102 protein-coding genes (1 of these 102 only partly in view) are annotated in these 114,555 nt (G+C 56.5%); 56 read left to right on the plus strand and 46 right to left on the minus strand.

What is annotated here, in order from left to right; translation table 11 throughout:
* From ACEQU8_RS09895 to lpxC, 5 genes are all read left to right on the plus strand, one after another.
* The coding region (locus ACEQU8_RS09895; RefSeq protein ID WP_370263278.1) for a cell division protein FtsQ/DivIB at positions 1–695 on the plus strand (695 nt) is incomplete at its 5' end.
* Positions 696–718: 23 nt separating this feature from the next.
* Positions 719–1,951: a cell division protein FtsA gene (gene ftsA / locus ACEQU8_RS09900; RefSeq protein WP_370263279.1), complete on the plus strand. Its 1,233-nt coding sequence runs from the start codon at positions 719–721 to the stop codon at positions 1,949–1,951.
* A gap of 54 nt (positions 1,952–2,005) precedes the next feature.
* Positions 2,006–3,175 carry a cell division protein FtsZ gene (ftsZ, locus tag ACEQU8_RS09905; protein WP_370263280.1) on the plus strand — a complete coding sequence of 390 codons (1,170 nt, stop codon included), beginning with the start codon at positions 2,006–2,008 and terminating at the stop codon, positions 3,173–3,175.
* Between the two features lie 181 nt (positions 3,176–3,356).
* Positions 3,357–3,863 carry a peroxiredoxin gene (locus tag ACEQU8_RS09910; protein ID WP_370263282.1) on the plus strand — a complete coding sequence of 169 codons (507 nt, stop codon included), beginning with the start codon at positions 3,357–3,359 and terminating at the stop codon, positions 3,861–3,863.
* Between the two features lie 149 nt (positions 3,864–4,012).
* Complete coding sequence (gene lpxC, locus ACEQU8_RS09915) at positions 4,013–4,933, plus strand: UDP-3-O-acyl-N-acetylglucosamine deacetylase (protein ID WP_370263283.1); 921 nt, start codon at positions 4,013–4,015, stop codon at positions 4,931–4,933.
* 64 nt (positions 4,934–4,997) lie between these two features.
* On the opposite strand, the gene ACEQU8_RS09920 is transcribed toward lpxC, so the two are convergent.
* Positions 4,998–5,405 (minus strand): hypothetical protein, encoded by a 408-nt coding sequence (locus tag ACEQU8_RS09920; protein WP_370263284.1) that lies wholly within the window; start codon positions 5,403–5,405, stop codon positions 4,998–5,000.
* 114 nt (positions 5,406–5,519) lie between these two features.
* Here ACEQU8_RS09920 and ACEQU8_RS09925 point away from each other — a divergent pair, with 114 nt between their 5' ends.
* The 5 genes from ACEQU8_RS09925 to ACEQU8_RS09945 all read left to right on the plus strand — a co-directional run bounded on the left by ACEQU8_RS09925 (position 5,520) and on the right by ACEQU8_RS09945 (position 12,539).
* Positions 5,520–6,497 (plus strand): M23 family metallopeptidase, encoded by a 978-nt coding sequence (locus tag ACEQU8_RS09925; protein ID WP_370263285.1) that lies wholly within the window; start codon positions 5,520–5,522, stop codon positions 6,495–6,497.
* A 96-nt stretch (positions 6,498–6,593) separates the two neighbouring features.
* Positions 6,594–9,374: a preprotein translocase subunit SecA gene (secA, locus tag ACEQU8_RS09930; RefSeq protein WP_370263287.1), complete on the plus strand. Its 2,781-nt coding sequence runs from the start codon at positions 6,594–6,596 to the stop codon at positions 9,372–9,374.
* A gap of 47 nt (positions 9,375–9,421) precedes the next feature.
* Complete coding sequence (gene argJ / locus ACEQU8_RS09935; protein WP_370263288.1) at positions 9,422–10,651, plus strand: bifunctional glutamate N-acetyltransferase/amino-acid acetyltransferase ArgJ; 1,230 nt, start codon at positions 9,422–9,424, stop codon at positions 10,649–10,651.
* Between the two features lie 17 nt (positions 10,652–10,668).
* Complete coding sequence (locus ACEQU8_RS09940) at positions 10,669–11,547, plus strand: ATP-binding protein (RefSeq protein ID WP_370263289.1); 879 nt, start codon at positions 10,669–10,671, stop codon at positions 11,545–11,547.
* On the plus strand, positions 11,544–12,539 hold the full coding sequence (locus tag ACEQU8_RS09945; RefSeq protein WP_370263290.1) for a Nudix family hydrolase: 996 nt from the start codon (positions 11,544–11,546) through the stop codon (positions 12,537–12,539). Before ACEQU8_RS09940 ends, ACEQU8_RS09945 begins: the two co-directional genes overlap by 4 nt.
* Here ACEQU8_RS09945 and zapD read toward each other — a convergent pair.
* The 6 genes from zapD to ACEQU8_RS09975 all read right to left on the minus strand — a co-directional run bounded on the left by zapD (position 12,514) and on the right by ACEQU8_RS09975 (position 18,939).
* On the minus strand, positions 12,514–13,323 hold the full coding sequence (gene zapD, locus ACEQU8_RS09950; protein WP_370263292.1) for a cell division protein ZapD: 810 nt from the start codon (positions 13,321–13,323) through the stop codon (positions 12,514–12,516). The two genes, ACEQU8_RS09945 and zapD, sit on opposite strands and share 26 nt — an antisense overlap.
* 76 nt (positions 13,324–13,399) lie before the next feature.
* Complete coding sequence (coaE, locus tag ACEQU8_RS09955) at positions 13,400–14,020, minus strand: dephospho-CoA kinase (protein WP_370263293.1); 621 nt, start codon at positions 14,018–14,020, stop codon at positions 13,400–13,402.
* 2 nt (positions 14,021–14,022) lie between these two features.
* Complete coding sequence (locus ACEQU8_RS09960; protein ID WP_370263294.1) at positions 14,023–14,862, minus strand: A24 family peptidase; 840 nt, start codon at positions 14,860–14,862, stop codon at positions 14,023–14,025.
* Entirely contained in the window at positions 14,859–16,100 is a 1,242-nt protein-coding gene (locus ACEQU8_RS09965) for a type II secretion system F family protein (RefSeq protein WP_370263295.1), read from the minus strand. Before ACEQU8_RS09965 ends, ACEQU8_RS09960 begins: the two co-directional genes overlap by 4 nt.
* Before the next feature lie 19 nt (positions 16,101–16,119).
* Positions 16,120–17,820: a type IV-A pilus assembly ATPase PilB gene (gene pilB, locus ACEQU8_RS09970; protein ID WP_370263297.1), complete on the minus strand. Its 1,701-nt coding sequence runs from the start codon at positions 17,818–17,820 to the stop codon at positions 16,120–16,122.
* 99 nt (positions 17,821–17,919) lie between these two features.
* Positions 17,920–18,939: a polyprenyl synthetase family protein gene (locus tag ACEQU8_RS09975; protein WP_370263298.1), complete on the minus strand. Its 1,020-nt coding sequence runs from the start codon at positions 18,937–18,939 to the stop codon at positions 17,920–17,922.
* A 195-nt stretch (positions 18,940–19,134) separates the two neighbouring features.
* Here ACEQU8_RS09975 and rplU point away from each other — a divergent pair, with 195 nt between their 5' ends.
* The 5 genes from rplU to ACEQU8_RS10000 all read left to right on the plus strand — a co-directional run bounded on the left by rplU (position 19,135) and on the right by ACEQU8_RS10000 (position 22,989).
* On the plus strand, positions 19,135–19,446 hold the full coding sequence (gene rplU / locus ACEQU8_RS09980; RefSeq protein WP_256764839.1) for a 50S ribosomal protein L21: 312 nt from the start codon (positions 19,135–19,137) through the stop codon (positions 19,444–19,446).
* A gap of 15 nt (positions 19,447–19,461) precedes the next feature.
* On the plus strand, positions 19,462–19,725 hold the full coding sequence (rpmA, locus tag ACEQU8_RS09985) for a 50S ribosomal protein L27 (RefSeq protein ID WP_256764838.1): 264 nt from the start codon (positions 19,462–19,464) through the stop codon (positions 19,723–19,725).
* A gap of 112 nt (positions 19,726–19,837) precedes the next feature.
* Complete coding sequence (gene cgtA, locus ACEQU8_RS09990) at positions 19,838–20,953, plus strand: Obg family GTPase CgtA (protein ID WP_370263299.1); 1,116 nt, start codon at positions 19,838–19,840, stop codon at positions 20,951–20,953.
* Positions 20,954–20,997: 44 nt separating this feature from the next.
* On the plus strand, positions 20,998–22,104 hold the full coding sequence (gene proB, locus ACEQU8_RS09995) for a glutamate 5-kinase (RefSeq protein WP_370263411.1): 1,107 nt from the start codon (positions 20,998–21,000) through the stop codon (positions 22,102–22,104).
* Between the two features lie 27 nt (positions 22,105–22,131).
* Positions 22,132–22,989, plus strand: a complete 858-nt coding sequence (locus ACEQU8_RS10000) for an alpha/beta fold hydrolase (RefSeq protein WP_370263301.1) — start codon at positions 22,132–22,134, stop codon at positions 22,987–22,989.
* Between the two features lie 48 nt (positions 22,990–23,037).
* Here ACEQU8_RS10000 and ACEQU8_RS10005 read toward each other — a convergent pair whose 3' ends face one another.
* Positions 23,038–23,556: an RNA pyrophosphohydrolase gene (locus tag ACEQU8_RS10005; RefSeq protein ID WP_370263302.1), complete on the minus strand. Its 519-nt coding sequence runs from the start codon at positions 23,554–23,556 to the stop codon at positions 23,038–23,040.
* Between the two features lie 139 nt (positions 23,557–23,695).
* On the opposite strand from ACEQU8_RS10005, the gene ACEQU8_RS10010 reads away from it, so the two are divergent.
* Positions 23,696–25,450: a proline--tRNA ligase gene (locus ACEQU8_RS10010; RefSeq protein WP_370263303.1), complete on the plus strand. Its 1,755-nt coding sequence runs from the start codon at positions 23,696–23,698 to the stop codon at positions 25,448–25,450.
* A 4-nt stretch (positions 25,451–25,454) separates the two neighbouring features.
* Complete coding sequence (locus tag ACEQU8_RS10015; RefSeq protein ID WP_370263305.1) at positions 25,455–26,135, plus strand: transglycosylase SLT domain-containing protein; 681 nt, start codon at positions 25,455–25,457, stop codon at positions 26,133–26,135.
* A 29-nt stretch (positions 26,136–26,164) separates the two neighbouring features.
* Here the strand turns inward: ACEQU8_RS10015 and ffh are convergent, their stop codons facing one another.
* Positions 26,165–27,553, minus strand: a complete 1,389-nt coding sequence (gene ffh / locus ACEQU8_RS10020; RefSeq protein ID WP_370263306.1) for a signal recognition particle protein — start codon at positions 27,551–27,553, stop codon at positions 26,165–26,167.
* 95 nt (positions 27,554–27,648) lie between these two features.
* Here ffh and ACEQU8_RS10025 point away from each other — a divergent pair, with 95 nt between their 5' ends.
* From ACEQU8_RS10025 to ACEQU8_RS10055, 7 genes are all read left to right on the plus strand, one after another.
* On the plus strand, positions 27,649–28,488 hold the full coding sequence (locus tag ACEQU8_RS10025; RefSeq protein ID WP_370263307.1) for an inner membrane protein YpjD: 840 nt from the start codon (positions 27,649–27,651) through the stop codon (positions 28,486–28,488).
* Positions 28,489–28,746: a PP0621 family protein gene (locus ACEQU8_RS10030; protein WP_370263308.1), complete on the plus strand. Its 258-nt coding sequence runs from the start codon at positions 28,489–28,491 to the stop codon at positions 28,744–28,746.
* A gap of 38 nt (positions 28,747–28,784) precedes the next feature.
* Positions 28,785–29,336: a 1,6-anhydro-N-acetylmuramyl-L-alanine amidase AmpD gene (ampD, locus tag ACEQU8_RS10035; protein WP_370263310.1), complete on the plus strand. Its 552-nt coding sequence runs from the start codon at positions 28,785–28,787 to the stop codon at positions 29,334–29,336.
* A gap of 260 nt (positions 29,337–29,596) precedes the next feature.
* On the plus strand, positions 29,597–32,521 hold the full coding sequence (locus ACEQU8_RS10040; RefSeq protein ID WP_370263311.1) for a ribonucleoside-diphosphate reductase subunit alpha: 2,925 nt from the start codon (positions 29,597–29,599) through the stop codon (positions 32,519–32,521).
* Between the two features lie 102 nt (positions 32,522–32,623).
* Entirely contained in the window at positions 32,624–33,829 is a 1,206-nt protein-coding gene (locus ACEQU8_RS10045; protein WP_370263312.1) for a ribonucleotide-diphosphate reductase subunit beta, read from the plus strand.
* A 452-nt stretch (positions 33,830–34,281) separates the two neighbouring features.
* The gene (locus ACEQU8_RS10050) at positions 34,282–34,605 is read left to right on the plus strand and encodes an HNH endonuclease signature motif containing protein (RefSeq protein ID WP_370263313.1); all 324 of its coding nucleotides are present in this window, start codon (positions 34,282–34,284) and stop codon (positions 34,603–34,605) included.
* A 390-nt stretch (positions 34,606–34,995) separates the two neighbouring features.
* Positions 34,996–36,264: a nitrate- and nitrite sensing domain-containing protein gene (locus ACEQU8_RS10055; protein ID WP_370263315.1), complete on the plus strand. Its 1,269-nt coding sequence runs from the start codon at positions 34,996–34,998 to the stop codon at positions 36,262–36,264.
* Positions 36,265–36,271: 7 nt separating this feature from the next.
* Here the strand turns inward: ACEQU8_RS10055 and ACEQU8_RS10060 are convergent, their stop codons facing one another.
* The gene (locus tag ACEQU8_RS10060) at positions 36,272–36,529 is read right to left on the minus strand and encodes a TIGR03643 family protein (RefSeq protein WP_370263316.1); all 258 of its coding nucleotides are present in this window, start codon (positions 36,527–36,529) and stop codon (positions 36,272–36,274) included.
* 108 nt (positions 36,530–36,637) lie between these two features.
* On the opposite strand from ACEQU8_RS10060, the gene ACEQU8_RS10065 reads away from it, so the two are divergent.
* On the plus strand, positions 36,638–37,636 hold the full coding sequence (locus tag ACEQU8_RS10065; protein WP_370263318.1) for a DMT family transporter: 999 nt from the start codon (positions 36,638–36,640) through the stop codon (positions 37,634–37,636).
* Entirely contained in the window at positions 37,617–38,375 is a 759-nt protein-coding gene (locus tag ACEQU8_RS10070; RefSeq protein WP_370263320.1) for a type 1 glutamine amidotransferase domain-containing protein, read from the plus strand. Before ACEQU8_RS10065 ends, ACEQU8_RS10070 begins: the two co-directional genes overlap by 20 nt.
* 2 nt (positions 38,376–38,377) lie before the next feature.
* Here the strand turns inward: ACEQU8_RS10070 and ACEQU8_RS10075 are convergent, their stop codons facing one another.
* A complete protein-coding gene (locus ACEQU8_RS10075; protein WP_370263321.1) occupies positions 38,378–38,839 on the minus strand; it encodes a helix-turn-helix transcriptional regulator in 462 nt (153 codons plus the stop codon).
* Between the two features lie 205 nt (positions 38,840–39,044).
* Between ACEQU8_RS10075 and ACEQU8_RS10080 the strand changes: the two genes are divergently transcribed.
* The 3 genes from ACEQU8_RS10080 to ACEQU8_RS10090 all read left to right on the plus strand — a co-directional run bounded on the left by ACEQU8_RS10080 (position 39,045) and on the right by ACEQU8_RS10090 (position 40,344).
* A complete protein-coding gene (locus ACEQU8_RS10080; protein ID WP_370263322.1) occupies positions 39,045–39,554 on the plus strand; it encodes a DUF6795 domain-containing protein in 510 nt (169 codons plus the stop codon).
* Positions 39,555–39,727: 173 nt separating this feature from the next.
* Complete coding sequence (locus ACEQU8_RS10085; protein ID WP_370263324.1) at positions 39,728–39,892, plus strand: hypothetical protein; 165 nt, start codon at positions 39,728–39,730, stop codon at positions 39,890–39,892.
* Positions 39,892–40,344: a hypothetical protein gene (locus tag ACEQU8_RS10090; protein WP_370263325.1), complete on the plus strand. Its 453-nt coding sequence runs from the start codon at positions 39,892–39,894 to the stop codon at positions 40,342–40,344. Before ACEQU8_RS10085 ends, ACEQU8_RS10090 begins: the two co-directional genes overlap by 1 nt.
* 21 nt (positions 40,345–40,365) lie before the next feature.
* On the opposite strand, the gene ACEQU8_RS10095 is transcribed toward ACEQU8_RS10090, so the two are convergent.
* Positions 40,366–40,983 (minus strand): LON peptidase substrate-binding domain-containing protein, encoded by a 618-nt coding sequence (locus ACEQU8_RS10095; protein WP_370263326.1) that lies wholly within the window; start codon positions 40,981–40,983, stop codon positions 40,366–40,368.
* A 333-nt stretch (positions 40,984–41,316) separates the two neighbouring features.
* Between ACEQU8_RS10095 and ACEQU8_RS10100 the strand changes: the two genes are divergently transcribed.
* Positions 41,317–42,126, plus strand: coding sequence for a DUF4105 domain-containing protein (locus ACEQU8_RS10100; RefSeq protein ID WP_370263328.1), 810 nt, complete (start codon positions 41,317–41,319; stop codon positions 42,124–42,126).
* An 18-nt stretch (positions 42,127–42,144) separates the two neighbouring features.
* On the opposite strand, the gene ACEQU8_RS10105 is transcribed toward ACEQU8_RS10100, so the two are convergent.
* The gene (locus ACEQU8_RS10105; RefSeq protein ID WP_370263329.1) at positions 42,145–43,365 is read right to left on the minus strand and encodes an MBL fold metallo-hydrolase; all 1,221 of its coding nucleotides are present in this window, start codon (positions 43,363–43,365) and stop codon (positions 42,145–42,147) included.
* A 145-nt stretch (positions 43,366–43,510) separates the two neighbouring features.
* On the opposite strand from ACEQU8_RS10105, the gene ACEQU8_RS10110 reads away from it, so the two are divergent.
* A complete protein-coding gene (locus tag ACEQU8_RS10110) occupies positions 43,511–44,800 on the plus strand; it encodes a DsbA family protein (RefSeq protein ID WP_370263330.1) in 1,290 nt (429 codons plus the stop codon).
* Positions 44,801–44,825: 25 nt separating this feature from the next.
* Here ACEQU8_RS10110 and ACEQU8_RS10115 read toward each other — a convergent pair whose 3' ends face one another.
* From ACEQU8_RS10115 to ACEQU8_RS10140, 6 genes are read right to left on the minus strand one after another with little or no spacing between them, the layout of a single operon-like run.
* Positions 44,826–45,905, minus strand: coding sequence for an MBL fold metallo-hydrolase (locus tag ACEQU8_RS10115; protein WP_370263331.1), 1,080 nt, complete (start codon positions 45,903–45,905; stop codon positions 44,826–44,828).
* On the minus strand, positions 45,902–48,208 hold the full coding sequence (locus ACEQU8_RS10120) for a DUF3604 domain-containing protein (protein ID WP_370263333.1): 2,307 nt from the start codon (positions 48,206–48,208) through the stop codon (positions 45,902–45,904). The genes ACEQU8_RS10115 and ACEQU8_RS10120 overlap by 4 nt, the downstream gene beginning before the upstream one ends.
* On the minus strand, positions 48,201–49,235 hold the full coding sequence (locus ACEQU8_RS10125) for a HupE/UreJ family protein (protein WP_370263334.1): 1,035 nt from the start codon (positions 49,233–49,235) through the stop codon (positions 48,201–48,203). The genes ACEQU8_RS10120 and ACEQU8_RS10125 overlap by 8 nt, the downstream gene beginning before the upstream one ends.
* Positions 49,228–50,049, minus strand: a complete 822-nt coding sequence (locus ACEQU8_RS10130; protein ID WP_370263335.1) for a peptidyl-prolyl cis-trans isomerase — start codon at positions 50,047–50,049, stop codon at positions 49,228–49,230. Before ACEQU8_RS10130 ends, ACEQU8_RS10125 begins: the two co-directional genes overlap by 8 nt.
* A 9-nt stretch (positions 50,050–50,058) precedes the next feature.
* Positions 50,059–50,811, minus strand: a complete 753-nt coding sequence (locus tag ACEQU8_RS10135; RefSeq protein WP_370263336.1) for an SDR family NAD(P)-dependent oxidoreductase — start codon at positions 50,809–50,811, stop codon at positions 50,059–50,061.
* Entirely contained in the window at positions 50,808–51,935 is a 1,128-nt protein-coding gene (locus ACEQU8_RS10140; protein WP_370263338.1) for a glutathione S-transferase family protein, read from the minus strand. Before ACEQU8_RS10140 ends, ACEQU8_RS10135 begins: the two co-directional genes overlap by 4 nt.
* Positions 51,936–52,045: 110 nt before the next feature.
* Between ACEQU8_RS10140 and ACEQU8_RS10145 the strand changes: the two genes are divergently transcribed.
* On the plus strand, positions 52,046–52,642 hold the full coding sequence (locus tag ACEQU8_RS10145) for a TetR/AcrR family transcriptional regulator (protein ID WP_370263339.1): 597 nt from the start codon (positions 52,046–52,048) through the stop codon (positions 52,640–52,642).
* Between the two features lie 20 nt (positions 52,643–52,662).
* Here the strand turns inward: ACEQU8_RS10145 and ACEQU8_RS10150 are convergent, their stop codons facing one another.
* Positions 52,663–53,241, minus strand: a complete 579-nt coding sequence (locus tag ACEQU8_RS10150) for a TetR/AcrR family transcriptional regulator (protein WP_370263340.1) — start codon at positions 53,239–53,241, stop codon at positions 52,663–52,665.
* Complete coding sequence (locus tag ACEQU8_RS10155; protein ID WP_370263342.1) at positions 53,235–54,332, minus strand: glutathione binding-like protein; 1,098 nt, start codon at positions 54,330–54,332, stop codon at positions 53,235–53,237. Before ACEQU8_RS10155 ends, ACEQU8_RS10150 begins: the two co-directional genes overlap by 7 nt.
* Positions 54,333–54,442: 110 nt before the next feature.
* Between ACEQU8_RS10155 and ACEQU8_RS10160 the strand changes: the two genes are divergently transcribed.
* Positions 54,443–56,851 (plus strand): sulfatase-like hydrolase/transferase, encoded by a 2,409-nt coding sequence (locus ACEQU8_RS10160; protein ID WP_370263343.1) that lies wholly within the window; start codon positions 54,443–54,445, stop codon positions 56,849–56,851.
* Between the two features lies 1 nt (position 56,852).
* Complete coding sequence (locus ACEQU8_RS10165; protein WP_370263344.1) at positions 56,853–57,641, plus strand: formylglycine-generating enzyme family protein; 789 nt, start codon at positions 56,853–56,855, stop codon at positions 57,639–57,641.
* Positions 57,642–57,650: 9 nt separating this feature from the next.
* On the opposite strand, the gene ACEQU8_RS10170 is transcribed toward ACEQU8_RS10165, so the two are convergent.
* Complete coding sequence (locus ACEQU8_RS10170) at positions 57,651–58,550, minus strand: alpha/beta hydrolase (RefSeq protein ID WP_370263346.1); 900 nt, start codon at positions 58,548–58,550, stop codon at positions 57,651–57,653.
* A 188-nt stretch (positions 58,551–58,738) separates the two neighbouring features.
* Here ACEQU8_RS10170 and ACEQU8_RS10175 point away from each other — a divergent pair, with 188 nt between their 5' ends.
* Positions 58,739–60,277: a flavin-containing monooxygenase gene (locus ACEQU8_RS10175; RefSeq protein WP_370263347.1), complete on the plus strand. Its 1,539-nt coding sequence runs from the start codon at positions 58,739–58,741 to the stop codon at positions 60,275–60,277.
* Here ACEQU8_RS10175 and ACEQU8_RS10180 read toward each other — a convergent pair.
* Complete coding sequence (locus tag ACEQU8_RS10180; RefSeq protein ID WP_370263348.1) at positions 60,217–61,704, minus strand: alkaline phosphatase PhoX; 1,488 nt, start codon at positions 61,702–61,704, stop codon at positions 60,217–60,219. The genes ACEQU8_RS10175 and ACEQU8_RS10180 overlap by 61 nt on opposite strands.
* 205 nt (positions 61,705–61,909) lie before the next feature.
* Here ACEQU8_RS10180 and ACEQU8_RS10185 point away from each other — a divergent pair, with 205 nt between their 5' ends.
* Both ACEQU8_RS10185 and ACEQU8_RS10190 read left to right on the plus strand, forming a co-directional pair.
* Positions 61,910–62,461 (plus strand): hypothetical protein, encoded by a 552-nt coding sequence (locus ACEQU8_RS10185; protein WP_370263350.1) that lies wholly within the window; start codon positions 61,910–61,912, stop codon positions 62,459–62,461.
* Positions 62,462–62,476: 15 nt separating this feature from the next.
* Complete coding sequence (locus ACEQU8_RS10190) at positions 62,477–63,046, plus strand: YggT family protein (RefSeq protein ID WP_370263351.1); 570 nt, start codon at positions 62,477–62,479, stop codon at positions 63,044–63,046.
* Between the two features lie 71 nt (positions 63,047–63,117).
* Here the strand turns inward: ACEQU8_RS10190 and ACEQU8_RS10195 are convergent, their stop codons facing one another.
* The 8 genes from ACEQU8_RS10195 to ACEQU8_RS10230 all read right to left on the minus strand — a co-directional run bounded on the left by ACEQU8_RS10195 (position 63,118) and on the right by ACEQU8_RS10230 (position 69,504).
* Positions 63,118–63,594 carry a glycine zipper 2TM domain-containing protein gene (locus ACEQU8_RS10195; RefSeq protein WP_370263352.1) on the minus strand — a complete coding sequence of 159 codons (477 nt, stop codon included), beginning with the start codon at positions 63,592–63,594 and terminating at the stop codon, positions 63,118–63,120.
* 18 nt (positions 63,595–63,612) lie between these two features.
* Positions 63,613–64,557, minus strand: a complete 945-nt coding sequence (locus tag ACEQU8_RS10200) for a carbohydrate kinase family protein (protein ID WP_370263353.1) — start codon at positions 64,555–64,557, stop codon at positions 63,613–63,615.
* A gap of 59 nt (positions 64,558–64,616) precedes the next feature.
* Positions 64,617–65,393: a zinc-ribbon and DUF3426 domain-containing protein gene (locus ACEQU8_RS10205; protein ID WP_370263355.1), complete on the minus strand. Its 777-nt coding sequence runs from the start codon at positions 65,391–65,393 to the stop codon at positions 64,617–64,619.
* A 35-nt stretch (positions 65,394–65,428) separates the two neighbouring features.
* Positions 65,429–66,322, minus strand: coding sequence for a 50S ribosomal protein L11 methyltransferase (gene prmA, locus ACEQU8_RS10210; protein ID WP_370263412.1), 894 nt, complete (start codon positions 66,320–66,322; stop codon positions 65,429–65,431).
* A 26-nt stretch (positions 66,323–66,348) separates the two neighbouring features.
* Positions 66,349–67,698, minus strand: a complete 1,350-nt coding sequence (accC, locus tag ACEQU8_RS10215) for an acetyl-CoA carboxylase biotin carboxylase subunit (protein ID WP_370263356.1) — start codon at positions 67,696–67,698, stop codon at positions 66,349–66,351.
* A gap of 12 nt (positions 67,699–67,710) precedes the next feature.
* Complete coding sequence (gene accB / locus ACEQU8_RS10220; protein WP_370263357.1) at positions 67,711–68,178, minus strand: acetyl-CoA carboxylase biotin carboxyl carrier protein; 468 nt, start codon at positions 68,176–68,178, stop codon at positions 67,711–67,713.
* Between the two features lie 226 nt (positions 68,179–68,404).
* A complete protein-coding gene (locus ACEQU8_RS10225; protein ID WP_370263358.1) occupies positions 68,405–68,902 on the minus strand; it encodes a TlpA family protein disulfide reductase in 498 nt (165 codons plus the stop codon).
* Positions 68,899–69,504: a UDP-N-acetylmuramate--alanine ligase gene (locus ACEQU8_RS10230; RefSeq protein WP_370263360.1), complete on the minus strand. Its 606-nt coding sequence runs from the start codon at positions 69,502–69,504 to the stop codon at positions 68,899–68,901. Before ACEQU8_RS10230 ends, ACEQU8_RS10225 begins: the two co-directional genes overlap by 4 nt.
* Positions 69,505–69,566: 62 nt before the next feature.
* Between ACEQU8_RS10230 and mpl the strand changes: the two genes are divergently transcribed.
* The 7 genes from mpl to mtgA are packed head-to-tail and all read left to right on the plus strand — an operon-like array spanning position 69,567 to position 76,665.
* Positions 69,567–70,988: a UDP-N-acetylmuramate:L-alanyl-gamma-D-glutamyl-meso-diaminopimelate ligase gene (mpl, locus tag ACEQU8_RS10235; protein ID WP_370263361.1), complete on the plus strand. Its 1,422-nt coding sequence runs from the start codon at positions 69,567–69,569 to the stop codon at positions 70,986–70,988.
* Entirely contained in the window at positions 70,985–71,626 is a 642-nt protein-coding gene (locus ACEQU8_RS10240; RefSeq protein WP_370263362.1) for a YqiA/YcfP family alpha/beta fold hydrolase, read from the plus strand. Before mpl ends, ACEQU8_RS10240 begins: the two co-directional genes overlap by 4 nt.
* Positions 71,623–72,186 (plus strand): chorismate lyase, encoded by a 564-nt coding sequence (locus tag ACEQU8_RS10245; RefSeq protein WP_370263364.1) that lies wholly within the window; start codon positions 71,623–71,625, stop codon positions 72,184–72,186. Before ACEQU8_RS10240 ends, ACEQU8_RS10245 begins: the two co-directional genes overlap by 4 nt.
* 8 nt (positions 72,187–72,194) lie before the next feature.
* The gene (locus tag ACEQU8_RS10250) at positions 72,195–74,192 is read left to right on the plus strand and encodes a ribonuclease catalytic domain-containing protein (protein WP_370263365.1); all 1,998 of its coding nucleotides are present in this window, start codon (positions 72,195–72,197) and stop codon (positions 74,190–74,192) included.
* 5 nt (positions 74,193–74,197) lie between these two features.
* Positions 74,198–75,022 carry an energy transducer TonB gene (locus ACEQU8_RS10255; protein ID WP_370263366.1) on the plus strand — a complete coding sequence of 275 codons (825 nt, stop codon included), beginning with the start codon at positions 74,198–74,200 and terminating at the stop codon, positions 75,020–75,022.
* Positions 75,022–75,912: a shikimate dehydrogenase gene (gene aroE, locus ACEQU8_RS10260; protein WP_370263368.1), complete on the plus strand. Its 891-nt coding sequence runs from the start codon at positions 75,022–75,024 to the stop codon at positions 75,910–75,912. Before ACEQU8_RS10255 ends, aroE begins: the two co-directional genes overlap by 1 nt.
* Before the next feature lie 3 nt (positions 75,913–75,915).
* The gene (gene mtgA / locus ACEQU8_RS10265) at positions 75,916–76,665 is read left to right on the plus strand and encodes a monofunctional biosynthetic peptidoglycan transglycosylase (RefSeq protein WP_370263369.1); all 750 of its coding nucleotides are present in this window, start codon (positions 75,916–75,918) and stop codon (positions 76,663–76,665) included.
* Between the two features lie 4 nt (positions 76,666–76,669).
* Here mtgA and glnE read toward each other — a convergent pair whose 3' ends face one another.
* Positions 76,670–79,408, minus strand: a complete 2,739-nt coding sequence (gene glnE / locus ACEQU8_RS10270; RefSeq protein WP_370263370.1) for a bifunctional [glutamate--ammonia ligase]-adenylyl-L-tyrosine phosphorylase/[glutamate--ammonia-ligase] adenylyltransferase — start codon at positions 79,406–79,408, stop codon at positions 76,670–76,672.
* Between the two features lie 66 nt (positions 79,409–79,474).
* Here glnE and ACEQU8_RS10275 point away from each other — a divergent pair, with 66 nt between their 5' ends.
* From ACEQU8_RS10275 to tldD, 3 genes are read left to right on the plus strand one after another with little or no spacing between them, the layout of a single operon-like run.
* Complete coding sequence (locus tag ACEQU8_RS10275; protein ID WP_372521239.1) at positions 79,475–83,536, plus strand: YhdP family protein; 4,062 nt, start codon at positions 79,475–79,477, stop codon at positions 83,534–83,536.
* 10 nt (positions 83,537–83,546) lie between these two features.
* Positions 83,547–84,371, plus strand: a complete 825-nt coding sequence (locus ACEQU8_RS10280) for a carbon-nitrogen hydrolase family protein (RefSeq protein WP_370263373.1) — start codon at positions 83,547–83,549, stop codon at positions 84,369–84,371.
* A gap of 2 nt (positions 84,372–84,373) precedes the next feature.
* The gene (gene tldD, locus ACEQU8_RS10285) at positions 84,374–85,843 is read left to right on the plus strand and encodes a metalloprotease TldD (protein ID WP_370263374.1); all 1,470 of its coding nucleotides are present in this window, start codon (positions 84,374–84,376) and stop codon (positions 85,841–85,843) included.
* 22 nt (positions 85,844–85,865) lie between these two features.
* Here tldD and ACEQU8_RS10290 read toward each other — a convergent pair whose 3' ends face one another.
* Both ACEQU8_RS10290 and ACEQU8_RS10295 read right to left on the minus strand, forming a co-directional pair.
* Positions 85,866–86,180 (minus strand): hypothetical protein, encoded by a 315-nt coding sequence (locus ACEQU8_RS10290; RefSeq protein ID WP_370263376.1) that lies wholly within the window; start codon positions 86,178–86,180, stop codon positions 85,866–85,868.
* Between the two features lie 10 nt (positions 86,181–86,190).
* Positions 86,191–86,535 carry a hypothetical protein gene (locus ACEQU8_RS10295; protein ID WP_370263377.1) on the minus strand — a complete coding sequence of 115 codons (345 nt, stop codon included), beginning with the start codon at positions 86,533–86,535 and terminating at the stop codon, positions 86,191–86,193.
* Between ACEQU8_RS10295 and aroG the strand changes: the two genes are divergently transcribed.
* Complete coding sequence (aroG, locus tag ACEQU8_RS10300; protein WP_370263378.1) at positions 86,534–87,598, plus strand: 3-deoxy-7-phosphoheptulonate synthase AroG; 1,065 nt, start codon at positions 86,534–86,536, stop codon at positions 87,596–87,598. The genes ACEQU8_RS10295 and aroG overlap by 2 nt on opposite strands.
* 45 nt (positions 87,599–87,643) lie before the next feature.
* On the opposite strand, the gene ACEQU8_RS10305 is transcribed toward aroG, so the two are convergent.
* Together ACEQU8_RS10305 and ACEQU8_RS10310 are read right to left on the minus strand one after the other, a co-directional pair.
* On the minus strand, positions 87,644–88,681 hold the full coding sequence (locus ACEQU8_RS10305) for a M48 family metallopeptidase (protein ID WP_370263380.1): 1,038 nt from the start codon (positions 88,679–88,681) through the stop codon (positions 87,644–87,646).
* On the minus strand, positions 88,678–89,955 hold the full coding sequence (locus ACEQU8_RS10310; RefSeq protein WP_370263381.1) for a YjgN family protein: 1,278 nt from the start codon (positions 89,953–89,955) through the stop codon (positions 88,678–88,680). Before ACEQU8_RS10310 ends, ACEQU8_RS10305 begins: the two co-directional genes overlap by 4 nt.
* Before the next feature lie 171 nt (positions 89,956–90,126).
* Between ACEQU8_RS10310 and uvrA the strand changes: the two genes are divergently transcribed.
* A complete protein-coding gene (gene uvrA, locus ACEQU8_RS10315; RefSeq protein WP_370263414.1) occupies positions 90,127–95,811 on the plus strand; it encodes an excinuclease ABC subunit UvrA in 5,685 nt (1,894 codons plus the stop codon).
* On the opposite strand, the gene ACEQU8_RS10320 is transcribed toward uvrA, so the two are convergent.
* Both ACEQU8_RS10320 and plsY read right to left on the minus strand, forming a co-directional pair.
* Complete coding sequence (locus tag ACEQU8_RS10320; protein ID WP_370263382.1) at positions 95,808–98,822, minus strand: hypothetical protein; 3,015 nt, start codon at positions 98,820–98,822, stop codon at positions 95,808–95,810. The genes uvrA and ACEQU8_RS10320 overlap by 4 nt on opposite strands.
* A gap of 89 nt (positions 98,823–98,911) precedes the next feature.
* On the minus strand, positions 98,912–99,517 hold the full coding sequence (gene plsY, locus ACEQU8_RS10325) for a glycerol-3-phosphate 1-O-acyltransferase PlsY (protein ID WP_370263415.1): 606 nt from the start codon (positions 99,515–99,517) through the stop codon (positions 98,912–98,914).
* A 196-nt stretch (positions 99,518–99,713) separates the two neighbouring features.
* Here plsY and ACEQU8_RS10330 point away from each other — a divergent pair, with 196 nt between their 5' ends.
* A complete protein-coding gene (locus ACEQU8_RS10330) occupies positions 99,714–100,076 on the plus strand; it encodes a hypothetical protein (RefSeq protein WP_370263384.1) in 363 nt (120 codons plus the stop codon).
* 2 nt (positions 100,077–100,078) lie between these two features.
* Here ACEQU8_RS10330 and xerD read toward each other — a convergent pair whose 3' ends face one another.
* Positions 100,079–100,990, minus strand: coding sequence for a site-specific tyrosine recombinase XerD (xerD, locus tag ACEQU8_RS10335; protein WP_370263385.1), 912 nt, complete (start codon positions 100,988–100,990; stop codon positions 100,079–100,081).
* 67 nt (positions 100,991–101,057) lie between these two features.
* On the opposite strand from xerD, the gene pdxH reads away from it, so the two are divergent.
* A complete protein-coding gene (gene pdxH, locus ACEQU8_RS10340) occupies positions 101,058–101,690 on the plus strand; it encodes a pyridoxamine 5'-phosphate oxidase (RefSeq protein WP_370263416.1) in 633 nt (210 codons plus the stop codon).
* A gap of 28 nt (positions 101,691–101,718) precedes the next feature.
* On the opposite strand, the gene ACEQU8_RS10345 is transcribed toward pdxH, so the two are convergent.
* Positions 101,719–102,468 carry a hypothetical protein gene (locus tag ACEQU8_RS10345; protein WP_370263386.1) on the minus strand — a complete coding sequence of 250 codons (750 nt, stop codon included), beginning with the start codon at positions 102,466–102,468 and terminating at the stop codon, positions 101,719–101,721.
* A 113-nt stretch (positions 102,469–102,581) separates the two neighbouring features.
* On the opposite strand from ACEQU8_RS10345, the gene ACEQU8_RS10350 reads away from it, so the two are divergent.
* The 3 genes from ACEQU8_RS10350 to ACEQU8_RS10360 all read left to right on the plus strand — a co-directional run bounded on the left by ACEQU8_RS10350 (position 102,582) and on the right by ACEQU8_RS10360 (position 103,742).
* Positions 102,582–103,169: a M48 family metalloprotease gene (locus ACEQU8_RS10350; protein WP_370263387.1), complete on the plus strand. Its 588-nt coding sequence runs from the start codon at positions 102,582–102,584 to the stop codon at positions 103,167–103,169.
* A gap of 152 nt (positions 103,170–103,321) precedes the next feature.
* Complete coding sequence (locus tag ACEQU8_RS10355) at positions 103,322–103,459, plus strand: hypothetical protein (protein ID WP_370263389.1); 138 nt, start codon at positions 103,322–103,324, stop codon at positions 103,457–103,459.
* 37 nt (positions 103,460–103,496) lie between these two features.
* Positions 103,497–103,742 carry a hypothetical protein gene (locus ACEQU8_RS10360; RefSeq protein ID WP_370263390.1) on the plus strand — a complete coding sequence of 82 codons (246 nt, stop codon included), beginning with the start codon at positions 103,497–103,499 and terminating at the stop codon, positions 103,740–103,742.
* Positions 103,743–103,765: 23 nt separating this feature from the next.
* Here the strand turns inward: ACEQU8_RS10360 and glcF are convergent, their stop codons facing one another.
* The 6 genes from glcF to tsaD form a co-directional block, all read right to left on the minus strand.
* Entirely contained in the window at positions 103,766–105,016 is a 1,251-nt protein-coding gene (gene glcF / locus ACEQU8_RS10365) for a glycolate oxidase subunit GlcF (RefSeq protein WP_370263391.1), read from the minus strand.
* 10 nt (positions 105,017–105,026) lie between these two features.
* Positions 105,027–106,115 carry a glycolate oxidase subunit GlcE gene (gene glcE, locus ACEQU8_RS10370; RefSeq protein WP_370263393.1) on the minus strand — a complete coding sequence of 363 codons (1,089 nt, stop codon included), beginning with the start codon at positions 106,113–106,115 and terminating at the stop codon, positions 105,027–105,029.
* 13 nt (positions 106,116–106,128) lie between these two features.
* Positions 106,129–107,619 (minus strand): FAD-linked oxidase C-terminal domain-containing protein, encoded by a 1,491-nt coding sequence (locus tag ACEQU8_RS10375; protein ID WP_370263394.1) that lies wholly within the window; start codon positions 107,617–107,619, stop codon positions 106,129–106,131.
* Between the two features lie 106 nt (positions 107,620–107,725).
* Positions 107,726–109,324: a methyl-accepting chemotaxis protein gene (locus tag ACEQU8_RS10380; protein WP_370263395.1), complete on the minus strand. Its 1,599-nt coding sequence runs from the start codon at positions 109,322–109,324 to the stop codon at positions 107,726–107,728.
* Positions 109,325–109,360: 36 nt separating this feature from the next.
* Entirely contained in the window at positions 109,361–109,837 is a 477-nt protein-coding gene (locus ACEQU8_RS10385) for a Cache 3/Cache 2 fusion domain-containing protein (protein WP_370263397.1), read from the minus strand.
* Between the two features lie 123 nt (positions 109,838–109,960).
* Positions 109,961–111,028 carry a tRNA (adenosine(37)-N6)-threonylcarbamoyltransferase complex transferase subunit TsaD gene (gene tsaD / locus ACEQU8_RS10390; RefSeq protein WP_370263418.1) on the minus strand — a complete coding sequence of 356 codons (1,068 nt, stop codon included), beginning with the start codon at positions 111,026–111,028 and terminating at the stop codon, positions 109,961–109,963.
* 174 nt (positions 111,029–111,202) lie between these two features.
* Between tsaD and ACEQU8_RS10395 the strand changes: the two genes are divergently transcribed.
* Together ACEQU8_RS10395 and nirB are read left to right on the plus strand one after the other, a co-directional pair.
* Entirely contained in the window at positions 111,203–113,092 is a 1,890-nt protein-coding gene (locus tag ACEQU8_RS10395) for an alpha/beta hydrolase (protein ID WP_370263398.1), read from the plus strand.
* Between the two features lie 271 nt (positions 113,093–113,363).
* Positions 113,364–114,555, plus strand: the beginning of a protein-coding gene (gene nirB, locus ACEQU8_RS10400) for a nitrite reductase large subunit NirB (protein ID WP_370263400.1). It continues 1,265 nt past the right edge of the window; only the first 1,192 of its 2,457 coding nucleotides appear in the window; the start codon lies at positions 113,364–113,366; the stop codon falls past the right edge of the window.

Genomic DNA, 114,555 nt, shown 5'->3' on the forward strand with positions numbered 1-114,555 from the left:
ATGCCGCAGTTCAGTGGGCAATCAATCGCCCCATGTTCGACCTAAAACGCCTGGAACTGACCGGCGACGTAGAACGGGTGAATTTGGTCGGTTTTAAAGCCAATGTGTTGCCAAAAATTGAAGGCTCTTTCTTCTCAGCCAACTTGCAGCAAGTACGTCAATTGGTAGAGGCGCAGCCGTGGGTACGCAAGGCTGTTGTTCAGCGCACCTGGCCCAACGGCTTGCGGGTTGAAATCCAGGGGCACACCCCCTTGGCCCTGTGGGGTGAAACGCGCCTGGTCAACACCTATGGCGAAGTGTTTTCAGCCAACCTGGCTGAGGTGGCTGACGAACAGGAATTGGCTGTACTTAACGGCCCAGCGGGTAGCGAGTTGCTGGTTTCAAAGATGTACATCCGCCTCATTGAACGGCTTGACGGGCTTTCCATGTGGCCCACGCGGGTGGAGTTGTCAGATCGCTATGCGTGGAGCGTTCAAACTGACAAAGGCTTGCGAATTGAGTTGGGCCGTGAACAAGAGAACCTCAGCATCGAACAGAAATTGGACAGACTTCTGGCGGTCTATCCAAAAATACAAAGCCAGTTGATGTCGTCGGTTGAAGGTCTGGATCTTCGATATCCAAGGGGTGTTGCAGTAAAGGGCGAACGAATCGCTGCGGTTAAAACGGGCAGCAGCGGTGGCGTGAAATTGAACTGAGAGCAGAAACAAAATTGGGCACCATGAACAAAGAGCCAAAAGATTTAATCGTCGGTCTGGACATCGGCACCGCCAAGGTGGTTGCCATGGTCGCAGAACTTCTTTCCGACGGTCGTTATGAAGTCATCGGCGTGGCGCAACACGAGTCGCGCGGTCTGAAAAAAGGCGTGGTGGTCAACATCGAGGCCACCGTGCAGTCCATCCAGGCCGCTCTTGAAGAGGCCGAGTTGATGGCCGATTGCAAAATCAAAACGGTGTTGACCGGTATCGCCGGCAGCCACATTCGAAGTTTTAACTCGTCGGGCATGGTGGCCATCAAAGAACGCGAAGTGACCCAGGCCGATGTGGCCCGCGTGATTGAAACCGCCAAGGCAGTGAATATTCCCACCGACCAGCAGATTCTTCATGTGCTGCCCCAAGAGTTTATTGTGGATGGCCAAGAGGACGTTCGCGAACCTTTGGGCATGAGCGGCGTACGACTGGAGACCCGGGTGCACATTGTGACCGGTGCCGTGTCGGCGGCTCAGAACATTGTCAAATGCGTTCGCCGCTGTGGCTTGGAGGTGCAAGACTTGATGTTGCAACCGCTGGCCTCCAGCATGGCTGTACTCACCGAAGATGAAAAAGAGTTGGGCGTTGCCTTGATCGACATTGGCGGCGGCACCACTGACATTGCCGTGTTCACTGGTGGGGCCATCCGTCACACGGCTGTGATCCCGATTGCGGGCGACCAAATCACCAATGACATCGCCATGGCGTTGCGAACCCCAACGCCAGATGCCGAAGAAATCAAATTGCGTCACGGTGTGGCCAAACAAGTGTTGGCTGATCCGCACGCAAAAATTGATGTGCCGGGCATTGGTGAGCGTGATCCAAGAACGCTGTCCAAGCAAGCGCTGGCGGCTGTCATCGAACCACGGGTGGAGGAGTTATTCCTCATGGTGCAGCAAGTGTTGCGCGAATCGGGCTACGAAGAACTGCTGTCCTCAGGGGTGGTGTTGACCGGTGGTACCAGTTTGATGCCAGGCATTGCGGAGCTTGGTGAAGATATTTTTATGAAGCCCGTGCGTATCGGTGTCCCCGACTACGAGGGCGGCCTGGCTGACATGGTGCGAACCCCCAGGTTTGCCACGGCCATGGGCCTGTTGAATGAAGCGCGAGCACAGCAGTTGAGGGGGCGTCGCGTTGCCTCTCAAGGCGCAGGGTTCAAGCAAACTTTGCAAAAAATGAAAGAGTGGTTTTTGGGTAATTTTTGAACAACGTTTTTAACTTCGGCGACGTTAATTTTTGCTAGATAGGAGGCAAACACCATGTCATTTGAAATTCTCGAGACAGAAACCCAGGGGACTGTCATTAAAGTGGTTGGGGTTGGTGGTGCGGGCGGCAACGCCGTGGCTCACATGATTTCCCAAGGCGTTCAAAACGTCGAGTTCATTTGTGCCAACACCGATGCACAAGCTTTGGCCAAAACCCACGCGCACGTCTTGATTCAGCTTGGCAAAACCGGTTTGGGCGCTGGTGCCAAACCGGAAGCCGGCCGACAAGCGGCTGAAGAAGACCGTGACCGCATTCGCGACGCCCTGCGCGGCGCACACATGGTGTTCATCACCGCTGGCATGGGTGGCGGCACAGGCACTGGCGCTGCGCCTGTGGTGGCCGAAGTGGCCCAAGAGTTGGGCATTTTGACTGTTGCTGTGGTCACCAAGCCCTTTGAGTTTGAGGGCAGCAAGCGTTCCAAGGCCGCAGAAGAGGGCTTGGAAAAGCTGGCCGCCAAAGTGAACTCCCTCATTGTGGTTCTGAACGAAAAGTTGCTCGACGTGGTGGGCGACGATGCCACTCAGGAAGACTGTTTTATTGCAGCCGACGATGTGCTGCACAACGCCTGCGCCGGCATTGCAGAAATCATCAATGTTGAGGGCAACGTGAACGTTGACTTTGAGGACGTGAAAACCATCATGTCGGAAGTCGGCAAGGCCATGATGGGCACAGCCACGGCCAACGGCCCAGACCGTGCCCGTGAGGCCGCCGAGCAGGCCATCGCCTCTCCCTTGCTGGAAGGTGTGGACCTGTCTGGCGCACGCGGCGTGTTGGTGAACATTACTGCCAGCAAGAACCTGAAGTTGAAAGAGACCAAAGAGGTGATGAACATCATCCGCGCATACGCGGCCGAGGACGCCACCGTGATTTTTGGTACGGCTTACGACGAAACCATGGGCGACGACCTGCGCGTAACCGTGGTGGCCACTGGCTTGGGGCGCAAGGCGGCAAAACCCACCTTGGTGCAAAACGAGCAGTACGTGCAGCAAGCACGCACAGGCACGTTCGATGCAGTTGGCGGGCAGCAAGGCGAGACCGACTATGCCATTCCAGCCGTGTTCCGCAATCCGCGGGACAACGCTGCATCTCGCGTGCAGGCCTTGCAGGACAGCGGCATGGACCGGTTTGATATTCCAGCATTTTTGCGCCGTCAAGCCGATTAAACCCCGCTTGTGAAGTAAAAAGCACAAGCGGTATGCTGTCCTTGACTGGACGGCACAAGTCCTATCAGCACCTTGGGTGGTGCGATGGTGCCTGCATGCGGTTTTGCCGAAGACCGCGGGCTACTCTCGCCCCCAAGGCCGCTTGTGTGTTGAAGTAAACCAAGATTTAGCGGAGATTAAAATGACCATTCAGGTTGGTGAAAAACTGCCCAGCGCAACCCTGTACGAGTTCTTTCATGAAGAAACCGGCGGCTGCGCCTTGGGCCCGAACAAATTTGACTCTGCTTCTGAAGCAGCCGGTAAAAAGGTGGCCATTCTGGCACTACCCGGGGCTTACACCCCGACATGCTCAGCCAAGCACCTGCCCGGTTTCATCAACAAAGTGAATGAATTCAAGGCCAAAGGGATTGACGAGATTTGGTGCATTTCAGTGAACGACGCTTTTGTGATGGGCGCCTGGGGCAAAGAACTGGGCGCCGGAGGCAAGGTTCGCATGATGGCCGATGGCGTGGCCGAGTTCACCAAAGCCATTGGCATGGAGTTGGATTTGAGCGCACGTGGTTTGGGGATTCGCTCCAACCGCTATTCCATGCTGGTGGAAGACGGTGTGGTAAAAAGCATCAATCTGGATCCCCCGGGAACCTTTGAACACAGCTCTGCTGAAGTGTTGCTGCAGCAGTTGGCTTGAAGGGAAATGGATCAAATTGGGGGTAAAACGTGTGTAAATACATCACATTTACCTCCAATTGTGGGTAATTCGAGCTTCCGCTCCATTAAATGTCTTGGGTTGACTAAGGAGGGTGGTTACACTTTCGCTACAGTTCAAGGAAACATGGCGTGAAACAACGAACCCTAAAACAAGTCTTGAGTGCCACGGGCATCGGTTTGCATTCTGGCAAACGGGTCACCATGACCCTGCGTCCTGCGCCGCCCGACACCGGCATTGTTTTCCGGCGAGTAGACCTGCCGCAACCGGTTGATTTTCCCGTGAATGCGCTGGCCATTGGCGATACTCGAATGGCGTCTACCCTGGAGCGCGATGGTGCGAAGGTCTCCACCATTGAGCATCTGATGTCTGCCCTGTGTGGCTTGGGCGTGGACAACGCCTACATCGATCTGGATGCGGTGGAAGTGCCCATCATGGATGGAAGCGCCATTTCGTTTGTGTTTCTTGTTCAGCAAGCGGGGTTGGTGGAGCAGTCGGCCTTGAAAAAGTTCATCCGCGTGAAAAAAGCGGTGGAGGTTCGCGAGGGCGATGGTCGCACGCTGAAGTACGCAAGCTTGAAGCCCTACAACGGCTTTCGCTTGAAGTTCGAGATTGACTTTGGGCACCCAGCGATTGACAAAACAGGGCAGATGGTTGAGATCGACTTTTCAACCACCTCGTTCACCAAAGACATTGCCAGGGCGCGTACCTTCGGTTTTACCCAAGATGTGGAAACCTTGCGCAACTTGGGCTTGGCGCTGGGTGGGAATCTCGACAACGCGATTGTGATGGACGAGTACCGCATTTTGAACGCCGATGGCTTGCGATATGACGATGAGTTCGTCAAACACAAGGTGTTGGATGCGATCGGCGACCTGTATGTCATCGGGCATCCCATTATTGGCGAGTATCAGGCGTTCCGCTCCGGCCACGGATTAAACAATCAATTGATTCGGGCGCTGATTCAAGACCAGAGCGCCTATGAGGTGGTGACCTTTGAAAGTGTAAGGGAAACACCTACAGTATTTCGCGCAGATTGGGCGGTGGCTTAATTCAGTCATTGTGAAATAATATTAAATGCCGCAAAATCGGGCAGTTTTGAGATAAATTAAGAAACTACTTGAACTTGTGGTGCCGATTTAAAGCCTGAGTGGCTTCCTTCACTGGGGAGTCTTCCAGGCGGCCTTCAAGTTCCAGCCATGCCTTTTTGGCTGCTGGTGTAAACACGGCCCGTTTTTTTCTAAAAGCATTCGCCGCCGTGGGCAGAGGGTTTGTTTGTATTTGTAATTGAATGTGGTTAACATTCACACCCGAACGCTGAAGGTGTTCTATCAGGCTGGGCAGGCTCTGTCTTAGCCGGGTGAGTGCCGCTGGGGTGGACACGAATATTTTTAGTTTGTCCTGTTTGATGGGTCCAACGCTGAACGATACGCCACGCAACGCTGGCCAGCCTTGGACAAGGTGCTCAAGCCGTTTTGATTCCCTGGCCTGGGCGATAAGCAGGCCTGAGTTTGGTTCTTGCATCAGGCTTGCCAACGGAGATAACGCAGATCGTATGGGTTTCACTCAGTGGTCTCACTAAGACCCGTGTTTAAAAACGGGTTATTCGGTTCGCTTTGCGGATTGAGGAGGTAACACATGCAGTTAATTATTATGCGCGGTCCTTTTTCGCGCGCAAGCGTGTTCAGCATCAAGGCACGCCATCTTTTAATCGGTGCAGCGCTCATGGTTGCCATGGTTGGTGCATCCCTGTCGGCTGGCTTGCTGTTGGCCGCGCATTATGGCGAAGATATTCCCGTCATTCAAGACATCGTGTACACCCGCCAGCTGGCCAAACATCACGCCCAAACAGAAACCGGCAGCCCCTTGGATGCCATGGCCATACGCTTGGCTGAAATGCGCGCTCAACTGGCGAGGCTGGATGCAGTCAGTGTGCGTTTGCTCAAGTCCAACGGCATGGACTCCAAAATCAATGTGGCCGAGCAACTTGGGCAGGGCGGTATTCAACAAAAAGATGAACGTTCCTTGAATTTTCGTGAAGTGAAGGCCGCCATCAAAGAGGTGTCCAGCCGAATTGAGCGTCAAGCGGATGTGTTTAGCATCATTGACGCAGATCTACAAACTGCACGGGTCAAATTCCAGAGCATTCCCAACGAGTCCCCGCTGATTGACACCATTGCCGTGAGCAATTTTGGCACCCGGATCGACCCCTTCACCGGTCGCCGTTCAGTGCACGAGGGCATCGACTTTATTGCGCCCACAGGAACCCCCATTTTGGCCGCCGCAGCCGGGGTGGTGGTGGATGCCAAATGGCACCCGGGTTACGGCAATATGATCGAAATTGAACACAACAACAAAACCACCACGCGTTACGCCCACGCCTCCAAGCTGCTGGTAAAAACCGGCGACATCGTACGTTTGGGTCAAAAAATTGCGTTGGTGGGCAACACTGGGCGTTCTACGGGTCCCCATTTGCACTTTGAAGTGCGTGTGGATGGTGTGCCTCAAGACCCCACGAAGTTCCTGGAAAAGCACGGCATGCCCCGCCCTGGCCCGTCCACCGTGGCAGCGCTGAACGGCTTACTCTCGGATAACACCACCGTCCCGCTTGACTAAGCGCAGCGTGCTAAACTCTTAGGCTGTTTTTGGAACCGGCCATCCCCACGTGGCGGGTCGAGTAGCAGGCCCCTGCAGGCCAATTCAGCCAACATTATGATCACAGACACACTCAAGAAGCTTTTTGGCAGCCGCAACGACAGGCTGCTAAAAACCTATCGCAAGACTGTTGTACGCATCAACGCCCTAGAAGAAAGCATCAAAGCCCTGTCTGACGAGGCTTTGAAAGCAAAAACCCAAGAATTCAAAGATCGCTTGGCCCAAGGCGCCACCTTGGACGACCTGTTGCCAGAGGCGTTTGCTGTGGTTCGTGAAGCCAGTGTGCGCGTGTTTGGCATGCGGCACTTTGACGTGCAGCTGATCGGTGGCATGGCGCTGCATCAGGGCAAAATTTCTGAAATGCGCACGGGCGAGGGCAAAACCCTGGTGGCCACGCTACCCGCATATTTGAATGCGCTGGCTGGGCAGGGCGTGCACGTGATCACCGTGAACGACTACCTCGCCTCACGTGACGCCTCCTGGATGGGCAAGTTGTACGGCTTTTTGGGCCTGAGCGTGGGTTGTAACCTGTCGCGCATGCCGCACGACCAAAAGCAGGCAGCCTACGCGGCCGACATCACCTATGGCACCAACAACGAGTTTGGATTTGATTACCTGCGCGACAACATGGTGTACAGCGTGGGCGAGCGGGTACAACGCGGGCTGAACTACGCCATTGTTGACGAAGTGGACTCCATTTTGATTGACGAGGCCCGCACGCCACTGATCATCTCGGGTCAGGCCGATGACCACACCGAGCTCTATCGCAAGCTCGACGGCTTGCCCAAATTGCTGACCCGCATGGAAAGCGAGCAGCGCCCCGGCGAACCCGAGGTGCCTGGCGACTTCTATGTGGATGAAAAAGGCCACCAAATTCAATTGAGTGAGGCTGGTCACGAAAAGGCCGAACAAATCCTTACCCAAATGGGCTTGCTGCCCGAGGGCGCCAGCCTCTACGACGCGTCCAACATTTCACTGATGCACCATGTGATGGCCGCCCTGCGCGCCCACAACCTGTTCCACAAAGACCAGCATTACGTGGTTCAAAACGGTGAGGTGATCATCGTTGACGAGTTCACCGGTCGTTTGATGCCCGGTCGTCGTTGGTCCGATGGCTTGCACCAAGCCGTTGAGGCCAAGGAAGGCGTGCGCATCCAGGCCGAAAACCAAACCCTGGCGTCCATCACTTTTCAAAATTACTTCCGCATGTACAAAAAGCTGTCGGGCATGACAGGTACAGCGGACACCGAGGCCTTTGAATTCCAGTCCATTTATGGATTGGAGACCGTGATCATCCCGACGCACCGGGCCGTTCAGCGCAAAGACGCGCAAGACAAAATTTACAAAAGCGCTCGCGAGAAGTACAACGCAATCCTGGAAGACATCAAAGATTGCTATGAGCGTGGTCAACCCGTGCTGGTGGGCACCACTTCGATTGAGAACTCTGAACTGATTGCCAGCTTCTTGCAAAAAGAAAAGCTTCCTCACAATGTGCTGAACGCCAAGCAACACGAGCGTGAGGCCGAAATTGTGGCGCAGGCGGGTCGACCCAAGGCCATTACGATTGCCACCAATATGGCAGGTCGAGGCACCGACATTGTGTTGGGTGGCAATCTGGATCGAGAGCTGGCGGCCATAGATGCCAACGACACCTTGGACGACGCTGCAAAACAGGCGGCCAAAGAGGCAGCAAAAGCCGAGTGGAAGGCGCGAAACCAAGCGGTGTTGGCCTCGGGTGGCTTGCACATCATTGGTTGTGAGCGGCATGAGAGCCGACGCATCGACAACCAATTGCGTGGCCGAGCCGGCCGTCAGGGCGATGCGGGTTCTTCCCGTTTCTACCTGTCGATGGAAGACCAATTGCTTCGCATTTTTGCAGGTGACCGAGTGCGGGCCATCATGGAGCGCCTTAAGCTGCCAGAGGGCGAGGCCATCGAAGCGGGTATTGTGTCCCGCTCCATTGAGTCTGCACAGCGCAAGGTGGAAGGTCGCAACTTCGACATTCGCAAGCAATTGCTCGAATACGATGATGTGGCCAACGAACAGCGCAAAATTATTTATGGCCAGCGCAACGAGATTCTTGAATCCGCTGAAATCAGCGAGATCATCAACAACCTGCGCCACGGTGCACTGGAGCACGTGTTCCGTGAACATGTGCCCGAAGAGTCGGTGGAAGAGCAATGGGATCTGGAGGGGCTTGAGGCCGCTTTGGTCCGTGATTTTCATCTGGAGGCGCCTGTGCGCCAATGGCTGGAGCAAGAACCCAGCAGCTCCGATGAAGACTTCCTCAAGCGCATACTGACCATGGCCGACGAGGCCTACCAGGCCAAGGTGACGCTGGTCGGGGCTGAGTCTTTTGCCAAGTTTGAAAAAACCCTTCTGCTGCAAAGCATAGACACGCACTGGCGTGAACATTTGGCTGCACTGGACTACCTGCGCCAAGGCATTCACCTGCGTGGATACGCACAGAAAAACCCCAAGCAAGAATACAAGCGCGAAGCCTTTGAACTGTTTGGCGCCTTGTTGAACCGCGTGCGCGATGAAGTGGCCAAGGTGTTACTCACCGTGCGGGTTCAATCGGCCGAGCAAGTGCAGCAAGCCGAGCACCAAATGGAAGAGAAGGCTTCGCATCTTGAAAACGTGCAATACCAGCATGCGGAAGTGTCTGCCGATGAGCAGGGCCCCGCTGCCTCGCCAGGGGTGGCAAGCTCAGCGGCAACGGCTTCAGCGGCGCCTGCCAATACGCCCCGCCGGGTCAGTGACAAAGTGGGGCGCAATGAGCCCTGTCCCTGCGGGTCTGGCAAAAAGTACAAGCAGTGCCACGGCAAAATTGCCTGATTAACCCCCATTTGAGCCTTTGTGCCGATTAAGCGGAGCGATGCATCATGCCAGTTAATTTGAACGTGCCGTCAGCCGAATCCCTGCACCCTGTGGCGGGCGTGGACATGGGCTACGCCATGGCCCAAATCCGCAAGCCCAATCGCAAAGACGTCTTGGTGGTGAGCTTAAGCGAAGGCGCCAGCGTTGCTGGTGTGTTTACCAAAAACAGGTTTTGTGCTGCGCCAGTGCAGGTGTGCCAAGCCCACCTTCAGGCTGGCAAAGGCATTCGTGCCTTGGTGGTCAACACAGGATGTGCCAATGCAGGCACAGGCGAGCGAGGTCTTGCCGACGCACGGGCCACCACGGCCAAAGTGGCCGAACTGTTGGGCCTAAGCCCAGAGCAAGTGCTGGTGTTTTCCACGGGTGTCATCCTGGAAAATCTGCCCATGGATCGTCTGTTGTTGGGAATTGATCAAGCGGTGGCAGGCTTGGGCAAAGCCAATTGGCTGGATGCGGCCACGGCCATCATGACCACTGACACCCTGCCCAAGGCGACCAGCCGCAAGGTGAAAGTGGGCCAAGGCGACATCACTCTGAGTGGCGTTTCAAAAGGGGCAGGCATGATTCGACCCAATATGGCCACGATGTTGGGCTTTCTGTGTACCGATGCCCGCATTGCTCCGCCTGTGTTGGATCGCTGGACCAAGGCCTGCGCCGATGCGTCCTTCAACAGAATCACCATCGATGGCGACACCTCCACCAACGACAGTTTTGTCATCATGGCCACCGGGCAAAGCGCGGCGGTGAATATTCAAACGGGTGACGAGCCCGAGGCGTCCGTGGTGTTCCAGGCTTTGCGCGAGGCATCCATCGAGCTGGCGCAAGCCATTGTGCGCGATGGCGAGGGGGCAACCAAGTTCATCACCATTGAGGTGGAAGAAGCGGGCAATGAGGATGAGGCTTTGAAGGTGGCCTATGCAATTGGCCATTCACCCTTGGTGAAGACTGCCTTTTTTGCTTCAGACCCCAATCTGGGTCGAATTTTGGCGGCGGTGGGCTATGCCGGTATCGATGACCTGGACCAAACCAAAATCCAGTTGTACCTGGGCGATGTGTATGTGGCTAAAAACGGTGGCCGCCACCCGGATTACCGCGAGGAGCAGGGGCAAGCTGTGATGAACCAGAGCGAAATCACCGTGAGGGTGCTGCTGGGGCGCGGCAAGGCCCGAACCACAGTGTGGACCACCGATTTTTCGCACGAGTACGTGTCAATCAACGCAGATTATCGCAGCTAAGCCTGGCCGCATCACCCATGAGCACGCAGCACAACGACACCAAAGCCATTCTGGAACAACTCTCCAGAATTGCGCAGGCGCTGGAGCAGGGGGTGATGAAGCCGCCCAGCCACTGGAGCGCATCCACCGCCTTTCGTTTGCACCACCGGGCGGGCCAACTTCGCTTGGAGCCCGTTAAAACGGTGGAGTCGCTGGACGCGGGGGCATTAAAAAATATCGACGCACAATTGGCCAAGGTGGATCAAAACACGGCGCAATTCGTGCAGGGCTTGCCAGCCAACAATGTGTTGTTGACTGGCGCGCGGGGCACAGGCAAATCCAGCCTGGTGCGGGCCATGCTCACGCGCTACGCACCCGCCGGGCTGCGTTTAATTGAGGTTGATAAATCGGACTTGTTGTTCTTGCAAGACGTCGTGGATTTGGTCAGCGGGCGCCCTGAGCGATTCATCGTGTTTTGCGACGATCTTTCTTTCGAGGAAGGCGAGGCCGGTTACAAACCGCTAAAAAGCGTGCTCGATGGCTCGATTGCTGGCACATCCAACAACGTGCTGATTTACGCCACCTCGAATCGTCGTCATCTGTTGCCCCAGATGATGAAAGACAACCTGCAAACCCAACACCTGGACAACGGCGAGATCCGCCCGGCCGAGGGCATCGAAGAGAAGGTTTCCCTGTCGGACCGCTTTGGGGTGTGGGTGTCTTTTCATGCCTTTTCACAAGACGAATACCTTGCTGCCGTCGAAGTTTGGCTTCGCCACTTTGGCGAGCAATACACCGATGAGGCTCGTCACCTGGCGCTGCGTTGGACCATTGAGCGCGGCAGTCGCAGTGGTCGTTTGGCTTATCAGTTCGCCAAGCACTGGGCGGGGTCCCGCGCTTTAAAAACCTCCCCATGAGTGCGCTTCAACGTCGCATTGATGTGGCCGTGGCTGTGGTGTTTAATTCAGCCGGGCAGGTGCTCTGGGCCTGCCGCCCGCAAGGCAAACCATACGCAGGGTATTGGGAGTTTCCGGGGGGCAAGGTTGAACCCGGCGAAACCGTGTGGCAGGCGCTGGTGCGTGAACTGAACGAAGAATTGGGCATCTCGGCGCAAGAGGGGGGGCCGTGGTTTGTGGTGGAGCACGACTACGAGCACGCTCAGGTGCGCCTGCATTTTTACCGTGTGTGGCGTTTTGAAGGGGCCCCCGCCGCATTGGAAGGCCAGGGCCTGAAGTGGGCGGGCTTGGACGGCCATGATTTAAGCCCCATATTGCCCGCCACCGAACCCTTGTTGCCTGCTCTGGCACAGCCGCAAACCATGTGGATTACGCAGTACGGTGCCGCAGAGGCGGGTTTTGCTGCCCGCCTGGAACAGCGCTTAAATGACGCTGAGCCGAGGTCGGTGTATGTCCAGTTTAGGGAAAAGCAGTTGCAAGGTTCGGCATTGCTCGCGGCTTTCGCGCATTGCCGTGAATTGTGCCTGAGCCGGGGGCAAATTCTGCTGATCAATTCAGACGCATACCTGGCCTTGCAGAGCCACGGCGTGGCAGCCCGCGACACCGAGGGCGCTGCATTGCACCTCACCGAGCACCATTTGCTTCATGGCCCACCTGTGGGCCATGGCATGCCTGTGTTGGGCGCATCCGTACATGGTGCAGCAGGGTTGGCTGCGGCATTTGCGCAGGGTCTGCGCTATGCGCTGTTGGGCGCAGTTCAGGCCACAGCATCCCATCCCGGCCAAGCCGGCATGGGGTGGCTGGCGTTTCGTGAACAGGTGGAGCAGGCTCGCTTGCCGGTTTTTGCGGTGGGCGGCATGCGCCCGCAAGACCGTTTGCTGGCCATGCGCAACGGAGCCCACGGCCTGGCGATGATTCGCGGTCAGCTTATAGATTGCACAAGCGAATCTTGAATTCCACCGGGTCGGTGTAAGGGTTGTTTTTGCTCACCCCATTTGCATTGGGCGCATTGAACCGAATCCAAAGCATGTATTTGTTGGCGCTGAACTCGGGCACCACCTCCAAATGGCGCGGCAAATCGATTTGCAAAAGCTGATACGTTTTGCCGCTCATCTGCTGGGTGAAATTGCCCTGCTCGGCCACCACGGTGGACACTTCGCCACTGTGACGAAGAATTTTCAAGACCAAGCGAATTGACTTCGCCAGGGGTTTCATGGGGTCAAACCAAGCGTCAATGTCGGCCCGCCGGGCATCGGCTGGTCGGCTTTGCCAGCGGTGGTAGCCTGGCAAGTCAAATTCGCACACGCCACCGGGAATGGTGCAGCGGCTGCGAATGATCATCAAAAACTCGTTGTCGCGCAGATGGTAACCCAGGCGCCCGTTGCAGTTGTTCAACTGGGTGGCTGCCTGGTCAATATTGGCCAAGGTCTCTTCAAGGGCCTGGCGATCCACATTGGGGTGGCCTCTAAACTGAATCAGGGACGCGCGCTGGCGGTCCAGTTCTTGAAGCAGGTCACTTTTTAGATCAGCCCGGGAACCCACCTCAATGATCTCAAAGAGGGTGAGCAAAGCGGTGTGATGGTCAAGGCGGTGGTCTTGTCTAAAAAAGAACTCAAACTTTGCGAACAGGTCTTCAAGGCGAAGCAGGGTGCGGATTCTCTCGTTGAGTGGAAACTCATACGTGGTGAACGCTTCAGCGGCGTTGCCGGCCAGTGTTCCTTGGGGTTCGTGAGTCACCTGAAAATTCGCAATCGAAAAAGTTTGATCTTGCCGTGATTGTGGACTAGCTGTGGTTTTCTTGCAAATGGATGGCTCATTTTTGAGCAATTTTTATGAATTTTTCGTGCAAAAAATCAATTTTTGCATTCAGTTCCTCGAGGGTGCCGTTGTTCTGCAACACGTCAGTGGCGTGAAGCAGGCGATCTGAGCGGCTGGCTTGGGCGTCCATCACCGCCTGAACCTGGCTGGCAGGCCAGCCATTGCGGGTCATCACACGCTGTATTTGAAGTTGTGGGTCGCAGTCCACCACCAGCACGGCGTCTAATAAATCCAACCAGCCACTTTTCTCAACCAGCAAAGGCACCACCAACACAAAATACAAAGGTGCCCCGGCATTGAACTGGCGCTGCACCTCGTTCCTTATTTTGGGGTGAAGAATATTTTCAAGCCGGCTTCTTTGTGCCGGCTCGTTAAACACCAATGCTCGAATCAATGCCCGGTTCATGCTGCCGTCGGCGTTAACAGCCTCAGGGCCGAACGCCCTGCAAATGTCATCCATGGCCGCGCCGCCCGGTGTGGTCAGGGCGTGTGCAATTTGGTCTGTGTCGATCACGGTGGCCCCCAGCGCAGCCAGGCGATTGGACACCGCTGTTTTGCCCGAGCCAATGCCCCCCGTGAGCCCGACCACTGGTGATTTGGGCTTTTGAAGTTGCATGGTTATACCCAACGGGCCAATTGTAAGCCGGCCATGTGCCCAAAGGCTCCAAACACCAGGCAGGGACCAAAGGGAAACGCCTCGTTGCGGCCTTTGCCGCGCAGTGTTTGCAGCCCCAAGCCGAAGAAAATGCCCGACACCGAGGCAATCAGCACAATGTCAAACAATGCACCCACGCCCAGCCATGCGCCCATGGCGGCAAGCAGTTTGAAGTCCCCGTATCCCATGCCCTCTTTGCCGGTGATCGCTTTGAAAACCTTGTAGATGGCCCACAAAATAAGGTAACCGACAGCCGCGCCTGTTACGGCACTTTCTAGCGGTACGCGTGCGGTGACCAAGTTGAACAGCAGGCCTGCCCAAAGCAATGGAAGGGTGAGGGAGTCTGGCAACAAGAAAGTATCCAGATCAATGAGCGCAAGCACCAGCAAAGTGGCGCAAAAGCCCATCAGCCCAAGGGCGAGCAAACCGGGTGGCAGGTGCCAGGCGACGATGGCAAACAGAGCCGCACAGGTCAGTTCAACCAAGGGGTAGCGCAGCCCGATGGGGCTTGCACAAAAGCCGCAGCGGCCCCGCAGCAGCAAGTAAGACAACACAGGGATGTTGTGCCACAGTTTGAGCGGTTTTTTGCACGCGGTGCAATGGGAAGGCGGAAGTATCAGATTAAAGCGGGGGTGTTCTTCGGGCTCACGTTCCTGAATGGCGGCCATTTCGGCGTCCCAGGCACGCTCCATCATAATTGGCAGGCGGTGGGCCACCACATTCAAAAAAGACCCGATGCAAAGACCCAGCGCGATGCTAAAGCCCAGCCATTGCGCCATGCTGAGCGATTGAAATTCAATCAAACAATGCCCCCAATGTTAAAGATTGGCATGTACATGCCCACGATCAATACCCCCACAAGCCCACCGATGATACACATGATCGCGGGTTCCATCACGGTCGACAGCGTGTCCACCATGTCGTCCAGGCGTGTTTCAAACTGGTTGGCCAATCGGTCCAGCATGCTGTCCAGTCGCCCGGACTCTTCGCCGATGCGGATCATTTGGACAGACTCAGGTGGGAACACGGCGGTTTGCTCCAAACCGTCCGAGACCCGCCCGCCCGAGGCCACGCCTTGGCGCACCAGCAGCGTGGCCTCTTCAAAACGGGCCATGTCGGCCACGCCTGCCACCGATTCCAGGGCCGATACAATGGGCACGCCAGAGGCGGTGAGTGTTGCAAAGGTGCGCATCCAGCGCGCGTACACGGCGGTTTTGATCAATTCGCCGAACAGGGGCAACCACAGCAGCACACGGTCAACCTGGTTGCGCACTGGGCGACTTTTTTTGTAGGCCTGAATTGCTGACACCAAGGCGATCCCCACGGCTGCCAGTAACCACAAGCCGTGTTGTTGTAAAAAGTCGGAGCTCTGAAGCAAGACAGTGGTGAGCGCGGGAAGCTCGGCCTCAAACTGCGAGTAAACCGATTTGAACGTGGGTAGCACAAACAACAACATGCCCAAGGTGACCGCCACGGCCACAGCCACCACGATGCTTGGGTACACCATGGCCTTTTTTATTTTTTGGCGAATGCGCAATGTTTTTTCCATGTGGGTGGCCAAGCGTTGCAAGGCGGTGTCCAACTCGCCGGCGTCTTCGCCAGCGGCCAGGGTGTTGCAAAACAGCGTGTCAAAGCAGTGAGGGTGTTTTCGCATGGCGTCACTCAGCTTTTGCCCACTTTCAATGTCGGCCCGAATAGCCCGCACAATGCGTTGCAGTCCTTGCTTGGAACGCCCTGCCATGCCGCCTGCAATCAGCCCCAGGCTTTGCCCCAAGGGCACCCCTGACTGGATCATCACCGACAACTGACGAACAAAGGCTGCCACCTGAGCCACGGGCACGCGGGGTGCTGTCGTTTTTTTGGCCGGGGTAATTCGATTGGGCTTGATGCCTTGGCGGTTTAGCTGAAAGGCAGCGTGCTGTCTGGATTTTGCGCGTATTTCGCCGGAACGGGCCGGTTTGCCATGGCCTCGAGCGGGTTCCGTCCAAAAATACAGCGGGTCTTTATCCGCGGGGGGGCGGAGGTTGGGGTTATAAGCCATGGCGCACTCGCTGACAAAGTCAATCGGTTGTGGTGGCGCCCAGAATTTCTTCAATGGTGGTGATGCCCAAGCGGATCTTGTTCAGGCCTGACTCCATCATGCTGGCTGCCCCTTCAGACCTGGCCTGCTTTTCCATGTCCAGGGCCGAGGCCCCGGCAATGATCAGCTCTTGCATGCTTTCGGAGATGGGCAGCACTTCGTAAATTCCGGTGCGACCAGCATAGCCTGTGCCATTGCAGGCCTCGCAGCCAACCGCACAGAAGGGTGTCCAATCCTCTTGGGGGACCTGCTCCAACAGGCCGGCTTGAACCAATGCACGTGCACCCAAGGGGTGGGGGGTTTTACAGCTGCACAGTTTGCGCACCAAGCGTTGGGCGATGACCAGGTTCAGGGATGAGGCGATGTTGTATGGCTCTACGCCCATGTTTTTAAGACGAATAATGCTCGACACAGCATCGTTGGTGTGCAGTGTAGACATGACCTTGTGGCCGGTCTGAGATGCTTTGATGGAGATGTCAGCGGTCTCCAGATCACGAATTTCACCCACCATGATGACATCGGGGTCTTGCCGAAGCAGCGCACGCAGCGCTTTGGCGAAGGTCAGCCCGATGCGTTCGTTGATGTTCACCTGGTTTACTCCGGCCAGGTGAATTTCGGCTGGGTCTTCCACTGTGCTGATGTTCACAGATTCGTTGTTTAGCAATTGCAAAAAGGTGTACAGGGACACGGTTTTGCCGCTGCCGGTGGGGCCAGTGACCAAGATCATGCCGTGAGGGCGAGCCAGCGCTTGCTCCACCGCCTGTTTTTGGCTGGCCTCCAGCCCCAGTTGTTCCAGTTTCATGAGCGAACGGCCCGAGTCGAGCAAACGCATCACAATTTTTTCGCCAAACAAGGTGGGCAAGGTGCTTACGCGAAAGTCCACTTTGCGGTCGTCGCTGCCCAAGGTCAGCCGTATGCGGCCATCTTGGGGAATGCGCGTCTCGGTGGTGTCGAGCTTGCTTAAAATCTTGATGCGGGCCGCAATTTTAGACTTCGCAGTGAGTGGCGGTTGCGAGGCCTCCTGCAGCACTCCATCAATACGAAAACGCACTCGGTAGGTGTTTTCATAGGGCTCAAAATGAATGTCGGAGGCGCCCTTTTTCAAGGCCTCATTCAGCAGGCGCTGAACAAATCGCACAATGGGGGCGTCGTCTACATCAGGCGTGGCGTCTTCCAGACCCACGTTCGCAGTGTCGCTTTTGACCTCGGTCAGCAAGCCTTCGTCCACCGATTGGTTTTCTTGGTGATGATCCAGCTTTTGAACCAGTTTGTCGTACTCCACCACCACCGGGTCTACCTGGAGTTGAGTTCGGAATTTAATCTGTTGAATGGTGCTTAGGTCTGTGGGGTCGGCCATGCCCACAGCAATGCCCCCTTGGCGTTTGCCCAGCACCACCGCTTCAAGGCCTTTGGTGGATTTGGCCAAATCGGGGTCGATGCTGCTAACGCTTTGGGCGTCAAACTGGGCGAGGTCAAACAACGGGTAGCCAAAGTGGGTGGCCACACAAGCTGCCAAGGTGTCGGGCGTCACCAGGCTTTGATTGAGCAGCCACTCGGCCACGGAACGGGCTTGGGGGTCTTGCTCCAGCAGGGTGTCAAGCTTGCTGGCGTCTAGCAGGCCCTTGGCTGTAAGGGCTCGGACCAGGCCAGAGCTTTTCAGGACGGCGGCGGTGATGCTCATCGGTGTAACCCCTGCAAAATGATCATGATGTGCAAAGCGTAAACAACTTTGCCCTCAAATCCTGTACTGCTCAATCACCTAGGCGGATGTTTTTTGCAATCAGCTTGATCGTTTCACCGCCACCTCGCAAAGCCCGGCCAGGGCGGTTTTGTAGGGGGAGTCGGGTAGTTGCGCCAAACGCTGCTTGGCCGATGCCGCCAATTGCTCAGCCTTGGCTTGGGTGTACTGCAGCGAGCCCGTGTTGGCGATGGCCTCCAGGATGGGGGCCACTTCTTGGGTGCCGCCTTCTGAAATGGCGCGTCGAATGCTCTCGCGGATTGAGGCTGGGCCGTGCTGCATGGCGTGGATCAACGGCAAGGTGGGCTTGCCTTCGCGAAGGTCGTCCCCCACGTTTTTGCCCATGGCACCGCTGTCGCCGGCGTAGTCCAGCACGTCATCAACCAATTGGAATGCGCCGCCAAGCTCTGCACCAAACAGGCCCAGGTTGGCGATGTGGTCGGCTGATTGGCCGGTGACGATGCCCGCCAACTTGCAAGAGGCCTCAAAAAGCTTGGCCGTTTTGAAGTCGATCACCTGCATATAGCGTGCTTCTGTGACGTCGGGGTCTTTGCAGTTGAGCAATTGAAGGACCTCGCCCTCGGCGATGGTGTTGGTGGCGTCAGAGAGCACATTCATGACTTCCATCAGGCCGATTTTGACCATCATCTGGAAGGACCGTGAATACAGAAAATCCCCGACCAGCACCGCGGCTGAGTTGCCATACTGGGCGTTGGCTGTTAGCCGCCCCCGCCGCATGCTGGACTCATCGACCACATCGTCGTGCAGCAAGGTGGCGGTGTGAATGAATTCCACGATGGCCGCCAGTTCAGTTGCTTTGCGCATTTGTGCGTCGCTGGCTTCCAGCGCCCTGGCGGTCAGCATCAGCAGGGCGGGGCGGAGGCGCTTGCCGCCAGCACCAATGATGTAGTCGCTGATCTGGTTGATCAGGCTCACCTCGGAATGCAGGCTGGTTCGAATGACATCGTCAAGCGACTGCATGTCGGTGGCGATGGGCAGAAGCACAGACTTGACGCTTGGAGCGGCTTGGGACATTTGGGCTAAGGTTGTGAGGTTGCTCATAGACTGCGCCTATTGTACTTGAGGCCATTTGACAAAAAAGGTGTGGCCTGTGTGTGTGCCCCCAGATTGTCGGTTTGGCAGGGGGGCTTGATGCGCTGGGCAAACACAAGGCTTTGACAACTATGGATTTTTGCCACATAATGGCGGGCTATCCGAAATGTTTTTCGGGTTTTTACATTGAACACGAGGTCAACTATGTACGCGGTCATAAAAACCGGCGGCAAGCAATACAAGGTTGCTGCTGGCGAAAAACTTAAAGTAGAACAGATACCTGCTGACATTGGCCAAGAAATCTCTCTGGACGAAGTGCTTGCCGTGGGTAGCGGTGACACTGTGAAAGTGGGCACACCACTGGTTCAAGGGGCTTCGGTCAAGGCAGTTGTTTTGGCACACGGTCGTCACGACAAAGTGAAGATCTTCAAGATGCGTCGCCGCAAGCACTACCAAAAGCGCCAAGGCCATCGCCAGAACTACACTCAAATCCAGATCCAAGCCATCAACGCTTGATAGGAGAATTGAACCATGGCAAGTAAGAAAGGCGGCGGCTCTACGCGCAACGGACGTGACTCAGAAGCCAAGCGACTGGGTGTCAAGGTGTTTGGTGGCCAGGCCATCAACGCAGGTGGCATCATCATTCGCCAGCGCGGTACACGTTTTCATGCAGGCGACAACGTGGGCATGGGCAAAGACCACACCCTGTTCGCCCTCACAGACGGACAAGTGCAGTTCTCGGTCAAGGGCGCCCTGCGTCGTAAAACCGTGAGCGTGGTGGCCAGCGAAGGTTAATCGCCTGGCACAACTTGGCACCGTCCGCGGTGTCGGGTCAAAATAGCCCTGCCTCGCAGGGCTATTTTTGTTTTTAGTACTCACCTTATTACTACACAACAGGCAGACTGGCATGAAATTCATCGACGAAGCCACCATCGAGGTGTTTGCAGGCAAGGGCGGCAATGGCTCTGGCAGCTTTCGTCGCGAAAAATTCATTCCCAAGGGCGGCCCAGATGGTGGCGACGGTGGCCGTGGGGGCAGCGTGTTTGCGCAGGCCGACCGCAATCTCAATACCTTGATTGACTATCGCTATTCCAAGCAATACCGGGCCAAAAGTGGTGAACACGGGCGGGGTTCCGATTGTTATGGCGCAGCTGGTGACGACATTGTTCTAAAAATGCCAGTGGGCACCACCATCATCAACGCTGACACGGGCCTGGTGGTGGCGGACCTCACCGAACACGATCAACGGGTGTTGATTGCCAAGGGCGGCGATGGCGGCTTGGGCAATATTCACTTCAAAAGCAGCGTAAATCGCGCACCGCGGCAGTTCACCAAGGGCAAAGATGGTGAGCAAGCCCGTTTGAAGCTTGAATTAAAGGTGTTGGCCGATGTGGGCTTGTTGGGCATGCCCAACGCAGGCAAGTCCACTTTGATTGCTGCGGTGTCCAACGCACGGCCCAAAATAGCAGACTACCCTTTCACCACCCTGCACCCCAACCTGGGGGTGGTGCGCATTGGCCATGCACAAAGCTTTGTGATTGCCGATGTGCCCGGCCTCATCGAAGGCGCGGCTGAAGGCGCTGGGCTGGGCCACCAATTTTTGAAACATTTAAGCCGCACCCGTGTGCTGCTGCACCTGGTGGACATTGCGCCCTTTGATGAAACGGTGGACCCCGTGCGCGAGGCGGTGGCCATTGTTGAGGAGCTGCGAAAGTACGACGAGGCCCTGTGGCAAAAACCGCGCTGGTTGATTTTGAACAAAATTGACATGGTGCAGGCCGATGAACGGAAGGCCCGCGTGGACGACTTTGTGAAACGTTACCGCAAGCAAACCGGCTGGGAAGGGCCGGTTCACGCCATCTCCAGCCTTACGGGCGAGAACACACAAACCCTGATGCGCCTGGTCTACGAAAACCTGGTGCAGCAAATGCAGGTGGAGTTTCCCCCCGAGCCCGATGCCCGATTCCGCGCGGGTTCTGGCACACTGCTGGATCCCTCTTCAACAGACAGCCCTCAGGAGTAAACACCGTGTCGGTGCAGCTTCCCCAGACCCAGCCCAGCAAGGCCCTGGCCAACAAACGTGTGGTGGTCAAGGTGGGCAGTTCGCTTGTGACCAAAGGTGGTCAGGGCGTGGACATGGCCTCCATTCGCGCATGGGCAGGCCAAGTGGCAGAGCTTGCTGCGCAGGGCTGCGAGGTGGTGTGGGTGTCTTCGGGGGCAATTGCCGAAGGCCTCAAACGGCTTAAATGGCCCAAGCGCCCCAGGGAAATTCATGAGTTGCAAGCTGCAGCCGCCGTGGGCCAAATGGGCTTGGTTCACGCTTACGAAATTGGTTTTGCCGAGCATGGCATCACCTGTGCGCAGGTGTTGTTAACCCACGCCGACTTGGCCGACCGCGAGCGTTACCTGAATGCGCGTTCCACGCTGTATTCGCTGCTGCATCACAAGGTGGTGCCCATCATCAACGAAAATGACACAGTGGTCACCGATGAAATTCGGTTTGGCGACAACGACACCTTGGGGGCACTGGTCACCAATTTGGTGGAGGCCGATGCCTTGGTGATTTTGACCGACCAAGTGGGCTTGTACAGCGCCGACCCGCGCAAGAACCCCGAGGCCAGGTTTATAGCCGAGGAAACGGCAGGCAACCCCGAGCTAGAGAAAATGGCGGGTGGGGCCGGCAGTGCCGTGGGCACCGGCGGCATGATCACCAAAATTCTGGCAGCCAAGCGCGCCGCTCGCAGCGGGGCGTCCACGGTGATTGCCAGCGGCCATGAACCCAACGTGCTGGTTCGGCTCATGAAAGGTGAGTCGGTGGGCACCTACCTGAAAGCGCCTTTGGGGCGGTTGGCCGCACGAAAGCAGTGGATGGCAGACCACCTCAAATTGAAGGGTGCGTTGTTGCTAGATGCGGGGGCTGCAGAGGCCTTGCGCAAGAAAAAGGGCAGCCTTCTTCCCATTGGGGTAACCGGATGCCAGGGCAATTTCCAGCGCGGGGATGTGGTGGCCTGCTTAAGCCCAGAAGGCTTGGAGGTGGCTCGCGGCTTGGTGAATTACGCCGCCACCGAGGTCAAGAAAATTGCTCGCCAACCCACCAGCGCCATCGAGGGCATTTTGGGTTACCTGGACGAACCAGAATTGATACACCGCGACAACATGGTGGTGTTAAGCTAGAAGACCTCCAGAACATATCGAACTTTCATGACACTGGACGACTGGTACAGCGGCGGTGAATTTTTCACCTGGAAAGGCCACTCCATTTTTGTGCGTGACAGCGGCGAGCGCAGCAAGCCCGCTTTGCTGGTGGTGCATGGTTTCCCCACGGCCAGCTATGATTTTCACTTGATGTGGTCAGCCTTGGCCCACACCCACCGGGTGCTGGCGTTTGACATGTTGGGCTATGGTTATTCCGACAAACCGGCCGAGTGGGTGCATTCCATTTTTAACCAAGCCAGCATTGCCGAATCGCTGTTGGCTCACAAAGGCGTGGGCACCTGCGAGGTGCTGGCCCATGATGTGGGCAACACCGTGGTGCAAGAGCTGATGGCCCGCCAAAGCGAAGGCAAGCTGGGTTTTGTGATGCGCCACATCACCTTTTTAAATGGTGGCTTGTTTCCAGAAACCCATCGCCCCATTTTGATTCAAAAACTGATGCTCAGCCCGCTTGGGCCCATGATGGCCCGGTTCACCCAGCATGCCACCTTGCGATCCAATTTGCAGCGCATTTGTTCAAGCGGCCTCAGTGAAGAAGACATTGACGCAGCATGGACCTTGTTGAGTCACAAGCAGGGCAATCTGCGCATGCATTTGCTGATTCGGTACATGACAGAGCGGCAAGAAAACCGGGACCGCTGGGTGGGTGCGCTGCAGTGCAGCCCGGCGCCAATTGCCCTGATCGATGGCGTGGAAGATCCCATTTCTGGCGGCCACATGGTGGATCGATTTGAAGAGTTGGTGCCAGGCCACCGCGTGGTTCGGTTGCATGGCTTGGGCCACTACCCGCATCTGGAAAACCCGGCCAGGGTGCTGGAGGCTTTCTATGTCCCAAAGTCTGCCTGAACAGTGAGCAATAAAAAACGCAGGGCCTTTGTGGGGCGCTGCGTTTTTTTAAACTTCCCAAAGTTCGCCCTTCGGCGTGCGCCGAGGATCGTTTTTGGAAAACAGCAATTTTGAAAGCTCGCCAAGCGCTTGTTTATACACCTCCCGCTTGAAATCGATCACGTTTTCAAGGGGAACCCAATACTCGTTCCAACGCCAAGCATCAAACTCGGGGTGGTCGGTGGCCCGAAGGCTCACGTCGCAATCCCGTCCAACCAACTTCAGCAAGAACCAAATTTGTTTTTGGCCCTTGTAGCTTCCTCGCCATTCCCTGCGAATCCAGTGGTCGGGCACGGTGTACCGCAACCAGTTTCTGGTTCTGCCAATAATTTCTACATGTTCTGGCAGCAAGCCAACTTCTTCGTGAAGCTCCCGGTACATGGCTTGCTCAGGCGATTCACCATGCTTGATGCCACCTTGCGGAAACTGCCAGGAGTGCTCACGAATTCGCTTCCCCCAAAAGACCTGCTTTCGGGAATTGGTCAAAATAATGCCGACATTGGGACGGTAGCCTTCTTTGTCCAGCATACACGCCCCGCAGATTTCTTTACAATTCCACGTCATTATAAGCACCAGCTTGGCTTTGTGCACCACGGTGGGGTTCGCAGTGGGCGCAACAAAGTAAGATGACGTTTCTAACCATTTCATTGCTAAAGAGTTTTTGCCAATGCGCGCCACCCAGTTTTTTTTGAACACCCTGAAGGAAGCCCCAGCCGACGCCGAGGTTGTAAGCCACCAACTCATGATGCGGGCTGGCATGATCAAGCGGCTGGCGGGCGGCATTTACACTTACATGCCGATTGGTTTGCGTAGCATTCGCAAGGTGGAAACCATTATTCGCGAAGAAATGAATCGCGCCGGCGCGCTTGAATTGTTGATGCCTGCTGTGCAGCCTGCGGAGTTGTGGCAAGAAAGCGGTCGCTGGGAAAAATACGGCCCGGAGTTGCTGCGCCTGAAAGACCGCCACAACCGTGATTTTGTGATTGGCCCCACCCACGAAGAGGTGATTACTGATGTGGTTCGCAAAGAGGTTAAGAGCTACCGCCAGCTGCCTTTGAACCTATACCAAATTCAGACCAAATTTCGCGATGAAATTCGCCCACGCTTTGGCGTGATGCGCGGGCGTGAGTTTGTGATGAAAGACGCCTACTCCTTTGATCGCGACCAGGAAGCGGCGCTTAAAACCTACGACGCCATGTATGAGGCTTACCGGCGCATTTTTACCCGCCTGGGCTTGAATTTCAGAGCGGTGAATGCCGACACGGGTTCGATTGGTGGCAACCGCAGCCATGAGTTCCACGTGATTGCCGACACCGGCGAAGATGCGATCGCCTACTGCCCCAATTCAGACTACGCGGCCAATGTGGAGCTGGCCGAAGCGGTGTGCACGCAGCAGCGCCCCGCGGCAAACCAGCCGATGAGCAAGGTGCATACCCCGGGCAATAGCACGTGCGAGGCGGTTGCGGCCCAATTGGGCCTGCCTTTGGCGGCCACCGTGAAAAGCGTGGTGTTTGCCAACGAATATGAAACCGACACCGGCAAAAAGGTACAAATTATTTTGGCGCTGGTGCGTGGCGACCACGAGGTCAATGACATCAAACTGGGCAAATTGCCCGGCGTGGAAAACCTGCGTTTGGCGACCGAGGCCGAGATTGTGGCTGCTTTTGGCACCAAGCCAGGCTACCTTGGGCCGGTGGGCTTGGGGCAGGGCTCGGCGGTGCGGGTGGTGGCCGACAAGAGCGCCGCCGCCTTGGGTGATTTTGTGTGCGGTGCCAACGAGGCAGACTACCATTACAACGCGGTGAACTGGGGGCGCGATGTGCCCGAGCCCGAGGTGGCAGACATTCGCAATGTGGTGGAGGGCGACCCGTCTCCCGATGGCCAAGGGGTGTTGGCCATGTGCCGGGGCATCGAGGTGGGGCATGTGTTTTACCTGGGTACCAAGTACTCTCAGGCGCTGAAAGCCACCTTTTTGGACGTGGATGGCAAACCTGCCGTGATCGAAATGGGCTGCTATGGCATTGGCGTTACCCGCATTCTGGGCGCGGCCATTGAGCAAAATTTTGACGAGCGCGGCATCAAATGGCCTGTGAGCATTGCGCCCTTTGAAGTGGTGTTGTGCCCCATCGGCTATAAAAAAAACGAGCAGGTGAAGGCGCAGGCCGACGCGCTCTATGAGCAACTGAAAGCCGCCGGCGTGGACGTGATGCTGGATGACCGCGATGAGCGACCCGGTGTGATGTTCGCTGACTGGGAGCTGATTGGTGTGCCCTTGCGTGTCACCCTGGGTGATCGCGGTTTGAAAGAAGGCAAAGTGGAGTTTCAGTCGCGCGACGGCGCACTTGAAAAACAGGATGTGGATGTTGGAAGCATTTTTGAGCAGGTGCAAGCCGAGTTGCGCAAGCGGCAGGTGCAGCTGTAAGCCTGTGCCCCCAGTGTTCGGCCTTGGTCGAATGGTCCGGGCCGGGGTTTTGGCGTGGGCGCTGGTGGGCAGTGTGGGTGCCAGCGCAAGCCAGCAATACGAACCCATGGCTGACCATGTTCGCTTGGCTTTGCGGCAGGCTTTGGCCTCGGGGGATGTTTCCCCCAGACCATTGTTTGAATCGGCGGAGCACCGCATTCACTGGTTGGGCGAAATGTCGCGCAGGTTGGCCCGCCGCGTGCCCAACTTCGAAGAGCGGCTGGAGCTGATTAAAACCATCCGCTACGAGGCGCAGCGCGCCGGGCTGGACCCGCAGTTGGTGTTTGCTCTGATTGAGGTGGAAAGCAACTTCAATGCACAAGCCCGCAGCCACGCAGGGGCCCTAGGCCTAATGCAGGTGATGCCTTTTTGGACCGATGTGTTGTCGCGGGGCAGCGCAAGCGAGTTGCTGGAACCCCGCATCAATGTGCGTTACGGCTGCCTCATTTTGCGGCACTACCTTGACATTGAAAAAGGCAATCTGGACCGCGCACTGGGGCGCTACAACGGCAGCCTGGGCAAAATGACCTACCCCAACCTGGTCTACGACCGCTTGGACCGCAACTGGCAATACCAAGCCCCCGCAGGCAATAGCGCTTCCGGGGCCGCTTCAAAAGCAGCCACCCAAACCGCCTCTAACCCTTAAACCCCCCTGGCTTTTAAACAGGTTTGCTCTTAGAACGGTAGACCGCCCCCTGGGGGCATGCCACCGGGTGGAAAACCTTTGCCACCGCCCAGCTTGCGCATCATTTTGGCCAAACCGCCTTTTTGCATGCTTTTCATCATGCCGCGCATTTGTTCAAACTGATTGAGCAAGCGGTTGACCTCTTGAACCTGCACGCCCGCACCCGCGGCAATTCGCCGCTTGCGCGAGGCTTTTAAAATATCGGGCTTGCTGCGCTCTTCCAGAGTCATGGACAAAATAATGGCCTCGGTGCGGCGCATTTGCTTCTCGGCAGCGTTGGTGTCCACTTGGCCTGCGCCCTTCATCATCTGTGTGGGCAGTTTGTCGATCAGCCCCTGCAGGCCACCGAGGTTTTTCATTTGGGCCAGTTGCGCCAAAAAGTCGTTCAGGTCGAAGGCCTTGCCGCTTTTCAGCTTTTTGGCCAGCTTCTCGGCCTCTTTTTCGTCGATGCCTTTTTTGGCCTCTTCCACCAGGGACACAATGTCGCCCATGCCCAAAATTCGACCGGCCACGCGATCGGGGTGGAATTTTTCAAAGCCCGACAGCTTTTCGCCCACACCCATGAACTTGATGGGCTTGCCCGTGATGTGGCGCACCGACAGGGCCGCGCCGCCACGTGCGTCGCCATCCATTTTGGTGAGCACCACGCCGGTTAGCGGCAGGGCCTCGTTAAATGCCTTGGCGGTGTTGGCGGCATCTTGACCCAGCATGGCGTCGATGACAAACAAGGTTTCGGTGGGGCGCACCGCCTCGTGCAGGGCCTTGATCTCGTTCATCATGGCTTCGTCAATGCCCAGCCGACCCGCCGTGTCCAGAATAAGCACATCGAAAAACTGGCGTTTGGCATGGTTTAGGGCTGCCAAAGCGATGTCGATGGGTTTTTGGGAGACATCCGAGGGAAAAAACTCGGCCCCCGCTTGGGCGCTTACGGTTTTAAGCTGCTCAATGGCCGCAGGGCGGTACACGTCAGCCGACACGGTGAGCACTTTTTTCTTGAGCGTGTCTTTGAGGTACTTGGCCAGTTTGCCTGTGGTGGTGGTTTTACCCGCGCCTTGCAGGCCTGCCATGAGAATAACCACCGGGGGTTGGGCGGCCAGGTTGATTTCTTCGGTTTTGTCGCCGATCAGCTTGATGAGCTGCTCATGCACAATGCCGACCAGCGCCTGACCAGGGGTGAGGCTGTTGAGAACCTCTTCACCCAGCGCGCGTTCTTTGACCTGGTTGATGAACTCTTTGACCACGGGCAAAGCCACGTCGGCTTCCAGCAATGCCAGGCGTACCTCGCGCAGCATGTCTTGGGTGTTGGCTTCGGTGATGCGGGCTTCGCCCTTGATGTTTTTTACAACGCGGCTTAGGCGGTCGGACAGGTTTTCAAACATGGTGGGCAAGCCTCGGGAAGACCATGATGCAAGCTGTGATGCAAGCCGCTTTGCGGCGCACAAGCTGGCTGGTGAATCGAGTACACTAAATCGATATGAACAACACAATATTGTACGCGCTTGCAGTGCCTCTGCTGTCTGCCACAGGTGGATTGGCGGCGCTCAACGTTTTTGGCAAATGGAGCGGTCCACATTGGGCGGTGCGCGCCCTGGCGGCCCTGGCGCTTGCCCTGTCTGCCCTGCTGTTAAGCCGCGTGCTGTTTCAGCCCGATGGCCTGCATTTTGGGTTTGTGATCGGGCTGATGTGTGTGGCCTGGCTGGCGGCCTTGGTGGCTTTTGCCGAAGGTTTTTTCAATCGGGTGCCTTTGCTGGACATGGTGGTGTACCCCCTGTGTGCGGCGGTGTTTTTGTTGCCACTGTGGTTGGGTCAAGAGGCCACCATCCGAATGGCGGGCGACCGTTTGTTCCAAGTGCACCTGTTGATTGCGCTGGCGGCCTACAGCTTGCTCGGCATTGCTGCTGTGCATGCGCTGGTGATGGCCTTTCAAGAAAAAGCCCTGCATCAGCCTGTGGCCACCACCCGCGAGAACCGCTTGCTGCGTGAACGGGTGTTGGACCAGCTGCCCTCTTTGCTCACCATGGAATCCATCTTGTTTCGCCAGTTGTGGGCGGGCTTTGTGTTGTTGTCGCTCACCCTCTTGAGCGGGTTTTTATTTTCAGAGCAGTGGGGCGGTCAGGGTTGGCAGTTCAACCACAAAACCCTGTTTGCGATTGTTTCCTGGTGCTCGTTTGCCGCCTTGTTGGCGGGGCGGGCGGCCTTGGGCTGGCGTGGGCGCGTGGCCTTGCGCTGGTGTTTGGGCAGTTATGCGGTGCTGGTGCTGGCCTATTTTGGCACGCAGTTTGTGCTGGAGTTTATTTTGAAAAGGGCAGTTTAAATGGGTCGCATCCTGTTTTTTGTGGGCTTGGCCTTGGTGGCTTGGGTGTTTTGGAAAGCGTGGCAGCGCAAGCAGTTGGACGAAAAGCCCGGGGTGAAGGCTCAACAAAAGGGCAGCCTTGGCCGTAAACAACAAGAAGAGATATTGCCGTGCCGGCATTGTGGTGCGTATAGCCCCCTCTCGGAAGGGGTGATGATGCAGGGTCGCTTTTATTGCGGCCTGGAACACGCCAAGGCAGAAGGCGAGAAAGTGCACTAAAAGGAGCGTGGCGGTGATGGCCGCCGGAGGGCAGGTGGATGAAACTGGACGAAGGCTGGATTGAATACGATTGGGTAAACCGCATGCAAAGCCCAAACCAGGACGCGCGGCCCCTGGGGGCGGTGGTCGACACTGTGGTGATCCACTGCATCAGCCTGCCTGAGCGTGGCCGCAGCATGGCCCTGGTGCAAGACCTGTTTTTAAATCGGTTGGATTTTCATGCCCATCCCGAGTTGGTGGAATTGATGGATTTGCGTGTGTCGGCCCATTTTGCAATTGACCGCGATGGCAGCATTACGCAGTTTGTGTCCTGCGAAAAACGCGCGTGGCATGCTGGACTGTCGGCGGCCATGGACCGGCAAAACTTCAATCATTTTTCGGTCGGCATCGAACTGCTGGGGGATGTGTACACCCCGTTTGATGCATCGCAGTATGCCAGCCTGCACAAGCTGATTGCCGAGCTTAAGCAGCGTTATCCACTGCGTTATGCACTGGGGCACAGTGAGATTGCGCCCACCCGAAAAACAGACCCCGGGCCTTTCTTTGACTGGAAAAGCCTGCGCAAATCCTACACTTACGACCTCTTGTAAAACAGCCCCGCAAGGGGCTTTTTTCTTGGTGTGCCACCCGGTTGGGTGGTGCCAAATACTTTTCCCAGTGTTGTCCACAACTTATGCACAGTGCATAACTGTGTGGACAAGATGTGGGTAAGAAAGTGTTTGCCAAATCGAATTTCGACCACTACAATTAGTTTCAGACCGCTGCAAAAACACAAGATATAGTGGTCGGCCTGTTTACCCCCTCTCACAAGAAAAATTCTCAAAACACGTTTGTACCAGGAGAAATGTGCATGCAAACCAGCCACCAAAGCACCGAATTGGCGACCAAAGCGCCGCGAATGGCCAGTCAGCAAGACACGCGCGCAGCCAATGGCGACAGCGCGTATGCCAACTACAAAATCATTCGTCGCAACGGTGCTGTGGTCGGCTTTGAGCCTGGCAAAATTGCCGTGGCCATGACCAAGGCTTTTTTGGCTGTCAATGGTGGCCAGGGCGCTGCGTCCGCCCGCATTCGTGAATTGGTAGAGCAGCTCACCGCAGGCGTGGTGAACGCCTTGGTGCGCCGTCAGCCTTCCGGTGGTATTTTCCACATCGAAGACATTCAAGACCAGGTGGAGCTGGCCCTGATGCGCTCGGGCGAGGCCGAAGTGGCTCGCGCATACGTGTTGTACCGCGAGCGCCGTGCGCAAGAGCGTGCCGCCAAGCAGGTTGAACAGGCCACACAAAACCAGCTGAATGTGATTGATGGCGACATCACCAAGCCGCTGGATGTGCCCGCACTGCAAGCGCTGATTGAAAGCGCCGCCACTGGCCTGGAAAACATCGACACCGCCCATCTGCTGAAAGAAACACTGAAAAACCTCTACGACGGTGTGAAAGTAGATGAGGTGTACAAATCGGCCATTTTGTCTGCGCGCGCCATGATCGAGAACGACCCCAGCTACACGCTGGTGACTTCCCGCCTGCTGCTGCACACCATCCGCAAAGAAATTATTGGCCGCGAAATTGCCCAAGATGAAATGGCTCAGGTGTACCCCGAGTACTTCCCTCAATTCATCAAAAAGGGCGTAGAAGCGGGCTTGCTCGATAACAAGCTGTTGCAGTTCGACATGAAAAAACTGGGCGAGGCCCTGAACTACAAACGCGACCTGCAGTTTGATTACCTGGGGCTGCAAACCCTGTACGACCGCTACTTTTTGCACGTGAACGATGTGCGCATTGAAATGCCCCAAGCGTTTTACATGCGTGTGGCCATGGGCTTGGCACTGAACGAAATCGACCGCGAAAACCGCGCCATTGAGTTCTACGAAATTCTGTCGACCTTCGACTTCATGAGCTCCACGCCCACGCTGTTTAACAGCGGCACCATTCGCTCGCAGTTGTCGTCTTGCTACCTCACCACCATCGGTGACGACCTGGACGACATTTACGAAGGCATCAAAGAAAATGCACTGCTTTCCAAGTTTGCCGGTGGCCTGGGTAACGACTGGACGCCTGTGCGCGCCCTGGGCAGTCACATCAAAGGCACCAACGGCAAGTCGCAAGGTGTGGTGCCTTTCCTGAAAGTGGTCAACGACACCGCTGTGGCCGTAAACCAGGGTGGCAAGCGCAAAGGCGCGGTGTGTGCCTACCTGGAAACCTGGCACCTGGACATTGAAGAATTTTTGGAGCTGCGCAAGAACACGGGCGATGATCGCCGCCGCACCCACGACATGAACACGGCCAACTGGATTCCAGACCTGTTCATGAAGCGTGTGATGGAAGGTGGTGAGTGGACCCTGTTCAGCCCATCGGATGTGCCCGACCTGCACGACCTCTACGGCAAGGCCTTTGAAAAGGCCTACGTGGCCTACGAGGACAAAGCTGCGCGTGGCGAGCTGAAGCTCTTCAAGAAAGTTGAAGCGGCCAAGCTGTGGCGGAAAATTCTTTCCATGCTGTTTGAAACCGGCCACCCATGGATTACCTTCAAAGACCCCTGCAACATTCGCAGCCCCCAGCAGCACATTGGCGTGGTGCACTCGTCTAACCTGTGCACAGAAATTACGCTGAACACCAGCGCCACTGAAATTGCCGTGTGCAACCTGGGCTCTGTGAACCTGGTGGCCCATCTGAAGAAGAACGACGACGGCAGCTTCAGCATTGACCATGACAAACTGCGCAACACGGTGCGCACGGCCATGCGCATGTTGGACAACGTGATCGACATCAACTATTACGCTGTGGGCAAGGCGCGCAATTCCAACCTGCGCCACCGCCCGGTGGGCCTGGGCATGATGGGTTTCCAGGATGCGCTGCACGTGATGCGCAAGCCCTATGCCTCACGTGATGCGGTTGAATTTGCCGACGAAAGCATGGAAGCCATTTGCTACTACGCCTACGAGGCCTCGGCCGACCTGGCGGCTGAGCGCGGTGTGTACAGCAGTTACAAAGGGTCGCTGTGGGACAAAGGCATTCTGCCGTTGGACAGCATCAAGTTGCTGGAAGAAGAGCGCGGCGGCTATGTGGAAGTGGACACCAGCGCCCGCCTGAACTGGGATGGCTTGCGCGCAAAAATTCAGCAGCAAGGCATGCGCAACTCCAATTGCGTGGCCATTGCGCCCACCGCCACCATTTCGAACATTATTGGCGTGGCGGCTTCCATTGAGCCCACATTCCAGAACCTGTACGTGAAGAGCAACCTGAGCGGCGAATTCACCATTGTGAATGAGCACCTGGTGCGCGACCTCAAGCGCTTGGGCATTTGGGATGAGGTGATGATTGCCGACCTGAAATACTTCGATGGCTCGGTGATGAAGATTGACCGCATTCCCGAAGACTTGAAGCGCCTGTACGCCACAGCGTTCGAGATGGACCCACGTTGGTTGGTGGAAGCTGCAGCACGCCGCCAGAAGTGGATTGACCAGGCCCAAAGCTTGAACATTTACATGGCGGGTGCCAGCGGCAAGCGCCTGGACGACACCTACAAACTGGCATGGTTGCGCGGCCTGAAGACCACCTATTACCTGCGCACCATTGGTGCCACCCATGCAGAAAAATCCACCTTGAGCGGTGGCGAGCTGAACTCGGTGAGTGCAGATGGCGCTGGTGGTGGTTTTGGTGCGGCAGCCGGTGGCAGTGGGGTGGTGGCCAACCTGCCCGAGCCCGAAATTGAAGGCAAGGTGTGCACCCTGCGCCCCGGCGATGCAGGCTTTGATGAGTGCGAGGCTTGCCAGTAAAGGGTGCTTTTAAACGGCAGGCGCAAGCGTTGCCAATTGAACCGATATTGAACATAATGGCACTGTGTATTTATACAGTGTGGTGTTAAGGAGTAAAAACATATGCTGTCTTGGGAAGATGAATTTGACGCCGCCATGGCCAAACCCGCCACAAAGCCTGCTGCCCCCATGCCCCCCGCCATGGGCTCGGTGGCCTCGGGTTTTACTGCACCAGCCAGTCAGGGCCTGTACCAGCAAGCCGCACGCCCTGTGCAGCAGCCAGCCGCCCCTGCGGCCGATGGTGGCGTATCCCGCCGCGTGAATGCGGCCGACAAGCGCGTGATCAACGGCACCACCGATGTCAACCAGTTGGTGCCTTTTAAATACAAGTGGGCTTGGGAAAAGTACCTCAGCCAGTGCGCCAACCACTGGATGCCACAAGAAATCAACATGGACCGCGACATCGCTCTGTGGAAAAGCCGCGACGGCCTGACCGACGACGAGCGCCTGATCGTGAAGCGCAACTTGGGCTTTTTTGTAACAGCCGACTCCCTGGCCGCCAACAATATTGTGCTGGGCACTTACCGCCACATCACAGCGCCCGAATGCCGTCAGTTTTTGCTGCGCCAAGCCTTCGACGAGGCCATTCACACCCACGCCTACCAGTACATTGTAGAAAGCCTGGGCATTCCTGAAGCAGAAACTTTCAATGCCTACAACGAGGTGCCCTGCATCAAGGCCAAAGACGAGTTTTTGATTCCGTTCATTGATGTGTTGACCGACCCAGAGTTTAAAACCGGCACACTTGAAAACGATCAAAAATTGCTCAAGAGCCTGATCGCTTTTGCCTGCATCATGGAAGGCATGTTCTTCTACGTGGGCTTTGTGCAAATTCTGGCCTTGGGTCGCCAAAACAAAATGATCGGTGCTGCCGAGCAGTTCCAGTACATTTTGCGCGACGAGTCGGCCCACTGCACTTTTGGCATCGACCTGATCAACACCGTGAAGCTTGAGAACCCACACCTGTGGACCCCCGAGTTTAAAGAGGACATCAAGGCCATGTTCCGCAAGGCGGTGGAGCTTGAGCACGCCTACGCCGTGGACACCATGCCCCGTGGCGTGTTGGGCTTGAATGCTGCGCAGTTTATGGAATACATGCGCTTTATTGCCAACCGTCGCTCCAACCAGATCGGCCTGGGCACCCTGTACGAAGGCGCCACCAACCCCTTCCCTTGGATGAGCGAGATGATGGACCTGCAAATGGAAACCAACTTCTTTGAGCGCCGTGTGACGGAGTACCAAACAGGTGGGGCGTTGAGTTGGGATTGATCATAACTTTCCATTAATTCCAGCAACATTCCACTTATTTTTGCAACGAATTCCATTAATTCTTGCAACCAAAATAAATGGAAATTAGTTGGTATTTATTGGGAAAAGTGATGTTGTTGAAATGAGTGCCAGATCTTCTGGTGTCTGCTTAGGATGAAACTCTTCTTGCGGAATAGGTTGCGCAAACGTAGACCGTTTGAACAAAAAAGGGCAACCATATGGTCGCCCTTTTTTATGAATTGAGAGGGATGTGTAGGGGGTGCAACCCCTACCATCCGAGACTGAAAACTTTGAGCCCAAAGCCTCAGTCACTGCTTGCGGTACAAGCCAAGAGATGATGCATTTTTTATCCCCTGGTCGTCAAGAAGTTCAATAGCTTTGGTCTTAACTTCTGCCAACTTCTGTCAACTTCAAAGAAGTTCGTTTTTGGTGGGCAAAATAGAGAGCTCAAAATGTTATTAAACGCAAGAAAAAACGGTCAGACTAAATCTGGTTCCAACTTCGATCAGTCAACCGTACTGAACGTATGGCGAAAAGGCCTAATAGTTCCAGGTTACAACCCACAGGACGTTCGAAAAGATGTTTGTGGGCATTTCATCAAATGGTCGGACTATGGAAACACTTCGTCCAGATTTGGATGGGAGATAGATCACATCCGACCTGTCGCTAAGCAAGGCGACGACAACTTGATAAACCTACAGCCGTTGCAGTGGGAAAACAATCGGTACAAAAGCGACAACTATCCGAACTGGGCTTGTAAAGTTGGTTCAAGGTAGTTACTTCGCTTTGATTAGATAGTCTGAGGACAGTAAGTTCCTTTTTGAAGAGGGACTTACCGTTCTGGATCAAAGCAATTCTGGTCGGATTTAGACCGTTTTCTAGCATGATCCTTTTGTAAGAACGTCAATGCTTAGACTTTTTTGTTTCAAGCTTTGAAATTACTTCGGAGTAAAACTCTTACTGTCCAAAATTGATACCCGCGACAAAAATCGCAGCCATGGGGTAATACCCCGACGCACCTCCCACACCCCGGGGCATGGATTAAGCCCAGGCGTACCAACATTAGAGACCGTGCTCTGAAGTGATGCGCCGTGAGGCTTGCCTACACGGCGTTTTAGGCCGACACTGTGGCCCTTGCCAGCCAACTTTTTCAGGAAGCGATTGCTGTGAGCACTGCGCTAAATTTTTTATTGGCCGCCCGCCGTTGCGAGGTGGAAGAATTAAGCAGCCTGGCCCGCACGTGTGAGTTAATTTGCGTGGCCAGTGAGTTGATTCATTGCCTGCAACACGAGCGGGGCGCGTCTAACTTGTTTTTGGCCTCGCAGGGTAAGCGTTATGCTGCTTTGCGAAGTGAACGCATTCAGGCCACAGGTGTGGCTTACAACAGTTTATTGGCCCGTTTGGTGGATGGTGATCAGCCCGCCCAGCTCAGCGGCGGCGTGCGTTTGTACACCAAAATTGCGATGGCCTTGCACGCCTTGGATGAACTGCCGAATATTCGCGGCCGTGTGGGCGAGTTGTTGCACACGCCTGCCACCGTAACTGCCCAATATCGCCAAGTGGTGGAGGCCTTGTTGGCCCTCATTTTTGAAGCGGCCGATGTGGCGGTGGACCCGGATATTTCACGACTGCTGGTGGCTTTGTTTCACCTGATGCAGGGCAAAGAATGGGCTGGTCAGGAGCGTGCCACAGGGGCGGCGGCGTATGCGGCGGGCAGAATTTCGGCCGAGCAGGTGCAAACCATTGAATACCTGACCGAGATGCAAGAACAGGCTCTGCAGCGCTTCGAGTTGTTTGCCAGCGCGGCTGGTGGGACCAGTGGTTTAAAGGTGCCCGACCCCGGGCAAGAGTTGTTGCGCATGCGCCAGGTGCTCCTAGAGTCGGTGAAGGGCAGTTTGCAACCCGACAATTCAGACGCATGGTTTGATGCCTGTACTCAGCGCATGGATGGTTTTCACGGGGTGGAAATGCAGTTGGCTACGCGTTTAAAGCAACTGTGTGAGGACAAAATCCGAAAGCTGATTCGTGGCGTAAACCCCCAAGAGCAAGACCTGAATGCTTTGGAAACCCCCGAGGTGATTTCGCCCTTGAATGCCTTTGCCACGGGCCTGGAGCCAGAAAAATTGTTTGCTCCGCTGGATGGGCAGGGCAACGGCACTGGCCCAGTGAACCAGGCTTTGCTGGATGTGCTGCGGGCCCAGTCGGACCGCTTGCACCATTTGACCGAGGAATTGAACTCGGTGAAAGCGTCGCTGGACGAGCGCAAAGTGATTGAGCGCGCCAAGGGCATTTTGATGATGCACAGGGGGTTGGACGAAGAAAGCGCCTACCGCATGCTGCGTAAAACCGCCATGGACCAAAACCGTAAGCTGGCCGAGGTGGCTCGATCGGTGCTGAGCCTGGCCGATTTGCTGCCGGGTGGCAAGGCACAATAAAAAACAACTAGCGCGGTTTGTATTGCGTGGGGCAGTGGTGGCGATTTACTGCACTGCTGCGCAGTTTGACATGCTTGGTGTTGCGGCCCGCCATGCGTTTGCGCCACATGCGAAAACTGGAGGCTTTCATGTGTTTGCGCATCAGCTCGATCACGGCCGATTCATTCAAGCCAAATTGAAGCTCGATGGCTTCAAAGGGTGTGCGGTCTTCCCAAGCCATTTCAATGATTCGGGAGATATCTTCTTCAGACAAGTTGTGCTGCATGGTGGACCTTCAAAACAATCCATGGGCGGGCGGCCTGCTCGGCCGGTGCCCCGCCTCCGGTAGTAGCATAACGCATCTTGCAGCATCTTGTTTTTAACCCATCCGCCCATGAGCACCCAAGCCCCTAAACCTTCCCCACTTGCTGCGGCCGATGCGCTAACCCCCGCGCTGGCCGCCAAGCTGGTGCTCACCGCCTTGCTGTGGGGCGGTACCTTTGTGAGCGGCAAGGTGGTGGCCAACCATTTGCCGCCCATGGTGGCGGCCTTTGGGCGGTATGTGGTGGCGGCCGTGCTGTTGCTGTGGGTGGTCAAAGCCGTGGAAGGGCGCCTGCCACGCATTAACCGCCAGCAGGGCTTCATCACCTTGGGTTTGGGGCTCACGGGCATTTTTTTGTACAACGTGTTTTTCTTTGCAGCATTGGCACACATCCCTGCCGGGCGCACGGCCTTGTTGGTGGCGCTTAACCCCATCATCACGGCCATGTTGGCCAGTGTGGTGTACCGTGAGCGCTTGGGGCCGGTGCGTTGGCTGGGAATTGCCATCGCATTGGTGGGTGCAAGCATCGTGATTACGCGGGGCGATCTGCACGCGGCCATGCTTGACCTTCGGCAATCTTTTGGCTTGGGCGAAACCATGATGTTGGCCGCGGTGGTGAGCTGGGCGGTGTACACCTTGATCTCCCGCAAGGCCATGCAGAGCCTCAGCCCTTTGGCGGCCACCACGTATGCGTCGTGGTGGGGCTTGCTGATGTTGAGTCTAAGTTCGGCCAGCGAGCTGGGGGGTGTGGCTTGGGCGGCCGTGCCATGGCAGGTGTGGCTGGCCCTGCTGTACCTGGGTGCGTTTGGCACGGTGGTGGCTTTTGTGTGGTATTACGAGGGGGTGCGGGCGGTGGGGCCGTCGCGCACGGCGGTGTTTACCAACCTGGTGCCTGTGTTTGGTGTGGTGTTGGCGGCAGTGGTGCTGGGCGAAAATATTTTGGTGTCGATGGTTGTGGGTGGGGCTGTTACTGTGGTGGGGGTAATGTTAACATCGCGCAATGTAAACGTTGTTGTGCCACCGCCTAATGTCGACTCCAAGGAGACCCAACATGCCCGCCTCAGATCTTAAAGTTGAAACCCGCATCGGCATTCAACACAAACCCAGAAGAATATTGTCGATCGTCTCAAACACCGCCGAGTTGAAGGGCTTTCCCGTCGGTTTTTTTGGTGAAGAAATGACCCGTGCCTTTTTGATGTTTATTGAGGCAGGTCATCAGGTTGATTTGGCCTCTCCGAAAGGCGGGCAGGTGATGCTGGACACCCACAGCGATCCGCGCACCCCCAATGGAGCCTATGCCGACGATTTGATCACGCTGGGCTTTGTGAATCACAGCAAGTTTGGTTCCATGCTGAACAACACCTTGGCAATCCGGGACGTATCGGTGGACGATTATGATGCCGTTTGGGTGGCCGGTGGTGGAGCGCCATTGCTGACGTTTCATGACGACTTGGCACTGCACAAATTGATCGCTGATTTTTATGAAAAAGGGAAGATTGTCACCCTGATTTGCCATGGCTCCTCGCTTCTGTTGTGGACCAAGTTGTCAAACGGTCAATTGCTCGCTGAGGGTAAAAAATGGACTGGTTTCACCGATGAAGAAGAAGAGGATGTGAACGCGGCCTTTGGCATGACACTGAACGAATACACCATTGAATCAGAGGCAGCGAAAATTCCTGGTACTCGGTTTATATGCCGTGGTTTGAACGAACCGTTTGCCGTGCGCGATGGGCGACTAATCACCGGGCAGCAGCAATACAGCAGCGGCCTGACTGCCCAACTGGTCTTGGAAGCTTTGCAGGAGTACTAGGCCTAGACCAACCCCATGAACTCAGCCACCACCAGCATGTGATCTGCTTCCTCGGCCGACATGATGAACACCTGGTGAGCTGGGTTGCGCGATTCCGGGCACAGGTGCACCTCGGTGTGCGCCCGCCCGCTACCGTCGAACACCTTGTGTGTTTTGTAACGCTTGAGCACGCAATGTGCATCATGCTCGCTGGTGGGAATTTGCGGATGTTGCACCAACAGAATTTTTCCGTTGCGCGCACCCTGCGGGTTGAAGCGGAACAGGCACAGCGCGCCCGGTGGAATGCGCTTGTCCATGGTGTCGCCGTGAAAACGTGCCACAAACATGTCGGGCTGACCATGAAGGTGGGCGGGTAACTCAAACCAATCTTCTGGGTCGCTTTTAGGCAGCCCGCGTGCATGGTCTGCCGCAGTGTGCAGGGTGTACAAGGGTACTTTGTTCTTGGTGAGCGTGTGTGCGTTCATGAGCGTTGACCCAGGTTGGTTGTAGACGCTTGCAGGCCCACTGCCTTGGCCCTAGCTTGCACTGTACTGGGCAAATGCCACCAGGTCCACCGCCTTGCAGTTTTCTTGGGCAAAAGGGTGAAGATTTTCTGTAGGGCAAAGCCTGTATTTCTCACCCTTTCGCTACCGATGTTAGCCTCCGAACGTTTTCACTTTGACGATCCCCATGAACCGTTTGCCCGCCAAGCCGACGTGCCGAAAGTTGGCTGTGTTGCTGTTTTTATTTTTACCCTTGGGAGCCTGCGGCATGTACCTGGACAACCTGATTTTGTCTTCCCCGGTTGAAGGGCAAATCCTTGATCACCGAAGGCCAGTGCCGGGTTTAACCCTCGAACGAAGTCTAATGTGGAATGTTGAACAAAGGCCTCGTCTTGATTACGCGATTACCGGCGACGATGGTCGGTTCACTTTCCCAGAGGTGCGCGCTTCTTATGACTTTGGTTGGCTATCAAAATATTTGCACCAGCCGACCGTCAGTCAGTCTATTTACGTAAAAACTCCTGAAAGAGATCTGCTTGCCTTTGCAAACACCCGAAGTTCCTATCGTCCCATGGCTGAAACTGGCTTTCCGGTGGTGTCTATGGTTTGTGATTTGAAAACAGTCAACCCAATCAACGAAGTTGTGTGGAAACTGGCGTGTGTTCTTGAGAAGAAGGGGGCGTTTGGCCGTGAGTAATATTGTTTTGTCTCCTAAAGATGTTCATTTACTTTCATCACTTGCTTATGCTTCAGACACGCTCTACAGAAAGGCTAAAGTTCTTTCGCCAAAGGCTGGGCAGCAAACATTGAAGGCACCTGGGGCGCTTCGTGACCGATGGTGGCCGCAGGCGTCCAAAAACAATTCATTGCATGGGCCATAGCCTGGGCGGGGCCTTGGCCAATCTGAATGCTGCTGTGCTTAACGACATGGGGTTTGATGTTCATCTGTACACCATCGGTGCTCCGCGGGTTGGATTGCTGCCTTTTGCAAATGATTTGATTCAGCGCATTTTATGGTCGATGGCTATGGTTTGATGAGGTACAAAAGAAGCTGGAAAGATTTTTGCCAGCCAACCTCGGTGTTGCGAGCCCACATCCATGATTTGAACCAGGCCCTCGCTCAAGTGGGCGGAGGGCAAATGTTCAGTGTCACGGTGTTGCGCTTCATTGGTGATGCGCTCACGGCCTTGGCCAAGTTGTTTGGCTATGTGTATTTAAGTTGCTTGCAAGTGGGGTTTTCTGCATTGTTCACCGCCGCAGATTTGCTGGCCGAAATGTTGATCAAGGTGTCGCGGGCCAATGATGAATTTGTGAATGCGGTTCGCAATATCCTCAATGGCATGTTGGGTTTCATGGGTAGGGCAGCGCTTGGCTCGGGCGATGTCGCGGTAAGTACCTTGAGGTGGATTGTGTCTCAATTTGCCACCGAGGTCGGTGGTTTGGGGCAACAAGCCATGATCAGGGTTTTAAAGGGAAATGGCGCGTAAGACTTTCACTTAAGTTTTCAATTAAGCCATGCCTTGTGCATGCAGGGCATCGTTGACCAGTTCAAGGCGTAGCAGTGGGTTGTCCAGCACAAGCAGTTGCAGCTTGGTGGATTTGGCCAGGGGCATCAATTCAGCCCAACGGTTGGCCACCCAGCCGCAGTCTTCAAAGTGGTATGGGGGGTAAAAGGGCATTTGCTCATCAGGAATGCCTTGCAAGGCCACTTGTTCCATCAACTCCTCCAATTTTTTGGCAGTGTGTTGAAGGTCATCGGGCACGGGCACTTGCGCGTCTTTTTCTAGGACGCGGATTTGGCCCATCCACAGGCCTGCAGCTTCTTGTTGTGCGCTGTGTAGTTCAAATCGCTGTGTGCCGATGCACTGAATTCTGAACAGGGCAGGGGTGACTTCTTCAAAGTGCTCAACACGGGCGAGGGTGCCATATTTGGCCAGGCTGATTTGCTCGCCGGGGCGGCGAACCTCGTTGCCGTCCAGAAGACTAACCACGCCAAATGGCGTGTTGTTTTGAACGCAACGTTTAATCAGATTAAGGTAGCGCACTTCAAAAATTTGCAAGGGCAATGCACCGTCAGGAAACAGCACAGACCCCAGCGGAAACAGTGGCATGCTGGTGGTGTTCACGTTGAGCTTCTCCAATGCGCGATGAGGCCAATCAAAAGCAACCCCAAGGCCACCTATCCACTTTGACCACACGTTCTATTTATGAAGTGTAGGCGCTGGCCCCGAGTTTGGCCAGCAGCAAAAACCCCACCACACTCCCCAACCCAGTCAATAGGCCGGCCAGCCGGGCTTGTAGTCCTTATCGCAATAAGCGTTTTGAATTGCGTGCCGTTGGTGTTGGTATTGACAGCCTGGTTTGACCGGGCCAATGATGTTGCGGGCAACACAAATGAATTGGAGTTGTATGTTCAATGCACTTTCGATGCGAGTGGGTTTTATTTGGAGCAGGGGGTGATGCGAATGTTTGTTTATGCCCTGTTGCTGCTGGCTTTGGTGTTTGCTGCGTGGTGGGTGCTGCAAAAGCCCAGTCATAATCGGGATTGGGCAGACGATGTCGCGCACATGTTGCAGGCCGATGTACAAGGCGACAGGGTAACTTTGCACAATGTGCGCAATTTTGAGTGGCGTACCGAGACCGACTACACCCCGCGTTGGGAAACCCGCCAATACAATCTGGATGAATTGCAGCGGGCCGATTTGCTGTTGTCGTATTGGATGGGGCCCAAGATTGCGCACACGCTGGTCTCGTTTGGTTTTGCAGATGGGCGTTACATCACTTTTTCTATCGAGATTCGCAAAGAGCGGCACGAGAAGTTTTCTGCATGGAAGGGCTTCTTTAGGCAGTACGAGGCCATTTTGGTGGCGGCCGATGAGGCTGATATTGTGCGCACCCGAACCAATGCGCGTGGGGAAGAGGTTTATCTGTACCGGCTGGAGGTGCCGCCTGAGCAATTGCGCAAGGTGTTTTTGGCCTATGTGAACAAGGCCAATGCATTGGCCCAAAAACCGGAGTTTTACAACACACTGACCAGCAATTGCACCACGGTGGTGTTTGACATGGCCCGCCAAATTGCACCTGGTTTGCCATTGGATTACCGCCTACTGCTGTCGGGTTATTTTGCCGAATATGCCTATGAGCAGGGGGCGCTTGCCACTGGGCACACCTATGGTGAGTTGCATGGCAAAGGAAGCATTGTGGAGCGCGCTTTGGCCACCAGGCCTGGGGATAATTTTTCAGAGGCCATTCGGCAGGGGGTACCCTAGCGTGAGCGCAGGCTCGGCCTAACAACCGCCTGCCCAGCGCGGGTCATTGATCGAATAGCGCCGCACCTTCAGATAGTCCTCGGGGTCTTGCAGGTAGTCCACTTGCGGTGGGTTGGGCAAGGTGGCCACCGCATCCAGCCAACTCTGTTTGTAGGCGTCAGCCCCGCCGCCCACTGCGGGGGCCCAGGCGTCGTGGTGGGTGGGCAATGCCACTTTGGGGCGTGCAGCGGCGACGTAGGCCAGGGCATCCCGGTAGGCACTTGTCACCATGCCAAACCCGACAATGGCGTTGAGTTGAACATCGGTGCATTCGGGCATGTTGCGAATGGCTCGGTCTATGGCTTGGCTGGTGGGGTTGTCGGGTTTCATGATCCCCGTGGAGTCGTGCCAGAAAAACGAGAATTCGTCCACGCTGAATTGGTAGGCCCATGTGCCCCCCGCGGGCTGGCCTGCGCCACCATCGTCCGGCAGGGTTTGCAAAAAGCGCAGCGCTTCACCCATGTTGGTGTTGAGGTAGGTCGGGAAGGTGAGCACATCTGGAATGTAAACCAGGGGTGCGCCGCCTGCCAATAGGTCGCCGGGCTCGGCGGCGGAGTGGGTGTGCTGAATCACATGCACCGGGGGCAGGTCTTCCCAAATGCCCAAGGATTGTGTGCTGCCGGGGCCTGGCTGTGTGGCATCGCCCAGATTCAAACAGGGGAAGTTTGCAGGCAGGCCTTCCTCGCTGGCGCGTTCACGCGCGGTGTCGCACACGGTGCTGCCTGCCACCAGCACTGCGTTGCTGCGCGCTGCAATGTACCCGGCATCGGCTGCATGATCAAAGTGGCCGTGGCCGATAAAAATGGCCTCGGGTTGCAGGGCGGCAAGTTCCTCCCGGCCAATGGGTACGTAGTTGGCATGCATCCCAACAATTTCCCAAGCGTCCAGCAAGAATAAGTGGCCTTTCATGCTGACCACAAAACTTGACACACCCACCCACCAAAATTGGACCACATCGGGGTCCATGGCCCCTGGCCCCAGAATTTGCTCCCGAACCTGTGTAAGCACAGGGTTGTTTTGTGCAGCAGGAAGGGGTACAAAAGTATCACGTGTGAACACATTGGGCCGGGTTTCGGCGGCTTGTACCCCGCGTGCTGTGCTTGGGTTGTCGCTTGAGTTGCCGCCCAGGCAGGCACTCAGGATCACAGTGCAGAAGGTGCTGAGTAGGGTAGACAGTAGGCGTATCATGCTTTGGCTCATGGCGTAGGTGTTTGCATGGTACTTCCTTGAATGAAAAACAGATTTTTTAAGGTGTTTAAAATTGACATTGTGTAAATATTAATGCTTAAATTTGGGCTGGGGTGCAGGTGCGTGGCCCGTTGTCCAATTTCATACGGTGCATGTGATGTCTGTTAAAACCCTGCTGATGCCCTTCATTACCCAGCGCATGTTGTCGCGCAAGCGGCTATTGGCAAAAAGGGAGCGTGCCGAAAGTTTGCGCGCCAAGCAGGGTAGGCCACACACCCTGATGTACTTCCACCAAGTGGATGACCCTTACAGCGCGTTGGTGGTGCAGGTGCTGGGTAAGTTGATGGCCGCTTATGACGTGACCCTGCAAGTGCACCTGGTCAGCCCACCCCCTGATGCAGCCGCGCCCGAGCGCGACAAACTGGTGGCTTACAGCCGCACGGATGCCACCCATTTGGCCCGTTACTGGGGCCTGGTGTTTGAAGACCCAGGCCAGCAACCCAAGCCCGAGGCGGTGGGGCAAGCCAGTTTGTTGTTGCTCAATGCCATTGAGGCGGGCGTGTTTGTGGACGATGCCCAGGCCATTACCCACACCCTGTGGCAAGGCTTGCCATTGCCACCCGGGCCCGCCGCCACCCTGGCCAAGCTGAAAGAGCACCAAAGCCTTGCAGACCGATTGCGTGAGCGACTTGGGCACTACCTGGGCGGCATGCTGTATTACGAAGGCGAGTGGTATTGGGGCATTGATCGCCTATACCACCTGGAGGAACGCTGGCGGGGCTTGGGCCTTGCACGCAAGCCTGGCCACGGTTTTTTGTTTCCAAGAATTCCAGATCTAAAGCTGGAACAGCCTGCCAGCGCTGCCAACGAAATTGACTTTTTCTTTTCATTCCGAAGCCCCTACTCCGCCATTGTGGCGCCAAGGGTATTCGAACTGGCGCGGCTCACCGGGGTGAGGGTGAATTTAAAATTTGTGCTGCCCATGGTGATGCGAGGCCTGCCCGTGCCTGCCCCAAAACGCCAATATATTGTGCATGACACAGCGAGAGAAGCCCACGCACGCGGCATTCCCTTTGGGCGCTTGAACGATCCGGTGGGCGCGCCCGCTGAGCGCGCATTGGCCATCATGCCTTTGGCCATTGCCCAAACGCGTGGCGAACAATTTGTATTGAGCTTTATGCAAGGGGTTTGGGCTGAGGGGATGGACGCAGGCAGTGACAAGGGTCTGCGCATTATTTGCGACCGTGCCGGGTTGGATTGGGGGGATGTGCAACTTGCTTTGCAGGATGGCACCTGGCGGGCCCAGGCCGAGGCCAATCGTGAGCTGTTGTTTTCTTTGGGCTTGTGGGGCGTGCCTTCGTTCAGGGTGGGCAATACGGTAACGTGGGGTCAAGACCGTCTGTGGTTGCTGCAACAAGCCCTGTTGGCAACGCCACAAGCGGTGTGAGTTTAAAGATTCATCAAAGGCTTGCTCAGGGCAGCCAGCGCCGTTCAAAGTTGATGTTTTTGCTGCCTGCAGGCAGGCTGATCCAGTCCCCGTCTTCACCGATGCGCAAGGTGCCGCTGTACAGCTTCGGCGCATCGCCCAGAAACTCTTCCTTCAGTGTGGGCAGTGGCAAGGGCGGCACAATGTGGGTATAAACCACCGCTTGCACACCAGCTTGCGCCGCAGTTTGGGCCACGTCGACCGGGCTGGCGTGGTAGTCGGTGATGTCACCGAAAATGGCCGCCAATTTGGTGCGTTGAGACTTCTGTGCAATGGTTTGTAAGGTGCCCACCAACTGCGGGTTGAGTGCTTCGTGTATCAACAGATCTGCGCCCTTGGCAGCTGCAAGCACATTGCCTGATTTTTTAGTGTCTCCGCTGATCACCACGCTTCGATCTTTGTAGGTGATTTTGTAGCCCACAGCCGGGCTCACTGGGGCATGGTCTACCGCAAAACTTTCCACCCGCAGGTTGGGTGCTTCAAATACGGTGGCAAAGGACTCACCTTGCACATCGAACGTGGCCGTTTGGGCCCCAGCCAAATGGGGCGGCATGATTTGCGGCGTGTGGTGCGCCACGCGGTATTGGGTGTCTTGCCGGTAGGCCAGGCCGAATCCTTGTATTACTTCTTCCACACCGGTGGGGCCGTGCACCACCAGTGGCTGATCGGTGAGGGTTTGCGCCCAGCGGGTCATCATCAATTCGCCCAATCCATCGATGTGATCTGAATGGTAATGGGTTAAAAACACATGGCCAATTTGCCCAGTGTTCAGGTTCATGCGGGCAATCTGTTTGGCGGCTCCGCCACCGGCGTCAAACAACATCACGGTTGGGCCAGCCACAACAATGGTGCAGGCGGCGCTGCGTTGCGGGTCGGGGAAGGGTGAACCCGTGCCGCACAGGCCAATGTGCAAGCCATCGTCCAGGTGATTCAGCGTTGCGGTCATGCGCTGTGAGGCATTGCGTTCCACCAAGAAATAGGTAATGGCTTGGCGCTGTGTGTACGCCACAACAGCGCCCACACCTATGAAGGCCAGCCCCAAGGTCAGTGCTTGTTTTTTGTTCATGGTTTGGCCTCGACCCAAATGGGCGAGCTCCAGGCCCGCTCCTGTTGCGTGATCATTCGGAATTCGCCTGTAAAACTGCCCGGGTTGCCGCTGATGGCACAGCACCCTTCGTAACCGGCCAGTCCACTTTGCTCTGGAAATTTGCCATTGGCTGGGTCAAGCAAATTGCATTGCACCCCTTTGGCCACACAAATGCGGGTGCTCCATCGGCAGGTGTTGTTCTCCAGCGCGCGGGCGTAGTAGGCGGCCCCCGCTTTGGGGTCAAAGTTTTTGTCGTGGAACACGGCGCACATTTGCTCGGGGCCGCGTTGTTCGGTGGCGCAATTGGGTGCGGGTTGAGGCGCGTTGCGGTTCTCTAGCAAGGTGAACAATTGCTGCCTGCGTTCGCCTTGGCCGTCGGCCCAGGTTTTGATGATTTCCAGTTTTTGCAAGGGGGTGCCGGGCTCAGCGCCGCCGGGGTCTTGCAAGGCATAGGCCACAATGTAGGGGCCTTTTCCGTCGATCACCAAATTGCCACCCATGTTCACGCCATCCACTCGGCCTTCATCCACCGGGCTTTGGCCAGCAGCCAGCAAATCGCAAATATTGCCCGGAAAGGGTTTGCTGGAGGCCAGGGTGCGAATGCGCATGCGTGAGCCAGAGGTGGCAAAGGTTTCACGGCGTTTCAGCGCCGCAAAAATTTCTTCTCGAGTGTTCTCGCGGGCCCACACCCCTGCCAGTCCACCCGGCGTGAAGTTGGAGGCCACTGGGTTGAAATGCCGATCGCGGCAATTGGCGGGGTCACTGGGATTGTTGGTGTTCGCTGGCGGTTTAAAGCCAGTGATGGGGTCGGTGGGCAAGGGTTGTGGGCGGCAATCCCAGCGGCCCAAGGCTTCGTCGGGCTCATCATCGAGCACTCCACCGTGCCCGGGGTTGCGGGCAAACTGCGCCTTTTCGGTATAGCCCGCAATGCCATTGTGCGTGTCGCTGGACCCAATAAAACCGTATTCATAGGGGTTAATGCCCGCGGTCTTTTTCAATGCTTGCCCTTCGGCAATCACGTTGCGCGCATAGTCCAGCGGGGCGGTACAGTCGGAAGGGCTTGAGCCCCCGATGGCACTGCTGGTGCACACACTCGAGGCATGAATGGACCGACCTGCGCCTTGGTTGTTGTTGACCTGGCAGAACAGGGGGTCGCTGGCCTTGCCTTTGCACACGGTTTTGCATTCGGCGGGGTCGTCCTGCAAGCCGCGGCACAGGGTTTTCCATTCTTCAAAGCCACAGCCGGATCCCTCTTCGCCTTGCAAACCCTGGTTAAAGCCAAGTAAACATTCGCTGGCGCCTTTGTGCTGGATAATTTCCAGCACGCGATCCATGGCGTGCCGCAAATTGGCATCGGCCTTGGTGAGTGGGGCATTGTCCCGTGCGGGTGGCAGGCCAGTGGCGGGGTCGCGTGCACGAACAAAGCGTCCATCGCTTTGGTTCATGCTGTGAGGGATGGTGACCACATCGCAATTGCCTTTGGCCACACATTCGCTTTGCAGGGCATCAAACAGCATCCACTCGTCGTTGGTGTTGTCATCGGTGGGCACCGGGGGTACCGAACTCACCACGTTGGCTGGTACATTCGCATCGCGGAAAATCACGTTGCGGTGTAGCACCTGCCCCCCTTTGTTCGAGGAAAACTCGTAGCCGTGCAGGGTGGTGAATTTGCAGGGTGTGTATTCTTCGTTGGTGATGGCCTGAATTTGCTGCCACGTGCTGGAGCTGGGAATGCGGCTGCCTGCGCTGGTGACCAGTTGCAGGTACAAGGGCACATTGCCTGTGATGAACACTGACACGTTGTCGCGAATAAACCCGCCAAATACATCACAGGCTGGGTTGGTGCCTGCGGGCACGCGACCCTGTGCCTCGCACAGGTTGGAGAACGTGCCCAGTTGCTCGGCGTGTTCGGTGACCGCCGCAAAATCAAGAGGGCGATCGATTTGAATACGGCGGGCTGGTGTGTCGGGGTCATCACCCGAAGGTAGAAACTGTGGGTCGCCCTGGGCATATCGATAAGCCTGCCGTGGTCCATTGATGGAATTGAAAAAATACGCATCAAACGACAGCTTGGTGTGAATGTGCAGGTCACCAAAGTAGGCTTGTTTGCGGTTGCTGGTGCTGCCAGTGCAGGTGAGGGGGGTGCCCGGGTTCTCGTTGGGGGTGACCACCGTGGGGTTGTTGGATGCATTGTTGGTTTCACCATTGCCCCCCAGGCAGGCTGCCAGCAACACAGGCAATGTGAGCGCCAAACCAGCGCGGGCCTTGATCAAATTAAACATAGGTGGCTACCCTTTGTATGGTCCAGTGCAATGAAAAGCCACCCAGCAACAGCAGCAGGGTGTGGTGTGTGATTGAGGGCAGCGCCTGGAGGTGGGCACGCTTGAGCGCGGCAAACAGCGTCAGCAACAGGAGCACCACTGCAAGTTGGCCAGCCTCAAGCCCCAGGTTGAATGCCAGCAAGGCCTGCCACAGTGCCTCGGCAGGAAAGCCCTTGTCGACCATCGACAGTGCAAACCCCGAGCCGTGCAACAAGCCAAACAAGGCAATAAGCACCCAGTGGGCACGGCTTGGTGTGTTGTATTGGGGCAAAGCGATTTGAACGGCGAGGTACAGCACGCTGAGTGCTATCCATGCCTCGATGGCCCGTGTGGGCACAGCCAGCCAGCCCAGCACCACCAGTGCCAATGTGATGCTGTGCCCCACAGTGAACAGGGTGAGTTGCCCCACCAGCTGCCCTACCGTGCCTTGCTGTTTGCGCCAAAGCAAAAAAAGACCGGTGATAAACAGCACATGGTCCAAGCCAAGCAGCATGTGTTCAATCCCAATCTGGAAATAGCTGGTCCATTGCAAGGGCGGGTCTCCCCTGTGAAGGCCCAGGCTGGGCCGTTGTGGCGTGAGCACGCCGTGGATGGTTTGGCCACCCAGGAGGTCAGCTCGAACAATGAGGTCGGGTGCCAGCCGAACAAAACCAGAGGCGTGCAAGCTGTGCTCATGCAAAGGGCCGCCGCATGCAAATTGCGCGGTCTGGATGATCTCGTTGTCGTGCAGTGTGGCCAGGCCCAAGGGGGTGATTTGGCAGCTTGGCGTGAACGCAAAGTCGATGGGGGCCATGCTGCCATCGGCCCCTTGGCTGCGCTTAAACACCAATTGCCCCTGCCCACTTGAAAATTCCCGAAGTTGAAGTGCGCTGGTGCCCATTTCGTGGGCCATGCCGTTGCCCAGCATCAACACCAAACACAGGCCCAACAAGGTTTGGGCCAACCACACCAAGGTGGCCGGGTTGCGCAGTGGGCGGCGCTTATTCATCGCGTTGCTCCACGGTGTAGCTGTTCAATATGGTGGCCAGTGCGGCATCGTTCATGGCCTCGCGCTGGGCGGCCATCACATCGATACGCAGGCGTTCGCCAGCCTCGTCCACGGTTATGGTGCGTCCTTTGCGGTGTTCAAGCACCTTGACCAAATGCACCCCCAAGGCTGAATTCATCGGTTCTGACCATTGCCCCACTGGCAGTTCAACAATGCGATCCACCAAGGCGCTGCCCAGGTCGCGATTCAGCTGCAGGTGGTCCACGGGCGCCTGTGAGGCATCCAGTGGAAAGGGATCCCCAGCCTTTAAACTCGGGTTTGTTGCCAGATTGATCAAATGCTGGCGGGCGTGCATGAGCGCATCATCGCCACGCTTGCCACGGCTAAAAAACACATGCTCGAATTGAAGTGCGTGGCCGGTCTGGTAGTGCTCGGCATGCGCATCAAGGTAGGCCTGCAGCTGCTCGCGCGTGGGTTGTTCCAAGGGGGTCATGCCTTCCAGTAAAAACCGCATTTTTTGCACCACACGGCGTTTTACAATCAGGTCGTCTTGTTCGAGACCCAGTTTTAGGCCCTCGCGGTACAGCACCTCCTCCTCCAGGTAATTCTGCATGGCATGTTCCAGCGCGGCCTCGCTGGGGGTGGGCATGCCGGGTTGGCTAAGCTGCTGGCGCACAAATTCCCGGTGCGCGGGTGTGAGCACCACGGTTTGGGGGGAGGCTTCCTCTGGGGCTGCCCATTCAAGCAGGGCGATGCCGGCAGCCACCGCCACAAAGCCCATCAGTACTGCTTTGGAGGTGAATTCGCCAGCCATGGGCGCTCCTTAAATTTTGATGTAACGCCACAGCCCGCTGGGCATGTTGGCCAACAAAGGTTTGACCGCACGCCAGGGGTAGCCTGGCACCACGCCAGTGCTGCGGCGTTTGCGAATGTGCTGCATCATTTCGCGGGCTGCCTGTTCGGCCGACACCAGAAAGGGAAACTGCTCCATGTTGTCGACGATGTCGGTTTTGACGAAGCCCGGCAGAATTTTGGTGACATGGATGTTGTACCGCTTCAGCTCGATAGCGGATGCATCCAGGTACATTGAAAAACCCGCTTTGGTGGCACAGTAAGCCGCTTGCTTGGGGATGGGGGTGAGTGACGCCAGCGAAGAAATGCCCACAATATGGCCGGCCTTTCGGGCCCGAAAATACTCGGCCGCAGCGTCCACCGTGGCCACTGCCCCCAGCAGGTTGGTTTGAATCATGTCCAGTTGTTCCTGCAGTTGGCCTTTGCCCACGCCGGTGAGTTGATTGGCACCAGCGTTGGCCACCACCACATCGACCTGTGCAAATTTGCCGATGAGTGCAGTCATGGATTTGGGCACTTGGGCCGTGTCTTGAACATCCATGGCCAACCATTCGACTTGCTTGCCTGCCATGCTGGGCATGGCCAGCAGTTGCTCTTTAAGGGCTTGAAGGCGCTCTGTGCGGCGCGCGGTTAAGCCAAGGTTGTAGCCTTGGCGACCCATTTCAAGGGCCAGGGCCAGGCCAATGCCAGAAGATGCGCCAGTGATGATCGCGGTTTGGTTCATGCTGCTTGTTCCAGTGTTGAGGGCAATTCGGTCACGGCCACGGTGAGTGCCATGCGTTCAACCCGTGGCAGGGGCATGGCAAGAATGTCGCGTGCGTGGTGTTGGGCTAGCCACTGTTCGACGGCGTTTTGGTCTGCCCTTGACATGGCGCGGTAGCAATCCAGTGCGCGTTGCATCATCCACACCGTGTAGCCCAGGCCCATGCGTTGAAAAGGCATGTCGCCCATGCGGGTTTCAACCATGCCCACGCTACGGGGCAGGCGGGTGTTTAGGCCACGTTGCTGGGCCGCTTTGCACAATAGCTCGCCAGTGCGTTGAACCATGGGTACAAATTCATGCAGCACCGAGTGCCAAACGGGGTTAAGGCTGGTTGGCATTGGTCCCGGTGGTATTAACTCGCCCCTGTGGTGCGGGGCGGGGTTGCTCATGCGCTCTAACCAGGCCTTCAGGTGGGGGCGGGGGTCCACCAGTTCGCGTTTGGGCCAAGGGTCGCGGCCCAGGTGCCCATACATGGTGCCCACCAGGCCAAAATCCCCAAGGCTGGGCCGCTCGCCCAGCAAAAAACCATGCTTTGCAAAGTGGGCATCCAGCGCATCGAGCATGTGGGTGGTCCAGCGGTTCATCGTGTTGTGCTGGGCGGGGGTAATGCCCACGCCAGGCAGCATGCTTTTTAAGAACCGAGCTGGCTTGGCTGCTGCCTTGTTTTGCAAAAAACGCGGCGCAAAAGGCAACAGGGCTTGGCCGGCGTCATGTTCAAACAGGGCGTAGTTTTCTGGGTAATTCCAGCGCGTGTGCATGGCGATGGGCACCCACCATTCATCGCCCCAGGCTTCCAGCAAATAACTGGCAAAGCGTTGCACTGGGTCAGCGGGTATGACAAGGTTGGTGGGTATCTCGCGTTCAAAGCGGTCGATAATCACGCTGGTGTCTTGAATCCACTCCCCCGAGCTGGACTTCAACACGGGCATGACAGCAGCACCTGTTTTTTTCTTGATGGTCACCATGAGGGTGAACATGTTCACTGGCTTGAGTGTGAAGTTGGCCTGCTTGTAGCGCAGGTAACACAGCGCTTTGCCGGTGAAATAAGACAGATGCCAGCCGTACAGGGTGTAATGCGGTTTCATAAAGAACAGGGGTCGATGGAATGCCTTTATTTAAACACCAATATTTACATGGTGTCAACTTTAAATGGGGTGTGTCATACTCCGTAAACATTGATGCGTAGGTGTAGGCGATGGGCAAAATAGAAACACTAGAAAAACGACCCTATTTGGGCAAAGAAGAAAGAAAAAACCAGTTGGTGCAGGCAGCCGCAGCGCTGGTGGAGGCCCAGGGTTGGGCCGAATTGAACATGAGCACTCTGGCGCAGGCCAGCGGAGTAAGCCGTCAGCTGGTGTACCAGCATTTTCCAAGCCTGGAGAGCTTGCTCACTGCCACGGCCTGGGCCATTTTTGTGGACACCATGCAGGGCACGCAACAAGCCATTGCAGCCAATGCCCACGACATCAAGGCTGCCATTCGGGCAGCGGCGGTGGTGTCGATGGACATGCCTCAGGGGCGTGGCGACGCCCTGTGGCAGATGATTGCAGGCATGAACCAGAACATGCCCGAGTTGGAGACCATACGCACCGGCATTCGAGACCTGGTGCTTCGCATTTGGCTACCGCTTTTGAAGAAGCACCGCAGCATGAGCGACAAAGCCGCGGCCAGCCTGGTTTGGATGCTGATCATGGCCTTTTGGGGTGCACGCAACCTGGTGCGCGATGGTGTGGTTAGCCGCAAACAGGCTTTGGCCCAGTTTGATGTGTTGCTGGAATCGGTGTTTGGGTGATCATTTGCCGGCGAGAGTGTTCAGGACCCCTCAACCAGCCGCTCAACCAGTTGACGGACCGTTTTTTTGGCCTGCTCGGGGGTAAGCCCCTGGTCGCGCCGAAGTCGAACCCAGGTGTCCAGGCTTAACACCAAATCCAGTGCTTCAAAGGTGGCCTTTTTGTTCTGAATTTTTTTGGGCAAAAAGCCCTGCAGGAGCATGCGCTGCAGGGCCACGCTTTTTTCGTGTTTCTGCCTCAAAAACGGCGAAGTATGAAGGTGGGCGAGGGTGGACACATGGATGGGCATCAACTGCTCAAACATGGCGCTTCGCCGTTCAATGGCGTGTTGAAGTTTGTCTTGCCAGGTGCGCCCTTCAATTGGGCTTTGTAAGGCGGGGGCGATGATGGCATCCACTGCATGCGCCATTTCACGGTACAGGGTTTCCATGTCCTGAAAATGACGAAAAACGGTGCGAAGCCCCACGCCAGCCCGCTCTGACACCTCTTGGGCGGTTGGGGCAACCACGCCTTCACGAATAAAATCCAGGAACGCGCTCACAATCAGTTGCTTGTTGCGCAGACCCCGGTCGCGGCGACCATCCAGTTGTTCTACTACCATGTGCGACTCACCGATTTCTGTTGATGCGAGGGTACCACGGGCAATTGCTGCACAACAGCGGGGATGGCTTGTTTAACAGCTTCACCCAGCCATGGACCCAGCGTTGGTAAGTGCTCTGCCAGGGTCGATTTGACTGGCTCTGGCAAGGCTTGGTAACGGGTTCGCAGACGTTGGTAGCGCCAGGCGCGGTAGCGTTGTGTGGGCACGGCGATGGACACCCCCCGGTTGGTAAAGCTGAAATTTTTCTGGCTGGCCAACCATGCCTCTTCATTCAGGGCCATGTAGGGCAAAAACTCTTCGCAAGCCAATTGCAGCAAGGGCAAACATTCGGCAGCGATCCCCGTGGGCCAGGGCTGCGCATTGAAATGGGAAAGGCGCAGGTTCCACATGCGGGCCACCCACTCGTGCACGGCAGGCGCCTGGGTGCGCATGATGCCAGCGGGTGTGGGGTCGCAAAAGAAGTGGCGGAACATGCTGCCAAACAAGCCATAGTCTGCCAGGCTGGGGCGCTGGCCCAGCACAAAAGGTTGCGCTGCAAACAGGGGTTGTAGCACCGCAAGGCAGTCAGTGTATTGGCTCAAAATGCGTTGGCCGGTGCGGCGATTAAATCCATCGCCCCACAAAAAGTGCATGCGTTGGCGCGTGGTAATGACCAAGCGGCGCAGGGGCGTGGGCAAAGGCACATCGCGCATCATGCCCAATGCCAGCCGTTGCCCCATCAGGCGAGCATCCAGCGCATTGGCCCAACGGTGGGCCAGGGCTGGCCGCCACAGCCACTCGTCGCCAAAGTCTTCTAAAAACTGAGCCACAAACAGCATCAAAGGCGTGTTTGGCAGCACCGATGAGTCGGTGTGCAGGTTTTCAAGATATGGAATGATCAGTGTGGTGTCAGTCAGCCAACTGCCGTTGGTCCATTCCACCTGAGGCATTTGCAGCACACCCGTGGCCTTTCCGCATCGTTTGAAGTCAGCGGTGTCCATTTCGATCAGGGTGTAGGCAATGTCTTTGCCGCGCAAATACCCTTCTAACTTGCCGGTGAAATAAGACAAATCCAGGCCATGAACTTTCAAAGGTGCGTCAACCTGATGCATGGAAAGATCCTTGAGTTTTTTTGCAGTTGTGCATATAGTGACACAAAGCGTGCCACTATTTATAAAAATTTACAGCGCATTGAATGTTCACGACAGGCCCGGGAGACAGCATGTCCAACAAAGACGATTCCAATTCAAAACCCAGCAAACCCAATCGCCGCGCATTTTTGGGGGGTGTGGCTGCAGGCGCAGTGGGTGCTGCAGCCATTGGCACCGGGGCGTACACGGTGCAGAAAAAGGCGAGCGCCTTGATCACGCCCAAGGCGCTGGAGCCCGGGCAAGCTCCTTTGGTGGGACTGACTTTTCAGGAAAGCCGCCCCTCGTATACCTTGCGCCCCAAGGCCAAGGGGGGTTCGCCCAATGTGGTGGTGATTTTGCTGGACGACTGCGGGTTTTCTGACCTTGGGTGTTATGGCAGCGAAATTCCCACCCCACACATGGACAGCATCGCCAAGCGTGGCCTGCAATACACCAACTTCAGAACCTGTTCCATGTGCTCGCCCACTCGGGCCTCGTTTTTAACAGGTTTGAACCATCACTCCGCTGGAGTGGGTTGGCTGGCCGACATCGATTCAGGCTATCCAGGTTACCGTGGTGAGTTAACCCATGAAGCCGCCACCCTGGCCGAGGTATTGCGCGACGAAGGTTGGTCCACCTTGCTGGTCGGCAAGTGGCATGTGAACAACGCCTACACCACGGGGGCCAACGGGCCGTACAACAATTGGCCCACGCAGCGCGGGTTTGAACGGGCGTACTGGTTTCAGGGTCATTCCACAGATTTTTTCAAGCCCAGCGAGTTGTTTGACGGCGTGGCACCCGTAGAACCGCCAGAGCATGACGATTATTTTGTGAACGACGACCTCACTGAGCGGGCCATCACCTATGTGCGAACACAAAAAAGTCTGAACCCCGACAAACCCTTTTATTTGCATCTGGCATACCCTGGGCCCCATTCGCCTTTGCAGTGCAAGCCCGAAGACCGCGATTTGTTCAAAGGCAAGTACGACGAAGGATGGAACAAGGTACGACAGGCGCGTTTTGATCGGCAGAAGGCCTTGGGTTTACTGGGCGACACGGTGGAGTTGCCGCCACTGAGTTTTGGCACAGAAGACTGGGACCGCCTAAGCCCCGTTCAGAAAAAAATGTATGCCCGCTACATGGAGGTGTATGCCGGCCAAATGAAAAACCTGGACGACAACGTGGGGCGTTTGCTGAAAAGCCTGGAAGAAATTGGCGAACTGGACAATACCATTGTGGTCTTGTTTTCGGACAATGGAGGCTCTGGCGAGGGCACACCCACAGGAACGCCCAATGTGTTTGCACCGGCCTTTGGTCGCCCCGTGAGTGTTGAAGAGGCGAGTGAGAAGTTCTACGACACCCTGGGCGAAGAGGGCAGTTACCCCCACTACCCTATGGCCTGGGCCTGTGTGTCCAACACGCCCTTTAAAAACTACAAACAATACGCTCACCTGGGTGGCGTGGCCGACCCTCTGTTGATTGCGTGGCCCAAGGGCATTGCAGCCCAAGGTGAATTGCGTCACAACTTTGTGCATGTAATCGACCTGTTTCCAACTTTGCTGGACGCCACAGGCACCACACGCCCCGAGGTGTACAAGGGCATTCGTTTAAAGCCAGTGGAAGGCCAAAGCGTAGTGCCCACCTTTGCCAGCGCGCAGGCCCCCACCCGCAACGAACAGTATTTTGAGCTGGGCGGCCAACGTGCTTATGTGGAGGGCCATTGGCGCCTGGTGACGCGCCATGTGCGGGGCAAACCGTTTGAGGACGATGTGTGGGAGCTGTACGACCTGTCCAAAGACCCCACCGAGGCAAACAACCTGGCTGACCAGCACCCCGACGTGGTACAGCGCCTGAAAGACAAATGGCTGCAAGCGGCCCAGCAATACAATGTGTTGCCTCTGGACGACCGCAACCTGGTATTGAAGCTGGTGCAAGACCGCCAACAAAATGCGCTGCGCGCCAAATGGACCTTCCACCCGCCGGTGGAGCGGCTGGCTCGCGACATTGCCCCCATTGTGTGCGGTCTAAGCCATGTGATCACTGTCAACTGTGAGCGCCCCACCGGCACTGAAGATGGCGTGCTGTTGGCCCAGGGAGCCAAGTACGCAGGCTGGGTGCTGTATATTCAAAACGGTGAATTGCATTACGAGCAAAGCCTGGTGCCCTATGTGGAGCACATTCAAGCCAAGGGGGTTCTACCTGCCGGCAAATTGACTGTGCGGTATGAACAAAAAATGACCGCCAGGCCCTTTGATGGCGAGGGGCGCTTGTATGTGAACGATGCCTTGGTGGCTCAACACACCTTCAAGCGCGTGTTGTTCTCTACCTCGTACGATGGTTTTACCTTGGGCAGCGACTTGGGTAATCAGGTGTCTACCCGCTACAAGGGGCATTTTCCTTTCCAGGGTGTCTTGGGTCGAGTGGACATCGACATCGATACCAGCCAACCCAACCCGGTTGAAATGTTGCGCTTCCTGAACCAAATGGTGCTGAACATTTAGCATGCGCATACAACTGCAAGGTGGCTTATGCCAGGTGGGGTCCAACGCACACTACCCCGAAGAGCGACCCGTGCGTAACGTGCAGGTGGCGCCTTTTGCCATGGATACCCACCCTGTGACCCGTGCGCAATTTGCAGAGTTTGTGAGGGCGACTGGATACACCACCACCGCCGAGCAGCAGGGCAGCAGCCATGTGTTTGTTAAAACCCAGGGCCCTGTGAACTTGAACGACCCTACGCAATGGTGGAAGCCAGTGGCTGGAGCCAGTTGGCAAGCGCCTCAGCCAGAGCTGGATGAGCAATGCCCTATCACCCACGTCAGCCTGCAAGATGCCAAGGCTTATGCGGCGTGGGTGGGTGGGCGTCTACCCACGGAAGAAGAGTGGGAGTTCGCCGCGCGCGGTGGTCTGCATGGAAGCACTTTCGCGTGGGGGGAAGAATTTTCACCCGGCGGGCAACGCATGGCCCATGTGTGGCGAGGCAGTTTTCCGTGGTACCACGCGGACATGGCCCAACCCGCGCCTGTGCCTGTGTGCCAACACCCTGCCAACGGGTTTGGCTTGTACGACATGATTGGCAATGTGTGGGAATGGACCGTGTCGCCCTACCGCCGCGATGGCGCAGGGTGTTGCAGTTGCACGCCCACCCAGGATGCCAATACCTTGTGGGCACTCAAAGGCGGCTCTTACCTGTGCGCTGCAGAATACTGCCTGCGCTACCGACCAGCCGCCCGAATCGGTGCGGCGCACAACACCAGCACCGCGCACATTGGGTTTCGCTGCGTTTACTAAAACACGCCTTCAAGCGGTGGCCATGGCCGCCCTGAAAAAATTCAGAATTTTTACCAAGTCTTCTTTGGCTTCGGGCAGCATGGTGGTCATCACCGGCCAAATGTGCGGCATGCCCGGGCGGGTCAGCAACTCAGAGGCGCCACCGGCTTCCTGAATTTTTTCATGCAGTTGTGCGCCGTCACCCAACAGGCATTCATCCTGGCTGGCGGTGATCAACACGGGAGGCAGTTTTTTGAATGTGCCCAGTAAAGGCGATGCTTTGGGGTCGGCTGGGTCGTGGCCGTTCAAATAGGTTTCTGCTGCAAGCCTTAATATAAGAGGGGACAACATGCTGTCGCTTTTTGCGTTGCCCTCAATGGTGGGCGACAGCCTGCGCATGTCCGTGGAGGGCGAAATCAGCAGCGCCCCATGCAGTGGCAATTTTTTTTGGGCTGCGTATTGCGCCACACACATGCCCAAATTGCCTCCAGCCGAGTCGCCAGCCACCAAGATGGGTTGGCCAGTGGGGGTGTCTTTGACCAGTGCATCAAACGCCGCCATGCAATCGTCATAGGGGGCAGGAAATGGGTGCTCGGGGGCCATTCTGTAATCCACCAGGAACACACGCAGGCAGAGGGCCTTGGCAATGGCGCCACAGAATGGACGGTACATGGGTGGCCCACCGGCCACAAATGCACCGCCGTGAATGTACAGCAACGAACCCTGGGCGTTTTGCGGAATGAGCCACTCGCCTTTGACGCCGCCCAGTTGGCCCTTCATGCGTTTTACACCCGAAGGCACTGGACCCACCAGATTGGAAATGCCTGTGACCAGCCTGAAGCGTTTTACAAAACCGGGTGCTTCACCTTTGTAGTTGCGAAGCGCGATTTTAGAGATCTGGTTTACAACACTGGCTTGAATGGAAGGCATGCGTGGGGTCTCCGTGTGTGTTTTTTCCAGGATCAATTTATATCATCGCCGATGCTGTGCTTTGGTGGGGCATGGTGGATGCAGTTGATTATTCCGGACAAATCGGTTCGAAGGCCTTTTCGCCTGCGGGGTGATGCACGCACAATTTGACGAATTCAAGCCCAACAAAAAAACCTGGAGAACCCACAATGCATGTCGTGGAAGAGGATGTTTTGATCATTGGTGCAGGCCTGTCGGGCATTAGCGCGGCATGCCATTTGCGCAAAGCCTTGCCCACCCGCAGCTTCACCATTCTGGAGCGACGCACCAACATCGGCGGCACCTGGGATTTGTTTCGTTACCCCGGCGTGCGGTCAGATTCAGACATGTTCTCTTTTGGCTTTAAGTTCAAGCCGTGGCGCAATGCGCACTTTTTTTCGCAAGGGGCCGACATCCGTCAATATGTGCACGAGGCCGCCTTGGAGAACCGTGTGTTTGACCACATTTTGTTTCAGCGCAAAGTGGGTTCTGCCAACTGGAATAGCCACACCCAACGCTGGGAAGTCAAGGCAGTGAATGAGGCCACGGGTGTGGCTGAGGAATACCATGCAAAGTTTTTGATGTGCTGCGCGGGCTACTACAACTACGACCAGGGGCACCGTCCAACATTCGCGGGCGAAGAGCAGTTCAAAGGTCAAATTGTGCACCCCCAGCACTGGCCTGAAGACCTTGACTACACCGGCAAGCGCGTGGTGGTGATTGGCAGCGGCGCCACTGCCGTTACGCTGATACCCAGCATGGCCCCCAAGGTAGAACACATCACCATGCTGCAGCGCTCGCCCGGTTACATTTTTTCCCTGCCCTCGGTGGATGCGGTCACTCGCGTGCTACAAAAAACCATGCCCGCCAAACTGGCCTACAAATTAAACCGTGCGCGCACCATTGGCCTGGCGCACTTCATGTTCAAAATTAGCAAAAGCAAGCCCGCGGTGGTGCGTCGTTTTTTGATGGCCATGGTGCGTCGTCAGCTCAAAGGCAGTGGTGTGGACATGAGGCATTTCACGCCCAACTACATGCCTTGGGACCAGCGCCTGTGCCTGGTGCCCGATGGCGATTTTTTCCAGGCCCTGCGCAGTGGCAAGGCCAGCGTGGCCACCGACACTATCGACCGGTTTGTGCCCGAGGGCATTGCATTGAAGTCGGGTGAAGTATTGAAAGCCGATTTGGTGGTCACCGCCACCGGTCTAAATGTTCAAATGGTGGGCGGCATGCACATGAGCCTGGATGGACAGGCTGTCAACTTAAGCGAAAAAATGTTTTATAAAAGCGTCATGTTGCAAGACGTGCCCAACGCCATTGTGGTGCTGGGTTACACCCACGCTTCTTGGACATTAAAAAGTGATTTGGCCAGCGGCTTTGCCTGCCGCCTGCTTGCGCACATGGACAAGCATGGCCACGCCACGGTGGTGGCCCGCGCCGGTGCCGTGCCCCAGGTCGAGGGGCTGACGGTGTTGGGTGGTTTGAATTCCAACTACCTGAAGCGAGTGGCCGACCAATTGCCGCGCCAAGGCGCTGAACACCCATGGCACAACAAGCAAGACTACTACCACGACAGCAAGGTGTTGCTGGAGGACCCCATTGATGAACCGGGGCTGGTCTTTGAACCAGCCCTGGGACGAGATGACAATTACAAACGCCGAGCCAAGGGTGGGTCCACTCGCACCGAGAAAGGCATGGTGATTTCGTAAATGGTGCCCCCTTGCCCAAAGCTGGTGGTGGTGCCATCGGGCAGGGCGCGTTGGTTGGCAATGTACAGGCGGCGCCCATCGGGCGAAAAAGCGGGCCCAGTGACTTCGGTGCCGCTGGGGTCGCCCGGCAGGCGAAGCAGGGGAATCGTGCTGCGGTCGGGCAGCAGCACCATGGCGCGCATATCACCACCGTCTTCCACCACAATCATTTCGCCATCCAGCGTGACACAAATGTTGTCCACGCCAATCATTGGGGGTTCGCTGTTGTCCACGGGCGAGCCCACGGGGCCATCCTCGGGGTTGTAAATGCTTTCAATGGTGCCGCCCACGGTGTCGATGGCCCACACATTGCTGTCGCCCTTGGTGGTAAAAAACACAAAGTCATTCAAAAACCAAACGCCCTCGTTACCGGCAAACACGGTGGTTTCGGCTTGGTACACCTTGAATTGGGGTGTGCCATCATCAACAGCGTTAACCCAACGCACAGGCGTGGGGCCGCGCCTTGCGGCTTCAATACCAGCGTCTACGGCCAACACCTGCAGCACGCCTTTGCTGTAGTCGGGTTTGCCGCCCTCGGGCCAGTCGCTTGCTGCAAAAATGGTGCGGTAAAAACGGTCGTCGCCGGTGATGTCTTCGGTGTGGTAAATCACTCGCCGTTTGGCATCAATGGCCACCTGCTCATGCGCTTTGCGGCCAAAACGATCCAGGCGGATGGGGGTCCCACCGTCTTTCAATGGGCTGGCTTCAAACATATAGCCATCGGCGATTTCTTCGCCGTTGATCCATGTTCCCCAGGGGGTCGCACCGCCTGAGCAGTTGGTGGTGGTGTTGCGCTGAATGGGGTAGGCGTCCACCAGGGTGCCATTTTTGTCGAAGCGCAGGGCGCTAGCGCCGCCCTGAAATGGCAGCACCAAGGGCACACTGACTGGCAATAGTCCGGTGATGGGGCCAGTGACCGTTCCAAGCGCGGCCAACGAGTCGCGGCTGGCCAAATCAGAGATCACGGGCGTGTCCGGAATTTGACCAAACAGCGTGGTGGCGTCACGGGCTTCGCAGTTGCTCACGTAAATCCAGCCGCCATCGTCGGTGCGAAACATGCCCGCGCCGTCGGGGTCGGAGTGCCAGCGGAACCCCGGATTGCTGGCCAAGGGCGGTTGGTTGACCACCGCCACCACCCGTGAGGTGAAGCCTGCTGGCAGGCGTACGCCATTCTCATCGGGCGCCAGCAAGGGCCCCATGGTGGCAAAAGGGCTGGTTCTGCCGCTGGGAGACACGGGGTTGTTGCGCAAGCCCGGGGTGGAGGCTTCTCCACCGCAGGCTGTTAGCACGTGCGCTGCTGGCACGCTGCCGGCTGCCATGAGTAAATTGCGTAAAAATGTGCGGCGTGGCAAGCCTTTGTTGGCCGCATCTTGAAGAATGGGGTTCATGCTTGGGATGTCCTGCTACTGTCCTACGGGGTGTTGCTCAATGCTATTGATACACGCGCATCGTCAATATCGAGTCGATGAAGGGTTCTATATGTCTTTACATGGAACTGTCATGTTTCAGATTCAAGACTCGTATTTCTTGAAAATTCAAGGCCCTACCGATAAAATGGCGGGCTAATCCAAAAAACTCGAAAGGAGTTTTTGTATGCCTGCCACCAAACCAGCCAGCAAGGCCGCCAAAAAGCCAGCTGAGAAGTCGGTCACCAAGACGGTCGCCAAGACAGTCACCAAGTTGGCCAATAAGTTGGTTAGCAAGACGGCCAGTAAGCCAGCCACTCAGGCGGCTACGAAGGCGGCTACCAATGCGGCTTCTAACGCGACCAATAAGCCGGCCACGAAGGTGGCCACTAAGGCGGTAGCAAGCACAGCCACCAAGCCTGCCAAAGCACCGGTGGTCGCAAAGCCGGCAGGCAAATCTCCCGCGAAGCCCGCCGGCAAGGTGGAGGCCAAACCCGTTGTTCCTGAAGTGAAAACCGAATTGACACCCAATACCAAAACATCCGTCACTCCAAAAGCAAAACCCGCTGGCAGCAGCCGCAAGCCCTCCAAAACTGCTTTGTCTCCCGCCGAGGTCACCCCTCTGGCGCTGCTCACGCCCAGCAAACCTGCACGTCGCCGCCGTTCTGGGGCGGCCAAACCGCGTAAACTGAAAGGCGCCACTACAACCTGGCCGTTCCCCACTGGTTCTCGGCCCTAACCGACGCATTTGCCCATGTTGCTGATCGATATCTTGCGCTTGCTGCTTGAAACTGCTGCAAGCCTTCTGACCTTCTGTCTGTTGCTTCGCGTGTTGATGCAGTGGGTGCGCATACACCCCAGCAACCCGCTGTCGCCTTTTATTTTTTCCATGACCGACTGGTTGGTAAAGCCGTTGCGCAAAGCGGTGCCTGGCTACGCTGGTATTGACTGGGCCTCGGTCACAGGGGCGTTTCTGGTCTCATTTGTGTTGCACATGCTGCTGGTGCTGATCTCGGTGGGCTTGTCTTCGGGTGGGCCCGGCTTGGGCGGCATGATCACGTTCACTGTGCCCATTGCCATTTTTTGGGTGTTGCGCAATGTGGCCTATTTGTTGATGGGCATTGTGCTTATTCAAGTCATTTTGAGTTGGGTTAATCCGTTCTCGCCCATCGCGTCTGTGCTTAACGAACTGTCGCGCCCCTTTTTAGAGCCTTTGCGCCGCGTGTTGCCCACCATTGGCAATGTGGATTTATCGCCCTTGGTGTTTTTTCTGCTGCTACAAATTGTGATGATGGTGTTGCAAAGCTTGATGCCAGGTTTCTAAGCGCAGCTTCACCCCAATAAAAAAAGCCGGCAATCGCCGGCTTTTTTTTGAGTGCTTATGCGCCGAGTGGTTTAGCGCGTTACACGAGAAGTGCCGCCGCCGGTCACAATGCGGACCCGGTCGCCAGGCCTAAACTGTTCATCGGCATCTTGCACGTAGGCACGCAGTGTGCCGTTGTCCATGCGCACGGTGATCTCCAGCCCCTGGCGGGTGGAGGCATTGCGTTCAATGGCCTGACCCGCGATGCCGCCAGCCACTGCACCCAACACAGCACCCACGGCGCGGCCACTGCCACCGCCCACATTGCTGCCCGCGATGCCACCCACAATGCCACCTGCGGCGGTGCCCACACCGTTGGTGTCGCCCTGAATGGTCACGGTGCGCACGCTTTCAACCGTGCCTTGCTCAATGATTTGGGCGCGGCGTGTTTCACCCTCGCGGTACACCGTGCCCGATGTGCTTTGGGTGGCACAGCCTGCCAAAGCAGCCACACACAACAAAGTGGCTGCGCCCGCAAATCGGAGTCGATTGGGTTTGGTTTGGTTCATGTTCATCGTCCTTCTGGTTTACCAAGGCTTGTGCCCAAAGGCGGACTCAAACCTGGATGCAATTTCGTCGCGGGTGAAATGGTAGTTCTGTGGACCCTTGCACGCGATTTTCAAGGAGCCCATGAGGCTGGCCAATTTGGCGGCCTCTACCACGCCCATGCCCTCAGTGAGGCCGTACAACAAACCTCCCCGGTACGCATCTCCGCAGCCGGTGGGGTCTGCGATTTGTTCTGCTTTAACGCACGGGATGGTGTGCCGTTGACCTTGGTGGTAAACCCAACTGCCTTCCGCACCCCGTGTAACCACCAAAGCTTCGAGTTTGGCTGCAATGTCTTCCAGTGACAGCCCGGTGCGCTCGCAAAGCATTTTGGCTTCATAATCATTGACCGCTGCAAAGGTGGCAAGTTCCAGGAATCGGGTCAGCTCTGGTTTGCCAAACATGGGCAGGCCTTGACCTGGGTCAAAAATAAAAGGAATGCCTGCTTGGGCAAATTGCTCGGCATGTTGGATCATACCGTCGCGCCCGTCGGGCGCAATAATACCCAGCGCTACATCCCCGGCCTGCTCCACGGTGTTCAGATGGGAGTGGCTCATTGCGCCCGGGTGGAAGGCGGTGATCTGGTTGTCGTCCAGGTCCGTGGTAATAAAGGCCTGGGCGGTGTATTCGTCGGCCACCACGCGCAGGCAAGAGGTGTCGATGCCCAGCTTGTTGAGTCGCTCTTGGTAGCCGGTGGAGTCGTGGCCCACGGCGGCCATGGGCACGGGGTTGCCACCCAGCATTTTGAGGCTGTAGGCAATGTTGCCTGCGCATCCCCCCCAGTCTTTTCGCAGGCTGGGCACCAGGAAGGCCACATTCAAAATATGAACCTGGTCGGGAAGAATTTGGTCTTTGAATTTGCCTTCAAACACCATGATGGTGTCAAAGGCGATAGAGCCGCAAATCAGTACGCGTTTCGAAGTCATGGGCATTGGTCGATGGAAAAGGTCAGAAAAGGAATTCGTTCTGTTTTCAGTGTACCTGTTTATGGCCGGGGTGGTCCGCGGTCAAACAGGCTGACCCGAAAACCCGTGGCGGCGGCCTCGGGCAATTGGGTGTTCAAGGTTTGCAGGTTGAGGTAAGCCAGCAGTTCAACGGTTTGCCCCGGGGGAATGGGTGGGGCTTGGCTGGCTGTGTTGGCATCGCGTTGCTGGTAGTCGCCGGGCGACACACTGCGGGTGGCCAACACCAGCCCTTGCGCATCCAGCAGATCCACGCGCAGGTGGGGCCAGGCGGCGGGCAAAGTGGCTGAGTTGCGCAGGGTCACATCCAGGCGCACATTGTGTTCGTCGAGCGCTTGCAAGCCGCTGCCCTGCACTTGCACTGCAGCGCTGGCTGGCAGGCTAAACAGGTGTTGAATCACCACGCTGCTGTTGGCCAACACTTGAGCCACCGGGGGCACCTGTGCCGCCAGGGTGGTGCGTTGCCACCAGGCCGTTTGAAGCAAAAGCAGCAAGCCCAGCGCCACGCTGGCCCGCCGGACTGCCGCCGAACGTTCGGGTTTGAAGAGCCCCGCGCCCGCCGACGCGCTGGCTTCGCTGAACAGGGCTGAATCGGGTGTTTTTTCTTCGGGCGAGCCCGGCGCAGGCACCTGCAACTGCATGGTTTGCCACACTTGGCTGTCGGCGGCGGTGAGGTTTTCGATGCCAGAAAACACTTGCTTGCATTGACCACAGCGAACCTGCCCCTGGTGCAATTGCAATTGCCCAGTGGAAACCTTAAACAGCGTGTTGCAATGGGGGCAGCGTGTGGCGAGGCTCATGCCGCTAGTGTATCCCGTGGCCTGCGCGCTGTGGCTTACAGCACAGCTTTTTGCCCGTGCAGGCAAACCCAGCCATCGCGCTCAGCCCATACCGACAGGGGGATCCAGGTGCGGTAATGGGCGATCACTTCTTCGGCTTGTCTGGCCAGCACGCCGCTCAACACCAGTTGACCGCCTGCTTCTACATGCTCACACAAAGAAGGGGCCAGCACTTTGAGCGGATTGCTCAAAATATTGGCCACCACCACCGGAAACTGGCGCTTGGCCAAGGGGAAATCGGGCAGACCGCAGGGCATGTTCACCCCATTGTTGCTGGCATTGTAGGCGGTGCTTTCCACGGCCTGCGGGTCAATGTCTACGCCCACTGCCTCGCTTGCTCCCAGCTTCAGGGCCGCAATGCCCAAAATGCCCGAGCCACAACCATAATCCAGCACATCTTGGCCCTGCAGCGGGAACTCGCTTAACCAGCGCAGGCAAAGGGCTGTGGTGGGGTGCGAGCCAGTGCCAAAGGCCAGCCCGGGGTCGAGCACCAGATTGATGCGACCATCGGCAGATTCGGGGGTGTGCCAGGAGGGCACAATCCACAGCTTGGCAGAAATGGGGATGGAGTCAAACTGGGATTGGGTCAGCCTCACCCAGTCCTCCTGCGGCACTTCGGTGAATTCCACCGGTACGCCATTCAACGCCTCCGGGTCGAGTTCGGCCAGAATTTGCTCACCCTCGTGGCGATTGCGAAACAATGCCACCACGTGGTTCAAGCCCCATGCGGCAGACTCTGGCTCCATGCCCGGTTCGCCAAACAAGGGTTGCTCGTCCTCGCTGTCGGCGTTGGCGTCCTCCAGCATGACCGCCAAGGCTCCCAATTCCATGAGCGCGTCCGACACCTCGTCGGCCAGCTCAAAAGGCAAGGTGAGCTTGGCCTGGATCAGTGCAGGGGAGGGCGTGGTTTGTGTGCTCACTTGGCGCGGGATTCCAGTTTGTGTTCAAGGTAGTGAATGCTGGTGCCACCTTCAATAAACCGGGCATCGTCCATCAACTCGCGGTGCAGTGCCGTGTTGGTTTTGATGCCGTCCACCACCAATTCGGCCAAGGCTTGGCGCATGCGGGCCATCGCCTGCTTGCGGTCCTCGCCATGAGTGATCACTTTGGCGATCATGGAGTCGTAGTGAGGAGGCACGTTGTAACCGCTGTAGACGTGGGAGTCTACCCGCACGCCGGGGCCACCTGGTGGGTGCCAGCTTTTGATGGGGCCAGGGCTGGGCGTGAATTTGAACGGGTCTTCGGCGTTGATGCGGCATTCAATGGCATGCCCACGGAACTCAATGTCGCGTTGGCGGAAACGCAGCTTTTGCCCCGCAGCAATGCGGATCTGTTCCTGGACGATGTCAACACCCGTAATGAGTTCGGTCACTGGGTGCTCTACCTGCACCCGCGTGTTCATTTCAATGAAATAAAACTCGCCGTTTTCGTACAAAAACTCAAAGGTGCCGGCCCCGCGGTAGCCAATTTTGCGGCAGGCCTCTGCACAACGTTCACCGATGCGCTCAATCAAGCGACGGGGAATGTTGGGTGCTGGAGCCTCTTCAATTACTTTTTGGTGGCGGCGCTGCATGGAGCAGTCGCGCTCGCCCAGCCATACTGCATTGCGGTGCTCATCGGCCAGCACCTGGATTTCCACGTGGCGTGGGTTTTCCAGGAATTTTTCCATGTACACCGCGGGGTTGTTAAACGCCTGGCCGGCCTCGGTTTTGGTCATGGTGACCGCGTTGAGCAAAGCAGCCTCGGTGTGCACCACGCGCATGCCTCGGCCACCGCCGCCGCCCGCGGCTTTGATGATGACTGGGTAGCCGATTTGGCGGGCAATTTTCACGATTTCGCGTGGATCGTCGGGCAACTCACCCTCAGAGCCAGGTACGCAGGGCACGCCCGCAGCAATCATGGCGCGTTTGGCAGACACCTTGTCGCCCATCAGCAAAATGCTTTCAGCGCGCGGGCCGATGAAGACAAAGCCGCTTTTTTCTACACGATCAGCGAAGTTGGCGTTTTCTGAAAGGAAGCCGTAGCCGGGGTGAATCGCCTCTGAATCGGTGACTTCCGCCGCGCTGATGATGGCCGGTATGTTGAGGTAGCTTTCTTTGGAAGAGGGGGGGCCAATGCACACCGACTCGTCTGCCAGTTTCACATACTTGGCTTCCTGGTCGGCAGTGGAATGCACGGCCACCGTTTTGATGCCCATCTCTTTGCACGCCCGAAGGATGCGCAAGGCAATTTCGCCACGGTTGGCGATCAGAATTTTTCCAAACATGGTGCTGCCCCCTTATTCGATGATGAACAGGGCTTGACCAAACTCCACGGGTTGACCGTTTTCCACCAGAATGGCCTTCACCACACCAGCTTTGTCAGACTCGATTTCATTGAGTAGCTTCATGGCCTCAATGATGCACAGGGTGTCGCCTTCCTTCACGGTGCTGCCCACTTCTACAAAGTTGGATGCGCCTGGGCTTGGGGCACGGTAAAACGTACCAACCATGGGTGAGGTCACCTTGTGACCCGTGTCTGCGGCGGGGGCTGTGGCCTGAGCTGGCGCTTGGGCACTGGCCTGGGCCTGAACTGGCGCTGCGGCGGGCACAGGCGCGGCGTGTTGAACCAGTTGCGGCGCAGCCATGGTGTATTGCGGCTGGCTTTTGACGATTCTTACTTTGCCTTCGCCTTCGGTCACTTCCAGTTCAGAGATGTCTGATTCGGCAACCAGGTCGATGAGGGTTTTTAGCTTTCTGAGGTCCATTGCTGTACTCCATCTAGGGAGGTTGGTTTTTGGACCCGCGTCTGTGGCGGGCCTTGGGCTGGCCGGCGGGCAATACACCCGCAAGCCCGGCACACTGCGAACTGCACATTCAAGGCTAACTTCGGTCAGTGTGCACGGAAAATCGTTGAATTTCCAGTTTGAATGGATGTGTTGTCAGATAGACCAATGGCACTCCACGCCAAACGTTGCGTGAGCATACCCGATTTTATCGGGCAAGTGCATCGGTGATGGTGTTCATGTGTATCCTGCCGGCTTCTTTGAGTATTTGATTACCATTTTCGTCCAAAATGACAGTAAATGGTAATCCGCCCTGGGTGTTTCCTAATGCTTTCCCAAGCTCTGTGCCGCCCATGCCGGCAAGGACGATGGGGTAAGAAACAGGGGTTTTTTCAAGAAATTGAGCGACGTTGGATGGTGAATCAATGGCAATGCCGATTAGCTCCACTTGTTGGGCTTGAAGCTGTGGGTACAGGGCATCCAGCTCGGGCATTTCTTCAACGCAAGGTGGGCACCAGGTGGCCCAAAAGTTGATGACCACGGTTTTGCCTTGCAAGGCGCCCAGGTCGAGGGATGCACCTTGGGGGGTTTGAAAGGTGTAGCCTGCCAGAGGGTAGCCCTCTGCCTTGGGACGCAAGCCAAAATAAAGGCCAATGGCCAAGGCCAACAGCCCGCTTAAAACAGACACCAGTGTTTTGTTGCTCATATTGCTTCTTCAATAAGGCGGTTTAAGCCCGCCAGGTCGGTTTGAAACAGATGGTCCCCAGCGCCCTGCCTGTTGAGCAAGCCGCGCCGATCGACCGGGCTGGCCACACCAAGTTGGAACCAGCGCTGCCGCCAGCGGAAAGCCACCGCCGGGAATGCTTTGCCAGCCAGCAGGGCATCCTCGCAGGGGTCAAAAGCGATGTTCTGGTTTAGAAGCCAGTAGTCCACCTCTTTTTGATCGTCCGAAAATGCCAGCACGTGAATGTCAGAGTACGCATTGCCCGTGCCGTTGACCGCAGCGCCATACACAACCGGCTCGAATTGAACCATCAACTGCATGAATTGGAGTGCAACCAGGCGGAGTTCGTTCAATTCGCCCGGTTGTGTATCGGCCTGGAACAAGGCTTGGTAGGCACGCAGTTCTTCTTGAATTTCCTGGTCGCTGGGCATGCAGTGTTTGGGTGGTTTGCCTTTGCCGAACAGGGTTTTGATGGCTTGGTGACGCGCCGAGGGGTAATCGCAGCCTTCCTCGGCGATGAGCCGGGCGGCGGTCATCGCAATTTCGGTGCGCAGTTCGTCTTGCGGGGCAAAGAAATCGTCCATGTCGGGAGTGTATCCAAATTCCGAGGCACTACAATATGGGCTTCGGCGGAAAGGAAGAAAGAATGCACATTCACATTTTGGGCGTATGCGGCACCTTCATGGGGGGCGTGGCCCAGTTGGCGAAGGCTTTGGGGCACACCGTCACCGGTTGTGATGCCAATGTGTACCCGCCCATGAGCACGCAACTGACCCAAGCCGGCATTGCGCTCACCGAAGGGTTTGGCGTGGAGCAATTGGCCATCAAGCCCGATCTGTGGGTGGTGGGCAATGTGGTGTCGCGCGGCAATCCGCTGATGGAAGCCATTTTGGACGAGGGTTTGCCGTATGCAAGCGGCCCCCAGTGGGTGGGTGAACATGTGCTTGCAGGGCGAACTGTGTTGGCGGTGGCTGGCACACACGGCAAAACCAGCACCAGTTCCATGTTGGCCTTGGTGCTTGAGCAGGCTGGGCTTCAGCCGGGCTTTTTGATCGGAGGGGTGCCCGGAGGCTTTGGCGTGTCTGCCCGTCTTGGTGAAGGCAACTGCTTTGTGATCGAGGCCGACGAATACGACACCGCGTTTTTTGACAAGCGTTCCAAATTTGTTCACTACCGCCCCACAGTGGCAGTGTTGAACAACCTTGAGTACGATCATGCAGACATCTTTCCAGATCTAGCTGCCATTGAGACTCAATTTCACCATTTGGTACGCACTGTGCCCTCCAAAGGTCGGGTGGTTTGCCCGGCAGGCAGTGATGCCCTGGAGCGGGTGTTGCAAAAGGGCTGTTGGACCCCAGTTGAACGTTTTTTTGCAGCAGATGAGCCCAATTCAACCCATGCCAATGTGGCATGGCAGGCCCGCGTGCTGGGGGCAAGTCGATTTGAGGTGCTGCACCGCGGCCAGCCCATGGGTGAGGTCAATTGGGCCTGGTCGGGTTTGCACAACGTCAACAACGCTTTGGCCGTGTTGGCTGCAGCGCATGCCGTGGGCGTGCCGGTTGAGCAGGGTTGTACAGCGCTGAGTGTGTTTCCGGGTGTAAAAAGGCGCATGGAACTGCGCGGCGAAGTCGCCGGTGTTCGGGTCTACGACGATTTTGCTCACCACCCCACGGCGATTGCCACCACCTTGGAAGGTGCGCGCCGACTGATGACGGAGCAAGCCCGCCGCGAAGGCAGCACCCCGGGCCGATTGATCGCGCTTTTTGAGCCGCGATCCAACACCATGAAGATGGGCACCCTGGCCCAGGCATTGCCGGGCAGCTTTAAAGAGGCCGATTCGGTGCTGTGCTACACCGCTGGTATTGCTTGGAACGTATCCGAGACGCTGGCCCCACTGGGCTCAAGGTTGTGGGCCAGCGACAATCTGGATGCCCTGCTGGCGCAGGTGGTGGCGCAGGCTCAACCCGGTGACTGGGTGGTGGCCATGAGCAACGGCGCGTTTGGTGGCGTACATCAGCGTTTGCTGGATGCCTTGCAGGCCAGGGTCGGCACAGGGGCCTCGGTTTGACCCCCTTCGAGCTACTCAGCCTTGGTCAGTATGCTCTGCCTGCAGTGCCAGATCTGGTGGTGTATCTTCACGGCTTTCGGTCCTCATCGCGATCGGTTAAAGCCCAGAAGGTGATTGATGATTTTACCGCTGCGGGGGTGGGGCACCGGCTGTGGGTGCCTGATTTGCCGCCTTCCCCGGCCAAGGCGCTCGCCCTGGTGGAACAGGTGGTGCAGTCCAGGTTGGCCTCCAACCCCGAACTTGGCTTGGCCTTTGTTGGAAGCTCCCTGGGAGGGTATTACGCCACGGTGCTGGGCGAATGCCACCCACAGGCTCGGGTGTTGTTGTTGAACCCCGCCGTGAAGCCTTACGATGACTTGGTGGACCAGCTGGGCAAAAAAACGGTGTATTTCACCGAGGAAGAGTTTGAATTTGTGCCCGCCTACCTTCAGGAGCTGCGTGGCATGGAGCGCACCAGCCTGACGGCTCCGTCGCGGTACTGCCTGGTGGCTGCCCAAGGCGATGAGGTACTGAGCTACGCCACCATGCTGGCCCGTTACCCGGGGGTGCATCAAATGCGACTGCTGGGGTCCGACCATGCCATCAGCGATTTTGATGCCCACTGGCCGTTGCTGCGCTTGTTTTTGGGGTTGGCATGAACGGGGCAGTGGTGTGGCATGGTGCTTGCCCTCCCGCATGGCCGGCTTGGGCCCGCAACTGGGCCACCACCCGGGGGTCGCTGACCCAGCGCCTGCTTGGGCTTGGCCTGGGCTTTGAAGTGCAGCCTGTGATGCAGGGCCTCACCAACATCACTGCGCCAAATGGCCAGCCTGCCCAAAGCCAAGCGCTGGGTCGCATGCGCTGCCGCCGTGTGCGCCTGAAAGTGGCGGGTGAGCCTGTTGTGTTGGCCCAAACCCTGGTAACCCTGCGGGGCCCCCGCAACGATTGGCGGTTTTGGCGGGGCTTGGGGCAGCGCTCCCTGGGGTCGGTGCTGTTTGCAGACCCCACAGTGGTTCGTGGGCCATTGTTTTTTGCCAGTTTGCCGGCCCGGCACCCTTGGGTGTTGGCCTTGCTGGATCAGCCAGAGGCTGCGCGCGTGTTGCAGCAGCCGGCAGGTAAACATTGGTATGCGCGTTGCGCCCGTTTTGAGCGGCGCAATGGGCATACCCCGTTGTGGGTGATGGAAGTGTTCCTGCCCCAACTTCAACACCATTGCTAGGATTGTTAATGAATTTGTATTACGAAGAAGCTGGGTCGTTCAAATTGGGGCGTGTGCTACAGGAACAGGGCAACGCCTTCCAGGTGGAAACCCAGCACGGCAAGCGCAGCAAGGTGAAGGCCAACAGCGTGATGCTCAAGTTTGATGCACCGGGGCTGGATGAGTTTGCGTCCACAGTGGATGCGCTTGCCCAAGACATCGACACCGAATTTTTGTGGGAGTGCGCCCCCGCTGAAGAATTCGACTTTACTGCCATGGCCCAAGAATATTTTGGCCAGAAGCCCACCGAGGTCCAGCAGGCGGCTGTGTTGGTGGCCTTGCATGCGGCCCCCATGTATTTTCACCGCAAGGGCAAAGGGCAGTATCGAGCGGCCCCACCCGAAATTTTAAAAGCGGCTTTGGCCGGTCTTGAAAAAAAGCGTTTGGCGGCCGAGCAGCAGCAGGCCTGGGCCGATGCGCTTGTGCGTCGCGAATTGCCAGAGCCCTTTGCAAAACAGGCAGCGGTGTTGTTGGTCCGACCCGACAAAAACAGCCTTGAATACAAAGCCTTGATGCAGGCCTGCACTGAGGCCGGGCGATCGCCCGATGTGTTGCTGATTGAATGCGGCGCCTTTGCCTCTGTGCACGACATGATGCGTGCCCGGTTCACGGCGGTGCATTTTCCCAAAGGCACTGAGGCCGACGTGCCCCTGCCGAGCATTCCTGCCGAGGTGGACGAATTGCCGGTGGCACCCGTTCGGGCGTTTTCTATCGACGATATTTCGACCACCGAGATTGATGACGCTTTCAGCGTGGTGATGCTGCCCAACGGCAAGGCGCGTGTGGGCGTGCACATTGCAGCACCCGCCTTGTTCATTCAGCGTGGAAGTCCCTGCGACCGTGTGGCTCGGGAGCGTTTATCGACCGTGTACGCCCCGGGGGATAAAATCACCATGCTGCCCAATAGCCTGGTCGAACTGGCCACGTTGGCCGAGGGCCGCACTGTGCCCTCTGTCAGTATTTACACCGAGGTGGATGTGGCCAGCGGCGAGTTGCTGGGCAGCCCGGTGAGCGCCATTGAACGGGTGCCCGTGGCGGCCAACCTGCGGCACAATTTGCTTGATGAATGGGTGAGCCGCGAAGCTTTGGACGACCCTGACCTCGCGGAGTGCGCCGAGGTGGGTGAGTTTTTTCCGGCCCTGAAGGTGCTTTGGAAAACCTCGTGTGTGCTGCGCATGCAGCGCGAGATGGTTCGTGGTCAACCTGAAAAACACAGTCGCATCGATTTTAATTTTTATGTGGATGAAGCGGGCCAGGTTGAAATTACCCCGCGCCGCCGCGATGCTCCGCTCGATTTGCTGGTCGCAGAGTGGATGATTTACGTGAACCGCGAATGGGGCGGCATGTTGCACGAATACGGCGTCACTGGCATTTACCGCATACAGCCGCAGGCCGGGCGCGTGCGCATGTCCACCCATGCTGCGCCCCATGCCGGTTTGGGCGTGCCCCAATACGCTTGGAGCACCTCCCCATTGCGGCGGTATGTGGACTTGGTGAACCAGCAGCAGTTGATCGCGCTGTTGCGCCAAGAGGCGCCGGTTTATACCGCCACTGATGCCGATCTGCTGTCAGCGGTCAACAGCTTCGACATCACCTACAAGGCCTACGCTGAGTTTCAGCAGAGCATGGAACGCTATTGGTGTTTGCGCTGGATCCAGCAAAAAGGCCGCAAGCAGTTCGACGGCGTGGTGGTTAAAGACGAACTGGTTCGCCTTGATGAAATTCCCTTGTTTGTGCGTTTGGTGGGCGTCACCTCCCCGGGGCGTGGCGTGCAGGTGGAGGTTGAACTGGATCAGGTGGACGAACTCACGCTCACAGTGAGTTGCAAATTGCTGGGCCTGAAAAAAGGCACGCCCACGCGCTTGATCGACGACGAAGACGATGCTTTGGCTGAAGAAGCGGAGTTGGCCGATTTGTCTGCCTTGCCCGACTCGCCAAACGTGGGTGCAGGGGGTTCGCAGGGGTGATGGCCATGCGCTTGCCAACAGGGGGCTTTGATCTGCGGCGCGCCATGGTGCTGTCGCTGTTGCTTCATGCTCTTCTGTTGTCGGTGCATTTTTCCAAACCCCCGGAGCAAACCAAAGTCAGCCCGCCGCTGGAGGTGATTCTGGTCAATGCCCAGTCGAGTGAGGCCCCGCAGCGTGCCAAAGTGTTGGCTCAGGTGGCGCTGGATGGCGGTGGCGACGCTGACCAAGGCCGTGCCACCACCTTGCCCAGCGAGGCAGACGATGCGGTCAGCCAGCGCGAATTGATTGCCACCCGTGAGCGATTGGCCAAGCTGGAGGCTTTGCAGCGTGATTTGGCCGGTGCGGAATTTCGGCCACAATTGGCCCCAGCGCCTGCCGATGATCGTCCTGCCATCGACCCCAAAGATCAACGGGCCTTGGAAATTAAGCGCTTGCAGGCCCAAATTGCTGAAAACATCAAAAATTACAACGAGCGACCCCGCAAACACTTTTTTTCGCCTCGCACCTCACCCTATGCGTTTGCCATGTACGAAGAGGCCTGGCGTGCCCGAGTGGAGCAGGTGGGCAATGCCAATTACCCCCAAGAATTAAAGGGCCGCATTTACGGCAAGTTGAGGTTAACCGCTTATATTCGAGCCGATGGCACGCTCGATGATGTTGAAATCGATCGCTCATCGGGTTCTGCCGTGTTGGATCGCGCTGCTCTCAAAATTTTGAGACAATCGGCGCCATTCTCTCCATTCCCGTCGGACATGCGGACCAAAGCCGACATTTTGGCCATTACCCGCACCTGGGTTTTTAGCAAAGACACCGTGAGCACGGAGTATTGATGACAACGCTTGGCGCTACACCCCCGGCCCGCTTTGTGGTCATTGGCAACCCAATTGCCCACAGCATGTCTCCGGCCATTCACCACGACTTTGCCCAGCAGGTGGGCATGCCCATTCAGTACATGCGCTTGCTGGCGCCGCTGGATGGGTTTGAAGGCACAGTGCGAGCGTTGCAGGCGGCGGGTGTGCAAGGGGCCAATGTCACGGTGCCGTTCAAGTTGCAGGCATTTGAGCTGGCGCAGCAGCTCACCGATTCTGCCAGTTTTGCCCAGGCGGCCAACACACTGCACTTCAAGCCCGATGGCCTGGTCATGGCAGACAACACCGATGGCGGGGGCCTTTGTCGCGACCTGGATCGGCTTCTGAAGCCCATGAACATCGGGTTATCGATGTGCCAGGTGTTGATGTTGGGGGCTGGCGGTGCGGCCGCTGGTTGTGTGGCGGCGTTTCATGCTCACGGGGTGCAACACCTCACTGTGCTGAACCGCACTGCGGCCAAAGCCCGTGCCTTGGCCGAGCGAGCTGAAGCCCTGGGGCTGCCCGCCGTGGGCGGCAGCCTGGATCATTTGCCCTCAGATTTTGAATTGCCCGGTGCGCCACTGGTGGTTGTAAACGCATCATCGAGCAGCTTGCACGGTGAGGTGCCTGCCTTGCACGCCCACTGGTGGGCTCGTGCGGTGTTGGCCTATGACATGATGTACGCCCCGTCGGCCACCCCCTTCATGCAAAGCGCTAGCAGCAACATGGCGCAGGGCACGGCGGTTGCAGATGGGCTGGGCATGTTGGTGTTTCAGGCCCAATTGGCCTTCGAAAGCTGGACCGGGCGCTCGCCTGACGCCCTGCAAACGCTAAGCCGGGTGCGGGCCAGCCTACAGGCCAAGGCACGCTAAGCCATGGCCAAGCGTTCAACCAAGATGGCCACACCTTCTGTAAAAAAGCGTTGGCGTTTCAACCCGTTCCGATGGTTTTTTCGCTTGCTGTTCTGGGCGTTTTGCGCGGTGGTGTTGCTGCAGCTTTGGTACCTGGGCCAAATTGCCTTGTGGACCCACGTCAACCCCAGCAGCACCAGCTTTATGCAAAACAGGTTGGAGGAAATTCGCAAAACGGAGCCCGGCTTCAAGTTAAAACACCAATGGGTTCCTTATGACCAGATTTCCCTGAATTTGAAGCGTGCGGTGGTGGCTGCTGAGGACAGTGGTTTTGTGGACCACAAAGGTGTGGAGTTGGAGGCGATTGAGCTGGCCATTAAACGCAACGCCAAGCGTGGACGAGTCACCCATGGTGGTTCGACCATCACCCAGCAGCTGGCCAAAAACCTGTTTCTAACGCCGCAGCGCAGCTATGTTCGAAAAGCGCAAGAGCTGGTCATCGCCCTGATGATCGAGGCCTTGTGGGACAAGCGCCGCATCCTTGAGGTGTACTTGAATGTGGTGGAATGGGGCAATGGGGTGTATGGGGCGCAGGCGGGTGCTCAACATCATTTTGGGGTGAATGCCGCCCAACTGAGCAGCCACCAGGCTGCGCGGATGGCTGGCATGTTGCCCGCCCCGCGTTATTTCGACAAACGGCGAAATTCCCCCTACCTGGCTCGCAAAACAGCCACCATCCAAAAGCGCATGTACCAGGTGGCCGTCCCCAGGTGAGGCGCTAAGCCCCTGGTGTTTGCAAGGCCTCGTCAAACAAGGTTTGCCATAGGGTTCGAATGGGCTTGCGCAGCACCATCATGGCGGGGTCGCTTGTTCTTGATTTGTCGTGCCCTGCCAGCCGCATGGCGTGTTGCTTGGCGCGCAGCATGCGGTATGCATCGGCCACTGCGTTGGCCAAATTCACCGGGATCAAGCCCAATTCCCCTGCGGTTTTTAACAAGGCGATATTGCCTCGGTTGCCGGTCAGTTTGGGGTGTTCATGGGCATGGCCCAGCACCAAGGCTTGAACAATAAACTCCACATCCACCATCCCCCCGACATCGTGCTTTACATCGAACAATTCCGAGTGGTTGGGGTGGCCTTCCAGCATTTTTTTGCGCATGGCCACCACTTCATCTTTGACGGTTTTCCATTGCCGGGGCAGGCACAAAATCTCATCGCGAAGTTTCTCGAACTTCAGACCGATGCTTGGGTCGCCCACGCAAAAGCGTGCACGGGTCAAGGCCTGGTGTTCCCAAAACCATGCGCCGACCCCGCCCTCTCGGCGCTGGTAGGCCTCGAAGGATTCAACGCTGCTCACCAACAGGCCCGCCTCGCCATTGGGTCGCAGGCGAAAGTCTGTTTCAAACAAAGTGCCAGCGGCCGTTTGGGTGGTTAGCCAGCGGTTAAACCGCTTGGCCAGTTGTGCGTAAAGGTCAGGGGCGCGGTCGTCGCTGTCGTCGAACAAAAAAATCATGTCCAGATCAGAGGCATACCCCAGCTCCTTGCCCCCATGCTTGCCATAGGCAATCACGGCAAACCGCGGTTTGGCCAAATGCCTTTTGGGCAAGTGCTCCCAAGCGCGCTCCAGCACCACTTCCAGCGTGCTGTCGGCCAACTCGGACAACAAATCCGACACATGCTCTACGGTCAGCAGATTTTCAAGGTCTTGGGCCAACACGCGGAACAACTGCGCGTGGTGCTGCTCACGCACCAGGTCCATTTGCCGTTCCAGGTCCGCTTGGCCATCTGGCAGGCGCGCTTGGTCCAGCATTTCGCGCAACTGCGATCGCCATTGTTCAAAGTTGGGTGGGGCCAGCAGGGTGCGACTGTCCAACAACTCGTCGAGCAGCAAGGGGTGTTTAATCAAAAAATTGGCTGCCCACGGGCTGGCTGCCAACATGCGACTCACCCGCATTCTTGCAATGGGGTATTCGTCCAGCAAGCTTAAGTAAGCGCCGCGCCGCGACACGGTTTCAATCAGGTCGCAGCAGTGCTTCCAGCAGGAGTCGGGGGCCGACGAGGCCCCGGCTGCCGCCAGCAGAGCGGGCATCACCCTGTCCACGCGCTCGCGGTGGGCAGGTGGCAGGGCCTGGTAGCGGCTCGATTCCACCAAGCGTTGATAACGGTCTTGCGCAGCTTGCGGGTTGGCGAAACCTTCGGTGAGGGTGTCTGCCCAAGGCAAGCTCAAATCCGGGGTTTCTTCGTCTTCCTGTTTGTCGCCAAACACCACATCAAAATGGGCAGCCACATGGTTCATGTGGCGCTTTAGGGCGCTCAAAAAATTGCTCGGGTCTTGGTAGCCCATGGCGCGCGCAATTTTAAGCACCTCGGCAGGCGAGGGCGGTAGCCGGTGGGTTTGTGCGTCGTCGACATATTGGAGGCGATGCTCCAGGTTGCGTAAAAAGCGGTAGGCGGCCACCAACCTGTCGTGGTCCTCTTGGCTTAGCAGGCCGAGGCTTACACATTCTTCAAGTACATCCACTGTGCGCCGTAACTGCAGCCGGGGCTCACGCCCGCCGCGTATCAGCTGGAAAGCCTGCGCAGTGAACTCAATTTCACGAATGCCTCCCCGCCCCAGCTTGACATGCACACTGCCCGGGTGTTGGTGCTCGCGCTTGTTGACCTCATTGCGAATTTGCACATGCAAGGCACGCAGGGCGCGAATGGCTCCAAAATCAAGGTACTTGCGGTAAACAAAGGGCCGAACAATATTGTTAAGATTGTCGATGGCGGTCTGGAAAGCTTCGTCCTGCCCGGAATGCACGGCCCAGTTGATGACCCGCGCCTTGATCCAGGCGTAACGTTCCCACTCGCGCCCCTGCACCACAAAGTATTCTTCAAGCATGTCCAGCGTGACCACCAAGGGACCTGCATCGCCATTGGGTCTTAGCCGCATGTCCACGCGGAATATAAAGCCCTCGTCGGTCACCTCTGACAACAGGCGGATCACCTTGCGCCCCAACTGGGTAAAAAACTCGGCGTGTGATTGGCTTTTGCCTTGAGGTCCGCCCAAGGTTTCGCCCTCGGTGCTGTACAAAAACACCAAGTCGATGTCGCTGGAGGCGTTCAGCTCCAAGCCCCCCAATTTGCCCATGCCCACCACCATCAGGCAGTCGCCATTGGCGGGTTCACCATAACGCTCTGCTTGCACCCGATGGGCAAAATTCAATGCGATTTGCACGGAGGCATCGGCCAAAAAAGACAAAGCCTCTGTGACTTCAAACAAATCAGCCTGACCCAGCAGGTCTCGTCGCATGATCTCGATCATGCTGCGTTGGCGCACCAGGCGAAGCTTGCTCATCAGGGTGGCCTCATCCTGCACCTCTCTAAGCTCTTGTAGCCATTGCTCGATGCAATTCATGAGCGGGTCATCGGGCTGGCTGGGCGTGAGCCATTCGGGGAAACGGTTTAGCCAGCGTTTGGCATATTCGGAGTGCGAGGGCCAAACCTGGTGCAGGAAATCTAGTGGGTCACTCATGGGGTTCCATCATTCTTCGATGCTTGGTTCTACAATAGCGTACTACAGCAGTGCATTTTCTGAAGGGTGATTCGTTTGCAGCAGCCTGCCGACCTTACGCAAGAAAAACCGGCCACCTCGCGGGTCGGGTTGCGTGCCGTGGGTCGCGCGTTGTTCTGGGTGTTGGTGGCCTTGTACGTGCCCCTGTGCCTGGCGCTCATCGGCCTGAAGTGGTGGTTGCTCCCAGAGATCGACCGCTACCGGCCCCAATTGCAAGGCTACCTGCAGCAGCAAACTGGCTTGCCCATTCAATTGGGCGAGTTGCAAGCACAGTGGAAAGGTCTGGGTCCCCAGGTGGTGGTTCGGCAAGTGGCATTGCGTACCCCGCAGGGCGACATTGGCATGGCCGCCACCGGCGTGCGCATGGACTGGTCCCTGCTCAGCCTGTTGACCTTTCGCCCACGGTTAAACAACCTTGAGCTTGAGAGCCCCGATGTGCTGATTCACCGCGACGCCTCTGGGGTGTTTCATGTGGCGGGCATGGCGCTTCAAGCCAGCGAGCAACAAGACAACCCCGCCCTGGATTGGTTGCTGGAGCAACGGCGCGTGTTGCTTAAAAATGGCCAACTGCGTTGGCGCGACGACACCGCTGAGTTCCCCAACGCCGTGGCCCACCGCGCGGAGTTTTTACTCGAAAACCAGTTTGGCAGGCATGAGGCGGGGCTGGTGTTTGAATTGCCCGACCTGGCTGCAACGCCAGTCAAGGCCATGGCTTCATTCAAAACCCCTTTGCTGGCCGCCCATGCCGGGGACTGGCGGCGCTGGCGGGGCACCTTGCACATGGATGCCGTGGTGGATCAAACATCGCCCTTGGAGTCGGTGTTTAAAACCCTGGGGCTGGATGTGGACCTCACCCAACCCCAAGGCCGGGTTTGGGTTGATTTTGACCAAGGCACCGTGCAGCGCACACTGCTGGATGTGCGTGTAGCGCGCTTGCGGTTTGCCAACCCCGAGGTTCAGGCCGCGCCTTTTGACATTACGCAAACCAGCGCCTTGGTGGAACTCGCAGGCGAGGGTGGCGTGTTTCGGCCATCCAGCGTGGCGCTCAAGCAACTCAAAGGCCAACTCACGGGCGAGCAATCATTTGGGCCATCCACCGTCATGCTTCAGCGCACCGATCAGCCCGAGGGTCAGGCTTGGGCGGTCCGCATTCAAAACCTGAACGCGGCGCACAGCAAGGCGGTATTTCTGGACCTGGCGCCCCACCTTGGGCTCCAGGAGCTGGGGGAGGAGCTTCGGCGCTATCAACTAGCGGGCACCCTGGATGATGTGCAATTGCGTTGGATAAAACCCCCCGGCGGGGCCAGCTTCGAATCGTTGCCGTTTAATTCGGATATCAACTTTTCGGGCCTCACCGTGCTGTATCAACCGGGCATCGGCGAGGGCCAGGCGCAGCAGCCCAGCACTGGGTTTACCAATTTGAGCGGTCGCATACGTGGCGACAATCTGGAGGGGCATTGGCTGTTACAGGCCGAGAATGCGGAAGTGGCCCTGCCAGAAATTTTTGAGTCGCAGCGGTTGAAGGTGGACTCGCTCACCGGCGAAGGCCAATGGAAAAATTTGTTCGCCCGCAACACCCCGGTGGAGTTCGCTATTCAAACGCTCAAGGCCAGCAACGCCGACCTGCAGGCTCAGGTTAATGGCCGGTATGTGTTTAACCCTGCAAAGTCTGATGAGGTGGAATTGCAGGGCCGACTACTGCGCGCCGACGTGGCGGCGGTGCCCAAATACCTGCCTTTGGTGGTGGGGCAAAGCGCGCGCGAATGGCTGCGCGAAAACCTCAAGGGCGGCGTGGCCCGTGACGGCGAGTTTGAGTTGAAGGGCAGCCTTGACCAGTTTCCGTTTTCTGAAGAACATACCGATGGCTTGTTTCGAATCAGCGTGCCGTTTGAACAGGGGGAGCTGACCTACGCGCCGGGTTGGCCTTTGATCAGCAAGGTGAGTGGCCAAGCCCTGTTTGAGGGCAAGCGCATGCACATCACCGCCGCCAGCGCAGAAACACTGGGTGTGCCCCTGGTCAATGTGCAGGCCCGCATTGACAACCTCGACGCTTGGGAGCCCATGCTGAACATCACTGGCCAGGGCAAGGGGCCATTAAAAAGCATGGTTGCTTTTGTAAACCAAAGCCCCGTGCGCCAAATCTTGAACGAGGCGCTGGTGGCCGCCGAGGTGGAGGGCGGAGCACAACTGGATCTAAAACTGGATATACCTATTGCAGCGCCCGAGAACACCCAGATCGAAGGCGACCTGGCCTTAAAGGGCAATGCCATCCGGCTGGTGCAGGCCATGCCCAAGGTGACGGGGGTGGATGGAAAAATCCAGTTTTCCAACAAAGGCTTGTTCATTGAAGGCTTGCAGGGTCAGGCCTTGGGCGGACTGGTCCAAATCAAGGGCAACACCGACGCCTCTGGGCGAATGGAAATTCGCGCCAATGGGCTGGCCCGTGCACCGGGCTTGGCCGAATACCTCAACCCGGCAGCCTCGCCTTATTTGGCTGGCGCCACCCCCTATGCCGTGGTGGTGAGCAGTCGCCAGGGAGGGGTCAACATTCAGGTAGACAGTCAGTTGCTGGGCCTGGAGGTAAAGCTGCCTCCCCCCTTCAAAAAAGACAAAGACAGCCCCTTGCCCTTTGCCTTGGTTCAAAACCCCATGGAAGCTGGTGAGCGGTGGGTGGTCACCTTGGGCACCGAGGCTCGCCCGGTGGCGCAAGTTCGAGCCCTGAGCAGTTATGCGGATGGTCAGAGCACACTCGACTCGCTTCAGTTTGCAGTGGGGGCTCCATTGGGGCCACCCTCCACAGGCGTGCAGGGCGAGCTGCGTTTGCCCAGTCTTAATCTGGACGACTGGAAGGGCGTGCTTGATCGCTTGGTGAATGTGCAGGCCGAATCATCCTCCAACCGCCTGGCGGCGCAAAGCTTGATGGGCATGTGGCTGGGCTCGGGTGATGGACCGGGCTTGCCCATGCGTGTGGCGGTACGCACCGACAAGCTCGGTTTTGGTAAAAAGAACTTTGAAGGGGTCAATGTGGTGGCCCGCACCATCGAGAAACGCTGGCAATTTGACATCAAGGCCCGCGGAGTGGATGGGTATTTGTCTTGGGTGTCGGATGCCCAGCGCCCAGAGGGCGCGGTCTTGGCGCGCTTTAAAACCCTCACCATTCCCAAAACCCTGGATGGGGATGTGGGCAGCATCGTGGAAGAACCCGTGTCCAGCATTCCGGCTTTGGACATCACCGCCGACAACTTTACCCTGAACGACATGCCCTTGGGGCGGCTTAAATTGGTGGCCGTTAACCAAACCCGCGATGAGCAGGTGCGTGCCACCTTGGGGCAGCGCCCGCGTGAGTGGCGCCTTGAAGAGCTGGTGCTTGAAAACCCAGAGTCGGTGACCCGGGCCAAAGGCATTTGGCAGTACGGTGTCAATTTAAAAAACCAACGCACCGATGTGGAGGTCAACCAAACCGTGAAAAATGCGGGCGGTTTGCTCAAGCGCCTGGGCATGGAGGGCGTGTTTCAGGGTGGTGAGGGTGAGCTGGTGGGCCGACTGCGCTGGGATGATGCACCGAGCAACCTGGATTACGGTTCCTTGGGTGGTCAGTTCAAACTGACCAGCCGCAAAGGGCAGTTTTTAAAAGCCGACCCCGGCGTGGCCAAACTGTTGGGCGTGTTGTCGCTGCAGGCCATGCCACGCCGATTCACGCTGGATTTCAAAGACCTGTTTTCGGATGGTTTTGCCTACGACACCATCGAGGCCGATGTGAGCCTGCAGACCGGCGTGGCCACCACGCGCAACTTCAAAATGGTGGGGCCCAGTGCCACCGTGTTGATGGATGGTTCGCTTGATCTGGAATCGGAAACCCAAAACCTGAATGTGGTTGTGCTGCCTGACTTGAATGCCACCGGCGGCTCGCTGATTTACTCTTTGATTGCAGCCAACCCGGCGGTGGGCATTGCATCCCTGTTTGCTGACTTTGTGCTGAAAGACCCGCTTTCGAAGATATTCTCTTTCCAGTACAAGGTGAGCGGCCCCTGGGCTGCGCCCGTGATTGAACGCGTGCGCAAGGGCACCAACGACACCCCCGCCAACTGAGGACTTTCGCATGCAAACAACATTGAACATGGCCGCTTTGCAAATGGTGTCTACCCCCGATGTGCAAGAAAACCTGGCCATGGCTGGCGAATTGATGCAGCAGGCGGCCAAGCAGGGTGCCAAGCTGGTGCTGCTGCCCGAGTACTTTTGCCTGATGGGGCAGCGCGACACCGACAAGCTAGCCATCGCAGAGGCCCATGGCGATGGGCCCATTCAACGCTTTTTAGGCGAGCAGGCCAAATTGTTGGGTTTGCACATTGTGGCAGGCACCATTCCCATTCAAAGCCCAAGCGCAGACCGGGTCTACAACACGTCCCTGGTCTTTCATCCCAATGGCAGCGGCAGTGCGCGCTACGACAAAATTCACTTGTTTTGTTTCAAACGGGGCGAAGAAAGCTACGACGAAGGCAAGGTGTTGCTGCCCGGCAGTACACCAGTGGTGGCCGATTGTGATGGATTCAAGGTCGGCCTGTCGGTGTGTTACGACCTGCGTTTTCCCGAGCTTTATCGCGCCATGGGGCCGGTTGACCTCATTGTGATGCCAGCGGCTTTTACCTACACCACTGGCAAGGCCCACTGGGAGGTGCTGATGCGGGCCCGCGCCATTGAAAACCAGTGCTATGTGCTGGCCTGCGGGCAAGGGGGCGTGCACCCCAGTGGCCGGCGCACCTGGGGCCACTCCATGGTGGTCAACCCTTGGGGCGAGGTGGAGCAGGTTTTGGAAGAAGGCCCCGGGGTGGTGATGGGCACGCTCGACCCTGCTAAGATACTTGATGTAAGAAACAGTTTGCCTGCGTTGCGCCACCGCGTGTTGCAGAACCCTCCAAGAGGATAGTCATGAAAGCAGTCGACCCCGCAATCTCTAACCTGGCCATTGCACAAAACCTGTTGTGGACCCCTTATGGTCTGGATGAGCAGCATGTGCACAAAGCCTTTTCCGAAATTTTTTCGCACAAGGTGGATTTTGCCGATCTGTTTTTTCAATACGGCTGCGTGGAGGGCTGGTCGCTCGACGAAGGCATGGTGAAGTCCGGCAGTTACAACATTGAGCAAGGCGTGGGTGTTCGGGCAGTCAGTGGCGAAAAAACCGCCTTTGCTTATTCAGACGACATCGCTCTCAAGCCCATTTTGGCTGCTGCAAAATCGGTCCGCGAAATTGCAAGCCTGGGCAAAACAGCCAACCGCAACCTGAAAACCGGCAAAGGGTTTAGCGACGCCCAAGCCCGGGCCCTGTACAGCCCGCTAAACCCCATACCCACTCTGACCAGCACCGAAAAAGTGGCCCTCTTGAAACGATTGGAGCAATTTGCCCGCAAACGTGACAAGCGGGTCAAGCAAGTGATGGCCAATATTGTCGGCGCCTACGATGTGGTGTTGGTGGCCCGCAGCGATGGTGTGCTGGCAGCCGATGTTCGCCCCTTGGTGCGTGTGAATGTCAGCGTGGTTGTGGAGCAAAAAGGTCGACGCGAAACCGGCTCCTCTGGCGCGGGCGGTCGTTATGACTTTGGTCACTTCACCGATGAGTTTTTAATGCACCATGCCCACACTGCAGTGGACCAAGCCCTGATTAACCTGGAAGCCAAACCTGCCCCAGCAGGCCTGCAAACCGTGGTGTTGGGCTCTGGCTGGCCCGGTATTCTGTTGCACGAGGCCATCGGTCACGGCCTGGAGGGCGACTTCAACCGCAAGGGCAGCAGCGCATTTTCTGGCATGATTGGCCAACGCGTGGCCTCCAAAGGCGTCACCATTGTGGACGATGGCACATTGGCCAACCGCCGTGGATCCCTGAACATCGATGACGAAGGCAACAAAACAGAGTGCACCACGTTGATTGAAGATGGCATTTTGAAGGGCTACATTCAAGACATCACCAATGCCAGACTCATGAAAATGCCCGTCACAGGCAATGGGCGTCGCGAGAGTTTTGCGCACTTGCCCATGCCTCGCATGACCAACACCTACATGCTCAATGGCGACAAATCCCCCGAAGAAATCATCGCCAGTGTGAAAGATGGCGTGTACGCCGTTAATTTTGGTGGCGGCCAGGTGGACATCACCAGTGGCAAGTTTGTGTTTTCGGCTTCGCTGGCTTACAAAATCGAGAACGGTAAAATCACCTACCCGGTCAAGGGTGCCACCCTCATTGGCAACGGGCCAGATTCGCTCACCAAAATCAGCATGGTCGGCAACGACATGGCTTTGGATGATGGCGTGGGTACCTGCGGCAAAGAAGGCCAAAGCGTGCCTGTTGGTGTGGGCCAGCCCACCCTACGCATTGATGGCCTGGTGATGGGGGGCACGCAGTGATGTGCTTTAGTGCTCGGGTGGGTTACCCCCGACCATTGATGATGTCGAACATTGCATGGTCCACCTGCTGACGATTCAACTGCCGCATTTCCCCCCCAGCCACCAGCCTGACGGTTGATGAATCGTCGGGCAACAATTGGTAGGCCATGCTCCAAGCTGACACATTTTTTGAGTCCAGTGAAATCACGCTGCTGGCCACCTGCAAGCCATGCCAGCGTTCAGCCAAAGCAGCAACTGCCTTTTCGGTGGGTGTTTTGGGTTGCTTAAAGCGAAGGCTGGTCGAGGGGCATGGGCCCTCGCCATTGATGGAGGTGAAAATATTCTGGGTGGCTTGCATGATGGATTGTTCAAAACACACGGGCACCTACGTGGGCTGCAAACTCACAAAGTTCCTTTGAATTCAGTGTGATGCACACAACAGCCAGCGCCAACTTGTTAATATTGCGGTCGACGCGCTTGCACAGCGGCCATGATTTGATTACATTGAAGAGATGAACACGTTTTTCGCGCACTCTTTTTATGCATTTTTTGGCTTCTTTGCCTGGTACGGGCAAGCGGCGGAAAAGGGTTGTGCCTAAAAAACACCAAGCGAACAAATCCCAAAACCGCCAGGCCTGAATCCCTGGCGGTTTTTTTTTAACCGATCCAGATACAACGCGACTTGCGCCAGCAGCATTCAGGAGAAATGGCATGAACACGGTAACCGACGACTTGAGAATTAAAGAAATTAAAGAGCTGACCACCCCTGCGGCTTTGATCGCAGAGGTGCCCATTACCGAAGCGATTGCCGAAACTGTGGCCGGTTGCCGCAATGCCTTGCACAAAATACTGCACGGTGCGGACGATCGATTGATTGTGGTCATGGGACCCTGTTCCATTCATGACACCAAGGCGGCCATGGAATACGCACACAAATTAAAAGCCTGCCGCGAAAAATACGCCGATGAGCTTGAAATCGTGATGCGCGTCTATTTTGAGAAGCCCCGCACCACCGTGGGTTGGAAAGGGTTGATCAACGACCCCGACCTGGACGGAAGCTTCCAAATCAACAAGGGTCTGCGCATGGCCCGCGAGGTGCTCCTGAACGTCAATGGCATTGGGCTGCCCGCAGGCACCGAATTTCTTGACATGATCACACCGCAATACATTGCTGACCTGGTAAGTTGGGGCGCCATTGGTGCACGCACCACCGAGAGTCAAATTCACCGTGAACTCTCCAGCGGCTTGAGCTGCCCGGTGGGTTTTAAAAATGGCACCGATGGCAATGTAAAAATTGCTGTGGACGCCATCAAGGCTGCCCAGCACCCGCACCACTTTTTGAGTGTCACCAAAGAGGGACGAAGCGCCATTGTGAGCACTGCCGGCAATGAAGACTGCCACATCATTTTGCGCGGTGGCAAAGCACCCAATGACGATGCAGCCAGTGTAGAGGCCGCTGCTGCTGACATTGGCAAGTCCGGATTGGCCGCGCGCATCATGATCGACGCCAGCCATGGAAACAGCAGCAAAGTGCCCAAAAACCAAATTGGCGTGTGCGAAAACATTGCCGAGCAACTGGCCGCCGGGGACCGCCGCATCATGGGCGTGATGGTTGAAAGCCATTTGGTCGAAGGTCGCCAAGATCTGGAGCCCGGCAAGCCCTTGACCTATGGCCAAAGCATCACCGACGGCTGCGTAGGCTGGGATGACAGCACCCAGGTGCTGGAAACATTGGCGCAGGGCGTTCGCAAACGCAGGCTTGCCCAAGCGGTGTAAGCCAATTCAAACTCAGCGGGCGCCCATGCCAAACCCTGGGGCCCGCTACCTGCTTGGTTTCCCCATGGCTTTGCGTACCAATTCGAGCCGTTCCTGCGACGCGGGGTGGCTGCTCAAGTAGGCTCCCAAGCCACCACCTGCACTGGGCCCATCCAGGGTTAAAAGCACGGTGTACAGCTCTTCGAGGTGTTTTAGGTCTCTCCCCTGCTGCTTAAAGCGATCGATCGCGAACGCATCGGCAGCCACCTCAAAATCGCGGCTGTGCTTTTGGTTAAGAAGGTCGGTTGTGAAGAGCGTGAGCAAAAGAGAGGTGTCGCCGCTAAACGCCAAAAGCAGGGTGGCCGTGGCGGCATTTTGGATGAGTGCTTGTAGGCTGTGGCGCAGCACAACATGCCCAATTTCATGGGCCAGCACGCCCATGACTGCATCATCAGACAACAACTCCGCCAGCTCATCGGTGAGTACGATGGTGCCGTTGGGCAGCGCAAATGCATTGGGCGCACCGGGTAAACTGCGGAACACCAGTTGAATGTGCTTTTGTTCGCTTTTCCCCTCCACCAGCAGCTCTAGGGCCTTTTGCAGGGCATCTTGCCGGGCTTTGGGTATCGTGCTGGGCTGGAAATAATATTGGTCAAGGATGGGCATGACATCCTGAAACATGCGATTGATCACCTGTTGTGGCACAGCCACCGCGCCCCAAGAGGCCAGGCCGGGCAGGGCATAAAAATACAACACAAAAGCCACCAGCAGGGCGGCGCAACTGGCGGCAACCCATCGCCAGGGCTTGAGCAACGTTTCTTCAAACCATGTGGGTTTTAGTAGCCCCCAGCCCTGCAAAGTGCTCTGGCACAACACCGCATCAAACTGCAGCGTTGCGCCGTTCGGCAGCTCAAACACCAAGGGTGCATTGGCCAATATTTCTGGTCGTTGAAGCGTCGCACAATCAAACGTCAAGATGCGCCCGCCATGTTCAAAGATCAGGCAGTCGAGGGTCTTCTTGACCTCCACGGTGTGGCAGGTGGGGGTTACACCGTCGCAATACTGCGCACTCAGGCAAATATGATCAAGCTGTGGTGTGCTCACAGGCCCAGGTCCAGCCCCAGGGTGTCGCCCATGCTGTCTCCATAAGCTTTTTGCTTGGCCTGTTGCGTTTGCACAATATGGTCAATGCTGCCAGCGGGTTTAAATGCCATGTTTTTTATTCGGTAACGAATCGCCCGAATACGGGCAAATGGGAGGTAAAGCCCCAGTGTGAGAATAATGAGCACCCAATTACTGATGTGTATCCAGGTGGCGCGAAGGGGTTTGGCCTGGCTAGAAAAGCGATGCCCGCCCTCCAGTTCCGTGTTGTTCCAAAGCAGGTTGTTGATGGCCGTTTTTAGGTAGGCCAACACCGCAAAAATCAAAAAGTAAAACAGAAAAACAAACAAGTACAAGGTCATCACCAAAGGGCTGAATCCCATTTGTGGTCTAGCTTGACCGGGCTCTTCCCATGTTGGGTCTACGGGCGACTCGGATGGTGTGTCCAGGTGTTGCTTGTCATCAAGATTGCTTGCGGGCAAGGCCTGTTGCAAGTCGCGAAAACTTGCATCGAGGGCATGAGTGCTGGCGATAACGCCTGCTGCCATGATGACCGCCGCCAGCAGGCCACCAACAAAGTAAGTGATCAACGCCACACGGTTGAATCGCTCAAAGCTGACTTGGGTGTTCAGGCTGGCGCTGCCGTATTGCACGTGGTTAAAAATAAACAGCCGAAGCCCTCGAGTAAACGCGGTAAGCACGGTCACCGTGGCCACAAATAGCACCATAAAACCCAGGGCAATGCTTAGCAGGCCGGGTTCCTGTGCGTTGATCAGAGCTCCCATGAAGCCGCTAAAACCCAGGGTGGTGAGTACTGCGAGCCCTGTAGCCAGAGCAATCAAGATTGCCTTGCCCAGGCTTGCATAAGCACTTTTTACCGTGCCTGTGAATGCGAACCTTAAATTTGCATAACTGCAGTGGGCCAAGTGGAAGCGCAAACCGAGCACCACAAACACGGGCAGCAAAGCCAGCACAATCACAAAAACCAAGGCACCAAGCGCAGGAAACAACGCCCCACCCAAGGCATACGAGGCCACCACGGCCATCACCAACAAATTGCCCTTCAGGATGGCGACAGGTTTCGCATGGTATTCAAATCGTTTGCCGTCCAGCTCGGTGCATTGGTAAAAATAGCGCCGGGTTTTAACTTTGGCCCAAGCGGCATAGATGCCAAGCGTGGCGATGGTTAGGGCGAGGCTCACAATCCAGATCTTGAAATAGTCTTTGCCCCGGCCATGAAAGGCAAAAGGTTGAGGTGGGTGGGTGTGTAGGGACATGAGGGCTATCGTTTTGAGCAGTAAACCCGTTACGTGGTGGAGGTGCGCCCCGAAGTTCATTCGCAAACGGGCACAGCCATGTGCAACAGGTACAATTTTGGGCTGTAGCAACGTTTTACCATGGGCTCTGTAATGGCACGCCAATCAAAAAATAATGCGGAATCAACGTATTTGGGCAATGTGATCCGCATCAAGGGGGCCCGCCAGCACAACCTTAAAAATCTCAACATCGACATCAAAACCGGTGAAATCACCGTTTTTACCGGTGTTAGCGGCAGTGGAAAGAGCTCTTTGGTATTCGACACCTTGTACGCCGAGGGCCAACGGCGCTACGTGGAAACGTTTTCCCCCTACGCCCGGCAGTTTTTGGACCGCATGGACAAACCCGATGTGGACCAGATCGAGGGCGTGCTGCCGGCCATTGCAATTGACCAAGCCAACCCAGTGCGAACCTCCCGCAGCACCGTGGGCACCATGACCGAGATCAATGACCACCTCAAATTGATTTACGCGCGTGCGGCCCACTTGCACTGTCGCCAATGCGGTCAATGGGTTCGCGAAGACACGCCCGCCACCATACAGGCGGCCTTGCGGGAGCGCGCCGGGCAGGCCCATGACCCGCGTGTGGTGGTGACATTTCCAGTGACTGTGCCTCTCAGCATGGCCGACCAGGACGTGGAAGATTTTTTAAGCGCTCAGGGCTACACCCGTGTTCACCGCGAAACCGCCATTCAATTGCTTGAGCCTTCCAACTCCGCTGCCAAGTCCAAACAAAAAGCTAGCAAGGCAAAATCGGCCAAGCCCAAAAAGGCAAGCGCCAGCACTGCACCCACCCACAAAATTCTCGATGTGGTGCAAGACCGGTTCCGCGTGAGCAGTGTGGAAGAAAGCCGCTTGAGTGATGCCATTGCCAGCGCCTTGTTGCGCGGCAAGGGCAAGGTGAATGTGTATGTGATGCCCGAAGACGGGCAGGCTGAACCTGCGCCATGGCGCTTCTCAGAAGGCCTGCACTGCGCCACCTGTGACATTGATTACACCAAGCCGCTGCCCAGCCATTTTTCGTTTAACAGTCCGATTGGGGCCTGCGACACCTGCCGAGGCTTTGGTCGGGTGATTGGTATTGACTACGGTTTGGTCATCCCCGATGAAAACAAATCTTTGGCCCAGGGGTGCGTTAAACCGTGGCAAACCGAAAGTTTTAAACCCTGCCAAAAAGACTTGGTGAAGTACGCCAAGCAGCGTGGCATCGCCACAGACATTGCCTTCAAACACCTGCCAGAAGAACACCAACTTTGGGTGATTGAGGGCGATGCAAATTTTGACGGCAACTGGGATGGCCCCTTGTTTTATGGGGTGGCGCGTTTTTTTGAGTGGTTGGAAACCCGCACCTACAAAATGCATGTGCGGGTGATGCTGTCCAAGTACCGCAGCTACACACCGTGCACAGCTTGCAACGGTGCCCGTCTAAAACCCGAGTCTCTGTTGTGGAAATTGCCACACGGGCAAGCACGCCACAGCATTCACGACATCATGCAAATGCCACTCACCGAGGTGGCGAGCCTGTTCAAAACCTTGCAATTGCCCGGTGCACTCGATGAAGCCAGTGACCTGGTGTTGCAGGAAATTCGGACTCGTTTGGGCTTTTTGATTCAAGTGGGCCTGGGCTACCTCACCCTGGACCGCCAAAGCCGAACCCTCAGTGGTGGCGAGGTGCAGCGCATTAACCTGACCACCGCCTTGGGCAGCTCGCTGGTGAATACCCTGTTTGTGCTGGACGAGCCCTCCGTGGGTTTGCACCCCCGTGACATTGCGCGGGTGGCCCAAGCCATGCAGCGTCTAAAACAAGCGGGCAACACCTTGGTGGTGGTGGAGCACGACCCTCAACTGATGAACCAGGCTGACCGCTTGGTGGACATTGGCCCAGGGCCGGGCGAGGCGGGCGGGCAGATTGTGTTTGATGGTAAGCCCGCCCAGATCGAAAAAGCCAACAGCCTCACGGCGCGCTATTTGAAGGGCGAACTGAATGTGGTGCCGCCTTCCCCAGCCTTGGGTGATGCCAAGCAACACTTGGTGCTGGCCGGGGTGTGCGCCAACAACCTGAAGAAAATTGAATTTAAATTGCCTCTGAATCGCTTGGTGGTGCTCACCGGCGTGTCGGGCTCGGGCAAATCCACCTTGGTGCAAGATGTGCTCGTGCCCGCCATCAAAAAGCTAAAGGGCGAACCCACAGAGCCGCCGGGCGAGTTTGATTCGCTCACCGGGGTTGAGCACATCAACCAACTGGCCTTTGTGGACCAAAGCCCGATTGGTAAAACCACGCGAAGCAACCCGGCCAGTTACGTGGGTGCGTTTGATGAACTTCGCAAGCTGTTTTCCAAAACAAAACTCGCTGTAGAGCGAGATTACAAGCCTGGTTTTTTTAGCTTCAACAGTGGCGATGGCCGCTGCCCCATGTGCGGTGGCAATGGCTTTGAGCACGTTGAGATGCAGTTTTTGAGCGATGTGTATTTACGCTGTGGCGAATGCAATGGCACACGCTACCGCCCCGAGGCACTGGAGGTGACCTTGGAGCGCAAAGGCCAGGTGTTGAACATGGCCCAGGTGCTTGACTTGACTGTGGACCAGGCGCTTGATTTGTTTGAGCAGGACACGGCCCTGTTTAAAACCCTGCAGCCCTTGGCCCAGGTGGGCCTGAATTACTTGCGCCTGGGGCAGCCTGTGCCCACCTTAAGCGGCGGCGAGGCTCAACGCTTGAAGCTGGCGGGGTTTTTGGCTCAGCTTAAGCCCACAGCCAGCGGTCAAAAGGTGGCCGCGCGTGGAGATCTGTTTGTGTTCGACGAGCCCACCACGGGCCTGCATTTTGATGACGTTGCCAAGCTGATGAGGAGCCTGCGCTTGTTGCAACAGGCCGGGCACAGCGTGCTGGTGGTGGAGCACAACCTGGACGTGATTTGCGCAGCCGACTGGTTGGTGGACTTGGGGCCCGAGGCCGGTGAGGCGGGCGGCCAAGTGGTGGGGCAAGGCACGCCCGAGCAATTACAAACCATCAAGGCCAGCCACACCGGCGTGGCCATCGCGCACTACCGCAAGCAAAGCAATTTGCTGCAGGCTGCCGATCTGAACCAAAACCGCACGGTCGATGTGGTGGCTCAAGAAGCGGCTGCCTTGTATGGGGCTTGTGCGAGCCATGCGAACGCTGTTGCAAAACGCAGCAGCACCGATGGCATCCAAATTTTGCATGCGCGTGAACACAACCTGAAAAACGTCAGCCTCACCATTCCGCGAGAGCAAATGACCGTGATCACCGGCCCATCGGGCAGCGGAAAGTCCACCCTGGCGTTTGACATTTTGTTCAGCGAGGGGCAGCGCCGCTATCTGGAAAGTTTAAATGCCTACGCCCGTCAATTTGTGCAGCCTGCTGCCAAACCCGAAGTGGATGCCATTTTTGGCATTCCACCCACCGTGGCCATTGAGCAACGCACCAGTCGCGGTGGTCGAAAAAGCACCGTGGCCACGGTGACCGAGGTATACCATTTCTTGCGTTTGCTGTTTGTAAAACTGGGCACGCAACATTGCCCAACATGCCAGGTGCCTATTGCCCCACAAAGCATGCAAAACATGCTGGCGCAAATCATGCAGGCCTACAAGGGCACCGAGGTTACCTTGCTTGCCCCATTGGTGCAGGGTCGCAAGGGCATCTACAACGAAATTGCAAAATGGGCCGTGGACCGTGGTTATGAACGCCTGCGTGTGGATGGCCAGTACGTGCCCACCAACCCCTGGCCAAAGCTGGCCCGCTATCAGGAGCACCACATTGAAGTGCCCGTAGGCAGCCTGAAGGTCAGCGCCAAGGCAGAGCGTGAACTGCGTGAGCTGCTACAAACCGCGCTGGATTTTGGCAAAGGCACGGTCATGGTGGAAAGCCCCTCCGGAGAAATTCGATTTTTTTCCACCAAGCGGGCGTGCCCAAGTTGTGCCCGCAGCTTTCCCGAGCTAGACCCGCGCTTGTTCAGTTACAACAGCAAACACGGTTGGTGCCCAAGTTGCTTTGGCGTGGGCGAGCCCGTGGAAGGTTTTGATGCCGACACCACGGGCGAAGAGGGCCGTTGGTTGGCCGAGCAAGACACCACCAGCGAGGACGAGAGCAGCATCGACGGGGGCGGGGTTTACCTGCGCGACCAACTGGTGTGTGGTGCCTGCCATGGCCAGCGGCTAAACAGCACAGCCTTGGCGGTCACATTCAAGGGCCACAACATTGCTGAACTGGCCCGCCAAACCGTGAATGAGGCCTTGGAATGGGTAGAGGCCTTGAAGCTGGACGACCGTGAGCAAGCCATCGCCAAAGACATCCGCGTCGAGATGGCAGGCAGGCTGCAGTTTTTAAAGCAGGTCGGCTTGGAATACCTAAACCTTGACCGAAGCGCCCCCACGTTGAGTGGCGGTGAAGCGCAGCGCATACGGCTGGCCAGCCAGTTGGGCACCAACTTGCGGGGTGTGTGTTATGTGCTGGACGAACCCACCATCGGTTTGCACACACGCGACAACCATCGCCTGCTGGGTGCGCTTGAAGAACTGCGTGCCAAAGGCAACACGCTGGTGGTGGTGGAGCACGACATAGACACCATGTTGCGCGCTGATCGCCTAATAGACATCGGCCCAGGAGCGGGCAAATTGGGAGGGCAAATTATTGCCCAGGGCACAGTGAGTGAGGTAAAGAGCGACCCCAACTCGCTGACAGGCCGCTATTTGAAGCAGCCCATCCCCCATCTGCTGCAACCCAAGCGTGCCGTGGAGGCTGACACCCCCAAATTGCATGTGAAGGGTGCAAAACTGCACAACATTCAAGGCCTGAACGTGGACATTCCACTGGGGCGGCTGGTGGCCATCACCGGGGTTAGCGGCAGCGGCAAATCCACCCTGGCCCGCGACATTGTGCTGGCCAATATGCGCCAGTATGTGGCCAAACAAAACAGCAAAGGCAAGCCTGCGCACGACTGGTTTGCTTGCGAGAGCATTGGCAATGCGCAGGCGGTGGCCCGCGTGCTGGAGGTGGATCAAACCCCAATCGGCAAAACGCCACGCAGTTGCCCTGCCACCTACATCGGCTTTTGGAATCGCATTCGCAACGTGCTGGCCGACACCGTGGAAGCCCGTTTGCGTGGTTTTGCAGCCAATCGCTTTAGCTTTAACACCGGGCCAGGTCGTTGCCCCGTGTGCGAGGGGCAGGGCATGCAAACCATCGAGATGAATTTTTTGCCCGATGTCAAAGTGGTGTGCGAAGCATGCCGGGGCGCGCGCTTTAACCCAGACACCCTGCAAGTGAGCTGGCGCGACAAAACCGCGGCCGATATTTTGAACATGAGTGTGGAAGAGGCTGCACCATTTTTTGCCGCCCACCCCAGCATTGCACAGCCACTTCAACTGCTGGCCGATGTGGGGCTGGGCTACCTTACCTTGGGGCAGCCCAGCCCCACCTTGAGTGGTGGTGAAGCCCAACGCATCAAGCTGGTGACCGAATTGGTGAAGGTGCGCGATAACCGGGTGAACCCGCACACCCTGTATGTGCTCGATGAGCCCACCGTTGGGCTGCACATGAACGATGTTGAAAAGCTGATTGCCGTTCTGCACCGCTTGGTGGATGCTGGCCACACGGTGGTGGTGATTGAGCACGACCTGGACCTGATTGCCCAGGCCGACTGGGTGATCGACATGGGTCCAGAGGCTGGCGTGGGTGGCGGCCAGTTGGTGGTGCAGGGTAGCCCGCAGACCCTTGGTAATATGGGCGTAAAGAAAAGGCGCGAGCCCCCGGGCCACACGGCCCAGGCGTTGCACGCTTTTTACCAACAGCGGGGTTAGCGGAACAGTTTTGGCAAGAAATACGCTGAGGCGATTCCACCGATAGCCACAGGCATGGCCACTATGACGGCTGGAATTGCCAAGGCGCTCACCCCGGCACCTACGGCGAACAAGCCTCCCGCACTGATTAGCCCTTTTGCAATATTGAGCACTCCTGCCGTTAAGCGAGCCACCAAAGGAATCCTATTGATGAAGCTTGCGTTTTTGATCGGATTGCTTTTAAGAGCCCTGGCCAAAGAATTGCGGCTGTCTTGGGTGTTCCATTGCTCCCCCTCAGGTTTGCGACGGGCTTGGGTTTGTAGTTCTTCGCCTCCCTCTGATTGTGGAAGGTTGGCCACCCAGGCCTTTTTGACACCTTCGAGCGATGCTGAAAATGCCATGCGGTTGGCTTCGGTGTTGTCCCTGACTAAGTTGTCGCCGTTCTCAATCAACTCAGCGAGGTTAAAATTTTCGTTCAGTGCACTTTTTGAATCGGTGGTGATGATGATTTGCTTCACCAGTCGATTGATTTGGTCCGCTCGCACTGTTTGGGTGGGATCTTCCAACGCTGTTTGAGTGGTTTGAATGTGATCAGCCACCTCTGGTCGAATAGCAATCGCCGTGTCGGTCAAGCGCTGGCTCAAGAGCCTATACCCGTTCAGGTTGTGATTTTTAATCAAGGTCTCGGCGGTTGAGTGATTGTCATGACGCTTAATTTTGGCCAGCATGGATCCTCGGTGCGCATGGTCGGCCTCAGTGGACAAATCGTTGTGGGCTATGGCGGCTATGGCCAATTGGTCCAGCAGCGCATCGCTGACATACCCGTCAGCACCTTCTTGCGGAAATCCCAGTTTGGCTTTAATCGCTAAGGGCGTATCCAGCTCGACACTGCTGGCTGCTGAAATGCGTGTGTCAGAGCCCAGACGTTCTTGCCTTGCTGATGCTGGAGATTTCATCAGCTCAATGGCTCGCACCATGGACTCTTTGAACACCTCCTGCCTGCTGTTGCCTTTGCTGACCGTGAGGTCGTTGGCGAAGGTTCTGTTTGTTGTTGCCATGGCCATTAAATCCGAGGGCGCCGATGTTTGTGCCTTTAGATCTGACACGGCTCGTAGTGCTACCGATTGTTTAAGCATTGCAATTTTATCTTCGGTTTGCGCATCGTTGCCCAAGGAGTTCATGGCGCGGCGGATTTCACCCTCACCATGCCCACTCCGCTCCTCAAAATTAATCTCTGAGGTAATGGCTTGATCGAGAGTATTGGTATCCTCGCCCAAACGCATCTGTATACTTGCCCCGAGCAAATCAGCCGCATGAGTCAGAAGGGTGTCAGTGCGACGATCGGTCTCGGCAAAATTGTTGCCTCGCAGCGCCGCTGCCTGCTTTGCGGCCCAGGCTCCCACCACGATGTGCGCCAAGGTTTTTTCTTCTTGCGTGGCCAAATTGCAAACGTTTACTACTGCATCTGGATTTTCTGGATTCTGCTCTAGAACCTTTGACTGAACAATATTCAATGCGTATTCATAAACTGGGCGCCCACCAATCTTCCGCTGGGCAGAAGCATTGTTTGGCAAATAGCTTGTTAATTCTGTGGGTAGTTCATCGAGGGGTGGCAGTGCATGGCCCGCGGCTTCAGCGGGTACGCCGGGCATTGGTTGGTTTGCATGGAGGGTATTAATACGGTTGAGCATCAAAAGAGATGCATTTCCCCATTCCTTGTTTACCTTGTTGCTGCGGGTGGCCAACTTGCAAACGTCTTGGCACTCATTTGCAAGCAGTTTGACGCTCTTGTTGAAAATAGAGTCCAAACCTTGTGGTCCTGGGTCAACCTCCAATCCGAGTCGCTTTGCCTGAACGGTTTGCTGTTGACCTAACAGTCTTTGAGTGTCTGTTTTGATCGATGAGTTTGGTTCGCGCAGTATGGTTTCACGATGTTGCTGCGCATTTTCCAACTGGTCCCGTTTTGTGCGCAAATTTGTAGTGACTTCATTGAGTGTTTGGTTTAGTTCTTGCTGCGAACGTTCAGGTGCGTCGTCTGGTAGATCGTCCAGCGCCATTTGTGCATTCGCCACTGCCTGTTCTAGGTCATCAACTTGCTTAGCCAAAGCCGGCACATCAGCCATGCCGGGAAGGGTAGAGAGCCTGGATATTTCGATCTGAAGTTGTTCAGTGGTCTGTCGATTTTGTTGTTCGGCTTGTAAAAGCGCTTCTCTTTCATTACCCAGACGCGTTAACTCTGTGTTTTGTGCGGCCGTTCGATCGGCTGCTGGTATTTGATTAATTGCCTCGATTTGGGCGGCTAGGTTTTGGATGTTGACCTGCTCTGTTTGAATTTCGTTTTTGATGTTTTTCAGTTCATTGTTTTTGGTATCAATTTGTTCAATTAGCTTGCTGCGCACCTTGGTGAACAAATTTTCCAACTGGCAAAATTGTTGCTCCAGTTGTCCGCCCGCTTCGCCTACACAGGTTTTCATGAAGTTGATGTAAGTCAGCAGAAAATCGACCTCGACCAAAGAAATCTTGGTTGATTCGACACCTTGGAAGTGCTGCTCGATCAGTTGAAGGTTGGCCTGAAAGTCTTCCTGTAGATCTGCTGGCCAAAGTAGTTGGAGCCTTTCTTGGTTGTTGCTCAGTGCTTGTTTGAACTCCTTCGCAACTTCGTAAACCTTGTGGAGCTCTGGCTGAGGGTTTAACTCGGCTTGGCCCAGTTTGGTTGATATGGTCTTGCATTGATCGATTAACCACTGTCTGGCCTGATTTTGTTCGGTTGCACGAACGTTTTGTGGGTTCTCTGCAGGCCCAGCAGCTGTTGGCCCAGCGATAGCTCCCTCCGGTTCAGCCATGGCTATCGGGGCACCGGCTGGAGGAACTGTTGATGTAGTCTTGTTGCCGGGCGCACAGGCCCGAATGCCCGGAATTAATTTAATTGCAAGGGCTTTGGCAGCTTCATTGAATGCTTTGCCAATATCACCCCAAGAGGGATTGTTAACGGGTGCAGCAGCCCCGCTTGCAGTGGTTTGTTGGACGGGCATTCACACTCTCCAAGAAGGTTACCCATTGCGTGGTGAGTGTTGTGGCCAAAGTTCACATCAAATGAGCTTGGTGCCCGCCCCGGCTCCGGTCACTTGGATTTTTGACCGATCTTTCCTTCTTTGCCGGCAATCAGATTCGCGATGTTTTGTTTGTGGCGGTAAATCAGCAATGCTGACATGATGAGGATGGCCGCGGCCTGCCCATTGGCACCAAAGAGCAGAAAGTTGTAAAACACGGCAAATACGCTGGCCACCAGCGCGGCGAGCGACGAATACCGGAAAAAATAGGCAATGACAATCCAGGTGACAGCGGTGGCCAGGCCCAAAATCCAGTTCAGGCCGAGAAGCACACCCAAGGCCGTGGCCACACCCTTGCCGCCCTCGAATTTAAAAAAGATGGGGTAGAGGTGGCCAACAAAGGCAGCGAGGCCCACCCAGGCGATGTCATTTCTGGAAAGGTCCAAGGCCTCTTGGTAATACACCGCAAGGCACACAGCCACCGTGCCCTTCAGTGCATCGCCCAGCAGGGTAAAAATGGCTGCTTTTTTGTTGCCACTGCGAAGCACATTGGTGGCGCCTGGGTTCTTGGACCCGTAGGTGCGGGGGTCTGCCAGGCCAGAAAACTTGGACACCACCACAGCAAAAGAAATGGATCCGATGAGGTAGGCCACAATCAGCGCTGCAATGAATTCAATCACGGTGTTGGTCTCCAGGTTGTTGTTCGGTTGACTTTGCGCCTATTGTGCCGCAAAGCTGGGCAGGCTTGTGGCTGTGCAGTGTGAATGCACAACGCTTGCTGGCCTACTTTGGCCACTCTTCGCGCTCAAGAGTGTGGAACCATATGATGGTGAATGCCACCCAAAGCTTTACAACTTGCGAGGCTTTGCAAGCATGAACAGCCCATCTTCCCCCGCCAGCTCAACCGGCTCTTCAAGCCCCATGACCCCTGCGCATGCCCAGCCAGTTACAACACCTGTGGCCCCGCCCGCGCCGGCTCGGGCGGCCAGGCTGTTGGCCACACAACTGCCGTTTAATGCAAACACAGCCTCGCCACCCGCCCTGGTGGGTGCTCTAGAGGCGCACGTTACTGGCGCTTTGCCATTGGAGCAACGTACACCAACCAACCCTGTGGCCAGGAACCTGGCCACTGAATTTGCCCGGGCGGCCCGTGCATCCCGTGATAATCCGCAAGGCATGCCCGTCTCCCCCGCTGCGCCCATTCACTGGTTTGATGTTCTCCGCCGCGAGGAATAAGGTTAGCGATCAGCTCGGCGAGCCCGCCCCAGCGGGTGGGCTTGGGTGAGCACATCGCGCAAATGCTCTTTGGCCACGTGGGTGTAGATCTGCGTGGTCACAATGTTGGCATGCCCTAGCAACAGCTGCACCACCCGCAGGTCTGCGCCGTGGTTTAACAGGTGTGTTGCAAAAGCGTGCCGCAACACGTGGGGGCTGATGTGGGTATGTATGCCCACCTTCAAGGCATATCGTTTGATGTTTTTCCAAAAGGCCTGGCGAGTCATGGGTTTGCCAAAGTGGGTGACGAACAGATGCTCGTTTTGTTGTCCTTTAAGAAGATCTGCGCGGGCCTGTTGCTGGTAAAGCGCAATGGCTTGGCGTGCTGGCTCGCCCATGGGCACAAGGCGCTCTTTGTTGCCCTTACCCGTGACCTTCACGGCGCCTGCTTGCAGGTCCACGGCGCGTAGCGGCATGCTCACCAGTTCAGACACGCGCAAACCGCTGGCGTACATCAGTTCCAGCATGGCGCGGTCTCGTATGCCCGCCGAAGTGTTCAGGTCGGGCGCCTCAAGCAGTGCGATCACTTGGTCTTCTGCAATGGATTTCGGAATTCTTAAACCTTGACGCACACCACTGAGTTGTTCCGTGGGGTTGTCGCCTCGTCGCTGGTTGGCTTGTAGCCATCTAAAAAACCGTTTGTAGCTGCTCAGTTTGCGGTTCAGGCTGGTGGTTTTTAGGTCCACCAGGTCATGCACATGGTTTTGCAAATGCTCTGCGCTGGCGTGGGCCACACCAAGCTTTAAGTGCTGGGTCAACCAGGCGGCGAGTTGAAACAGATCAGTGCGGTAGGCCTGCAGAGTGGCCTTGCTTAGGCCTTCTTCCAGCCACAAGGCGGTGCAAAACTCGTCGATCAGTTCAGAATCGTTTGGCATGCAGAAGGTGGGCTGACATGGGACAATACGTGATCATACCTTCAGCAGTACAGGAGTGACCATGGCCATGTCCATCGCCGATATCCGAAAGGATTACACCCAAGCCAGCCTCGATGAGGCCCACGCCCCCAAAGATCCGTTTGAGTTTTTTAAGTTGTGGTTTCAGCAGGCGCTGGATGCACAATTGCCCGAACCCAATGCGATGACGCTGGCCACTGTCACAGCCGACGGACGCCCTTCGGCCAGAATCGTTCTAATCAAAGGTGTGGATGAGCGCGGCTTCAGCTTTTTTACCAATTACGATAGCCGCAAAGGCCAAGAGTTGGCGCATAACCCATACGCGGCACTTTTGTTTCACTGGACCGAGCTTGAGCGCCAGGTGCGCATTGAGGGCACTGTGGAAAAACTTAGCGCAGAAGAGTCGGATGCGTATTACTTTTCCAGGCCTTTGGGCAGCCGCCATGGAGCATGGGCTTCGCCGCAGAGCGCAGAAATTGCATCCCGGCAAGTGCTGGAAGAGCGCTTGTGCAAGGTGAAATCTGAATTGGGAGAGGCGCCGGCTCGACCTCCGTTCTGGGGGGGCTACCGCGTGGTGCCCACTGCATTCGAGTTTTGGCAGGGTCGGCCCTCACGTTTGCACGATCGCTTGGCATTTATTCTTCAGGGTGGGCAATGGGTGCGCAAGCGTCTGGCACCTTAAAGTTTGCTTGGGGACTTGGCCCAGGCCGCTAGGCCCCTTTGGTATTTAGTTGCTGTGCGCGCATGTTGCAGTAATGTTTGCTGATCACAGAGGGCAAGCCGTGTTTGGCGCCCTGTTTTCCCCAAATGTGTTGAAGGCCTGCCACCGGGTTGTCATCGGGTAACATGCGGGCCATCAGTTGCCAACTCTCGGCCTCTTTCGGGGCGTTTCTTAAGGCCAGCATGGCCAGCATGGTTTTGCTGGCAAAAAACCCCGCCTCATGGTTGGGGTGTTCAAATATACCGACACAATTGCCAAGCCCCGCAGCCTCAGCGTTTTCTAAGTGAAGCGCCATGCGCCGAAATATGGCTGCATTCACAGGCGCAGTGCTGGCGGGCAATTCAAGGCTGAGCGCTTTAAGCGTGTTTACCTTGAGCCACGGGTTGTTTGTTTGCAGTGCCAAATCGGTGTTCATGGCGCTTGTCGCCAAATGTTTTGTGGCGCGTTCGTGAGTGTGCCCTTGTTCGATTTGCTCGGTTAAAAAGCCCAGTCGCAAATAGGGGGAAATTGTATCTGCCTGTGCTGCGGCACTGTTGAACAAGTGGTCTGAGTAAAGATGAAATGGCGCTGGCATGATGCTGGCCATTTGCCGATATAACTGTTGCCCCAGGCAGCTTGCATGCGCAACTAGGCTGCGGCTTTGTGCCGGGTGTTGTGCGATGAGGTCTGGTTCGTTGGGTAGAACACTTTGATTGCAGATTGCGCAGCTTGGCGGTGGGTTGATGTTGTGTGGTGTCATTCAAAATGGTGTTGCATCAGCAGTCATAGGTATGCTGTGTAACTTCAATTGCTTGTTTGTTCCCCCTTGTTTTAAACTTTGATTGTGGTGCAGGCAGTGGAACGAGGTGGTTGATGCAAAGTGGTGTGAAGTTTGCGTGTTGTGTTCTGCTTGCTGCCACGCTCATGGGTTTGAGTCGTTTTGCCACGGCAGCCTCTGCAAGCGATATTCCGGCCGCCATCGCATTGTTGCGATCTGCGATCCCCAACATCCAATTGCAAGTCAGCCTTTCAAAAACATGGAGCCGCGCCTACGTGGCCGAGCGGCCCGAGGGGCCGTTGCTGACCATCGACCCCGACTTCTTGGCGGGCTTGAGCAGCGACGGTTTGTTGTTTGTGATTGCCCACGAATACGCCCATGTTTACCATGCACACCAAAAAAAGCTGGGCATGAAGGCCATGGAGCTGGCTGGCTTGCCCACGCCCGAAATGGCGTTTGATGCGCTGGAACGCGAACCGGGCAGCATGGAAAAACTGCATGCCATGAATCGCCAGTTTGAATTGGATGCAGACGAGGCGGCTCGAAAATGGTTGAGCACTGTGGGTGTGAAGGCTTGCACCACCGAGGTATTGAAGAGCATTGATGGCGCAGACATGATGATGCCGATTGTGCCCTCACACCCGGGCTACTATGCCCGTCGGCAGGTGATTTGCGCGCGTTAGGCTTTTTTTAGACCCACCTGGCTGGCCAGTCGATACACCCATTCTACTTCCCCTTTTTTGACGTAGCTTTCGAGCAGTTTGTGTGTGGTCCGAGATGCGTCGCTGTTATTGCTCATGTGCTCCAAGACAGCCCAAATGCAGTGTTTTCGCAGATGGTCAGGCAGACGACCATCGTGCTGCACATCGTTACTTACCAAGACATGGCCCAGCGCTTGGCGGTGTTGTGGACTGACTGCGGGAGCACTTCTTTCGATGGTTTTGCACAACGCAAAAACTTGGGCTTTGGCTGAAGCGGATTCGCTGAGGCCTATTGACCTAAGGAGTTGCTTGGCAAGATTGCCTGGCACATCGTGGCCCAAGTGCTCTGAGCACGCCGGCGACCTGGGTGTGCATGGTGTGGTACAAGTGGACTCGGGCAAGCTGCTGGGCACGCCGATGGAGCTGCGGGACGAAAACCTGGCTGAACTGGCGTCGTCGTCCGAAAAAGAAAGCAGGCTGGGCGATGTGTTAAAAACTTGTTGGGAGCTTGGCATTGCAAAACCTCAGGTGTTCAATGTTTGGACACCTAAGTAGCTGCAGCAACCCCCCAGTTCCGTTTAAACCGCTTGTGCCACCCATTCCACCCAGTGGCGCACATCCACTGTGGCATCGCTTTCCAGGTGCCCAAGGCATCCAATGTTGGCGGAGGCAATGGCTTGGGGTTGGCCTGCCATCAAATTGGCCAGTTTGCGTTTTTTAAGTTCGCCCGAAAGCTCGGGCTGCAATACCGAGTAGGTGCCTGCGGAACCACAGCACAAATGTGAGTCGGTCACGGGGGTGAGTTCAAAGCCCAATTTGGTAAGCACGCCCTCGACCACGCCCTTGAGTTGCTGGCCGTGTTGCAGAGTGCAGGGGGGGTGGAACGCAATGCGTGCGGGTATTCGTTGCTGTGCAATGGCAGCCTTCACTTGCGTGGCCAGGCGTTGCAAACCCTCGTCGCTTTGGCGGGTAATAAACTCGCCGATGTCCAGGGTGTGTTCGCTGATTTTGCGTGCCTTTTCAGCATATTCGGGGTCATGGGCAAAGTGGTGGTGGTATTCACGCACCATCACGCCGCAGCCTGAGGCGTTCATCACCAGCGCTTCGGCTTCACCGTTTTCAATCAGGGGCAGCCAAGCATCGATGTTGGCTTTCATTTGGGCCAGGCCCCCATCGTGATCATTCAGGTGAAATTTCACGGCACCACAGCAGCCAGACTCGGCCACCACCACGCTTTGAACGCCCAATGCATCCAAAATCACAGAGGTGGCGCTGTCAATGGACGGCATCATGGCGGGTTGCACACACCCTTTGAGCAAAATAACCTTGCGTGCATGCGTGCCCTGTGCAAACGGCAGGGTGGGGCGTTTGGCGGGCACCTTTTTTTGAATGCTTTGCGGCAGCAAACTACGCACCGCTTTGCCCACAGCCATGCCCGCCGTAAACATGGGCCGGTTGGTCATCAGGGATTTCAGGCCGTTGCGCATCAGTTTTTCGCCAGTGGGGCGTTCTACCCGCTCGTCCACCACTTTGCGACCAATGTCGATCAGTTGGCCGTATTTCACGCCCGAGGGGCAGGTGCTCTCGCAGTTGCGGCAGGTGAGGCAGCGGTCCAGGTGTTGTTGCGTTTTGCGGGTGACCTGTTTGCCTTCAAGCACTTGCTTGATGAGGTAAATGCGGCCGCGTGGGCTGTCCAGCTCGTCACCCAAAATTTGGTAGGTGGGGCAGGTGGCGGTGCAAAATCCACAATGCACACACTTGCGCAAAATGGCATCTGCAGTTTGTCCTTCGGGGGTGTCTTTGATCCAGTCGGCGAGTTGGGTGTCCATGGCGATGCGCTTAAAGAATGGGGGCCAAACGATTGATGCTGAAAATGCCTGCTGGGTCGAACTGCGCTTTCAGTTTGCGCTGCAGCTTGGTCATGACGGCGTCGGGCATGTGGAAGGCGTGCTGCCTGGCCTCGGTGTTGTCTGTTTTGTAAAGGGTCGCGTGGCCTTTTGCCCGACCAATCACGGCGCGAATGTCGCTGGCTTGCATGCCTGGCTCGGGCCTGAACCAACGCAGACCACTGCCCCACTCGTGAACACTTTGACCATGCATGGCCAGGTCTGCGGTGGTGGGTGGCAAGGCCAGCCGCCAAAGGTCACCCGCTTGAGTAAAAAAGCTGTGTTGCTGGTCACGCACGCTGGCCCAAAAGGCTTGTGCCTGGGCCTGTGGAAGCTCTTGCCCGCCCATGGTTTTGATGGCGGTTTGAATGGCTGCGCTGGCTCCGCGCAAGCGCACAGTGAGTCTACCTTGCTCCCAGAAAGTGGCATTGATGGGCAGTGGCTTAGATAGCCACGTGTTGCTCTGCCTGATGGCCTCGTTCACCGGCAACTCAAACACCAATGTGGCTTCGGCGGGAGCCACGGGCATAACCTTGATAGACAATTCCACTGCAATGCCCAAGGTGCCCATGCTGCTGGGAATCACGCGGGACACATCGTAACCCGCCACGTTTTTCATCACCACGCCGCCAAAGTGAAGCAGCTGAGCCCTGCCATCGAGTAGGGTGCAACCCAGCACGTAGTCTTTAACGCCACCTTTGGCCAAGCGGGCCGGGCCGGCCAAACCGCTTGCCACCACACCGCCAATGGTGCTGTGTTGGTGGTTGGGCCCACCCAGGCGCGGCGGCTCAAAGGCGAGTTCTTGCTTTTCAGCGGCAAGCGCAGCTTCTACGGTGTGCAGAGGGGTGCCTGCCTTGATGGTCATGACCAGCTCGGTGGGCTCATATTCCACAATCCCCTGCCATGGGCGCAGGTCTACCTCTTCACCTTCGAGTGGGCCGCCGTAAAAATTTTTGGTGCCGCCGCCCACCGGGCGCAGCTTGGTTTGCGTGCGCGCCGCTTTTTCAACGCGTACGCACAGTTCGTCCAGAAAATCAGGCATGGTGTTGGTTCACTTAAAAACGGGGCAGATCGGCAAAAGGCATTTTGCCGTGATGCACATGCATGCGACCATACTCGGCGCAACGGTGCAGGGTAGGCACCACTTTGCCCGGGTTGAGCAGGCCGGGCTCATCAAACGCCTTCTTGACAGCAAAAAACGCATCCAACTCAGCGCGCGAGAACTGCACGCACATTTGATTGATTTTCTCGATACCCACGCCGTGTTCACCCGTGACTGTGCCGCCCACTTCCACACACAATTCCAGAATTTCGGCGCCAAAGTCTTCGGCCCGTTTAATTTCTTCGGGCTTGTTTGCATCAAACAAAATCAGGGGGTGCAAATTGCCGTCACCGGCATGAAACACGTTGGCGCAGCGCATGTCGTATTTTTTTTCCATCTCGGTGATGGCGTTGAGCACCCGAGCCAGGCTGCGGCGGGGAATGGTGCCGTCCATGCAGTAGTAGTCGGGCGAAATTCGTCCGGCTGCCGGAAATGCGTTTTTTCGTCCCGCCCAAAACTTCAGCCGCTCGGCTTCGCTTTGCGACACTTTGATGGCGGTGGCTCCGCAGCCATTGAGCACTCGGGTCATGGCTTCAATTTCTTCGGCCACTTCCTCGGGTGTGCCATCGCTTTCAAGCAGCAAAATGGCCTCCGCTTCGGTGTCGTAACCCGCCTTTACAAAGGGCTCCACCATTTGGCTGGCGCGTTTGTCCATCATCTCAAGGCCAGCGGGAATGATGCCCGCAGCAATTACTGCGGCCACAGCGTTGCCAGCATTGGTGACGTCGTCAAAGCTGGCCATGATCACTTGCGCCAAGGCGGGTTTGGGAACCAGCTTCACTGTGACTTCCGTGACCACTGCCAACATGCCTTCCGAGCCAATCACGAGGTTGATCAGCTCCAGACCTGGAGCGTCTGGCGCTTCAGAGCCGAATTCCACCACTTCGCCTTCAATGGTGATGCCGCGCACTTTCAACACATTGTGCACGGTCAAGCCGTACTTCAGGCAGTGCACACCACCGCTGTTCTCTGCCACATTGCCGCCAATGGTGCAGGCGATCTGGCTAGAGGGGTCGGGAGCGTAGTACAGGCCGTGCTGGGCCACGGCTTCAGAAATGGCCAGGTTGCGTACACCGGGTTGCACCACAGCGCTGCGGGACATCACATCCACGCTCAGTATCTTGTTGAATTTGGCCATGCCTAGCACGATGCCGTGTTTGTGGGGTTGTGCCCCTCCAGACAAGCCGGTGCCCGCACCGCGCGCCACCACCGGCACATTCAGGCGGTGGGCCAGCTTAAGAATCTCGATGACCTGGGTTTCGGTCTCGGGCAGGGCCACGGCCATGGGCAATTGGCGGAATAAACTCAGCCCGTCGCATTCGTAGGGGCGGGTGTCTTCCACTTCGTGAAGCACGGCGTGCTGGGGCAGAATGTCAAGCAGGCCGTCAATCACAGCCTGGCGCTTGGCCGCATCTGCGGCAAATTCTTCAATGGGCGCGTTCATTGGGGGTACCTCGTCTAAGCCTGTAGATGGTACCCCGTTCAGCCCTTTAAATATAATTGGTGCTTGCCCGAATCAATACAAGTCTTTTAACGATCTGTTGACTCGCTTACACCACAAATCGTGACACAGCGTTTTGAAGTTGGTTGGCGCGGTCATCCAGCCTGTTGGCCACTTCACTGGCTTTTTGGGCAATGGAGGAGTTCACAGAGGCTGCGTCCACAATCTCCCCGATGCCGCTGAAAAACCTTGCCATGCTGGCTTGTTGCTCTTTCAGCAATAATCCGAACGACTCAAAGGTCTGGTTCATTTTGTCTGATTCTGCGTGCAACAAGGCCATGTCTTGCTCAGAGCCAGCCACCTTTTGCAAAGAATCATCCGATTTTGCATTGGCATCCGACATCATGGCCACCGATTCCTGGATTTGATTCTGGATGTCCAAAATGAGCTTGGAAATCTGGTTGGCAGCGTTTGCCGTGTCTTCGGCCAGTTTGCGGACTTCGTCGGCCACCACAGCAAAACCACGCCCTTGTTCGCCCGCTCGCGCAGCCTCAATGGCGGCGTTTAAGGCCAGCAAATTGGTTTGGTCCGCAATTTGTTTGATGGTGTTGATGATTCCGCCAATCATGGTGGAACTCTCGTTCAAGGTGCCAATGCGCTCGCCGTTTTTGCTCACAATTTCAACCACGCTGTTGACCGACGATGCGGTCTCGCGCATGGAGCGCATGGAGTTGAGCAACTGGGTGCGCGTATTCACTGACACCTCTTGTGCGCTATTGAGGTAGCTGCAGGAGGATTCCAGTTTGTCGTTGGCATCGCTCGCAATGGTGTTCAAAGAATCGGTGATGGATTCTTGTTTTTGAGTGCTCTGCGAAATTTGGAGCCCGGAGGAACGAACCTCTGACACAGTAGACCCGATTTGCTCGGCCGATGCGCGAATGCCCTTCACGGTTTCACTGAAACTGCTCATTAAAGAGTCGAACGAGGAAGCGATTGTTGCGATCTCGTGTTTCTCGTTCAGGTTGACTCGAAGGCTCAAGTTGGATGTTTCTTGCACTTGACGAATCACCGATTGCAGTTTGTTCACCGGCCTGGAAATAGAACGGCCAATGAGCCATGCAATGATGATCCCTGCAACAACGGCGATCAGCGCCACGATGGTGAAGGTTTGAATGGCTGTGGTCTGGAGGTTTTCTGCACTCAGTTTGGATTGGTTAACGCTCGCTTCGATGAGTTCAAGCACTTTGACAAGCTGTTCCTCTGCGGCACGGGCTGACTTTCTGACCACCACCGTGGCCAACATGCGTTGCGGGCCAATTTCGGCTTGCATCATGGCCTGGAAGTTGGTTTTGTATTCCGAAAGCCCGGTGGCCAGGCTGCTCAGCAGATCGGTGATTTCCTGGGAGTCGAGGGCTTTGCTGATCTGGCCGCTTTTTTGAATGGCTGCAATCGCGGTGTCCAAATTGTCTGCAACGGCTTTTTGCAGAATGGGGTCATTTGCGTACATCAAGTCTTTGATTGGACGCTCGGCTTTTAGAAATTCCACTTGTGCCAAGGCGGCCTGTGATTGGATTTCGAACTTTGAATCCACCAAGACGGTGAATGATTCGTTGAGTTTGCCCATCAAACTGCCCACCAGCACCTGGCAAGCAATTAAAGACAGCAAAATAAATCCAAACCCGGCATAAATCCGTTTGACGATACTCATGATGACCCCTGAATCTTTTGGATATTTTTTCGCTGTTTATTCCAGAGAATAACCAACGTAATAAATGCCAATCGTGGCGCCGCTCTCATTCACAATGGGCTCGTAACCGGTTTGGTAAATTTTTCCAAGAATATCCACCGGACCATAAAATGGCTTGCCGCTGTCAATGGCTGCTTTGGCGGGTCCAGAAGGATCCAGCGGAGTACCCACAGCCCGCTGCCCAGCTTTCATCACATTGGTGCTTCTGCGGATGTAGTTGTTGCCTTCTTTCACAAACAGGGTGGCTGTTCCACCGTGCTTGGCCGTGATTTTGTCAACAATCGTAAAGTCGCCATTGATTTTAGAGCTGCCAAAAAACAATTGATCTCCCTCAAGGCGAGGCTTGCCCTGGGCAGCCAGTTCTTGTTTGAGCGCACTCATGGCTTTGGTGACCTTCTCATCGGCCATGGCTGGGCTAACGATGCATGCGGCGGCGGCGAACGACAAAAGGAATTTTGATAAAAATCGACTCACTTGGATCTCCTGAGAAATGTTCGAACAGAACAACATGAACTGCTTGAATAGTTCAGATGCTACTGAGATCGGGTGATGTCAAATTGTTTAAACAGCCGTCGTTTTACGTTTTAATTTTTTGAATCAAACCAAGGGGGTTGCTTCATTTGGAGGGACCAGAGCGCACCTGGGGCGGGTTTGCATGGCGTAGTTTTTTTGATTCAACAAAGTGGGGTTGGCGCGCAGGTGCATGGCCCCAGCAAAGGCAATCATGGCGCCGTTGTCTGTGCACAGGTTAAGCTCCGGGAAAAACACTTCCACCCCTGTTTTGTGGGCAGACTCGTGTAATTGCTTGCGCAGCATGCGGTTGGCTCCCACCCCACCTGCCACCACCAGCCGCTTGTGGCCCATTTGTTTGCAGGCAGCCATCGATTTTTTAACCAACACGTCCACAATCGCCGCCTGGAAGCTGGCTGCCAGGTCGGCCTTGTCTTGCTCGGCGATGGCCATGTGCTCGGCTGGCTGTGTAACACCGGCCAGTTTCATGGCTGTGGTCAGCACCGCGGTTTTCAGGCCAGAAAAACTGAACATGAAATCGCCGCTGTGCAGCATGGGGCGCGGCAGTTTGAATCGCTGTGCATCGCCCTGCTCGGCCAATTTGGCGAGCGCTGGCCCGCCTGGGTAGGGCAGACCGATCATTTTGGCGGTCTTGTCGAAGGCCTCGCCAGCAGCGTCGTCCAGGGTTTCGCCCAGTACTTGGTAATTCCCAAGGCCGTGCACGCCCATCAACTGGCTGTGCCCCCCGCTGACCAACAATGCGGTAAACGGGAAGCTCGGCGGATTTTGGCTCAGCAAAGGCGACAACAAGTGCCCTTCCAGGTGGTGTATGGGCAGCACGGGCAGGCCAAGACCCATGGCGAGGCTGTAGGCAAAGGCGCTGCCAGCCATCAGCGCCCCAGGTAAGCCTGGGCCGGTGGTGACTGCCACCGCATGCAATTGGTTTAAGTTCACCCCACTTTGTTGTTGCACTTGCTCAAGCAGGGGGATGAGTCGGCGAATGTGGTCGCGCGAGGCCAGTTCGGGCACCACACCGCCGTAATCTTTGTGCATGGCGATTTGTGAGTGCAAAGCCTGCCCTAGAATTTGACCCTCGGTGGTGCAAATGGCCACGCCGGTTTCGTCGCAAGAACTTTCAATGCCCAGCACCATCAGCGGTTTGTGCTTGGCGGGTTGTGGGGGGGAATTGGGCACTGAAGCGGGCATCAAAGTCACAATTATTGACAGGCAATTCAATATTTTAACCCAGGCAACCGCCAATGGCTCGAATCTGAAATGCCGATTCCAACTGTATAAGTACTTACAAAGATTACATTTTGGAGACTTTTCATGTTCACGGGTTCGCGTTGGGTTGGTTTGTTGGTGTTGGGCCTGAGCTTGCAGGGCTGTCTGTCTGAAAGCAGCCTGGAGCAGCGGGCGCCCGTGGGCGGTGGGGGCGGTGGCACGGTCACTCCCTCAGAAACCCTTGCACCCATGAAGGTTAAAAATTCGGCCACGGCGGCAGGCCACACCGCGCGTGTTGAGCAGGTGACCATTTCAGCTTTTGATGGCACCCCGCTGGCACTGACGGTGTATTTCCCAGAACTCGATGCTGCGGAGCCTGCGCCACTGCTGCTGCATTCCCACGGCTTTGGGGGCAGCCGCACCCGATCGCTTGATTTTGATGAAGCCACGCAGGGTTCCGAAATTGGCATTGACACCCTGCAGGTGGCCTACAACCAGAAAAACCCTGTGGCTGGCCGTGCTGGATGGTATGTGATTTCGTATGACCAGCGTGGTCATGGCGACACCGGTGGCCGCGTGACCATTCTAGACCCCGAATTCGAGGGCAAAGATTTTCAAACCATTCTGGATTGGGCCGAGGCCAATTTGCCCAACTTGGGCTACCGCAACAAGGCTGGTCAGCCCAACCCCGTGGTGGGCACCATCGGTCGCAGCTATGGCGGTGCATTCCAGTTGATTGGCACCGGTTTGGATGAGCGCATTGACGCCATGGTGCCCAACGGCACTTGGTACGACCTGCGCTACAGCCTTGCGCCGGCCACCGTGCCCAAAACCACCTACCTGAATGCCTTGGTGGCGGCGGGGTTGAACAGCAACCGAGGCCGATTCGATCCATTTCTGTTCCAAGGTTTGGCTGAAGCCAACACCACTGGGCAAGTGTCTGATGACATTGTGACCCGCTTGGGTTCGCAAGGCTCGATTTCGTATTGCGACCTGTCGGCCAACCTGCCCAACGGCATGACCCTTAAAAATGATGTGCCTGCATTCTTCATTCAGGGCGCTCGCGATGTGCTGTTCAACCTGAATGAAGGCCTTCAAAACTTTGAGTGTTATCGCCAGGTGAACAAAAATGCCAAGCTGCTGTTTGTAAAGTTTGGTCATAGCTTGGATGCGTTGGGCATCCAAGAAAGCCCAGCCGACAGCTTGGCTGGCACGCCAGCCAAATACGCCTTCAATGAGAGCTTGGTTTGGCTAAAGAGCACGGCTCAAACCTGCCCGGCCAGTGTGTTTGATGCTGCCACCGGTCGTTGTGTGATGCCGCTGAAAAACCTGATGTTCCAGTTCCTGGTGCAAAACCTGATCGGCAATTCGCAAGCCAAGTCGGCCAACTACCTGGGTTTTGATCCTTTGCCTTTGCCTGAGATCACTGCAGTGCTGGAAGATGGCCGCGCAGACCCCACCGCCATTGAAATCAAGGCCAGTGGATCGTCACGTCCACGCCTGAACACCCAGGCTGCCCCTTCTGATTTCACTGCCCCCACCATGGTGAATACCGGCGTGACTGGCATTCCTTCGGGCCTGACTTACACCGATGCCTCCCAGTTGGCTCGCCCCATCTATGTGGCGCTCAACAATGCCAACCAGCCCGGTTGCTATGTGGGCACCCCCAAAGCCAGGGTCAAAGTGGATCCCGTGGGGCCAGCTTCGCCCGAAGCGCCGATTGTTTATGTTGGCCTGGGGATCACACGTGCCGATGGCAGCCAGTCGGTGTTGCATGAACAGATTACGCCGGTGAAAGGCTATGGCGAGCACAACCTTGATTTGGCGGGTATTTCTGCCCAGTTGATGGAGGGGGATGCCATCACCCTGACCCTGCAGGGCTACAGCCCGGTGTTCATCACCAGTTTTAACCGGTTGCCCGCACCCGTGAATGTGAGCGCCAGCGTGGCTTTGCCTGCCCGCGTGGCAGACCCCACTGGCATGTGCCGGTCGTAATTTGGTGCGTTGCACTACAACAGTGCCCGCCCACGCCCATATGGGCTTCTAATCGCCGCAAGGGGGCCAGGTTTGGCCTCCTTGTGGTGCAAATACCCCCAATTTTCCCTGGCACGCCCCTTGCACAGTTAAGGTCGTGGGTCGTCAACGGCGGCGACCTGCAGGTGGATTGACAGGTCTCCAAGGTTGCTTGCAACTGACGGAGTTGGACAACGGTGTCCCGCTGCATGCAGCAGGGCACCGTTTTTTTTTGGAAATTGGGATTGAACGTATGTTGATGTCCGTCAAAAAACAAAAGCTGGTGGTAATCGGCAATGGCATGGCCGGTATTCGAGTGGTGGAAGAGCTGTTGAAGCTCGCGCCAGAACTGTATGAAATCACCGTGTTTGGCGCAGAACCGCATCCCAATTACAACCGGATTATGCTCTCCCCCGTGCTGGCGGGTGAGCAAAAATTCGAAGAAATCGTGTTGAACGACTGGGACTGGTACACCAGCAACAACATCACATTGCACGTGGGCCGCACAGTCACCGAAATTGATCGCGTGAAGCGGGTTGTGAAATGCGCTGACGGCACCACAGCCGCTTACGACCGCTTGCTGCTGGCCACGGGCTCCAACTCTTTTATATTGCCGGTGCCAGGCGCCGATTTGCCCGGGGTGATTGGCTACCGCGACATTGCGGACACCGAAGCCATGCTGGAAGCGGCCAAGCACTATCGCAAAGCCGTGGTAATCGGCGGAGGCCTTTTGGGTTTGGAGGCCGCCAATGGCCTGGCCATTCAAGGCATGGACGTGAGCGTGGTGCACTTGCCCACCTGGTTGATGGAGCGCCAGCTTGACCCCACTGCCGCGGGCCTGTTGCAAAAGAGCCTGGAAGCCAAAGGTCTTAAATTTTTGTTGGCCAAAAACACCAAGGCCCTTCACGCTGGTGTCGATGGTCGTGTGGCCGAAATTGAGTTTGCCGACGGCGAGCGCCGACCCGCTGATTTGGTGGTGATGGCCGTTGGTATTCGCCCCAACGACAAGCTGGCAGCAAGCAGTGGCCTGCACTGCAACCGGGGCGTGGTGGTCAGCGACACCCTGCAAACCGTGACCGATCCGCGGGTATATGCAGTCGGTGAGTGCGCCAGCCACCGTGGTGTGGCCTATGGTTTGGTGGCCCCTTTGTTTGAGCAAGCCAAGGTGTGCGCCAACCATTTGGCTCAATTTGGCATTGGCCGGTATGAGGGGTCGGTGACCTCCACCAAACTGAAAGTAACCGGTGTGGATTTGTTTTCGGCCGGCAATTTCATGGGCGGTGACGGCTTTGAAGAACTGCTGCTTTCTGACCCAATCGGTGGCGTGTACAAAAAACTGGTCATCAAAGAGGACAAACTGGTGGGCGCCTGCCTCTATGGTGATACCGCCGATGGTTCTTGGTATTTCAAGTTAATGCGCGAAGCCAAACCCATCAAAGAAATTC

This window comes from Limnobacter sp. (assembly GCF_964228395.1).
Classification (GTDB): domain Bacteria; phylum Pseudomonadota; class Gammaproteobacteria; order Burkholderiales; family Burkholderiaceae_B; genus Limnobacter.

Excerpts from the sequence above, each read along its gene's own strand:
- ACEQU8_RS10355 (WP_370263389.1), top strand. The coding sequence starts at position 103,322 with ATGGTCAGGCAGACGACCATCGTGCTGCACATCGTTACTTACCAAGAC.
- ACEQU8_RS10180 (WP_370263348.1), bottom strand. The coding sequence starts at position 61,704 with ATGAACCCCATTCTTCAAGATGCGGCCAACAAAGGCTTGCCACGCCGC.
- ACEQU8_RS10110 (WP_370263330.1), top strand. The coding sequence starts at position 43,511 with ATGTCTGTTAAAACCCTGCTGATGCCCTTCATTACCCAGCGCATGTTG.
- ACEQU8_RS10140 (WP_370263338.1), bottom strand. The coding sequence starts at position 51,935 with ATGAAACCGCATTACACCCTGTACGGCTGGCATCTGTCTTATTTCACC.
- ACEQU8_RS10350 (WP_370263387.1), top strand. The coding sequence starts at position 102,582 with ATGCAAAGTGGTGTGAAGTTTGCGTGTTGTGTTCTGCTTGCTGCCACG.
- ACEQU8_RS10060 (WP_370263316.1), bottom strand. The coding sequence starts at position 36,529 with ATGCAGCACAACTTGTCTGAAGAAGATATCTCCCGAATCATTGAAATG.
- ACEQU8_RS10010 (WP_370263303.1), top strand. The coding sequence starts at position 23,696 with ATGCGCGCCACCCAGTTTTTTTTGAACACCCTGAAGGAAGCCCCAGCC.
- accB (WP_370263357.1), bottom strand. The coding sequence starts at position 68,178 with ATGGACCTCAGAAAGCTAAAAACCCTCATCGACCTGGTTGCCGAATCA.
- ACEQU8_RS09945 (WP_370263290.1), top strand. The coding sequence starts at position 11,544 with ATGAGTGCGCTTCAACGTCGCATTGATGTGGCCGTGGCTGTGGTGTTT.
- ACEQU8_RS10120 (WP_370263333.1), bottom strand. The coding sequence starts at position 48,208 with ATGTTTAATTTGATCAAGGCCCGCGCTGGTTTGGCGCTCACATTGCCT.
- rpmA (WP_256764838.1), top strand. The coding sequence starts at position 19,462 with ATGGCAAGTAAGAAAGGCGGCGGCTCTACGCGCAACGGACGTGACTCA.
- xerD (WP_370263385.1), bottom strand. The coding sequence starts at position 100,990 with ATGCCAAACGATTCTGAACTGATCGACGAGTTTTGCACCGCCTTGTGG.
- ACEQU8_RS10045 (WP_370263312.1), top strand. The coding sequence starts at position 32,624 with ATGCTGTCTTGGGAAGATGAATTTGACGCCGCCATGGCCAAACCCGCC.
- ACEQU8_RS10280 (WP_370263373.1), top strand. The coding sequence starts at position 83,547 with ATGCAAACAACATTGAACATGGCCGCTTTGCAAATGGTGTCTACCCCC.
- ACEQU8_RS10195 (WP_370263352.1), bottom strand. The coding sequence starts at position 63,594 with ATGAACCAAACCAAACCCAATCGACTCCGATTTGCGGGCGCAGCCACT.
- ACEQU8_RS10040 (WP_370263311.1), top strand. The coding sequence starts at position 29,597 with ATGCAAACCAGCCACCAAAGCACCGAATTGGCGACCAAAGCGCCGCGA.
- ACEQU8_RS10125 (WP_370263334.1), bottom strand. The coding sequence starts at position 49,235 with ATGAATAAGCGCCGCCCACTGCGCAACCCGGCCACCTTGGTGTGGTTG.
- ACEQU8_RS10205 (WP_370263355.1), bottom strand. The coding sequence starts at position 65,393 with ATGAGCCTCGCCACACGCTGCCCCCATTGCAACACGCTGTTTAAGGTT.
- ACEQU8_RS10105 (WP_370263329.1), bottom strand. The coding sequence starts at position 43,365 with ATGAGCCAAAGCATGATACGCCTACTGTCTACCCTACTCAGCACCTTC.
- ACEQU8_RS10185 (WP_370263350.1), top strand. The coding sequence starts at position 61,910 with ATGCCTGCCACCAAACCAGCCAGCAAGGCCGCCAAAAAGCCAGCTGAG.
- ACEQU8_RS10150 (WP_370263340.1), bottom strand. The coding sequence starts at position 53,241 with ATGGTAGTAGAACAACTGGATGGTCGCCGCGACCGGGGTCTGCGCAAC.
- ACEQU8_RS10230 (WP_370263360.1), bottom strand. The coding sequence starts at position 69,504 with ATGGACGATTTCTTTGCCCCGCAAGACGAACTGCGCACCGAAATTGCG.
- ACEQU8_RS10100 (WP_370263328.1), top strand. The coding sequence starts at position 41,317 with ATGCGAATGTTTGTTTATGCCCTGTTGCTGCTGGCTTTGGTGTTTGCT.
- mtgA (WP_370263369.1), top strand. The coding sequence starts at position 75,916 with ATGGCCAAGCGTTCAACCAAGATGGCCACACCTTCTGTAAAAAAGCGT.
- ftsA (WP_370263279.1), top strand. The coding sequence starts at position 719 with ATGAACAAAGAGCCAAAAGATTTAATCGTCGGTCTGGACATCGGCACC.
- glcF (WP_370263391.1), bottom strand. The coding sequence starts at position 105,016 with ATGGACACCCAACTCGCCGACTGGATCAAAGACACCCCCGAAGGACAA.
- glnE (WP_370263370.1), bottom strand. The coding sequence starts at position 79,408 with ATGAGTGACCCACTAGATTTCCTGCACCAGGTTTGGCCCTCGCACTCC.
- ACEQU8_RS10130 (WP_370263335.1), bottom strand. The coding sequence starts at position 50,049 with ATGGCTGGCGAATTCACCTCCAAAGCAGTACTGATGGGCTTTGTGGCG.
- aroE (WP_370263368.1), top strand. The coding sequence starts at position 75,022 with ATGACAACGCTTGGCGCTACACCCCCGGCCCGCTTTGTGGTCATTGGC.
- ACEQU8_RS10310 (WP_370263381.1), bottom strand. The coding sequence starts at position 89,955 with ATGTCCCTACACACCCACCCACCTCAACCTTTTGCCTTTCATGGCCGG.
- ACEQU8_RS10170 (WP_370263346.1), bottom strand. The coding sequence starts at position 58,550 with ATGCCTTCCATTCAAGCCAGTGTTGTAAACCAGATCTCTAAAATCGCG.
- ACEQU8_RS09910 (WP_370263282.1), top strand. The coding sequence starts at position 3,357 with ATGACCATTCAGGTTGGTGAAAAACTGCCCAGCGCAACCCTGTACGAG.
- ACEQU8_RS10025 (WP_370263307.1), top strand. The coding sequence starts at position 27,649 with ATGAACAACACAATATTGTACGCGCTTGCAGTGCCTCTGCTGTCTGCC.
- pilB (WP_370263297.1), bottom strand. The coding sequence starts at position 17,820 with ATGAGCATCACCGCCGCCGTCCTGAAAAGCTCTGGCCTGGTCCGAGCC.
- ACEQU8_RS10320 (WP_370263382.1), bottom strand. The coding sequence starts at position 98,822 with ATGCCCGTCCAACAAACCACTGCAAGCGGGGCTGCTGCACCCGTTAAC.
- ACEQU8_RS10200 (WP_370263353.1), bottom strand. The coding sequence starts at position 64,557 with ATGACTTCGAAACGCGTACTGATTTGCGGCTCTATCGCCTTTGACACC.
- coaE (WP_370263293.1), bottom strand. The coding sequence starts at position 14,020 with ATGCAACTTCAAAAGCCCAAATCACCAGTGGTCGGGCTCACGGGGGGC.
- aroG (WP_370263378.1), top strand. The coding sequence starts at position 86,534 with ATGAACACGGTAACCGACGACTTGAGAATTAAAGAAATTAAAGAGCTG.
- ACEQU8_RS10175 (WP_370263347.1), top strand. The coding sequence starts at position 58,739 with ATGCATGTCGTGGAAGAGGATGTTTTGATCATTGGTGCAGGCCTGTCG.
- argJ (WP_370263288.1), top strand. The coding sequence starts at position 9,422 with ATGCCAGTTAATTTGAACGTGCCGTCAGCCGAATCCCTGCACCCTGTG.
- ACEQU8_RS10155 (WP_370263342.1), bottom strand. The coding sequence starts at position 54,332 with ATGCATCAGGTTGACGCACCTTTGAAAGTTCATGGCCTGGATTTGTCT.
- rplU (WP_256764839.1), top strand. The coding sequence starts at position 19,135 with ATGTACGCGGTCATAAAAACCGGCGGCAAGCAATACAAGGTTGCTGCT.
- ACEQU8_RS10080 (WP_370263322.1), top strand. The coding sequence starts at position 39,045 with ATGAACCGTTTGCCCGCCAAGCCGACGTGCCGAAAGTTGGCTGTGTTG.
- ACEQU8_RS10070 (WP_370263320.1), top strand. The coding sequence starts at position 37,617 with ATGCCCGCCTCAGATCTTAAAGTTGAAACCCGCATCGGCATTCAACAC.
- tldD (WP_370263374.1), top strand. The coding sequence starts at position 84,374 with ATGAAAGCAGTCGACCCCGCAATCTCTAACCTGGCCATTGCACAAAAC.
- ACEQU8_RS10050 (WP_370263313.1), top strand. The coding sequence starts at position 34,282 with ATGTTATTAAACGCAAGAAAAAACGGTCAGACTAAATCTGGTTCCAAC.
- ACEQU8_RS10245 (WP_370263364.1), top strand. The coding sequence starts at position 71,623 with ATGAACGGGGCAGTGGTGTGGCATGGTGCTTGCCCTCCCGCATGGCCG.
- ACEQU8_RS10135 (WP_370263336.1), bottom strand. The coding sequence starts at position 50,811 with ATGAACCAAACCGCGATCATCACTGGCGCATCTTCTGGCATTGGCCTG.
- accC (WP_370263356.1), bottom strand. The coding sequence starts at position 67,698 with ATGTTTGGAAAAATTCTGATCGCCAACCGTGGCGAAATTGCCTTGCGC.
- ACEQU8_RS10375 (WP_370263394.1), bottom strand. The coding sequence starts at position 107,619 with ATGAACGCGCCCATTGAAGAATTTGCCGCAGATGCGGCCAAGCGCCAG.
- ACEQU8_RS10075 (WP_370263321.1), bottom strand. The coding sequence starts at position 38,839 with ATGAACGCACACACGCTCACCAAGAACAAAGTACCCTTGTACACCCTG.
- ACEQU8_RS09925 (WP_370263285.1), top strand. The coding sequence starts at position 5,520 with ATGCAGTTAATTATTATGCGCGGTCCTTTTTCGCGCGCAAGCGTGTTC.
- ACEQU8_RS10065 (WP_370263318.1), top strand. The coding sequence starts at position 36,638 with ATGAGCACCCAAGCCCCTAAACCTTCCCCACTTGCTGCGGCCGATGCG.
- cgtA (WP_370263299.1), top strand. The coding sequence starts at position 19,838 with ATGAAATTCATCGACGAAGCCACCATCGAGGTGTTTGCAGGCAAGGGC.
- ftsZ (WP_370263280.1), top strand. The coding sequence starts at position 2,006 with ATGTCATTTGAAATTCTCGAGACAGAAACCCAGGGGACTGTCATTAAA.
- ACEQU8_RS10380 (WP_370263395.1), bottom strand. The coding sequence starts at position 109,324 with ATGAGTATCGTCAAACGGATTTATGCCGGGTTTGGATTTATTTTGCTG.
- ACEQU8_RS09975 (WP_370263298.1), bottom strand. The coding sequence starts at position 18,939 with ATGAGCAACCTCACAACCTTAGCCCAAATGTCCCAAGCCGCTCCAAGC.
- ACEQU8_RS10005 (WP_370263302.1), bottom strand. The coding sequence starts at position 23,556 with ATGCTGGACAAAGAAGGCTACCGTCCCAATGTCGGCATTATTTTGACC.
- ACEQU8_RS10090 (WP_370263325.1), top strand. The coding sequence starts at position 39,892 with ATGAGGTACAAAAGAAGCTGGAAAGATTTTTGCCAGCCAACCTCGGTG.
- mpl (WP_370263361.1), top strand. The coding sequence starts at position 69,567 with ATGCACATTCACATTTTGGGCGTATGCGGCACCTTCATGGGGGGCGTG.
- ACEQU8_RS10225 (WP_370263358.1), bottom strand. The coding sequence starts at position 68,902 with ATGAGCAACAAAACACTGGTGTCTGTTTTAAGCGGGCTGTTGGCCTTG.
- ffh (WP_370263306.1), bottom strand. The coding sequence starts at position 27,553 with ATGTTTGAAAACCTGTCCGACCGCCTAAGCCGCGTTGTAAAAAACATC.
- ACEQU8_RS09940 (WP_370263289.1), top strand. The coding sequence starts at position 10,669 with ATGAGCACGCAGCACAACGACACCAAAGCCATTCTGGAACAACTCTCC.
- ACEQU8_RS10190 (WP_370263351.1), top strand. The coding sequence starts at position 62,477 with ATGTTGCTGATCGATATCTTGCGCTTGCTGCTTGAAACTGCTGCAAGC.
- ACEQU8_RS10030 (WP_370263308.1), top strand. The coding sequence starts at position 28,489 with ATGGGTCGCATCCTGTTTTTTGTGGGCTTGGCCTTGGTGGCTTGGGTG.
- ACEQU8_RS10000 (WP_370263301.1), top strand. The coding sequence starts at position 22,132 with ATGACACTGGACGACTGGTACAGCGGCGGTGAATTTTTCACCTGGAAA.
- ACEQU8_RS09920 (WP_370263284.1), bottom strand. The coding sequence starts at position 5,405 with ATGCAAGAACCAAACTCAGGCCTGCTTATCGCCCAGGCCAGGGAATCA.
- ACEQU8_RS10395 (WP_370263398.1), top strand. The coding sequence starts at position 111,203 with ATGTTCACGGGTTCGCGTTGGGTTGGTTTGTTGGTGTTGGGCCTGAGC.
- ACEQU8_RS10160 (WP_370263343.1), top strand. The coding sequence starts at position 54,443 with ATGTCCAACAAAGACGATTCCAATTCAAAACCCAGCAAACCCAATCGC.
- ACEQU8_RS10250 (WP_370263365.1), top strand. The coding sequence starts at position 72,195 with ATGAATTTGTATTACGAAGAAGCTGGGTCGTTCAAATTGGGGCGTGTG.
- ACEQU8_RS10165 (WP_370263344.1), top strand. The coding sequence starts at position 56,853 with ATGCGCATACAACTGCAAGGTGGCTTATGCCAGGTGGGGTCCAACGCA.
- ACEQU8_RS10295 (WP_370263377.1), bottom strand. The coding sequence starts at position 86,535 with ATGCCATTTCTCCTGAATGCTGCTGGCGCAAGTCGCGTTGTATCTGGA.
- ACEQU8_RS10085 (WP_370263324.1), top strand. The coding sequence starts at position 39,728 with ATGGGCCATAGCCTGGGCGGGGCCTTGGCCAATCTGAATGCTGCTGTG.
- ACEQU8_RS10330 (WP_370263384.1), top strand. The coding sequence starts at position 99,714 with ATGAACAGCCCATCTTCCCCCGCCAGCTCAACCGGCTCTTCAAGCCCC.
- secA (WP_370263287.1), top strand. The coding sequence starts at position 6,594 with ATGATCACAGACACACTCAAGAAGCTTTTTGGCAGCCGCAACGACAGG.
- ACEQU8_RS10290 (WP_370263376.1), bottom strand. The coding sequence starts at position 86,180 with ATGCAAGCCACCCAGAATATTTTCACCTCCATCAATGGCGAGGGCCCA.
- ACEQU8_RS10255 (WP_370263366.1), top strand. The coding sequence starts at position 74,198 with ATGCGCTTGCCAACAGGGGGCTTTGATCTGCGGCGCGCCATGGTGCTG.
- pdxH (WP_370263416.1), top strand. The coding sequence starts at position 101,058 with ATGTCCATCGCCGATATCCGAAAGGATTACACCCAAGCCAGCCTCGAT.
- ACEQU8_RS10145 (WP_370263339.1), top strand. The coding sequence starts at position 52,046 with ATGGGCAAAATAGAAACACTAGAAAAACGACCCTATTTGGGCAAAGAA.
- ACEQU8_RS10345 (WP_370263386.1), bottom strand. The coding sequence starts at position 102,468 with ATGACACCACACAACATCAACCCACCGCCAAGCTGCGCAATCTGCAAT.
- ACEQU8_RS09965 (WP_370263295.1), bottom strand. The coding sequence starts at position 16,100 with ATGGCTTATAACCCCAACCTCCGCCCCCCCGCGGATAAAGACCCGCTG.
- ACEQU8_RS10115 (WP_370263331.1), bottom strand. The coding sequence starts at position 45,905 with ATGAACAAAAAACAAGCACTGACCTTGGGGCTGGCCTTCATAGGTGTG.
- glcE (WP_370263393.1), bottom strand. The coding sequence starts at position 106,115 with ATGCCTGATTTTCTGGACGAACTGTGCGTACGCGTTGAAAAAGCGGCG.
- ampD (WP_370263310.1), top strand. The coding sequence starts at position 28,785 with ATGAAACTGGACGAAGGCTGGATTGAATACGATTGGGTAAACCGCATG.